Here is a 115,343-nt window from a genome sequence, read left to right on the forward strand (position 1 = left end):
TACGCACAGCAATGTGTTCAGGTGACTGGTACTAATCGGCCGAGGACTTACCAACAACACCCACAACATCACCAAACCTCAGGTTCGGTTGGTGTTCGCATCCACTATGTACTTCTGAAACAACACACTCCTCCGGGTGGCTTCGCCCCCCCGGACACCCCCCAACAACACCACGGTGTGACGGGGTGGTGAGAGGTGACAAACAAACACACGCACACTACATGAGCGTGTTGTTTCACAAAGTTACGGCGGCTATAGCGGAGGGGAAACGCCCGGCCCCATTCCGAACCCGGAAGCTAAGCCCTCCAGCGCCAATGGTACTGCACCCTAATCAGTGTGGGAGAGTAGGACACCGCCGAACACAACATCCCATTGTGGCCCCTCGCGATTCGTGAGGGGCCACAATGCTTTTCTGGGTCGAGACGTGATCAGTCGGTGCCCTTCGGAACGACGATCATCGGAACCGACACCGCGCGAAGGATTTTCGCTGCGGTTGTGCCGAGGAAGAGCGTGTTGGGCGCCGCCAGCCGGCTGGAGCCGACCATGACCACATCGCCGTCCTGCCAGTCCAGGGAGCCGACTGCCTCCTCGATGGTCGACCCCTGGGCGATCGCCGAGCTGACCGGGAAGTCCGGTGGCAGTTGTTCTCTGGCCGCCTCGAGACTGCGTCGCGCGTGTTCGCGAGCGTGGTCGAGGGCCCGTTCTTCCGGCTCGGTGCGCCAGGGTTGGACGTCGTCGACGGCGACCAGCGAGATCAGCCGGATGGGCCGATGTGCACGGACACCGCTGCGCAACGCCGTCTGGAACAACAGCTGGGTGCCTGGCCTGCTACCGATCGCGACCGAGATCTCTCGCACCTCGTCGGCGCCGAGATGCGCGAACCCCGGTGGCGCCACCGCCACCGGGACCGGTGCGGAATGCAAGATGTCGTTGACCACGGTCCCGAGTGTGTGCCGGCCGCGGATACCGCCACCCGCGCCGCCGATGACCAGCATGTCCGCCGATGTGCGCCGGGCCTGCACGATGAGACCCTCCCCGGGGTTGGCGTGTTCGGCGATCGTCGTGGTGGTCTGGATGTCGTCGGGGAGTCTGGCGGCAGCGGCGTCGAGCCATCGGCGGGCCGCATTGTCCAGGGCGTCGGAGAGGCGTTCGACCGAGACCTGTTCGGACGGGTCGGCGCTGTCCGGCTCGGGTGGGATGACGATGCAGAGCTCGAGTTCGGCGTCGAAGGTCCGCGCGAGGCATGCGCCGAGGGCGACCGCGTCGTCGCCTCCCGAGGTGGCGATGTATGCGACGAGCAGCTTCATCGGTACTCCCAGCGTCGGTGTCTCGGTCCCCGGTCATCGCCAGCCTAGTCATCTCCGACGGGGTGCCGGGGGACACGCTTAGATGGGGTCATGGACTCCCTCGTCGACGGTTACCTCAGCCACATCATGGACGAATGCCATTCGGACCGATCCGGTCATGTCGCCGACTACATCCCGGAACTGGCCGCCGTCGACCCCGAGGGTTACGGCCTGTCGATGTGCGTGCACGACGGCCACACCTACTCACATGGTGACTCCGCGACGGCGTTCACCATCCAGTCGGTCTCCAAGCCCCTCACCTATGCGATGGTCCTGAAGAAGCACGGCACCGCGGCGGTCGACGCGAAGATCGGCGTCGAGCCGTCCGGCGAGGCATTCAACGAGATCAGCGTGGACGAGCGCCGACGCCCGAAGAACCCGATGATCAATGCGGGGGCCATCTTTGCCGCATCCATGCTGTTGCCGCCGACCCGGGACGTGGCCGAGGCGGCGGTCGACGCCGCTTTCCGGGAGGTGCTCGAGTTCTACTCCGGATGTGCCGGACGGCGCCTCACGATGGACGAGGGGGTCTATGCCTCCGAGGCCGCGACGGGTTCGCGCAACCGCGCGATCGCCTACATGCTAGACAGCTTCGGGGCTCTAGAGACCAGCCCGGACGCCGCTCTCGACCTCTACTACCGACAGTGCTCGATTCGGGTGACGACCGACGACCTGGCCGGGATCGGCGCGACGATCGCGAACGGCGGGATGAATCCCCGCACGGGTCGGACGGTCTTCTCCAACGAGACCGCGCAGCGGTTGCTGAGTGTCATGACGACGTGCGGGATGTACGACGGCGCGGGGGACTGGGTCACCTCCGTCGGCCTGCCAGCGAAGAGCGGCGTCGGTGGCGGGATCCTCGCGGTGCTGCCGGGGCAACTCGGCATCGGCGTGTACTCGCCACGGCTCGACGGTCACGGCAACAGCGTCCGCGGCGTCGACGTGTGTCGGCATCTGTCCACCGACCTGGGTCTGCACATGTTCAACGTGACACGGGAGAGTCGGGTGACGATCCGGTCGGTCTACGACCTCGCCGACACCCCCGTCAGCGCGGAATGGGGCGAGCAGGAGCGCAGCTATCTGCGGACCTGTCGCGACCGCATCCGCGTGTACGAACTGCAGGGAGACCTGACCTTCGCCGGCGCCGAGAGTGTCCAGCGGCGCCTCATGGCCGACATCGACGCATACACCGTCGTCATCGTCGAGATCTCCCGCATCGGGGTGATCGACGCGGTCGCACGCACGATGGTGCTGAGCATCAAACGGCTGCTGGACGACAGCGGCCGGCGGGCCGCGCTCGTCGACCCGGACGGCGTCGTCCGCGCCAGCGTCGATCGGCACCGTGACGACGCGGCGGTGCCCGATCTCGATGCGCCGCCGGAACTCCGGGGATTCGACCCGGCGCTTCCGCACGTGCACTCGACGATGGACGACGCGGTCGTCGATGCCGAGACGTTTCTGCTGAAGCACTACTACGACGAGTGAGCGGGCCGCGCCGCCCGGTTCCGGGACACACCACTAGGGTGGGCACGTGCGTCTCGTCATCGCGGAGTGTCAGGTCGACTACGTCGGGCGGCTGACCGCCCATCTGCCCATGGCCCGGCGGTTGCTGCTGATCAAATCGGACGGATCGGTGAGCGTGCACGCCGACGACAGGGCCTACAAGCCGTTGAACTGGATGAGTCCGCCGTGCTGGCTCACCGAGGCGCAGGTTCCCGACGGTACGCAGGCGGAGGCGTACTGGGTCGTCACCAACAAGGCGGGCGAGGAACTCCGCATCACCATCGCGTCGATCGAGCACGACTCCCAGCACGACCTCGGCATCGACCCCGGACTCGTCAAGGACGGCGTCGAGGCGCACCTGCAGGAGCTGCTCGCCGAGCATGTCGAGACGTTGGGTCCGGGTCACACGCTCATCCGCCGCGAGTACATGACCGCGATCGGGCCGGTGGACCTGCTGTGCCGGGACGCATCGGGTGCCACGGTGGCGGTCGAGATCAAACGGCGCGGGGAGATCGACGGTGTCGAGCAGCTCACCCGGTACCTCGAGCTGCTCAACCGCGACACCACACTCGCCCCGGTGGCCGGCGTATTCGCCGCCCAGCAGATCAAGCCGCAGGCCCGCACGCTGGCCGAGGACCGCGGAATCCGTTGCGTGGTGCTCGATTACGACGAGCTTCGCGGCGCGGAGAGCACGGAGTTCCGGCTGTTCTAGGCCCACCCTGCGGAGCAAGCGGCGTGGCCCACCCCCTGCTCCCTGAGGTGCGAGCGCAGCGAGCCACGAAGGGCCCTCGCCCTCGTCTTGCCAGGCCCTTCGTGGCTCGTCGCTCGCGCTCCTCGCACCTCAGGGAGCAGGGGCTGGGACCTGAGGTTGTGTGGTTCTTTCGGATCAGGCGGAGCGGACCTCCGGCGACCGCGCCTCGGGCGAGAGCTTGCGGTTGAGGAGGTCGAGATCGTCGGCGTCGGACAGCACGGAGTACTCGGAGTCGTCGGGCTGGGCGAGCAGTTCCGGCAACTCGGCCAGCTCCTCGCGTAGCCGCCCGAGGTTGGCGGCGATGTCCTGACGCGTGCGATCAGCCGCCTGCGCGAGTTCGCGTGATCGATCGAGTCGTTCGGTCGCGATGTCGAGCGCGGTCTGACGGATGTGTGCCGCCTCGTCGAGTGCGCGTTCGCGCTGATCGGCGAGTTCGGCATCATGGCGTTCCCGCTCGGCCCGGCGTTCGGCGGCGCTGACCGCCTCGAGTTCGGCGACCTCGGCTTTCGCCTTCTCCACCACTCGGCGGGCCTCGTCCTTGGCGGCCTGCATGGTCTTGGTGTGTTCGGCCTCCATCGCGGCGGTGCGCTCGGCGATGAGGCGGGCGGACTCCGACTCGTTGGCGGCCGCGGTCTCCTTGACCTGCCGTGCCCGGGCGGCGGCCTCGTCGACCAGCTTCTTCGCGGCCGTGCGTGCCTCGCCCCGGACGCGCTCGGCGTCGGTCGCGGCCGACGACCGCATGTCGGCGGCCTCCTGGCGCGCGATGGACAGCGTCTCGGCGGCTTCGGCGGCCGCTTCGGCGCGCATCTCCGACGCTTCGTCGGACGCCAGCTGCAGCATCCGCGACAGTCGCTCGCTCATCCCTTGCGCGGTGGTCGGCGGGACCGAGAGCTTGTCGACCTCCCGGCGCAGTTCGGCTATCTCGTCGCGCGCGTCCTCGAGATGCGCGGCGAGTTCGTGTGCGTTGGCGGTGGCGGCGTCGCGATCGGCGGCGAGGACGCGCAGATCGGCGTCGAGGCGCTGGAGGTGATCGGCGACCTGCTCACGGTCATAACCGCGCATCACGATCGCGAAGGGCAATTGCCGTGCGGGACCTGGCATGGCGGCCAGTGTATCGGAGAGAGTGCGGGATCTCCTCGACGTCGGCGACGCCGTGCGTGGAGGTGCCGAGCCGGCCGGTCCACGGATGGGAGCGGCCGGCTCGGCATGTCGAGTCAGCTAGCGGCGCAACGGTTTTCGGCCGTTGCGGCGGATCAGTGTGCGGTGGCGGCGGGTTCCACGAGTTCGAGCAGCACGCCGCCCGCGTCCTTGGGGTGGACGAAGTTGATGCGGGAGTCCGCGGTGCCCCGCTTCGCGGCAGGATAGAGGACCCGGACGCCGGCTTCGGTGAGTCGTGCCGTGACCGCGTCGACGTCGGTCACCCGCACGGCGAGCTGCTGGAGCCCAGGACCGTTGCGGTCGATGAACTTGGCGATCGTCGACGACTCGTCGAGCGGGGCGAGCAACTGGATGACCGCACCGGTGCCGCCGGCCGGGCCGACCATGGCCTCCTCGACGCCCTGCTCGGCGTTCGTCTCCTGATGCAGCGTCTCGAACCCGAGGTGGGTGGCGTACCACTCCTTGGCGGCGTCGAGATCGGGGACGGCGATGCCGACGTGATCGATGGCGACGATCAGGTCGGAGATGAGTGCGGTGGCGCTGGGGTCCGTTGCTGAGGAAGACATGGGACAACGGTAGCGTTGAGGTGTTGAGCGCACAGAGCGGGCGCTCGGTTGGCCCCCTATCTAGACACTTCCCGGAGGTTCCCTCATGACTTCGACTGCCGACAAGACCACGGTCATCGTCGCCGGCGCACGCACCCCCTTCGGCCGCCTGCTGGGCTCCCTGAAGGACTTCAGCGGGGTCGATCTCGGCGCGGTCGCCATCAAGGGCGCACTCGAGCGGGCCGGCGTTCCGGCATCCGAGGTCGAGTACGTGATCATGGGCCAGGTGCTGACCGCGGGGGCCGGTCAGATGCCCGCCCGCCAGGCCGCGATCAAGGCCGGCATCGGCTGGGACGTCCCGACCCTGACCATCAACAAGATGTGTCTGTCGGGGATCGACGCGATCGCGCTGGCCGATCAGCTCATCCGGGCCGGCGAGTTCGACGTCGTCGTCGCCGGCGGCCAGGAGTCGATGACTCAGGCGCCCCATCTCCTGCCCAACAGCCGCGGCGGCTTCAAGTACGGCAACACCGAACTCGTCGACCACATGGCGTTCGACGGGCTCTTCGACGCCTTCACCGATCAGCCGATGGGGGCGCTGACCGAGCAGGGCAACGACGCCGACGGGTTCACCCGTGAGCAACAGGACGAGTTCGCGGCACGAAGCCACCGGCTCGCCGCAGCCGCGTGGAAGAACGGCGTCTTCGACGACGAGGTCGTGCCGGTGGCCATCCCGCAGCGTAAGGGCGACCCGATCGAGTTCGCCGAGGACGAGGGGATTCGCGCCAACACCACCGTGGAGTCGCTGTCGGGGCTGCGGCCGGCCTTCCGCAAGGACGGCACGATCACCGCGGGCAACTCGTCGCAGATCTCCGACGGCGCGGCGGCCGTCGTGGTGATGAGCAAGGCCAAGGCCGAGGAACTGGGCGTCACGTGGCTGGCCGAGATCGGCGCCCACGGCGTCGTCGCCGGCCCGGACTCCAGCCTGCAGGCGCAGCCGGCCAATGCGATCGTCAAGGCCTGTGACCGCGAGGGCATCGCACCCGCGGACCTGGACCTCATCGAGATCAACGAGGCCTTCGCGGCGGTCGGGCTGTCCTCGACCAAGCAGCTCGGCGTCGATCCCGAGATCGTCAATGTCAACGGTGGTGCGATCGCCGTCGGACATCCGATCGGGACCTCCGGGGCGCGCGTCGCGCTGCATGTCGCGCTCGAGCTGAAGCGACGGGGCGGTGGCGTCGGTGCAGCCGCGCTCTGTGGAGCCGGCGGCCAGGGTGACGCGCTGATCATCCGGGTTCCGAAGTCCTGAACGAAGGAGATGTCTACGACATCTTGTAGTAGTTTGCTGTCCGATTCGGCACAATGAGGGCCATGCTGTCATTCTTCGACCTGACCACTCCCGCCAAGCGCTTCCGGTTCGTCGCCGTCGCCGAGGCGATCACCTGGGCGGTCCTGCTGGTCGCCATGGTCGTCAAGCGGGTCAACGACGACGACGAGGCCATCGCCAAGCCGGGCATGATCCACGGGATCGTCTTCGTGATCTTCGTGGTCGTCGCCCTGATCACGGCGATCCAGCTCAAGTGGAACGCGGTGAAGTGGGAGCTGCCGGTGGGTTCGCGGCGGATCGGAATCCCGATCGTCACCCTGCTGGCGCTGGTCTCGAGCCTCCCGCCGTTCGGCACGATCGTGTTCGAGTGGTGGGCGCGCCGTAACGGCCATCTCGCCGAACTGTCCGCCGACCGCGCGCCCAGGCAGGCCACGGCCTGACCGCCCCGATCCCGCCTTCGATCGCCCCGACGCTCCGGCGCTCCCGCCGCAGCGTCGGGGCGATCTTCGCGCTCAACGGGTTTCTCGCCGCGATGTGGGTGGCCCACATCCCGGTCATCAGTGCGCGCACCGGAGTCGATCACGACCAACTCGGCGGACTGTTGCTGTTGCTCGGCGCGTCGGCGTTCGTCGGCATGCAGGTCTGCGGCCGTCTGATCGACCGTCGGGGGTCCCGGCCGGTGACGATCGGTGCCGCGCTGCTGCTGTCGGCGGTCATCGTCGCCCCGGTGCTCGCCGCCGACGCCCTGACGCTCGCCGCCGCGCTCGTCGCCTTCGGATTCGCCAACGGTTGCCTGGATGTGTCGATGAACGCGCAGGCGGTCGTGGTCGAACGGGCCTACGGCCGACCGATCATGTCGTCGTTCCACGGGTTCTTCTCGGCGGGCAGTCTCGTGGGTTCGGGAGTAATCGCGGCAACCCTGTGGGCCGACGTCGGTGTCGTCCTCACCGTGGCCTGCGCCGCGGCGGCCGGCATCGGCGTCGTGGCGTGGAACGCGCGCGGTCTGGCCGGTCGCGAGGTGGGGACCGACGATGCGAGTGCACGCGGTGCAGACGCCGACGGTCCCGCGTCCGGGAAGTGGTGGCACACCGTGGACCGGCGCCGCCTGGTGCTGCTGGCGGTGGTCGCGTTCGCACTCATGCTCGCCGAGGGCACCGCCTACGACTGGAGTGCACTGCACGTGGTCGAGACCTTCGGTTCCGCCGAAGCCGTCGGCGCCATCGCTTTCGGCGCATTCAGCGCGACGATGACCGTCGCGCGATTCGTCATCGATCCGGTCGTCGGGTCGGTGGGACCGGTGGCGGTCGTCCGCTACGGCGGCCTGCTCGGCACCGCCGGAATCCTGATCGCGGTGCTCTCGCCCGTACCCGCGCTCGCCATCGTGGGATGGGGTGTGTTCGGACTGGGTCTGGCGGGGCTGATCCCGCAGATCTTCACCGCGGCGGGCAATCTGTCGGGGGAGTCGAGCGGCCGGACGATCTCCGCCGTCGTCGGATGCGGGTACCTCGGCATGCTCGCCGGCCCCGCGGTCGTAGGCTTCATCAGCAGCCGGACCTCGCTGAACACCGGGTTGCTGGCGGCCGTGGCGGCGCTCGTCCTCGCCGTCGTGCTCGCGCCGGTCGTTCGCCCGGACCGCACGCGCACCGCCGCGCCGGACCGAACGCGTTCGCCCGACGTCATCTGATTCCGCGTGGGCGGTCGTGACACACTGGAGGGGTGACGCGACCAACCAATCGTCAGCAGGCCGCCGCCGCGGCCCGACAGCAGGCGGCAGCAGCCATGGCCATGTCCGGCGCGGTGGATCTCGGCGTACTCAAGGAGCGGGCCGAAGCCGAACGCGCACAAGCGCAACGGACCCAGTCGCAGGCCGCAGCACGACCTGCCGCGCCCGGTGAGCCGCCCGCCGAGGGCGGGCAGTCGCCGGCCGCCGGTGCGGGAACCGCGGCGGCCGCGGTCCTCGACGTCACCGAGGAGACGTTCGAGGCCGAGGTGCTCAACCGGTCGATGCAGCAGCTCGTGGTCATCGACCTATGGGCGGAATGGTGCGGGCCGTGTAAGCAGTTGTCGCCGGTCCTCGAACGCCTCGCCGCGCAGTCGGGCGGGCGCTGGGTGCTGGCGAAGGTCGACGTCGACGCCAATCCCCGTATCGCACAGGCCTTCCGGGTGCAGTCGATCCCGATGGTCGTCGCGATCGTGCAGGGACAGCCGGTGACCGCCTTCAACGGGGTGCGTTCCGAGGCCGAGATCACCCAGTGGATCGACGACATCTTCGCCCAGATCGGCGACATCCTCCCGGGCGTGCCCGACGGGCCCGCACCCGAGCCGGAGCCCGAGGACCCGAGGCTGGTCGCCGCCGAGACGAAGCTGAACGACGGCGACTTCGACGGCGCACTCGCCGACTACCGGGCGATCGCCGAGGCCGAGCCGGAGAACCTCGAAGCGGTGTCCGCCGCGCGGAACCTCGAGTTCATCCTGCGGGCGCAGGCGCACGATCCCACCATCGTGGAGACGGCGTCCCCCCGTGACGTCGACGCGCAGCTCGCGGCCGCGGACGTCCTGCTGCTCAACCAACAGCCCGAAGCAGCGTTCGACCGCATCATCGACGTCGTGCGCGTGACCGCGGGGGAGGAGCGCACCCGGGCGCGCACCCGGCTGCTCGAGCTGTTCGAACTCTTCGATCCCGCCGAGCAGTTCGTCGTGAGCGCCCGGCGCAAGCTCGCCAGCGCCCTCTACTGACGGCTGAGGCCACTGCCGCGGGAGTCTGAGTGGTGTGTTTCGGAACCAGGCGACTGATTCCGAAACACACCACTACTCCCGCGGCACCAGCCAGATCGCCGAGTTGGCGGGCAGCATGACCCGAGCCGACACGGGACGTCCGTGGTAAGACGGCCCATCCGCCGAGACCGACCCCATGTTGCCCCGCCCGGCACCGCTGTAGGCGTCGGCATCGGTGTTGAGGATCTCGTCCCAGACCCCGGCCGAGGGCAACCCGACCTGATAATCGGCGCGGTCGGAGCCGCTCAGGTTGAACAGGCACGCGACGACCGATCCGTCGGTGCCGTACCGGAGGAAACTGATCACGTTGTTGGCGGTGTCGTTGGCGTCGATCCACTCGTAACCCAGTGGATCGATGTCCTGGGTGTACAGCGCCGGTCGGGACCGGTAGATCCGGTTCAGGTCGGTGACGAGGACCGAGATACCGGAGTGCAGTTCGCCCTCCCAGCCCTCGAGCTGATGCCAGTCCAGGCTCCGATTGTCTGCCCATTCGCCGGTCTGCCCGAACTCCTGTCCCATGAACAGCAGTTGCTTGCCGGGGTGGGACCACATGTAGGCGAGGTAGACCCGCACGCCCGCGGCCTTGGCGAACGAATCGCCCGGCATCCGCGTCCACAGCGTGCCCTTGCCGTGCACGACCTCGTCGTGGGAGAGCGGCAGCACGAAGTTCTCGCTCCACGCGTACACCAGCGAGAAGGTGATCTCGTGGTGGTGGAAGCTGCGGTGGATCTGATCGCGGGACAGGTAGTCGAGGGTGTCGTGCATCCAGCCCATGTTCCACTTGAAGCTGAAGCCCAGCCCGCCGAGATCGGTCATGCGGGTCACGCCCGGCCATGCGGTCGACTCCTCGGCCACCGTGATCACGCCCGGGAAATGTTTGTGCACAGTCGCATTGGTCTCCTGGAGGAACTGCACCGCCTCCAGGTTCTCGCGACCGCCGTGCACATTGGGGCGCCATTGCCCGGCCGGTCGTGAGTAGTCCAGGTAGAGCATCGAGGCCACCGCGTCGACGCGGAGACCGTCGATGTGGAACTCGCTGAACCAGAACAGGGCGTTCGCCACGAGGAAGTTGCGGACCTCGTGCCGGCCGAAGTCGAAGACGTAGGTGCCCCAGTCGAGCTGCTCGCCGCGCATCGGATCGGCGTGCTCGTACAGCGGGGTGCCGTCGAATCGGGCGAGCGCCCAGTCGTCCTTGGGGAAGTGGGCCGGCACCCAGTCGACGATCACGGCGATGTCCCGGGAGTGCAGGTGGTCGACGAGGTAGCGGAAGTCGTCGGGCGTTCCGAAGCGCGCCGTCGGCGCGTAGTACGACGTGACCTGGTAACCCCAGGAACCGCCGAACGGGTGCTCGGCGACGGGCAGGAACTCGACGTGGGTGAAGCCCTTCTCGACGGCGTAATCGGCCAGCTCGTGCGCGAGTTCGCGGTAGCCGAGGCCTTGACGCCAGGAGGCGAGGTGGACCTCGTAGACGCTCATCGGCTCACGTTCGGGCGCGGACCGTTCCCGGCGCGCGATCCACGCGTCGTCGGTCCAGACGTGTTCGGACACGGTGACCCGGGACGCGGTTGCCGGGGGCGTGCTGGTGCGGAAGGCCATGGGGTCGGCCTTGTCGCGAATGACGCCGTCGGCGCCATGGACGCGGAACTTGTAGTGGGTCCCGTCGCCGACGTCGGGGATGAAGACCTCCCACACGCCGCTGACCCCGACCTTGCGCATCGGCGCAACGCGCCCGGTCCAGTCGTCGAAGTCGCCGATCACGGTGACACCGTGGGCGTTCGGCGCCCACACGGAGAAGGCGGTGCCGTGCACGTCGCCGTCGGTGGTCGTGTACGACGTCACCCGCGCGCCGAGGGCGTTCCACAGTTCCTCGTGGCGGCCCTCGCTGAACAGATGGATGTCGACGTCGCCGAGGCTCGGCAGGAACCGGTAACCGTCGGCCACGACGAATTCCGACGTGCCGCCGGCGGAATCGGGGTAGACGACGCGGTACCGGTAGTCCATCAGGTCGGCCATCGGCACCGTGACCACCCACAGGTCGTCGGTCTGGCGGGTCATCGGATGATCGACTCCGCCGATGACCACCGACACCGAGATCGCGTTCGGGCGCAGGGTGCGCAGGATCGTCGCGCCGCCGGGCGCGTCGTGGGCGCCGAGGAAGGCGTGTGGATCGGGATGGGTCTGCGCCGCGAGCCGACGCAGGTCGTGGTCGGTCGCGTAGGGGTCGGGTAGGTCTGGCGGATCGGTGCGATCGGTCACTGATACCTCACTGGATCCGATAGGCGAGCTGTTGTGCGGCAACAGGTTCGAGGGGCGGCAAGGCGAGGATGTGCGCCACCGCCCGCCAGGGCTCGAGCCGGACGTAGTTGTCCTGGCCCCACCAGTACTCCTCGCCGGAGACCTCGTCGCGGACGGGGAAGCGGTCGTACCACTCGAAGCCGAGCTTCGGCAGGTCGAGCCAGACCGTGGAGTCCTCGGGGCCGAACGGGTTCAGGTTGATCACCACGATGACCCGGTCACCCGACACCGGGTCGATCTTCGAGTAGGCGATCAGCGACGGGTTGTCGACATGGTGGAAATGGATGTTGCGCAGCTGCTGCAGTGCGGGGTGCCGGCGCCGGATCTCGTTCAGCGAGGTGATCCACGGCTCGAGCGACTCGCCGCGGCTCGCCGCCGCCTTGTAGTCACGGGGCCGCAGCTCGTACTTCTCCGAGTTGAGGTACTCCTCGCTGCCCTCGGTCACGGCGACGTGCTCGTACAGCTCGTATCCGCTGTAGACACCCCATGTCGGGGCCAGGGTCGCGGCGAGCGCGGCGCGCAGTGCGAACATGCCCGGACCGCCGTGCTGGAGACTCTCGTGCAGGATGTCGGGGGTGTTGACGAAGAGGTTGGGGCGGGCCTCGTCGGCGTGGTCGGCGATCTCCCGGCCGAACTGCTCGAGCTCCCACTTCAGCGTCTTCCAGGTGAAGTAGGTGTAGCTCTGGCTGAAGCCGAGCCGGGCGAGGCCGTAGAGCCGCGCCGGCCGGGTGAACGACTCGGAGAGGAAGAGCACATCGGGGTGCCGCTTCTTCACCTCGCTGATCAGCCACTCCCAGAAGTTCGGCGGCTTGGTGTGCGGATTGTCGACGCGGAAGATGTCGACTCCGAGCCCGACCCAGTGCAGGACGACCTTGAGGACCGCGCGGTAGATGCCGTTGCGGTCGTTGTCGAAGTTCAGTGGGTAGATGTCCTGGTATTTCTTCGGCGGGTTCTCCGCGAAGGCGATGGTGCCGTCGGGCTGGGTGGTGAACCACTCCGGATGCTCGAGCGCCCACGGATGATCCGGTGCGCACTGCAGGGCCAGATCGAGTGCGACCTCGAGCCCGAGTTCGCGAGCCCGGCCGACGAAGTACTCGAAGTCCTCCTCGGTGCCGAGGAGGGGATGGATGGCGTCGTGCCCGCCGTCGGATGATCCGATGGCCCACGGCGAACCGACATCCTCGGGTCCCGCGACGAGGGTGTTGTTGGGGCCCTTGCGGTTGATCTCGCCGATCGGGTGGATCGGCGGCAGGTAGACGACGTCGAAGCCCATGTCCGCGACGCGCGGCAGATCCTGGGCAGCGGTGAGGAACGTGCCGTGGACGGGATTGCCCTCACCGTCCCAGCCGCCGGTCGAGCGCGGGAACAGCTCGTACCACGAGCCGAACAGCGCGCGCTTGCGATCGACCCACACCCGGTAGGTACGACTCTTGGTGACGAGCTCTCGGACGGGATGGGCGGTCAGCAGTTCGACGACCTCGTCGGAGACCGCCAGACCCACCCGGTTCTCGACACGGCGACGACGTGCGCGGAGCTGGCGCGCGGCGTCGAGCAGGAGTTCTCGGTCATCACCGGCGACCAGGTCGGCTGCGGTGTCCAGTACCCGCGCGCCGGTCTCGATGTCGTTGGCGAGGTCGGCGGCGCCCTGCCCGGCGTCGAGCTTCTTCAGAACGGCCGAACGCCACGTGGCGTAGGGGTCGCTCCAGGCCTCGATCCGGTACGACCAGAATCCGACGGCGTCGGGAACGAAGGCTGCGTTGAAGGTGTCCGGTTCCGGCGCGGGGACCATCCGCACATCGAACGGCCCGCGTCGCGGGGCCTCGACGTGCAGTGTGACGCCGAGCGCGTCGTGTCCTTCGCGCCAGGCCGTGGTGCTGACCGGAAAGTATTCTCCCACAACGGCTTTGGCAGGTTGCTGGCCCGCCGACACAAGGGGTGCGATGTCGTCGATACCCATGCGCCCGATCACGTGGAGCCTCCTGTCGTCAGCTCCCGTGAGTGGCCGGGGTGCGCTGTCGGTCTCGCCTTCGTTGGTATCACCGGTACCCAACCTAGTGCCCCGCGGACGGGATTGTCTTGTCATGGATCGCCCGCCGTGTCGGGCGGGCCGGGCGCGGTGGGGTCGGTCGAGGTCAGCCCACCGAACGGGCGGGATCGGTCAATCGGGTCAGGGCCGAACGGACGACCGCGGGGTCGGTGGTACGCCACATCGGGGGCAGGGACGCGAGCAGATAGCCGCCGTACCCCGCCGTGGCCAGTCGGGAGTCGAGGACCGCGACGACCCCGCGGTCGTCGACCGAACGCAGCAGGCGGCCGGCACCCTGGGCGAGCAGCAGTGCGGCGTGGTTGGCCGCCACCGACAGGAATCCGTTGCCGCCGCGCGCATCGACCGCACGTTGCCGGGCGGTCAGCAGCGGATCGTCGGGACGAGGGAAGGGGATGCGGTCGATGAGCACGAGGCTCAACGACGGGCCCGGCACGTCGACCCCCTGCCACAGGGACAAGGTGCCGAACAGGCAGGTCGCCGGGTCGTCGGCGAACCGCCGGACGAGGGTGGACGTCGTGTCGTCGCCCTGGCACAGCACCGGGTGGTCGGTGCGGTCGCGGATCGCGTCGGCGGCTTCGCGCGCCGCGCGCATCGAGGAGAACAGACCGAGCGTGCGTCCGCCGGCGGAGTTCACGAGCTCGGTGATCTCGTCCATCGTCCGCGACGAGATGCCCGAGCGGTCGGGTCGGGGGAGGTGACGTGCGACGTAGAGGATCGCCGACCGCGGATAGTCGAAGGGCGAGCCGGCATCGAGGCCGGTCCAGCGTGCCGAACCCGAATCGGACGGGACCGCCTTCCCGCTGGCGGTGACGTCGGCTGTGCTCGACCCCGCTGCGGGGCTCGTCTCGTCTGTCACCGGACGGTCGGTCCCGCGCCCCGACGCCGGGAGTCCCCAGGTCGCGGCGAGGGCGTCGAAGGAGCCGCCGATCGTGAGGGTCGCCGAGGTCAGGATGACCGTGGCGTCGGCGAACAGGGAGGCCCGCAGCAGGCCGCCGACCGACAGGGGCGCGATGTGCAGGATGGGCCGGGGCTCGGCCCCCCGGCGTGAGGTGTCCAGTGACGCCCACGTGACGTCGCGCCGCTTCGCCTCGTCGGGTTCGTCGAACGCACCGAGTACACGGACGACGGTGTCGTGCATGTCCTCGAGCGAGGTCAGGGCCGCCGAGCGGGCGGCCGCCGCGCCGTCGTCGGCGCCGGCCATCCGTACCGGTCCGATCGCGGTGCGCGCCTGCCACAGTCGGTCCCGGAGCATCACGAGTACCGCGGTGGCGTCGGACGGCAGGCCGGTCCACTGGCGCATCGGTGCGTTGTCGAGCAATTCGCCCAGCTGTTCACCTGCGCCCAGGAGGGCGTCGGCGGTCTCCTCGTCGACGAGCTTCCCGCACCGGCGCGCGACGAGCGCCACCGAGGCCGCCGACAGTTCGTCGGTGGCCACCGAGGTCATCCGGTCGACGAGCTCATGGGCCTCGTCGATGACCACGACGTCGTGCTCGGGCAAGACATTGGCCGGGCTGGTGGCGTTGATGGCCAGCAGCGCGTGGTTGGTCACCACCACGTCGACCTTCCCGGACCGACGGCGGGACTGCTCGGCGAAGCAGTCCTCGCCGTAGGAGCAGTTGGCCGCGCCCAGGCACTCGCGGGCGGTGACGCTGACCTGTCGCCACGACCGGTCGGAGACGCCGGGGACGAGGTCGTCCCGGTCGCCGGTCTCGGTCTCGCTGCTCCACTCCCGCAGACGCGTGACCTCCCGGCCGGTGCGCGACAGCTCGAACGGGTCGAACAGCTCGGTGTCCGGCTCGTCGGCGGTACCGGAGTGGATCTTGTTCAGGCACAGATAGTTTCCGCGCCCTTTGAGAATCGCGAAGGTGGGCTCGCGGCCGATCGGCTTCTTCAGCGCCTTGGCCAGGCGGGGGAGATCGCGCTCGATGAGCTGGCGCTGCAACGCGATCGTCGCGGTGGACACCACGACGGTGCGGCCGCTCTCGACGGCGTGCCGGATGGCCGGCACGAGGTAGGCCAGCGACTTGCCGGTGCCGGTGCCGGCCTGGACCGCGAGATGCTCGCCGGTGTCGATGGCATGCGCGACCGCGGAGGCCATCGCGACCTGACCGTCGCGGCGGCGACCGCCGAGTGCGGTGACCGCCGCGTCGAGAAGGTCGGTCACCGGGGGTGTGTTGGGCATGAGGTGTGTTCCGGTTGTCCTTGCTGGGTTCGCCGTGCGCGGGAACGGTGCTCTTTCAGACGTATCGCGGGCCCGGTCGGTTCCCGCTGTCGAGATCGGGATCGTGGTCGGGACCGCGGCGCTGCTACCCGGTCCGACTCGACCCGTCGTAGAGCAGGTCGCCCACGAGTTCGACACCCGCCTGCCGCAGTGCCGAGAGTGCCTTCGACGTCGTCTCGGGCGCGACACCGGCGGTGAAGTTGAGGAGGACCCGGGTGGTGAAGCCGGCCTCCACGGCGTCGAGCGCGGTCGCCCGCACGCAGTGGTCGGTGGCGATGCCGACGATGTCGACCGACTTCACCTTCCGTTCCCGCAACCACACGGCGAGGGTGGAGCCGTCGGCGGCCGCGCCCTCGAAGCCGGAGTACGCGGCGCTGTACTCGCCCTTGGAGAAGACCTCGTGCGCCGCCGCGGCGTCGAATTCGCGGTGGAACGCGACACCGTCGGTGCCGACGCGGCAGTGCGGTGGCCAGGTGTCGACGTAATCGGGGTCGTCGGAGAAGTGCGCACCGGGGTCGATGTGGTAGTCGCGGGTCGCGACGACGGTCCGGTATTCGTCGAGGATCGACGTGACCGCGCGCGCGACCGCGGCGCCGCCGTTCACCCCGAGGGCGCCGCCTTCGCAGAAGTCGTTCTGCACGTCGACGACGATCAGCGCGTCGGCGGGACGGGTGCCGTCGCTGCGTTCGGCGCTCATCCATTTCTCCTGTCGTCGGGGGACATCGGTTCCGGGCGTCGGGGTGCGGTCAGCCGAGCTCGTAGCGGGTCGGCACCGCCGGATCTCCATGGGACAGGCCCAGACCCTCCCAGGGCAAGCTCACCAGGCCGGCCGCGAGGTGCGCGCGGGCATCGGTGAGAGTGGGCAGCGACGCCACGGGCGTCCCACCGCGGACGAGCGGGATCTGCAGGTCGCGGATGCCGAGCCCGTCCGGCGCGGGGCGGGTGCCGTCGGCGCGAAACACGATCTCCTCGACGATCGTGCCGCTCGACCGGGCCGCCCGCACGGCCGACTTGGCGCCGCCGCGCGACTCCTTGTGACTCGCACGTTTGGCCACCGGCAGGCCGTCGACCTCGACGAGTTTGTACACCATCCCCGCCGTCGGCGCCCCGCTCCCGGTGACCAGGGATGTCCCGACCCCGTAGGTGTCGACCGGCTCGGCGCGCAGCGAGGCGATCGCGTACTCGTCGAGATCACCGGACACGACGATCTTCGTCTCCGTCGCGCCCAGGTCGTCGAGCTGCGCGCGGACCTGGCGCGCCAGCACACCGAGGTCGCCGGAGTCGATGCGCACGGCACCGAGTCCGGGGCCGGCCACCTCGATGGCGTTGCGCACGCCCTGGGTGATGTCGTAGGTGTCGACCAGCAGCGTGGTACCGATCCCGAGGACCTCGATCTGCGCGGCGAACGCGGCCTTCTCGTCGGGCCCGTCCGGTCCGGTGAAACCGAGGGTGAAGGCGTGGGCGGCGGTGCCGGCGCTGGGCACGCCGAAGCTCCGGGCCGCCTCGAGGTTCGAGGTGGCGGCGACGCCGGCGATGTAGGCGGCGCGCGCACTGGCGACGGCGGCGCGCTCATGGGTGCGCCGCGAGCCCATCTCGATGATCGGGCGCGACCCCGCCGCGCTGACCATTCGAGCCGCGGCCGACGCGATCGCGCTGTCGTGGTTGAGGATCGAGAGGATCAGGGTCTCGAGCAGGACCCCCTCCGCGAAGGGCGCGCGGACGGTGAGGATCGGCGAACCGGGGAAGTAGAGTTCGCCCTCCCGGTAACCGTCGATGTCACCGGAGAACCGATAGTCCCGCAGCCAGGCCACCGTGTCCGCGTCGAGGAATCGCTCGACCACGGCGATCTCCTCGTCGCGGAACCGGAACGCCGCGAGTTCGTCGAGAACGCGGCCGGTTCCGGCCACCACGCCATAGCGCCGGCCGTCGGGGAGGCGGCGGGCGAAGACCTCGAATGCGCACTGGCGGTGCGCAACCGGGTGGCTAAGTGCCGCTGCGACCATCGTCAGTTCGTACTGATCGGTCAGCAGCGCGGTGTTGTCGTTGGTCACAATCGCCTACCCTGTCCTCATGGCGCCTGACGAAACTCGTGCGCACGAGGCTACCCCCGGCGGTACGGCGGTTGCCGAACCAGAGGTCGCCGACGGCGCGGCGGGACTCGACAAGCCCTGGATGACGATCGTGTGGGACGACCCGGTCAATCTGATGCGGTACGTCACCTTCGTCTTCCAGAAGATCTTCGGCTACTCCGAGTCCCGCGCCAACGAACTGATGATGCAGGTCCACACCGAGGGCAGGGCGGTGGTGTCCTCCGGGGACCGGGAAAAGGTCGAGGCCGACGTCGCGAAGCTGCACGCCGCGGGGCTGTGGGCGACGATGCAGCGGGATTCGTGACCCGGACCGGCCGCGGACGACTCCCAACCGGTCGATCGGCCTTCGCGGCGCGGCAGGCACACTGACACGCGTGCGCACCTGGAAACGCAAGGGGCGCGGCGAGCAGATGCGCATCGCATCGCAACTCGACGCGCACGAAGCAGAGCTGCTCGCGTCGATGGTCACGTCGATGTGCGAATTGCTCACCGAACGAGCCGATTCCGCACCCCGCGACGACCTCGCGAGGCTGACCGGTATCGACGTCGGGCACTCGCAGGCACCCGACGATGTCACCCTGGGCCGTCTCCTCCCGGATTTTCATCGGCCCGACCAGGACGACGAACTCTCCGCCGAGGTCGTCAACGGCGAACTGAACTCGGCGCTGCGGAGCGTTCACGAACCACAGATCATCGACGCCAAGCTGGGCGCCGCCCGGGTGTTGCTCGACACCCTGCCGGCCGGCGGCGGGGATTTCGCCCTGTCTCCCGACGAGGCCGCGGCGTGGCTCACCGCGCTCAACGACGTGCGACTGGCACTCGGCGCGATGCTCGGGATCTCCGAGGACACTCCCGAGCAGTTGCCGCCCGACCACCCGCATGCGGCGCATCTCGACGTCTACCACTGGCTCACGGTGATGCAGGACCTCCTCGTCGAAGCCCTGATGTGACTAGTGGTGTGTCTCGGAAATAAGCGACTGGTCTCCGGCGCTCGATCGGCGCCTGGCTGCGTTGTCGTCGGTCGAGATAGCTCCGCTATCCCTCCCTCCTCCGCCTTGCCAGACCACCGATCGCTCCACCGGATACCGGCCACCTATTCCGAGACACACCACTAGGGTTCCGTTCGGGAACTTCGTCCGCTTCGACGTCAGGGGTCTCGTGAGCACACTCGGCCGACCGGCCCCGGCCGGCAATCGCATCACCGACATCGCCGGCCTCGCCGTCGGGCACGCGCACCGCGTCGACCCCGACGCCCGGGTCGCCGGTGCACCGGAGGCCCCCGACGGTCACGGGTGGGCCACCGGGACCACCGTCGTACGGGTGTCGGCGCCGGGCGCCATCGCCGCCGTCGACGTCCGCGGTGGCGGTCCGGGTACCCGCGAAACCGATCTCCTCGACCCGTCGAACACGGTCCAGACCGCGCACGCCATCGTGCTCAGCGGAGGTAGTGCCTACGGACTGGCCACCGCCGACGGGGTCATGCGCGCGCTCGAGGCCGACGGGATCGGACTCCCGCTCGACGACCGCGGGCACGTGGTGCCGATCGTTCCCGCCGCGGTGATCTTCGACCTCCCCGTCGGTGCCTGGGACCACCGACCCGGCGCGGACTTCGGAATGGACGCGGTCCGCGCGGCGGACACGGAATTCGCCGTCGGGTGTGTGGGTGCGGGTGTCGGCGCCCGGGCCGGCGCGCTCAAGGGCGGGGTCGGGACGGCGTCGATGACGTTCGACGCCGGTCCCGCGGCCGGCATCACCGTCGGTGCAGTGATGGTCGCCAACCCGGTCGGGGCGGTCATCGACCCGCAGACCGGGCTGCCGTGGGACCTCGGCGAGACCGAACTGGGCCGCCTGGGGTTGCGCCGGCCGTCGGCCGCCGACATCGACTCGCTCGCCGACCTCGCGGCGAAGCACACCGTGCTCAACACGACGATCGGTGTCGTGGCCACCGATGCCGTGCTCGACGCGCCGATGACCAAGCGGCTGGCGATGGCCGGACACGACGGTCTCGGGCGGGCGATCAGGCCCGCGCACTCGCCGCTCGACGGGGACACGATCTTCGGCATCGCCACGGGTGCGGTCCGGCCGTCGACACCGGCGCCGGCGCCGGCGGGTATGCATGCCGACGTCGCCGTGGTCGCCGAGGTGTGCCGGGCCGCGGCCGACGTCGTCCAGCAGGCCATCGTGAACGCGGTCCTCGCGGCGGAACCGGTCGCATCGATCCCCACCTACGCACAGGCGGCGCCGTCGGCGTTCCGCTGACCGGGGTCGTCGCGAACGGCGAACGGAATAGGTGCCGCGGCGACGATGTTGCGCCTCGGAGAACCCGGGGTTCCCGGGTGCGGACACGTCTGGACAGGAGAATGCGACACCGATGCTGAAGATCGGGCAGGAGCTGGTCGACGCCATGGTCGCGCACGCGCGCGCCGACCATCCCGACGAGGCCTGCGGGGTGATCGCCGGGCCGGAGGGTTCCGACGATCCGCAGCGTTTCATCGCGATGATCAACGCCGAGCGGTCGCCGACCTTCTATCGTTTCGATTCGGCCGAGCAGCTCGCGGTGTGGCGGGAGATGGACCGCCGTGACGAGGAACCCGTCGTGATCTACCACTCGCACACCGCCACCGAGGCGTACCCGAGCCGCACCGACATCTCCTACGCCGGCGAGCCCGGCGCCCATTACGTGCTGGTGTCCACGCGCGACCCCGAGACCGCCGAGATCCGTAGCTATCGCATCGTCGACGGTGCGGTCACCGAAGAAGAGATCGAGATCAGGAGCTGAGAATGTCTGTCACCGTATCCATCCCGACGATCCTGCGTACTCACACCGGCGGGGAGAAGCGCGTCGAGGGGTCGGGTTCGACGCTGGCCGCCCTGATCGACGACCTCGAGACGGGCAACCCCGGGCTGAAGGAACGACTCGTCGCGCCCGACGAGAACGGCACCGCCAAACTGCACCGGTTCGTCAACATCTACGTCAACGACGAGGACGTGCGTTTCTCCGGCGGCCTCGACACCCCGATCGACGACGGTGACGAGGTGACCATCCTGCCCGCGGTCGCCGGCGGCTGAGCGTGGCCCGCTACGACTCCCTGATCGACTCGGTCGGCAACACCCCGCTCATCGGTCTGCAACGGCTCTCGCCGCGCTGGGACGACTCCGACGAGGGCCCGCACGTCCGCCTGTGGGCCAAGCTCGAGGACCGGAACCCGACCGGATCCATCAAGGACCGCCCCGCGCTGCGGATGATCGAGCAGGCCGAACGCGACGGGTTGCTGCGGCCGGGCTCGACGATCCTCGAACCCACGAGCGGCAACACCGGCATCTCGCTCGCGATGGCGGCGAAACTCAAGGGCTATCAACTGATCTGCGTGATGCCCGAGAACACCTCGGAGGAACGGCGCTCGCTGTTGCGGATGTTCGGCGCGCAGGTCATCTCCTCACCCGCGGCGGGCGGCTCCAACACCGCGGTCGCGGTGGCCAAGGGCCTCGCCGCGGACAATCCCGACTGGGTGATGCTCTACCAGTACGGCAACGCGGCGAACGTCGCGGCGCACTACGAGGGCACCGGCCCCGAGTTGTACGCCGACCTGCCCGAGATCACCCACTTCGTCGCCGGGCTCGGCACGACCGGAACGCTGATGGGCGTCGGGCGGTTCCTGCGCGAACGCAACCCCGAGATCGAGATCGTCGCCGCCGAACCCCGGTACGGCGACGAGGTCTACGGCCTGCGCAACATCGACGAGGGTTTCATCCCCGAGCTCTACGACGACTCGGTGCTGACCCGCCGCTTCTCGGTGACCGGCGTCGACGCGGTCGCGCGGGTGCGGGAACTGATCGACCTCGAGGGCATCTTCGCGGGGATCTCCACCGGTGCGATCCTGCAGGCCGCGCGCGGTATCGGCCGACGGGCACTGAAGGCCGGTACCCGCGCCGACATCGGTTTCGTCGTGCCCGACGCGGGATGGAAGTATCTGTCGACCGGGGCGTACGAAGGTAGTCTCGACGACGCGGAGCAGGCACTCGAAGGCCAGCTCTGGGCCTGACCCCGCTACCGAGGACTTTCCAGCCATGAGCTCGTACACCCCGCCGGTCGGGCAGCAGCCCGCGCGACGCGCGCGTCCGCTGTGGCTGCGTTCGGCGATCATCACCGCGTGCATCGTCGCGGTGCTGTTCGTCATCGAGGCCATCGACGTGGCGACCCACTACGACCTCGACCAGAACGGCATCGAACCACGACAGGTCGACGGACTGGACGGCATCCTGTGGGCGCCGATGCTGCACGGCGACTGGCAACACCTGTTCGCCAACCTGATGCCCGGCGCGGTGCTGTGCTTCCTCCTGCTGATGACGCGACGGTTCCTCATCGTCACCGGCATCATCTGGGTGGTGTCGGGGGTCGGTGTGTGGCTGTTCGCAGCGCCGTACTCGATCACCGTCGGGGCGTCGGGCATCGTGTTCGGCTGGCTCACCTTCCTCATCGTCCGCGGCCTGTTCAACCGCGATCTGTGGCAGATCCTCGGTGGCCTCGTGCTGTTCCTCGTGTACGGATCGATCCTGTGGGGCGTCCTGCCCTCGGACCCGTTCGTGTCCTGGCAGGCCCACCTGTTCGGTGCGATCGCCGGCGTGTTCGCGGCGTGGGCACTCGCGGCCCGGGATCGACGGAAGCCGGCGGTCACCGCACCGGGGGTCGCGCCATAATCGCGGCGGGCGGCCAGGACGCACCCATCGGGATCTTCGACTCGGGTGTCGGGGGACTGACGGTCGCGCGCGCCATCATCGATCTACTGCCGGACGAGGACATCGTCTACATCGGCGACACGGCCAACGGGCCGTACGGTCCCCTCACGATCCCGGAGATCCGACGCCACGCCCTCGCTATCGGCGACGACCTCGCCGAGCGCGGGGTCAAGGCCATCGTCATCGCCTGCAACACCGCCTCGGCCGCCTGCCTCCGCGACGCGCGCGAGCGATACGCCCCCATCCCGGTCATCGAAGTCGTGCTGCCGGCGGTGCGCCGCGCGGTGGTCGCCACCAAGACGGGCCGGATCGGCGTGCTGGGTACCGAGACGACGATTTCCTCACGGGCATATCAGGATTCGTTCGCGGCAGCACGCGACGCGGTGATCACCGCGGTGCCCTGTCCGCGGTTCGTCGACTTCGTCGAACGCGGTATCACCAGCGGCCGGCAGATCCTCGGACTCGCGCAGGGTTACCTCGAACCACTGCAGCAGGCCGGCGTGGACACCGTGGTCCTCGGCTGCACCCATTACCCGCTGCTGTCCGGGGTCATCCAGCTGGCGATGGGCGACGAGGTCACCCTGGTGTCGAGCGCGGAGGAGACGGCGAAGGACCTCTTCCGGGTCCTCACCGAGGCCGACCTGCTGCACCCGCACACCGGCCGCGACGCCACCCGCGTCTTCCAGGCGACCGGTGACCCGGAGCTCTTCGCGAAACTGTCGAACCGATTCCTGGGGCCGGTGATCGGAGCCGTGCAGCACGTGTGAGGGGTCAACTGCGCATCGCCGCGCACTTGTGACCCGTATGCCGCCGCCCGCGCGCGGAATCGTGGCACAGTGGGGCCTATGCGTCTCACGGTCCTCGGGTGCTCGGGCAGTGTGGGCGGACCGGGAGCCGCGTGCTCCGGCTACCTGCTCTCCGTACCCGGTGAACAACCGGTCCTCGTGGACTGCGGCCCGGGTGTCTTCGGCGAACTGCAGCGCGTCACCGACCCCAACAATGTCGCCGTCGTCCTCAGTCATCTCCACGCCGATCACTGCCTCGATCTGCCCGCGATGCTCGTCTGGCGTCGGTACGCACCACAGCCGGCACGGCGGCGGGCGCCGCTCTACGGCCCACCCGGCACCGCCCTCCGGATCGGCTACGGGTCGTCGGAATTCCCCGGACAGCTCGACGACATCACCGACACCTTCGACGTCCACGACTGGAGCGACGACCAGGAGATCACCCTGGGCGGGATGCGAATCCGGGCGATGAACGTCAATCATCCGCCCGACACCTTCGGTCTGCGGATCACCGGTCCCGACGGACAGGTGATCGCCTACAGCGGAGACACCGCACCGTGCGACGAACTCATCGACCTCGCGGCCGACGCCGACCTGTTCCTGTGCGAGGCGTCGTGGACCCATGCGCCCTCGGAGCGCCCACCGGATCTGCACATGTCGGGCATCGAGGCGGGGGAGGCCGCGACCAAGGCGAACGTCCGAACACTCGCGATCACCCACGTCGCCCCGTGGTCCGATTCGGCGGAGATCCTCGCCGAGGCCCGCAGCACGTTCTCCGGTCCGACGGAGCTCGTCAGCCAGGGACAGGTCTTCGACCTCACCTAGCTGTCGTGTCCGCGCCGGTCGTTACAGTGAGACCCGTGACCACACGAGCTGACGGCAGAGCCGACGACGAACTCCGTCCCATCACGTTCACCCGCGGTTTCACCAGCCATCCGGCGGGTTCGGTCCTGGTGGAATTCGGCAAGACGCGGGTGATGTGCACCGCGAGTGTCACCGAGGGTGTCCCGCCGTGGCGTCGTGGTTCAGGCTTGGGCTGGCTGACCGCGGAGTACGCGATGTTGCCCGCCGCCACCCACGACCGGTCGTCACGTGAATCGGTCAAGGGCCGGGTGGGTGGTCGCACCCACGAGATCAGTCGACTCATCGGCCGGTCGCTGCGTGCGTGCGTCGATCTCGGTGCCCTGGGCGAGAACACCATCGCCCTGGACTGCGACGTCCTGCAGGCTGACGGCGGTACCCGCACCGCAGCCATCACCGGTGCCTATGTCGCGCTGGCGGACGCGATCACCTACCTGCGTGCCGCGGGCAAACTGTCCGACCCGCAACCGCTTTCGTGCGCGATCGCTGCGGTCAGCGTGGGGGTTGTCGACGGCCGCGTCCGGCTCGACCTTCCCTACGAAGAGGATTCGCGCGCCGAGGTGGACATGAACGTCGTGGCGACCGACGCCGGCACGCTCGTCGAGGTGCAGGGCACCGGCGAGGGTGCGACGTTCCCGCGCTCGACGCTCGATGCGCTGCTCGACGTGGCCGCGATCGGAACCGAGAAGCTGTTCGAGGCGCAGCGAGCCGTACTCGCCGAGCCGTACCCCGGCGAACTTCCCGGACGGGCCTGATGCACTCGGTGCTTCTCGCGAGCCGCAACGGCAAGAAGCTCGCCGAGCTCCAGCGCGTCGTCGACGCCGCGGGCATCACCGGGGTCGAGATCGTCGGCCTCGACGCGGTGCCGGACTACCCGGAGGAGCCCGAGACCGGTGCCACCTTCGAGGACAATGCGCTGATCAAGGCCCGCGCGGGTGCGAAGGCCATCGGAATCCCATGTCTCGCGGATGATTCCGGTATCGCGGTGGATGCCCTGAACGGCATGCCGGGCGTGCTGTCGGCGCGTTGGTCGGGCCGGCACGGGGACGACCCGGCCAACAACGCGCTGCTGCTCGCCCAGCTGTCGGACACCCCGGACGAACGACGCGGCGCCGCGTTCGTCTCGGCCTGCGCGCTCGTGCTGCCGGGCGGGACGGAGACGGTGGTGCGCGGCGAGTGGCGTGGGCGGGTCCTGCGGGAGGAGCGCGGGCCGCACGGTTTCGGGTACGACCCGTTGTTCGCCCCCGACGACGAAATCGCCGACGGCCGGTCCGCGGCGGAGCTGTCGCCGGCGGAGAAGGACGGGCTCAGTCACCGCGGAAAAGCGTTGGCGCAGTTGGTTCCGGCGCTGCGGGCGCTCGCGGGCTGACCCCCCTTGCGTCGGCGTCCGGACTCCGATCAGCTCGCGGCGCCGGTGTAGATGTAGACCCCCAGCGTGTGCGGTTCGCCGTCGAGCAGGATGTCCATATCGTCGGCGCCGGCACGTGACATGCCCTGCCGCTCGTAGAATCCGAAGGTGCACAGCGAGTCTGTGTACAGGTGGAAGTCGGAGCGGCCGCGGCTTCGGAGATGGTCGAGGAACGCGCCGTACAGCGCCGCTCCGACGCCGTGTCCGCGCGTCGTCGAGGCGACGGCGAACAGGGTCAGTTCGTCGTCGAGCGACGTGCCCGTCGCGGCGCCGAGCCGGTGGGCCACCGACTCGAAAGCGAACAGGGCCCGCAGCGACTTCCACTGGGGCAGTCCGAGAATCGCAGCTCTGGCGGTATGCGCCCAGAGCAGCGCGCGGTTCTTCGTCCGCTCGCCGAGATGTGGCTCGCCGTCGATCCGTCCCAGGATGATTCCCACCACGCGGCCGTCCTTCACCGCGACGCGACTCCAGGTACTCGCGACGAGTTGCTCGCGGAGGTAGACCTCGAGTGCCGCGTCCAGGACGTGTTGTCCGTGGACGTAGCGGTGGATGTAGAACGCCTCGTCGATGATCTTCTTGACGTCTTCGGCGTCGGTGGAACGGTAGGGGCGGTAGGTGATGTCGGTCATGATCCCTTCTTTGCGTGTGTGTGGGTGAGAGCGATGAGGTCTGCTTCGAGGGCGGCCCGTTCGGTGTCGTCGAGGACGGCTCCCCACAGGGGAGCGGTGTTCGAGCCGTCGGCGGCCGCGATGATCAGTCGCGTGACCGCCGGGTCGAGACCGTCGTCGGACAGCGCGGCGCGCCAGTGATCAGCGTCCTGCTGGGCGAGCGCGGCCGGGCCCGGTTCGTACATCAGGCTGGCGGCCAGCGCGATCTGGTCGCGCAGGCCGGCGGAGTCTCGCGCGTCGGCGAAACTCACCCGAATGTAGGCCCTGGTCAGCCGTCCCGGCGCGTCGTCCTCCTCGTCGGCGGTCCGTTCGACGTTCGACCGGAACTGGGCCATCAGGTCCGCCGCGAGTTCTTCGAGCAGGCCGTCCTTGGCGGGGAAGTGGTAGAGCAGTCCGCCCTTCGACACCCCGGCCGCGGCGGCGATCTCGGAGACGGACACGGCGGCACCGTGTCGCGAAATTAGCCGGGCCGCGGCGTCGAGGATCAACCGTCGGGTGTCGGCGGCACTCCGCCCGGACGTGCGTGCCATCGGACCCTCCGTGCTCGATGTCCCGGGGACTTCCCGGATCGCTTATAACTATACCGTCCAGACGGTACAGTTTCAATGGCCCGTTGATTGTGCGCTCGATCCCGTCGACCGGGCGTCGAAATGCATCGCCTGTGCACGGGGCGAAGCAGAGGGGCGCTCAGCAGCCCGCGTGGACTCCCAACATCCGCGCGACCGAGTCGGGCCAGGGGTACTGGGTCGCTCGATGACGCGCCGCCCGTTCGCGGTCGACGCGGGGGATGCTTAGAACTTGCCGGATCGCGCTCGCGAAGCCCGGGCCAGAGTCCTCGGCAGCTGCGCCGCATGTGTCGTCGACCAGGGTCGCGACTGCCGACGACTGCGACCCGATGACCGGTGTGCCGGCGGCCAGTGATTCCAGCGCGGAGAGGCAGAAGGTCTCGTGCGGACCGGGGGAAAGGGAGATGTCGGCGCTGGCGAGGAGCGCGGCGACCTGACTCCGCTCGGAGAGATGGCCCAGGAAGGTCACGGGTAACCCGCGGGCCAGATGCTGCAGCGGGGCTCGCATCGGTCCGTCGCCCGCGATCACCAGGTGCGCCGGCGTTCCCGACCGATGAAGTCTGCCGAGCGCGGCGATGCTGCGGTCGGCGCGCTTCTCCACCGAGAGGCGTCCGCAGTGTGCGATGAGCGCTCCGGTGCCGTCGGACCACCGTGCGCCCAGGTTCGGGTCGAGGTGCCGGGGGTCGAAGACATCGAGGTCGACGCCGAGCGGGGCGCGGACGACGTTGGTCGCCCTCACGCGATCGAACTCCGCGGCGGCGAAGTCGGTGGTGCACACGACGGTGTCGTAGTCACGGGCGGTGGCCGCGTTCGCGCGGTCGGCCAGTGCACGTGCCGTGCGGCCGGGCATGACCTGGCCGAGCAGTCGGTCGAGGCGTTCATGGGACACCATCGTCGAGTGGACGTCTCGCGCGCGGGCCCACCGGCCGAAACCCCGCAGGGTGAGGCGGTCGGACACCTCGAGGGCGTCGGGACGGAGATGGGTGAGGACGTCGGCGACGCGTCGGGCCGACGCCAGGCGGTAGCCGCCCGAGGCGGGAATCCGCGGCGCGGCAACGGTGATCCGGGTGACGCCCGAAGCGAGCGTCTCCTCACCGGGATCAGCGCCGGGGACGATCAGGACGACGTCGTGACCAGCCCCGACATAGCCGGCGCCCCAGCGGTCCACGGCGGTACGAAGACCGCCGGAGCGGCCGCCGTAGAAGTTCGCTAGCTGGACGATCCGCACGGGGTCCAGTCAGCCGGACCCGGGTGAACGGCCGTCCAGCACGAGGAGATCAGAGGTTGAACTGCGCCTTCACTTCCTTGGTGCGCTTGTGCTCGAACCAGAAGGACAGGAAGGGGATGGTGCCCGCGATCGCGGTGATGATGGTCTTCCCGACGCTCCAGCGGACCTTGATAGCGAGGTCGATGGCCATGATCAGGTAGACGAAGTACACCCAGCCGTGCACGAACGGTACGAAGTCCAGAGCGTGGTTGTCGTAGCCGTAGGTCAGGACGAGTTCGACGACGAGAAGCAGCAACCACACGCCGGTGATCCAGGCGAGGACGCGATACCGCAACAGCGCGCCGCGGACCTTCTCCACCGGGGCGGCGAGGGCGGGGGCGGTGGGGTCGGTCTCGGTCACTGCGGGCCTTTCGATGAGGGGGTGGGTCGGGCGTCGGTGGTGTGCGCGTCGGCGTCGCGGAGCTCGGCGAGATAGCGGTTGTACTCGACCAGCGCGACATCGTTGGCGGGGTCCGGCGATGCCAACGACGACGCGCTGGGCGTGGTGGGGCGCTCGGGCAGGATGCCCTCCGGGATCTCGGCGACGGAGTTCTTCGCCGCGACCTTGCGGGCTTCCTCGGGATCGCTCTCCAGGATGACGAAACGTCGATAGGCATAGATCACGGCCGCGGCGAACGCCGGCCACTGCAGGGCGTAGCCGAGATTGAGTCCGGAACCGGATGCGGACTCATAGCGTGACCACTGCCACCACGCGAGCACCAGGCACACCACCGCGGCGGATACGGCGAGCACCGTGAGCGCGGGCCGGTGGGTGCGGCGGCGGGTGGGGGACATGGCTACGACGGTACCTGGCCTGCGATGATCAGAACGCGGGCGGTAGGGTGGTCGCCGTTACACTGCGTGACTCACACTCCGGCGAGTCGCGCCCACGCGCGAGTGGCGGAATTGGCAGACGCGCTGGATTTAGGTTCCAGTGTCTCAGGACGTGGGGGTTCAAGTCCCCCCTCGCGCACTCTGTGCTTGTTCGGCGCCGGCCGGCCTGACGGCGTCTGTAGGTGAAGCGGAGCGGCATCGATGGTCGACGACACGGGCTCGTCGGCATCAAAGCGGGCGTGGACCTACGCATTGGCACTGGTATCGGTTGTCGCTCTCGCCTTCGTGGTGGTCGGGCTGGTGCTGCCGCCAACCGATCCCGAGCTGACGACGCCGTCCCCGGCGTCCTCGGCGACCGAACATTCCGATTCCGCTGCCGTGAAGACACCGGTTGTCGTCAGCGAGCCGGTCGACCCGAACGCCCCGATCCCTGGATGCACCGTCGTCGAGGCTCCCGACCAGTCGGGCTACACCGCGTACACGGGGATGGGGCAACCGACATACGACAACCCTCAGTTCCCGTGGTTCAACGGGCCGAAGGCGACCGCGATGTCGACAGCGCTGGTGAACGCGCTGCCGGTCGAAGCCGAGATCGAATTCGCGAGTCCGGAGCAGTCATTTGTCTTCCAGCCGATCATCGCCTTCGGCGAGCCGGATCCGGAGCCTCGCGGATTCACTTCGGCCCGAGGCGTATTGATCAATGGTGAGGGCAGAGGCGCTGTTTCGGTCGATGTCCGGCGCGCGTCAGCGACTGTTCCGTCATGTGTGGCAGGGCAACTCGACGAGCGTCGTACGCTGCCCGACGGCGTGGTGGTCGACGTCCACGACACCTGGCAGGAAGTGGACGGGGTGCGCGCGCTGAGCAGGACGGCACGTGCCTACGTGCCCGACGGATCGTGGATCATCGCGCGAGCCGATGACGCGATCGGCGGCAGCAGGCAGGACCACAGTGGGTCGATCCCGCTGACTGTCGACGAGCTGGTCCGGATCGTCCGTGATCCGGGGCTCCGCGTCAGCACTCCGGTCGCCCCGGATACACCGGCGCCGATGGAGGATTGCGCCAACCCGTTCGAGTCGTACAAGGGCCCGTCGGTGACGCGTGGGAAGGCTCGCGCTCTCGATTCCGTTCTCGCAGCGGTCGATCTGGGCGGCGCCCGGTTGCCGCCGATGGTGCCGGTCGGTTCGAACGCGGAGGGCATGCTGTGCACCGGTGTCGCGAACCTCGGAGATGGTGTGGCACTCGAGATCACGATCGTCGGCGGTCAACCGAGGCCGTCTGTGGAACGCCCGGTTCCGGGTCGGGGCAGCCAGAAGACGCAACGCACCCTACTCGACGGCACCGTGGTCCAGACCGACGTCGTGCGGCAGTCGAGGCTTTCGACGACCGACCCACGGCAACAGATCAGGGAGACGACCCATTCGGCGGTGGTGACCCGCCCGACTGGCACGCGCGTCTCGGTGAGTTCGACGGCGGCCTCACCGACCGAGCCGCTGTTGATACAAGAGCTGGAACAGATCGCCCTGACACCAGGATTGGAGCTCTGACCGGTGCCGGCCCGAAGCACGTGGACACTGATTGTCGCCGCGGTGGCCGCGGTCGTGACGGTCTCCGCGGCAACCGTGGTGTGGGTGGACCGGGTTCCGGCCACAGTGCAGAAGATCACCGGAACGACAGCGGCGACACCGGGTTTGGCGTGGTCGCTCGACCCTGCCGACCGGCTGGGTCGCCCCTTCGCGGCTTTCGCCGACCCGCGCGCGGGCACTGCGTACGGGGTCGGCGAACCCGGAATGATCCGGTCCGGCGACACGCTTCTCACCGTCGTCGGTACCCCGAACGAGGGAATGACCCTCGGTGACCCCGTGATGATCGGCATCGACGCGACAAACGGACAGGTTCGCTGGCAGGCTCCGGCACATGACCTCGTCAGCTGCAGTGACGTTCCCCTCCATGGCATGATCTACTGCCACGCCCTGCGCAAGAACCACGAACTCGTCAGCTACGACATCGACTCGGGTGAATCCGTACGACGCAGGGTCTCCGAGAACATCTTCGCCATCACGACCACGTCGGACGCCCTGTACGTCGCTGAGGGCAACGTCGAGGAGGACGACGTGCGAGTCCACTCGGGCACCTTCGACGACGTGTCCGCCCACTGGACCCGCCGACTCGACATGGGCGCCTCCTATGAGGAGGTGTACAGCAGCGAGGCTCTCGCCGTGATCGATGGTGTGGGCCTGGTGCGCACCGGCGGCGACGTCGCGCAATTCGATGCAACGTCGGGCGCAGAATTGTGGACCAACGGCTCACAATGCGTCGGAACGTCGTCACTGCTGCCGGGCGGGTTCCTCGTCCACGCCGACACCGGTTGCCGGTCGGCCGGTCACGCGACCGAGCAACTACTCCGGGATCCGGACGGGAAGGTGATCGCGTCGAGTTCTGCCCCCACCGTGCAACGACCGGGGTACGAGTCCACGACCGACGCCGACCCCGTCCTGCTCGGCGACTCGGCCTACGACCGCGCCACCGGCGACCGGCTGTGGACCAACGGCGACCTCATTTCGCGCGACTCCAACGCAACAGGAACCGTCACAGCGGTCGTCGACGGCGTTGTGTACCTGCTCGACACCAACAGCAGGGTCCGCAGCGAGAGTGGCATCGACCTCCACACCGGGAAACGCCTGTGGCACAACGTGTGGGATGAGTATGCGAACGCCACGGTGAGTCCAGATGCTTACCGTGATGGTCTGTTGGCCGGTAGTGATGGCACCGCCCTGACCGCTGTCGACGTCACCACCGGCGAGGTCGCGTGGACGGCGCCGTTCCTCGCGATCGATTCCGACCCGGAGGCGTTCGCAACCGGCAGTGCACTCGAACCCTACGGCGACGGCTGGATCTTCTCGTCCGACCGTCGGATGATCGGGCTCGCGCCGCTCTGAGTCACAGCTCGCCCGAGATGACCTCGACCGCGTCGTCGTCGGCGAAGACGATCTGATGATCGTCGGTCGAGATCGCCCAGCGGCGCAGTCGGGCGGTGTGCTCGTCATCGATACGGGTCTCGACGGTGGTGTCGCCGGCCAGGTCCGCGAAGTCGTCGACGACCTCGCCCTCCCTTGTCGAACCGTCGTCGAGCGTGACCCTGACCCGGGCCGCCACGGTGACCTCCCCTGGGGCCTCGCCGTCAGCGTGGTCGGCGTCGACCGACTCGTTCTCCGTTGTGCTCATCCGGTTGTCCTGTCCCCCTCGGGTGGCCTCCGACGGTGACTGCATTGCACGTCGGTGGCACACCATGCGTGGACATCAGTTTATCAAAGATGTCCATTGACAGGATGAAGACGGGGAAGGTGCTGATCGGTGGCGGAATCTGCGCGGCATCTCGATTCGACGCCGCCGCAGGGTTTTTCCGCCCTGCCGGCGGAACTCCTTAGGGCAGAACGTAATCGGCGGGGGATCGACAATCAGCCCCGCGGAAGAACAATCGCCAGAGTCCGAAGAATCGGGCTCTGGCGATCAATGTGACAACACGGTGGGCTACATCAGTGTGCGGAGTTGTATGCCTCGACGATGTCGTTCGGAATGCGGCCGCGTGCGGACACCTCATATCCGTTCTCGGCTGCCCAGTCTCGAATCGAGGCATTCACCGACGCACCACTCCCGGCGGAATTGGTCTTCGTCCGTGCGGATGGCGACCGTCGTCGGCCACCGACCCGGGTCGATGCCTTGAGTAGTTTCGCGACTGTCACCTTGCCCTGCTCGATCTTGTCGAGATTGGCAGCGGACACGTCGAGTTCGTAGTCGACACCGAGCCACGACCACGAAACGGTCTGTGCGTCTTGGGGATCGAGTTCGCGACCGTCCAGGTCGTCGACAAAGGTCACCGTCTGAATTTTCGACACGCCCCCAACGGTAGTCGATAGACGCGCGGGAAGCATGGACCTGCGCTTTCCCGGTGTCGGGATTCTCGGGCGAATCGTCCGACATCGCGATTACCGAATGCGCAACACGGAGTCAATCGCGGCCGGGAATGGCGAATCGGGGCGGTTCGGGATGGCGAATGGATTCTTCCGGACGTGACGGTTCCGATGTTCTCGACGCCGATGACCGGGAGGCTTCCGGCTTTCGCGTCGGCTTGATGCGGGGAGTCGAGTCGGTTGTCGTCCGCCGATTGGCCTCCGCGCCGAGTCCGCTGCCCGTCGTGTCGTCGACGCGTAGGCACATCGACCGGATTACGTGGTGCGCGGTCACCAGTCCGTAGGTCATCGGCAGGCCCAGGACCGTGACGAGCAGTCTGGTGGGTCGTAGCGGGCTGTCACCGACGATCGACGGCTCGATGACATTGCCTACTTCCCGGATCAAATGCAGCGCCAGCTTGTACGCATAATGCGCCGCGGTGATCGGTTTGCTGACCGTGAGCTCGTCGAGCGACACGGTCTCCCATGGGTCCGCCCCGTGGCCGATGTTGTGCCCGATGCCGAGAAGGATGTCGAGCGGCGCCCCGCCGAAGATCGGGATCAGCGAACCGAACAACGACGCCGCCAACTCGCCGACGGAGCGGTCCTCCGCCGGGTCGAGCGGAATGAGGTTGTGGTGAATGCGAATTCCGCGCATGGCACCGAGAATTCTGGTGGTCTCGGCCCGGATGCGGGGTGCGTCGGCGGGGTTGTTCTCCTGCGCCTGCGCAGACACATACCGCACCAACCGGCCGAGTGTGAGCGACCCGATCGGCGTACACGTCTCGACATCCGCCAGTGCGAGGTGTTCGGCGATCTCGGCCACCATCGGCGGGATGGGGATGTCGAAATGCACGGTGTCGCTCGCGCGTCCGGCGAGGGCGCGCTGTTCATCGGTGACGCGTGCGAGGCACTGCTCGAGGACCGTTCTCGCGGTGGCCCGCAACAGGGCCTTCACCGCGAATTCCGACGAGAAGACGAAGGCCGTGATGAGCCAGTTGTAGGTGACGAACTGGGCGAGGCCGTCGGCCTCGGTCCCGGCGAACGGGCTCCCGAGGTCGGGTGCCGAGCCGATGAGGAGCCGTGCCGGGACCAGGACGGTGGTGAACATGTAGAGCCACACCGTCTCCACTGCCTGGATGACGGTGATGTTCCCGAGCGGAATCGCCTCGGTGTGGCGGCCGTCGCGGATCTTGAGGAGGTTCGAGACGAGCAGTTGGGAGATCGGGTCGCGGTAGTCGAGTGCGGGATCGTCGTCGTCCGCCCCGAGGGTCAGCGGATGTTCGGTGACGGCGAGGGTCGAGATGTGCAGGCGCCGCATGTCGCGGTGCGCCGCTATCCGACTTGCCCGGGCCGACGCGTGCATAGATGGCGGCAGGATGTCGTACACCGCATCGAAGATCGAGTCGTACACCACTGCAAGGGTCGTGAAATCACCGCTCGCGCAGCGTGTCTCGACGCCTTCGAATGATTTCGGCGTCGGCAGCAGCGGGCGCGTCAGGGTCTCGATGCGCTCGAGTCGTTCAGGGTAGGTCTCGGTCTCCGGGTCGACGGTCGGAGTCAGTTCGTGGACCGGCGTCGCACGCAGGGGTGACGCGGAGAAGGGTGCCGGGCTGCCGAGCACCGCGGCGGTGCCCGACCCGCCGGCAAGTGTGGGCAACGACATCGCCAGTGTGAACACGGCGATCATCCGCAGAACCCATGGCGGTACACCCCGCGCCGCATTGCCCCGACCTGAACTCATGCACCCACTACCCGAATAGTCGTCCGATGACCCGGCGACACCGCCGGCGATCGTGCGCCGCGGCGGCGTCGTGCGTGACCACAGCAGTCCGCGAAGGGAAAGTTAGTCGAACGAAGCTTAAGGTGCGCGGCGAGAACCCGCGCACCGGGTCGGCGAACGGGGATGTCGGCGCGCCGTGCAACGATTCCGGGGTGAGGCGTCGAGCGGCATGGTTGTCGGGAGTACTCGCCGCGGTGCCGGTCGCCGTGGCGCTCGTGTCGTGCGTCGACGTCGAACCCGCCCCGGGCCTCGAGCGCCCCTCATCCGAGCGCACCCAGTCCATGCCCTCGACGACGGGGCCATCGTCACCGCCGGCTGGTGTGTCACCCGATATGCCACCACCGGCGGCCGGCCGTGAACAGGCCGATCTCGCGTCGCTGCAGGTGAAGGGTCGCGCGCCCAAGACCGGATATGAACGGTCGCGATTCGGTAGGGCATGGGACGACGCGGTCGACGTGCAGTACGGCCGCAACGGTTGCCGGACCCGGGAGGACATCCTGCGGCGAGACCTCACCGGCATCACCTTCCACGCCGACGGGTGCCGGGTGCTCGCCGGCACACTGGCCGACCCGTACACCGGTACAACGATGCCGTTCACCCGAGGCGAGGACACCTCGGCGCTGGTCCAGATCGACCACGTCGTCGCATTGTCGGACGCCTGGCAGAAGGGCGCGGCCGGGTGGACCGCGGTCAAGCGCATCGAGTTCGCGAACGACCCGCGAAACCTCCAGGCCGTGTCGGGAGCCGTGAACCAACAGAAGAGCGACGGCGACGCGGCGACCTGGCTTCCCCCGAACAAGTCCTACCGGTGCACCTACGTGAGCCGGCAGATCGAGGTCAAGAAGATCTACGGGCTGTGGGTGACGCCTGCCGAACGCGACGCGATGAGTCGGGTCCTCGCGTCGTGCTGAACCCGTCGAGCCGCGGGCGCGCACGTCGTCGGTAGCGTGGAGACCGTGACCTCGGACCAGGGACGACCCCGACCACTCGCTGATGCCGCAACCGTCGCGGCGCTCGGCGCTGATCTACGGTCGGCGGGGTACAACAACGACGGCGTGACCGAACTGCTCGGCGCCGACGCCCACGATGCCCTCGTCCGCGGAGTCTGGTGGCCCGCCCTCGCAGTGACCCGAGAGGTCACCGGCGAAGACGCGCGGCTGGCGACCCTGATCCGGCTGTTCCTGCTGGGTTCGGACGAACCGGAAAATGCGATCGCCGAGGCTTTTCCGACGTGCAGCACCGATTCGCTCGTCGCACAGGGCGTACTGACACGCGTCGACGACTCACGGGTACGCGCCTGCCTGGACATCCGGCCGCACGCAGACGACACCCGCGATTACCTCGTCGTCGCCGACCAGGACGCCGCGATGCGGCCCGGACCCGTTGCCCGCGACCACGTCCTGGGGATCGGCGGCGCGTCGATCTCGCTGGCCCGGGCCGTCATCCGCGAACCCGTCCGCCGAGCTCTCGACATCGGAACCGGATGTGGCATCCAGGCGCTGCATCTCGATGCGCACTGCGAGCAGATCGTGGCCACCGACACGAACGACCGGGCGCTGGCGCTGGCTGCGGCGACGGCCCGCCTCAACGGGATGTCGTGGGATCTGCGGGCGGGGAGCATGTTCGAACCCGTCGCGGGGGAGCGGTTCGACCTGATCGTGTCCAACCCTCCGTTCGTCATCGGCGCGGGCGGGCAGGACTACATCTACCGCGACTCGGGCGTCGTCGGAGACGGGTTGTGCGAGCAACTCGTCCGCGAGTTGCCTGCCCATCTGAATCCTGGTGGCACCGCCCAGATCCTGGCCAACTGGGTCATCCGCGAGGGCGAGGACTGGCCGGAACGGGTCCGCTCCTGGCTCGCCGGCACCGGACTCGACGCCTGGGTCGTCCAGCGGGAGGTCGCCGACCCCATCAGCTATGTGTCGCTGTGGTTGTCCGATGCCGGTGAGGACGAGGCGACCGCCGCGCGGCGAGGTGCGGAGTGGCTCGAATGGTTCGAGGCCAACGGCATCGTCGCCATCGGGATGGGCTCGATCACCGCCCACGCCCCACTGCCGGGCGAGCGTCGCGAGGCCGACGTCGTGATCGAGGAGATCACCGGAGCGGGTGAAGAAGTCACCGGATACGAGGCGCAGGCGTTCTTGGCGCGACGACGCTACCTGCGGGAGACCTCGGACGAGCAGCTACTGACCCGTCGCCTCTCGGTGGCGCCGGTCATGCTCGAGGAGCACTCGCTCCCGGGTGACGAGGGCTGGCAACAGGTGTCGGCAACTGTGCGCAGGCCCGGTGGTCCGGGCGCCGTACTCGGCGTCGACGAGGTCTCGCGCGCACTGCTTGCCGGCAGTCGGGGGCAGGTCCCGCTGGGCGTACTGCTCGAACTGCTCGCCGGCTTCCACGGCGTCGACGCCGAGGCCCTCGCGGAAGCCGCGTTGCCCGTCGTCCGCGAAGCGATCGGCCGGGGGATTCTCTACGAGGCGACCTGAGAGGGGTTGTGGCGGAGGTGGTTTCGACACGGCTCCTCGCTTCGCTCGGTGCCGGCTCAACCAGCGGGGGTGGCCGGGAAGGTCGCGTCGAGCGCCGCGGCGAGATCCGCGATGAGATCGTCGGCGTCTTCCAGCCCGACGGAGAACCGCAGATGTCCCCACTCGCGGAACGGTTCGGGGTAGGCCGCGACCCGTGGGCCGTCGGTGCCGACATGGACGATGAGTGACTCGTCGTGTCCCAACGACACCGCCGAGGTGATCGTCGTCAGCGCCGCGACGAATCGGTTCTGGGTGGCCGGATCGCCGCGCACCGCGAACGCGATCATGGCCCCGAAGCCGCGGCCGCCGAACTGTCGTGCCGCGAGGTCGTGTTCGGGATGCGACGCCAGACCCGGGTACCGCACGTAGGTGATGCGCGGGTCGTCGTCGAGGAAGGCCGCGACCCGCTCGGCATTGCGTTGATGCTGGGCGAACCGGAGCGGCAGGGTGATCGCGCCGCGGGCGATCAGCCATGCGTTGAACGGCGAGATGACGCCGCCGACGTCGACCATCGCCTGTTCCCGGATCTGCGACATGAGCTCCGACCGGCCGAGCACGGCACCGCCCATGGCGTCGCCGTGCCCGTTGATGTACTTGGTCAGCGAATGGACGACGAGGTCCGCGCCGTCGGCGAGCGGACGGTACAGAGTGGGCGGCGTGAAGGTGGCGTCGACGAGCAGCAGGGCGTCGGCGTCGGCGGCGATCTGCGCCAGCGCGCCGATGTCGGCGACCTTCGTCGTCGGATTGGCGATCGTCTCGGCGATCAGCATGCGGGTGCTGGGGCGCAGGGCGGCCCGGGTGGCGTCGAGATCGCCGACATCGACGAAGGTCGCCTCGATCCCGTACTTGGTCGGCAGCAGTTCCGACCAGAGCTTCCAGGTGGCCTCGTAGGTGGTGTCGGACACCACCACGTGGTCCCCGGCGGACAGGAACGTGAAGAACACCGCGTGCAGCGCGGCCACGCCCGAGGCCAGGACGACGGCGTCGTCGGCCTCTTCCAGTGCGGCCAGCTTGTCCTGCAGCGCAACCTGATTGGCGCCGGTGTTGCGTGTGTAGAACAGTTGCTCGGTGCCCGACCAGCTCATCGCCTCGGGTTCGGGCGGGAGGTGATACGAGTTCGCCATCGTGATGGGCGTCCGCACCGACGGGCCCGACGAATCGTTTCCGGCGTGCACGCTGCGTGTCATCTCACCCGTCACGGATGAACTCCCATCGGCTCGGTCGCACGTGTCCCGGCCGGCGCTGTTCCGGCCCGGACTGGCCCGTCTCGTTCTGGCCCGTCTTCGGCTGTCCCGGTCCGGTCGACGCCGGGCAGGTCGTCGACGACCGGTCGGGGTTCCCGGGTGACGTCCGAGCTCTCCGGGGTGGGGACGCCGGGCTCGGGGCCGGGGACGATGTCGGGTCGATGCGGACGCACGAGCCGGACCATCCGCAGCGGTAGTTTGTGCAGTTTGTCGACGTGAGCGAAGTACCGGAACTCGGCCCACCCCCAGCAGGCGGCGAACACCAGGAGCGCGACGGCGTCCATCGTGACGGTGTTCCAGGGGCGGTGTGCGATGTGGATCGGCACCACGACGAGGGCGATCGCCTGGATGACGTAGGAGTCGAGACTGCGGGTACCGGTCATGACGAGTGGGCGCAGCCAGTTGTGATGCCACCACCTGAGCAACAGTCGGAAGATCCCGTAGACGGCCGGAATGGCCAGATAGGCGCCGATCGCGCGGGCCGGGCGGAAGTCGAGTTTGTCGGCGACCGCCGGTTCGAGATGGGCCCACGGCCCGTAGTCGATGCCGAAGTGAAAGAACAGTGCCACCGCGAGCGCGACGGCGACGATCGCGATGATCCAGCGGTCGACGAACTCCGTCACACGCCACTGCGACCAGTTCCAGCCGATCACCAGTGCCGGGACGAACATGATCTGCCAGCCGGCGACGTTCTGGATGTGCGGTGCCGCCTGGTAGGCGCTCAGATAGAACCAGTCGGGGGAGTGGACCAGCGAGATCAGGTACAGGGCGATCGAACCGGCGAGCACCCAGCGCCACCAGCCCTGACGCAGGAGGGGGAACAGCCCGAAGGCGGAGATGAGCAAGACCATGTACAGCAGCAGGATGTTGCCCCCGCTGGGCAGGTAATCCATGGTCAGCGCCAGGCGCAGGCCGTCACCCCACCCGTCGACCGGCAGCAGGAGTGTCAGCCATCGGTGACCGGCCAGGGCGGCCGCGACCGCGACGAGGGCGATCGCCAGCTGGCACAGATAGAGGACGACGATCCGCTTGGCAAGACGCTTGTATGCGAAAGCCAGCCCATGGCGAGCGACCCATCGTTGATAGACCAGACCCAGCACGACGCCCGAGAGCATCACGAACGCGGACATGCCGTCGACGTACGGGAAGGCGTGGGTCGGGGTGGCCAGCACGGACTCATGCGCGAAGTGCGCGGTGATCATGCTCCAGATGGCCACCCCGCGGGTGGCATCGATGGCCAGGTCTCGTTTCATTGACTTGCACGATAGACAGCGCCGCGGCCCGGGGGCATCCCGGGCCGCGGCGAGTCGTGAGAGATCCGCTCAGGTGTAGAGGTCGGCGATCGCTTCCTTGTGCGCGTCGTGGATGACCTTGCGCTTGAGCTTCATGGTCGGGGTGAGCTCACCGGTGTCGATGGTGAAATCGGTGTCCAGGATCGAGAACTTCTTGATCGCCTCGGCGTTGGAGACCTTGGTGTTCGCCTCCTTGACCGCGGCGTCGATCTCGGCCTTGAGATCGGCGTTCTCGACCAGGTCCGAGATCGGGGTGTCGGCGGGCAGGCCATGACGGTCCAACCAACCGGGCACGGCCTCGGGGTCGATCGTGATCAGCGCGGCGATGAACGGCTTGTTGTCGCCGACGACGAGGCATTGGCTCACCATCGGGTGCGCCCGGATGGTGTCCTCGAGCTGCGCCGGGGAGACGTTCTTGCCGCCCGCGGTGACGATCAGTTCCTTTTTGCGGCCGGTGATGAAGAGGTAGCCGTCGTCGAGGGTGCCGATGTCACCGGTGTGGAACCACCCGTCGCGGATCGCGTCGTCGGTGGCGGACTGGTTCTTCCAGTACCCACCGAACACGACCGGCCCCTTGAGCAGGACCTCGCCGTCGTCGGCGATGGCGACGGTGACGCCGGGGATCGGGCGTCCGACCGAACCGACCTTCTGGTTCTCCTCGTTGTTGGCCGTCACCGCGGCCGTGGTCTCCGACAATCCGTAGCCCTCGTACACCGGGATGCCGACGCCGCGGAAGAAGTGGCCGAGGCGCGCACCGAGCGGAGCGCCACCGGAGATCGCTCCCTCGCACTGGCCGCCGAGGGCGTCGCGCAGCTTTCCGTACACGAGCTTGTCGAAGACGGCGTGCCGGAGCTTCAGGCCGAGGCCGACCTTGCCGGCTTCCGTCGCCTTGCTGTATTCGATCGCCGTGTCGGTGGCCTTGTCGAAGATCGACCCCTTGCCGCCGTCGTAGGCCTTCTGCTTGGCCGAGTTGTACACCTTCTCGAACACGCGCGGCACCGACAGCACGTAGTTCGGCTTGAACACGCCCAGGTCCGCGACGAGGTTCGTCAGGTCGTTGGTGTGGCCGAGGATCACGCCGTTCTCGACGCAGCCGACGGCGACGACGCGGGCGAAGATGTGCGCCAGCGGCAGGAAGAGCAGCGTCGACTTGCCCTCCCGCATACCGGCGCCGACCGCGTCGCGGGTCGCGGCCGTCTCGGCGAGGAAATTCGCGTGCGTCAGGACGACGCCCTTCGGCCGTCCGGTGGTGCCCGAGGTGTAGATCAGCGTGGCGGCATCCGACGACAACGCATTCGCCTGACGCTGGTCGAGGTCCGCGTCGGCGGTCTTCGCGCCGCGCTTGGTGACCGTGGGGAGCGCGTGGTCGTCGATGACCAGGGTCTCCTTGAGGGTGGGCGTCTCGTCGATGACCCGGAGATGGCGGGTGTAGTGCTCATGGTTCTCGACGAACAGCAGCTTGGCGCCGGAGTCCTCGAGAATCCACTGGACCTGGTCGGGGGCGGACGTCTCGTAGATCGCGACGGTGCACGCCCCGGCGCGCCAGATCGCGTAGTCCAGCACGGTCCACTCGTAGCGCGTCGACGACAGGATCGCGACGCGGTCACCGGCCTGCACACCCGAGGCGATCAGACCCTTCGCGACCGCGTCCACCTCGTCGGTGAAGTGCTTGGCGGTGACGTTGACCCACTGGTTGTGCGAGCGCTTGCGGAAGAGCGGCATCGTGGGGCGCTCCGCGCGGTAGCGCAGGATCGTGTCGACGGTCGTCGCCTTGTCGTCGATCGTCAGATCGGACGGGGTGGCGTACTGCTGCTGCATGGCACTCCTGAGACGGGAGAACAAATGGACATTCCGGACACCGGTGTGCGTGTGACCGGGACCGATGGCCGGATGAGTGGCACTGACAGTACCAGTATTCGTTAGATGCATCACACCGGTGACCGAACGTGGCTCGTGCCCTGCTCAGGGGGCTGGTGCGACCCCGCCCGGGCGTGATGCCGACTTTCTGGTGGACGGCCATTACAGTTGAGGGCGATGAATGAGACTTCCGCCGCATGAGTACCTCGAATCACGGCGAGCACGACGCCCCCGCCGACCCGCAGGTCGGCTCGTTCGACGACCTCGAGATCGACCCGCGGGTACGCGCGGCCATCACCGACGTCGGCTATGAAACCCCGTCGCCCATCCAGGCGGCGACCATCCCGCCGCTCATGGACGGACGCGATGTCGTCGGCCTCGCGCAGACCGGTACCGGCAAGACCGCCGCGTTCGCCATCCCGATCCTGTCCCGCCTCGACACCTCCGCGCGTACCCCGCAGGCGCTGATCCTCGCGCCGACGCGAGAGCTGGCACTGCAGGTCTCCGAGGCCTTCGGCAAGTATTCGGCGCACATGCCCGAGGTGAAGGTGCTGCCGATCTACGGCGGGCAGTCCTACGGCGTCCAACTCGCGGGTCTGCGTCGCGGCGCGCAGGTCATCGTCGGCACACCCGGTCGGGTCATCGACCACCTCGATCGCAAGACCCTCGACATCTCCGGTCTGGAGTTCCTGGTCCTCGACGAAGCCGACGAGATGCTGACGATGGGCTTCGCCGAGGACGTCGAGCGCATCCTCGCCGAGACCCCGGACACCAAGCAGGTCGCGCTGTTCTCGGCGACCATGCCCAGTGCCATCCGGCGCCTCGCGCAGAAGTACCTGAACTCGCCGCAGGAGATCACGGTCAAGTCCAAGACCGCGACCGCGCAGAACATCACGCAGCGCTATCTCCAGGTTTCCCACCAGCGCAAGCTGGACGCGCTGACACGCTTCCTCGAGGTCGAGACCTTCGACGCGATGATCGTGTTCGTCCGCACCAAGCAGGCGACCGAAGAACTCGCCGAGAAGCTGCGCTCTCGCGGGTTCTCCGCGGTCGCCATCAACGGCGACCTCGCGCAGGCGCAGCGGGAACGGACCATCAACCAGCTGAAGAACGGCTCGATCGACATCCTCGTCGCGACCGATGTCGCGGCCCGCGGGCTCGACGTCGACCGCATCTCGCATGTCGTGAACTACGACATCCCGCACGACACCGAGTCCTACGTGCACCGCATCGGCCGTACCGGGCGCGCCGGCCGCTCGGGAAACGCGCTGCTGTTCGTCTCGCCGCGCGAACGCCACCTGCTGCGTGCGATCGAGCGCGCCACGCGGCAGACGCTGACCGAGATCGGCCTGCCCAGCGTGGACGATGTCAACGCACAGCGGGTCGCGAAGTTCGCCGACTCGATCACCCAGAACCTGTCGTCGGACAACCTGGATCTGTTCCGCGGGCTGATCGAGAACTATGCGCGGGACAACGACGTCGCGATGGCCGACATCGCGGCCGCGCTGGCGCTCGAGACACGTGACGGCGGTTTCCTGATGACCCCGGACCCGCCGCAGTCGGAGAAGCGCTCCGAGCGTGAGCGTGCTCCGCGGCGCCCGGGCGCGAGCTTCGCGACGTACCGCATCGCCGTCGGCCGCAAGCACAAGGTGTCGCCCGGTGCGATCGTCGGTGCCATCGCCAACGAGGGCGGCCTGACCCGTGCCGACTTCGGCAACATCAGCATCCGCGACGACTTCAGCCTCGTCGAGCTTCCCGATGATCTCGACAACGAGACCCTCTCGTCGCTGCGGCACACGAAGATCGGGAAGAACCCGATCGACATCCGCAAGGACATGGGCGCACCGCGCACGCGCGGGGGCGCAAAGCGCGGGGCGGGCGGGCACGGCGGCGGTCGGGACGGTCGTCGTGGCGACAACTGGGGTAAGCGTCCGTCCCCGCGTGTCGCGGGGCGCGGCCGCCATTCCTGACCCCGACGGTTCCGCTGCGGATCGCCTACCAGAAGGAGCGCATGACTGCGCCCTTCTGAGAGCTGTGTGAGAAAACTTGTCAATTCGAGATCGTTCCGTAACCTGGTCGACGGGGGTCATTACGCCACGGCCGTCACCCGATGGCCGTCGCGAACGCATGAACACGGACAAATTCGAGCAACAGGATTGGTGAGTCACCGGTGTCAGTGGTGAATTCGATTTCGGCAGTCGAGGCAATGAATCACAGCCGCGAGGGGAACGCGGTCGTCGTCGACGCGCGTCCCCAGGTGGTTCGGCATCAGGGGAGTCTGCCCGGTGCCCTCGTGGTCGACCCGACCGAGGTGCCGAAGCGGTTCACCCCGACTCCGTCGGGCACCTTCCCGGTGATCCGCGACCGCGACACCGAGATCGCCGTGGTGTCGGTCCGTTCAGAGGCCCCGCGGATCGCCGAACAGATCGCCGAGTGCGGATACACCAACGTGCGCTATGTCGACGGCGGATACCGCGCGCTGCGTTCGAGCTCCGTCGGCTGACCGGCTCGGTGTCGGGAATCCGGCCGACCCGCGCGGAGGCACGGAGTTCCTCTGACCAGCGTCTTGTAGCGTAGGAGTCGCCGGCGACGAGAGGAACACATCGGTATGCAGGATGACACGCGCGAGACGTTGCGCGATCAGGTCACCCGGCTGATGACGTTTCTGGCCGATCTCGTCCGGTCTCGCTCCGGAGACGTCCACGACATCTCCGACCACCCCGGCCATGTCTGGGTCGGTCCGTCCACCGCCGTCGCCGTCCGGTCGAACGCGGTGCCGGGCCAGGTGGTGGTCGAGGTCGGTCCGGACGACCCCGACGCCGCTCGGGCCTGCGCGGTCCATGCCGAATTCGCCGCGTTGGTCGACGCGCTCGGCGCGGAGCCCGAAGAACTCGAACTCGTCATCGCGTCCGCACTGGTCACGGTGCGGGACGCGACAGACGCTGACGCCGACCCATTGGTCCGCGAACATCTCCTCAGTCAGGTTCTGGTCGCCGACCGCGACGCGGACGACACGATCCGGTTCTCGCTCGGGGCGGGCTCGTCTCCCGCAGTTCGCGATACCCATCTGCTCGCTGCTCTCGACGGTCTCGATCTCGCGGGCGCGGTCGGGATCCGCGGCAAGCTGTCGGCGCAGACCTCGGTGCTGTCGCCGAAGACCTCCGAGCTGATGGCCGAGTGGCGCGAGGCGATCGAAGTCGACGCCGAGCGTGTGTCGTTGACGGTCGAGAGCCGGCCCGCGGTGGTCCTCCGCCGTCGCGGGGTGGGGAGTTCCCCCGCGTTCTACGACGCCATCATCGACGACCTGCGGGACGAGGAGTCGGAGGTACCGGTCGCACTGACCCAGCTCGTCCGCCCGATCGAGGCGCCCGACCGACTCGCCGCCCTCCGCGCCCCCGGCGTCCTCGATCCAGCGGACCTGGTCGCCGATGCGCTGTTCCCGCTGCCGTCCAATGCCGAACAGCGCGATGTGCTCGCCCGGCTCGGGTCCGACACCGGTGTGGTGGTCGAGGGTCCGCCCGGAACCGGCAAGACCCACACCATCGCCAACGTGACCTCGGCCTTGCTGGCGAAAGGACAGCGCGTCCTGGTCGTCAGCGAGAAAGCCCATGCGCTCCACGTGCTCCGGGACATGCTGCCGCCCGCTCTGCGGGCGCTCACGGTGTCGATCGCCGACGTGTCCCAGGACAGTTCCGAGGGCATCGTCGATGCGGTGACCGAGCTCGCCGAACGCAAGGCGTCGTTCACGCCCGGGGTCGCCGACGCGGAGATCGCCGACCTGGCCGCGCGCCGCGATCACGCTCTGCGACAACGGGATCAGCTGCTCCGCGAACTCTGGGACCTCCGTGCGGAAGAGACCGAGGTCCACGAATGGGTCGCGGGGGACTATCGGGGATCCCCGGCGGAGATCGTCCGCCGGGTGCGGGCAGACGCCGCCGCGTTCGACTGGCTGCCCGGGCCGGTCCACGGCGCGGTGCCCCCGCTGGACTCGGCCGAGTTCGTCCGGCTGGCAGACCTGCTCGCGAGCACCGGTGGCTCCGGATCGCGTCTCGCGCAACGGTTCGTCGACCTCGACCACCACCTGCCCGAGCCGGCGGAGATGGACTCCATCTGCACCCGGATCGCCGCGCGGCCCCGCGAGCCGATGGCCGGCGCCGGGACGCTGCTGTCGGTGCTCGACGGGGTCGACAGTGACCGATTGGTCCGGATCAAGGACATCTGCGACGAACTCGCCGTCGCCTCCGGCGAGGTGGCGTCGTACCCGGAGCCGATCGTCGACATGGCGGACCGGCTGCTCGCCGGACGCGCCGCGCACCTCTGGTCGCGGGTGACGACGCTGTCACCGGTCATCGCCGAGGCCGCTCGTCGGGACCGTGACCTGGGCGCGCATGCGGTCGTCGTCGACGGGGCGCGGCCCGGCGACGCCGCGTTGTTCGACGCCGCCGCCGACTTCCTGCGAGACGGCGGTCAGTGGCGGGGACGGTTGCGGCGTTCGCCCGAGCAGCGCGCGGTCGAGGAGTCGCCGGTGCGGGCCACCGTGGACGGTCGGCCTCCTCGCGACGAGGCCTCGTTGCGCCGGGTCGCCGATCACCTCACCGTCATCGACGCGGTACATCAGGTGCATCGCATCCTGGCGGACCTGCACGTCCCGGTGGACGCGTCGGGGTCGCGGTCGGCGCAGCTCGACCACCTCGTCCGCCTCGACAACCAACTGGCGTGGATCTCGAGGCTGCTCACCGGCCGGGAGCATCTCGTCCGTGAACTCGAGGCGATCAGCCCCGGCGGCCCGAGACCACGCACCGTCGCCGAGGCAGCCGAGGTGGCCCATCAGGCGCGATCGGTCGCGGCCGCCAACGACGCGGTCCTCGCCGAACAGGAACTCGCCGACCGCGTGTACGGCCTGACGACCGAACTCGAACAGGGGCCGTCGCCGGAGGGTGACGCGCTGCTCTCGGCACTCGCCACGGCCGACCCGGTCGCGATCCGAGACGCGCGGCGCGCGTTCGCGGCCGCCGCAGCCGAGGCCGACGAGCAGAATGCCCTGGAGCTTCTCGGGCTCCGATTGCGCAGCCGGGCACCCGAACTCGCGAAGACGATGTGGTCGAGCGCGCAGGACCCGATCTGGACCGAACGCGCCCGGGACATGGGCGCGGCGTGGGCGTGGCGGTTCGCCCACACCTGGGCGGAGGAACGCAGCGATCCGTTCGCCGAGGACCGGCTGCAGTCCGACCTCGATGCCGTCGAGGTCGACATCGCGGCCCTCACCACCCGGCTGGCCTCTGCGCGCGCCGTCCGCGAGGTGCTGGCGCGCACCACGGCCGGCGAGTTGCAGGCCGTGCAGTCCTACCGCGACCACATGATCAACCTGGGCAAGGGATCGGGCAAACATGCCAATCGTTTCCGACGCGCGGCGCGCGAGGCCATGGCCGAGGCGCGCAACGCCGTGCCCGCCTGGATCATGTCGATCAGCCAGGTGGCCGAGACCCTCCCACCGCGCCGCAACTCCTTCGACGTCGTCATCGTCGACGAGGCGTCCCAAGCCGACATCACCAGTGCGTTCCTTCTCTGGCTGGCCCCGCGCGTGATCGTCGTCGGTGACGACAAGCAGTGCGCGCCCGTCGGTCTCAGCGGCACCAGCCTCGATTCCGCGTTCGCCGAACTCGATGCCACGCTGCCCGACCTCCCGACATACCTACGCGACGGGTTGACGCCGCGGTCCAGCCTGTTCTCGTTGTTGCGCAGCCGTTTCGGCAACGTCGTGGGACTGCGGGAACACTTCCGGTCCATGCCCGAGATCATCGAGTTCTCGTCGCGCCAGTTCTACGGGTCCGCGCCGCTGATCCCGGTGCGCCAGTACGGTTCCGACCGGCTCGAACCATTGCGGACGGTCGCGGTCGACGGAACGGCCACCGGGACCGGCAACGGCATCAGCAACGAGGCCGAGGCGGCCGCCATCGTCGACGCCCTCCGGGGGTGTCTGGTCGATCCGGCATACGACGATCTGGACTTCGGTGTGATCGCGTTGCAGGGCGTCAAGCAGGTGGAGACGATCGAGAAGGCGCTGCGCGCCGCGATCGACACCGACACCTGGCGCTCGCGGCGTATCCGCGTCGGCTCACCCCCGGATTTCCAGGGAGACGAGCGGCGCGTGGTCTTCCTGTCGATGGTCGTCTCGGACGCCGGTGCGATCTCCGCGCTGACCCGCGCGGAGTCCCAACGCCGGGTCAACGTGGCGGCCACCCGGGCCATGGACCAGTTGTGGCTGTTCCATTCGATCGGACTCGACGAGTTGCGCCCCAACGACCTTCGTGCCTCGCTGCTGTCCTATGTGTCCGCCAATGAGGGTCCGTCGATCGGAGCCATGCCGTCCGACGTGCCCGACGATCGCCGCGTGAGCCCGTTCGACAACCTCCTCGAACAGCGCGTGTTCAACCGTCTCGCGGCGCTCGGCTATCACGTGACCCCGAAGGTCACGGTCAACAACCGGATCGTCGACCTGGTCGTGTTGGGGGCCGATGCGCGCATGGCCGTCGAGTGTGATGCCGACGAGTTCGCCGGGACCGCGCAGCAGGCGCGGTCGGATCTGGAGCGCGAGCGTGAATTGCGCCGTTGCGGTTGGGAATTCGTCCGCGTGCGCGAGTCGGAGTTCGAACTCGATCCCGACCGCGTGCTCGATCATGTCGCCGCCGTGCTCGACGAGCGCGGGTGCAAGCCGGGGTCGCTCGTCGCGGTTCAGACGACGGACGACGCCGGGAGATGGCAGCCGATCGATCTCACCGCGGGGGAGTGACGCCGCACCACGTCAGCCGAGTGACGCGAGCAACGCCGGCAGACCGACGGCGGCGGGCATCCGCAGACTGTGGGTCACGATGTCGGACAGCGCGGACGGCGACGGATTGAACTCGATGACCGGGATGCCCGCGCGCACCGCGCGTTCGGGTAGCGCGGCTGCCGGGTAGACGATCCCGCTGGTGCCCACGACGAGCACCACCTCGGCCGCACGGAACGCCTGATCCGCTCGCTGCCAATCCGATTCGGGCAGTGCTTCGCCGAACCACACGATGCCGGGCCGCACCCTCCCGCCGCAGCGCGGACAGGTGGGCGGGTCGACGCGCGGGTCGTCCGGTGCGGTACCGGTGTCGCCGGGATCGGGGAATGCGCCCGGGCCGTCGTACGGGGTCCCACAGACCGAACACCGGGGGGCGAACAGGCTGCCGTGCAGGTGGCTGACGACGTCGCTGCCGGCCCTCTCGTGGAGATCGTCGACATTCTGCGTCACGATCATGACGGTGCGGCTCGTGGCGAGTTCGGCGAGCGCGCGGTGGCCCGCATTGGGCTGCGCGGCAAATACTTCGCGTGCGCGCCAGCGGTACCACCCCCAGACCAGTGCGGGGTCGCGCGCCCACGCTTCCGGGGTGGCGAGTTCGGCGGGATCGAACTTCTCCCACAAACCGGTCTGGGCGTCCCGGAAGGTGGCGATGCCGCTCTCGGCCGACATACCCGCGCCGCTGAACACCGTGATCCACTCCGCGCGGCGCACGAGGTCGGCCACCGCGTCCGGAATCCGGGTCCCGGCCCCGGTGTCCGGGTCGGGCTCGTCGGCGAAGGTCATCCGACGGACTCGATCCCGGCGCGCACCGCAGCGGCGGTCTCGTCGGGGTCTGGGTCGCGGCGGACGAGGAAGCCCTTGGCGAAACTCAGCTTGTCCCCGTCGTGTCTGGGGACGACGTGCAGGTGGGTGTGGAAGACGGTCTGGAAGGCCGCGCGGCCGTCGTTCAATGCCAGGTTGACCCCGTCGGCGGACACCGGTCCGGTCTTCATCGCGGTGGCGACTCGTTGGCCGGCGCGGAAGAGAGCGGCGCCGAGGGTCGGGTCGAGGTCGTCGAGCCCGGAGGAGTGGACCCGGGGCACGAGGAGGGTGTGCCCGCGGGTCACGGGCCGGATGTCGAGGAACCCGAGGACGTCGTCGTCGGAGTAGACGATGCGACCCGGGGAGGTGCCCGCGATGATGGCGCAGAAGATGCAACTGCTCATGCGGCCGACTCTAGTGGGGTGTCTCGAGGGCACTCGGCCTGCGGCACGGCTGGACCGCGACGCGCAAGGGTGCCCCACATCACATAACGATTTGATAACGGTTGACCGAGCGAGAGTTCGGGCGCACGCGTACCCCTGGGTATGTTGCCTGGCCTGGCGGTTTTCCGACGCTTCCCATGGCGGTTGACACGGTGCCGAAAGTTACCCGCGCGGTTACTGGTCGGTATACCGACAGGTCACCGACAAACATGAGGGTTCCCTCACTTTCGTGTGTCATCATTGGTGTCACGTTCACGCCGACGCCGGCTCCGGACAAAACCGGTGCGCGCCAATGTTGTTGTGCGGCAGGCGTGTTCCTTTGTTGTACCAGCTAGTTCGACCCGGCGGTGTCGCCACCGCGGCCGGTCGTGCGCGACGGCGGCGAGACCGATCACTGTCAGCGCACGGAAAGGCCGCTGCCGACAGCGTTTATCGCGCCGCCGCGAGTCGCAGACCAACCGCACAACACCCACAGACATCTACTGCACCGCACCTACGCACTCCGCAAGTCCACACTCTGAGACCGACCACCACAGAGGAGTATCCGTGACCGTCGACCAGTTCCGCTCCGGCTCGCAGGGCGCCGCCAACGCAGAACGGCCCACCACCACGCTCATCGAGCGGCTCACGCAGGGCGAGCCCTACGCGATCAGCTTCGGCGGGCAGGGCGGCGCATGGCTGCCCACGCTGACCGAGCTGGTCGTCGACGCCGACCTGGAACACCGGGTCGCCACCATCGTCGATTCCGCCGAACGGCTCGTCGAGCCGGTTGCCGACGAACTCGTCGTGGCACGGGTGTCCGGGTTCCACCCGCTCACCTGGGTGCACGCGCACGACGCAGGTGAAGACGTGCCCGCCGAGGCCACTCTCGCCGATTTCACCCTCTCGGGTCCGGGTGTGCTGCTCACCCAGCTCGCCGCCGTGGAGGCACTCCGCAAGCAGGGCCTGGACACCGCCGTGCTCCCGCCGAAGGCCGTGGTCGGGCATTCCCAGGGCTCGCTGGCCACCGATGCGGTGGGCGCCGACGGCCGGATCGCCGAGTCCGGTCAGGGCCTGCTGCTGGCCGTCGCGCACCTCATCGGCGCCGCCGGTTCGTTGACCGCGCGTCGCCGCGGGCTGGGTGTCACCACCGACGGCACGCCGATGCTCGCACTGACCAACGTCAGCCCGGCTCGCGTCGACGAGATCCTGGCGCAGTACCGCGCCGGCCTGTCCGACAACGATCTGACGACCGCCCCGGTGGTCGCCATCAAGAACAGCCGCACCGCCGTCGTGCTGTCCGGGGCACCGCGGCACCTCGCCGCGTTCGCCGCCCTCTGTGAGCGGGTCGCCGCGACCGAGGCCGACGAGCGCAAGCGCAAGCTCACCGGCGGGGCGCCGTTCGCGCCGAAGTTCGACCACCTGCAGGTGTCGGTGGCCTTCCACCACCCGGCGATGGCAGAGGCTGTCGAGCTGGTCGGCCAGTGGGCTGACCGCTGCGGCATCGACCGTGACCTCGCCACCCGCCACGCCCACGACATCCTCGTCGGGCACGTCGACTGGGTCGCCTCGGTCGACTCGATCGTGGCCGGCGGCGCCAAGTGGGTCCTGGACTTCGGTCCCGGGGACATCGCAACCCGTCTCACCGCATCATTGGTCCGCGGGCAGGGCGTCGGCCTGGTGCCCGCCGCGCTGCGAGTCGGACAGCGCAACCTGTTCAGCCCCGGCGGCGTGCCCGAGGTCGCGACCCCGTGGTCGCAGTTCGCGCCGACCCTCGTCGAGCTGCCCGACGGCCGTACCGTCGTCGAGACCTCCTTCACCCGCCTCACGGGACGTTCGCCGATGCTGCTCGCCGGCATGACGCCGACGACCGTCGACCCGGCCATCGTCGCCGCCGCGGCCAACGCCGGACACTGGGCCGAGCTGGCCGGTGGCGGTCAGGTCACCGAGGAGATCTTCGCGCGCAACATCGCCACGCTCACCGATCTGCTCGAGCCGGGACGCGAGGCGCAGTTCAACGCGTTGTTCCTCGACCCCTACCTGTGGAAGCTGCAGCTCGGCGGCAAGCGCATCGTGCAGAAGGCCCGCGCGCAGGGAGCCCCGCTCGACGGCGTCATCGTCTCGGCGGGCATACCCGAACTCGAGGACGCGGTCGCGCTCGTCGACGAGTTCGTCGAGGCCGGACTCCGGTTCGTCGCCTTCAAACCCGGCACCGTGGAGCAGATCCGGTCCGTCGTGCGCATCGCGGCCGAGGTTCCGCATCACCCGATCATCGTGCAGATCGAGGGCGGCCGCGCCGGTGGCCACCACTCGTGGGAAGACCTCGACGACCTGCTGCTCGCGACCTACGGCGAGCTCCGCGCCCGCCCGAACGTCGTGATCTGCGTCGGCGGTGGCATCGGCACGCCCGAGCGCGCCAGTGAATACCTCACCGGCAGCTGGTCGGCCGGCTACGGCTACCCGACGATGCCGCTCGACGGCATCCTCATCGGCACCGCCGCCATGGCGGCCAAGGAGGCGACGACCACCCCCGAGGTCAAGCAGCTCCTCGTCGACACCGCCGGCATCGACGAGTGGATCGGCGCCGGTCACGCCACCGCCGGAATGGCGTCCGGCCGTTCGCAGCTCGGCGCCGACATCCACGAGGTCGACAACACCGCGTCGCGGTGCGGCCGGCTGCTCGACGAGGTCGCCGGTGACGCCGACGCCGTGGCCGCCCGCCGCGACGAGATCATCGCCGCGATGGCCGACACCGCGAAGCCGTACTTCGGCGACGTCGCCACCATGACCTACCGCGAGTGGCTCGACCGGTACGCCGCGCTGGCCGTCGGTGACGCCCGCGGCGAGCAGGTCCCGTGGGCCGACATCACCTGGCAGCAGCGCTTCGTGGAGATGCTGCAGCGCACCGAGGCGCGCATGCACCCGCAGGACTCCGGGCCCATCCCGACGATGTTCGCCGAGGTCACCGCTGCCGCCGATGCGTATGCCGCAATCGACGCGCTCGGCAGCGTGTACCCCGAGATCGACACCGACATCCTGCATCCCGCGGACGTCGCGTTCTTCCTGGAGCTGTGCCGCACCCCCGGCAAGCCCGTCAACTTCGTGCCGGTGATCGACAAGGACGTGCGCCGCTGGTGGCGCAGTGACTCCCTGTGGCAGGCCCACGACCCGCGCTACGGCGCCGACGCCGTCTGCGTCATCCCGGGGCCGGTCGCCGTCGCGGGCATCACCCGCGTCGACGAGCCCGTGGGCGAACTGCTCGATCGGTTCGAGGCCCGGGTCGCGTCCGATCTGCAGGCCACCGGCGAGCGCCCGGTCGCCGTCGCCTCCCGGCACCGGGCCGGGCTGGCCGAGGAGGCCGGCGTGCTGACCTCGGTGCTGGAGTCCGACGACGTCAGCTGGGCCGGCCGGATCGTGGCGAGCCCGATCGCGCTGCTCGGCGATCGCGACGCCTGGACCGTGGTCGGACCCGAGCGGGCCGAACACGCCGTCAGCGGCGCCGTCCTGGAGCAGGTCTCCGCCGACTCCGACGCCACCCGTTTCGACCTCGTCGTCCCCATCTCGGGCGCTTCCGTGCGTATCCCGCTGCTGGCCGGCGAAAGCCTGCGCGACGGTGGTTCGCCGCTGGTGGGCCTCGACGACGCGTCGACCGCGATGCGCGAGATCCTCACCGTGGCCGCCGGCGGCAGCCTGGCCGAGGTGACCGACGGCGTGTCGGTCACGACCGTCTCCTGGCAGCCGGATTCGGTCGCCGATCACGCTGCGGTGACCGGGTTCTCCCTGCCGCCGCACCTGCGCCCGACCACCCCGACCGACCCGTTCGGTTTCGCCGTGCCCGACACCCTGGTCGGCGCGTGCTGGCCGAGCGTGTTCAGCGTCATCGGCGCCGCCCGCACCGATTCCGGTGACCCGGTCGTCGAGGGTCTGCTCGACCTGGTCCACCTCGATCACGCGATCGCGCTGACCGGGGAGATCCCCGCCACCGCAGCCGAACTGACCGTCACCGCACGGACCGGCGCGGTCCGGGATGCCGACGTCGGTCGTGTCGTCGAGGTCACGGTGGAGATCGCCGGACCAGCCGGCCCGATCGCGACGCTCGAGGAGCGTTTCGCGATCCGTGGGCGTCTGGGCGCCGCCGAGCTCACCGACCCGGCCCGGGCCGGCGGTGCACCCGCCGCCGAGCAGTCGGCCACCCGCAAGCTGCTCCGGACGGCCACCATCACCGCGCCGAACCGGATGACCGGTTTCGCCGTCGTGTCCGGTGACCGCAACCCCATCCACACCGACGCCGCAGCCGCGAAGCTGGCCGGTCTCGGCGACCCGATCGTCCACGGGATGTGGCTGTCGGCCGCCGCGCAGCAGGTCGTCACCGCGACCGACGCGAAGAATCCGACGCCATCGCCTCGTCCGCTGATCGGCTGGACCGCACGCTATCTCGGCATGGTCCGGCTCGGCGACCGCATCTCGGTGCGCGTCGACCGCGTGGGTCTCGACAACGGCAACGAGGTCGTCGAGGTCAGCGCCAAGGTCGGCGACAACCTCGTGATGAGCGCGACCGGTCTGCTCGCCGCGCCGCGGACCGTCTACGCGTTCCCCGGCCAGGGCATCCAGAGCAAGGGCATGGGACTCGACGCCCGCTCGCGGTCGAAGGCCGCCCGCAAGATCTGGGATCGTGCCGACAAGCACACCCGTGCGGCGCTGGGCTTCTCGATCCTCGCCGTGGTCCGCGACAACCCGACGACGCTCGTCGCCAACGGGACCACCTACAACCACCCCGACGGCGTGCTGTACCTGACGCAGTTCACCCAGGTCGCCATGGCGACGCTCGGTGTCGCGCAGATCGCCGAGCTCAAGGAGTCCGGTGGCTTCGTCGAGGGTGCCATCACGTGTGGTCACTCGGTCGGTGAGTACAACGCGCTCGCCGCATGCGCCGGCGTCCTCCCGCTCGAGGCCGTCCTCGAAGTCGTGTTCCAGCGCGGCGAGGCCATGCATCACCTCGTCCCGCGAGATGAGCAGGGGCGCAGTGACTATCGGATGGCCGCCATCCGGCCGAGCCAGTTCGGTCTGGCCGACGCCGAGGTCACCGACTTCGTGTCCGGCGTGGGCGCCGCGGGCGGCGAGTTCCTGGAGGTCGTCAACCTCAACCTCCTCGGCTCGCAGTACGCGATCGCCGGCACGGTTCGCGGTCTCGAACTGCTCGAGGCCGAGATCGACCGGCGGCGTGCGGAATTCGGGGGCAAGCGCGCGTTCATCCTGATCCCGGGCATCGACGTCCCGTTCCACTCGAGCGTGCTGCGCGCCGGGGTCCCGGAATTCCGCGGCAAGCTCGCCGAGCTGCTGCCCGCCGACATCGACATCGACATCCTGATCGGCCGCTACATCCCCAACCTGGTGCCGCGCCTGTTCAACCTCGGACGCGACTTCGTCGAGGAGATCGCGGCGCTGGTGCCGTCGGATCCGCTGAACGAGGTCCTCGCCGACTGGGACGCCTGGGAGGCGACCCCGAGCGAACTGGCCCGGGTGATCCTGATCGAGCTGCTCGCCTGGCAGTTCGCCAGCCCGGTGCGGTGGATCGAGACCCAGGAACTGCTGTTCAGCGGTCCCGAGCGGAACGGGCTGGGAGTCCAGCGCTTCGTCGAGATCGGTCTGAAGGGCGCCCCGACGCTGTCGGGTCTGGCCACCAACACCCTCAAGCTCGACGACTACGCCGCGGCTACCACCGAGGTGCTCAACGTCGAGCGCGACACCGACACGATCCTGGCCAAGGACGCCGGGCACGAGCCCGACGAGGACGAGCTCGACGTTCCCGCAGCGGCCGAGACGTCGGCGGCGGACGCGGCTCCGGCCGCCGCGGCGGCGCCCGCGCCTGCTGCTCCCGCGGCACCGGCGGCACCCGCCGGCGGCCCGCGTCCCGACGACATCGCGTTCACGCCGTCGGATGCGGTGAAGTCCGTGATTGCGCTGTGGACCAAGATGCGCGTCGACCAGATCGGGTCCGCGGACACAATCGAGGCGCTCTGCGACGGTGTGTCGTCGCGTCGTAACCAGCTGCTCCTCGACATCGGCGGCGAGCTCGGACTCGGCGCCATCGACGGTGCCGCCGAAGCCGACATGACCGCGCTGTCGTCGACCGTGGAGACCCTCGCCCGTGGCTACCGGCCGCTGGGTGCGGTGCTCACCGATGCGGTCAGCGACCAGGTCCGCAAGGTGCTCGGCCCGCTGGGCAAGCGCCAGAACTACATCACCGACCGCGTGTCGGGTGTCTGGCAGCTGGGTCCGGGGTGGGGTCTGCACACCACCGTCGCGCTGGCGTTGGGCACCAGGGACGGCGCGTCCGTCCGCGGCGAGGCGCTGGGCAATCTGCTCGACGGCCCGCTGACGGACACCGATTCACTCGACACCCTCATCGACAAGGCCGTGTCCGCGGTGGGTGCGGACAAGGGCATCCCGGTCGGCAAGCCGGCCGCCGAATCCGGTGGTGGCGCAACGGTCGACGCCGCGGCGCTGGGAGAGTTCACCGAGCAGATCACCGGCCGGTCCGGCGCGCTGGCCTCGGCCGCGTACACCCTGCTGGACAAGCTCGGACTCGCCGAGGTCGCCGATCTCGCCGAGGCCGTGGCCGACCCGAACGCCGAGCTCGCCGAGCTGGTCAGCGCCGAACTCGGGTCGGACTGGGCCCGTACCGTGGCGCCGGCCTTCGACGCGGCCAAGGTCGTCCTCATCGACGACCGGTGGGCAACCGCCCGTGAGGATCTCGTCCGACTCTGGCTGACCGACGAGCAGGACCTCGACGCCGACTTCGACACCATTGTCGGCGGGTTCGCCGGAGCCGGTGACACCGTCGCCGACCACGCCACCTGGTGGCAGGGCAAGGCCCTCGCGAACGGAAACGCCGTGCACGGCCGCATCTTCGGCGCGATCGCGCACGCTGCGGAGAATCCCGAGAAGGGTGCCTACAGCCGCGAGATCGCCGTGGTGACCGGTGCCAGCAAGGGTTCGATCGCCGCCGGCGTGGTCGCCGGGTTGCTGGCCGGCGGCGCGACCGTGATCGCCACGACGTCGCGCCTGAACTCCGACCGTCTCGCCTTCTACAAGAAGCTGTACCGCGAGAACGCCCGGGCCGGTGCCGCGCTGTGGATCGCTCCCGCGAACATGGCGTCGTACGCCGATGTCGACGACCTCGTCGGCTGGCTCGCGGGGGAGCAGACGGAGAACCTCGGTGGCACAACGGCAGTGGTGAAGCCGGCGATGAAGCCGACGCTGCTGTTCCCGTTCGCCGCACCGCGGGTCGCCGGTGATCTCACCGACGCCGGCGGTCGCGCCGAGCTGGAGATGAAGGTGCTCCTCTGGTCGGTGGAGCGGCTCATCGGCGGTCTCGCCGAAGTCCATTCCGATCACGACATCGCCGCCCGCGTGCACGTCGTGTTGCCCGGTTCGCCGAACCGCGGCATGTTCGGCGGCGACGGTGCCTACGGCGAGAGCAAGGCCTCGCTCGACGCACTCGTACAGCGCTGGTCGGCCGAGGAGTCCTGGGGTTCCAAGACGACGCTCGCCCACGCACTGATCGGCTGGGTGCGCGGCACCGGGCTGATGGGTCACAACGACGGGATGGTCGACGCGGTCGAGGCGGCGGGTGTGCGCACCTGGAGCACCGACGAGATGGCGGCGAACCTGCTCACCCTGTGCAGCCCCGAGCAGCGGTCGGCCGCGGTGAGTGCGCCGATCCTGGCCGACTTCACCGGCGGCCTGGACAGCTCGACCGACCTCAAGGCGATCGCGGCCACCGCGGCGGCGGCCGCCGAGGAGTCCGCGGACACCGACGAGGAGTCGGCGACGACCGTCGCGGCGCTGCCGGCACCGGCGCGCGCCCCGAAGGCGATGCGTCCGCAGTGGCCGTCGATCGACGCCCGACCCGAGGACCTCGTGGTCATCGTGGGTGCCGGCGAGCTCGGCCCGTTCGGTTCGGCCCGCACCCGCTTCGAGATGGAGGTCGACGAGAAGCTGTCGGCCGCAGGCGTTCTCGAGCTCGCCTGGAACACCGGACTGGTGCACTGGGATTCGGCGCCGAAGCCGGGCTGGTACGACACCGCGTCCGGAGACCCGGTGCCGGAGAGCGAGATCGCCGAGCGGTACCACGACGAGGTCGTCGCCCGCTGCGGTATCCGCCGCTACGCCGACGACGGGGCGATGGTCGACAACACCTCGCCGCTGCTGACCTCGGTCTTCGTCGACGAGGACCTGACCTTCACGGTCAACTCCGAGGCCGAGGCGCGAGCATTCGCCAGTGCCAACCCGGAGAAGACCCGGGTCACGCAGAACGCCGACGGCGACTGGCAGGTCACCCGGTTGGCGGGCACCGAGATCCGCGTTCCGCGCCAGTTCGCGCTGACCCGGACCGTGGGCGGTCAGATCCCGACCGGTTTCGACCCGACCCGCTGGGGCGTCAGCCCCGACATGGTCGAGTCGATCGACCGGGTCGCCCTGTGGAACCTGGTGGCCACGGTCGACGCCTTCCTGTCGTCGGGCTTCACGCCGAGCGAACTGATGCGCTGGGTGCACCCCGGTCTGGTCGCCAACACGCAGGGCACCGGTATGGGCGGCATGACCTCCATGCGCGACCTGTACGTCAACACCCTGCTGGGCGAGGCCAACGCCAACGACATCCTGCAGGAGGCCCTGCCGAACATCGTTGCGGCACACGTGGTCCAGTCGTATGTCGGTAGCTACGGCGCGATGATCCACCCGGTGGCGGCATGTGCGACCGCAGCTGTGTCGGTCGAGGAGGGCGTCGACAAGATCCGCCTCGGCAAGGCGCTGTTCGCGGTGGCGGGCGGCTTCGACGACCTGGGTATCGAGGGCATCGTCGGCTTCGGCGCGATGTCGGCGACCGCCGACTCGGCGAAGATGACCGCGCGCGGCATCGACGATCGCCGGTTCTCGCGTGCCAACGATCGCCGACGCGGCGGGTTCGTCGAGTCGGCCGGCGGCGGCACGATCCTGCTCGCCCGCGGCGATGTCGCGGCCGAGATGGGTCTGCCGGTGCTCGGTGTGGTCGCGTGGGCGCAGAGCTTCGGCGACGGTGTGCACACCTCGATCCCGGCTCCGGGTCTCGGTGCCCTGGGCGCGGCTCGCGGGTCACTGTCCTCGCCGCTGGCACGTGCGCTCGGTTCGCTCGGCGTCAGCGCCGACGACGTGGCGGTCGTGTCCAAGCACGACACCTCCACCAAGGCGAACGATCCGAACGAGTCCGAACTGCACGAGCGGCTCGCGGCGGCCATCGGCCGCGGCAAGGGCGCACCGCTGTTCGTGGTGTCGCAGAAGTCGCTGACCGGTCATGCCAAGGGTGGCGCGGCGGCCTTCCAGCTCATCGGTCTGTGCCAGATCCTGCGTGACGGCGTGATCCCGCCCAACCGCAGCCTCGACTGTGTCGACGACAAGATGGCCGAGTACCCGCACCTGGTCTGGCCGCGGGAGACCCTTCAGCTCGGCGAGCGGTTCCCGCTCAAGGCGGGCCTGTTGACCAGCCTCGGCTTCGGTCACGTGTCCGGACTGATCGCGGTGGTGCACCCGGAGGCGTTCATCGCCTCGCTGAACCCGGAGGAGCGCGACGCCTACCGTCAGCGCGCCGACGAGCGGACCCGCCAGGGTAGTCAGCGCTTCCTGCAGTCGATCTGCGGTGGCGAGCCTGCCTACCAGCGTCCGCCGAACCGTCGCTTCGACGAGTCGGTCGACGAGCACGACGCCGAGGCGGGCATGCTCCTCGATCCGCAGACCCGTCTGGACGGCGCCGACGTCTACGTCGCCGGTGAGCCGGTGGCGGGTGGTCGGTGACACCCGGTGAGGCGAATGGCGCGAGCGACTACCAAGGGATGAGCGTTCTCGGTGTGGGAATCGACATCGTGTCGATCCCGGAGTTCGGCGAGCAGCTCCGGCAGCCGGGTACGACGTTCGCCGACCGGTTCACGGTCGGCGAGCGTCGGGACTCGGCCGCCGGGACCGGCGACGACGCCCGGCATCTGGCCGCCCGCTGGGCGGCCAAGGAGGCGGTCGTGAAGGCGTGGTCGGTGAGCCGCTTCTCGCGGTCGCCGCTGTTGCCGCTGATCCGGCACAGCGACATCGAGGTCGTGACCGACACGTGGGGCCGTCCGGCCATCCGTCTGTCGGGCGAGATCGGCGAGCATCTGCGCGACACGACCGTGCATGTGTCGCTGACCCACGACGGGGACACCGCTGCGGCGGTGGCCATCCTCGAGGGCAGGTAGCCCCGCGCGGCTCTCAGACCGTCGTCGACTCCTCGAGCAGCAGATAGCCGGCGAGCATCCGCTTGAGTTCGGCGACGGTCTCGTCGTGGTCGTGGCCGTCCTGTACGGAGAAGCTCAGGAGCGAGTAGGCCGTGTGGACGAGCACCTGGGACATCATCTCGCGGCGTTCGCGCTGCGACGGCGTGAGCGGCGCGATGATCCGCGCGACCTGTTCGGCGAGCACCCGTTCGTTCAGCGACGCCGTGGCGCGGGTCGCCGGTGTCGACTGGACGGCCAGCCACACCGCCCGCCGCGACGGGTCGGTGCGCCACAGGGCCGCCAGGTGATCGAGGAACTTCTCGAGCAGGCTGGGCCACTCCAGGGACGGCACCTCCGAGGAAAACGCCGTGAGTTCCTCGCGGACGTCGACGGTGTCCTGGCGGTCCAGCTCGCACACGATGACGTACTTGTTCGCGAAGTACTGATAGAGCGTGCCGATGGGGACCTCGGCCCGGGTCGCGATCTCCTCACAGGTCAGCGATTCGAACCCGACGTCGATCAACAGCTCGCGTGCTGCTTCGAGCATCGCCTGGAACTTGCGCTTGCTGCGTTCCTGAGTGGGCCGCTTGCGCGGCACCAGCGGTTCGGCGGACTCGGGCATCGGGGCCGGCTCAGACGGACAGGTCGCGGCGCAGCTTGGCGACGTGTCCGGTGGCCCGGACGTTGTACTGCGCGAGTTCGATCGTGCCGTCGGCGTCGACCAGGAACGTCGACCGGATGACGCCGGTGACGGTCTTGCCGTACATCTTCTTCTCCCCGAATGCGCCCCACTCGGTGAGCACCTTCTTCTCCGGGTCGCTGAGCAACGGGAACGTCAGGCCCTCGGCCTCGACGAACTTCGCCAGCTTCGCGGGCTTGTCGGGGGAGATGCCGAGGACCGCGATCCCGGCCTCGTTCAGCTCGCCGAGGTTGTCGCGGAAATCGCACGCCTGCTTGGTGCACCCCGGGGTGGCCGCTGCGGGATAGAAGTAGACGACGACCTTGCGGCCGGCGTAGTCCGACAACGAGACCGGGTCGCCGTTCGCGTCGGGCAGCGTGAACGACGGCGCCGTGTCGCCCACGGACAGTCGGGTGGTGGTCTCAGCCATGAGAGCCAGGCTAGTGCATGGCGACATGCCCGGATGCCGGGATGTCGTAGCATCGAGTCGCTGCCATCTGGCGGTTCGTCCCCGGCGCCGAGAGGTCGTGCGGCGGCCGGGAAGTGAGAAGACCAACGAGAAGCGCCGGAAGGATGCAACGTGGCCGGAGATACCGAACGTATCGAGCAGGACATCGCCAAGGCCCGTGAGGACCTCGCCAGCACGCTCGACGCGCTGGCCGAGCGCGCCAACCCCCAGCGGCTCGCCGACGACGCCAAGTCGAAGGCTCTCGCGACACTGCAGACGCCTGCGGTGAAGTACGCACTCGCCGGGGTCGGCGCCCTGGTCCTGCTCGTCGTCGTCCGCAAGGTCGCCTCGCGATGACCCGCTGATCCAGCAATCGGCGGCGCGACCTCGTCCGCACGGGCCCGTCGAACGGCAGAAGCCACTCCGACCAGGCGATTTCACTTCTGCCGCGGGGGTCCTGTAAGGTTCCATCTCGCACCGCCAAGCGCCATTAGCTCAATTGGCAGAGCAGCTGACTCTTAATCAGCGGGTTCGGGGTTCGAGTCCCTGATGGCGCACAGAGTACTCAAGACGCCTCGCATCGAGCGAGGCGTCTTGTGGCGTCTCAGACGGTTTCGACCGCGGCCGGTGGTCGATGAACGGCAGATGAACGTTCGGCGTTTCGGGTGCGCAACACGCCGCTCGAATGGATGACGGCCGAAGCGTTCGGTCCGATCTCTCGTACACTGGTCCGCGACATCGGGGTTCGGAATGTCCGTTTCGGATTCGGGGTGTGCAGTGTTCTCAAGGTTGCGGGGCAGCGTGACCGACCGGTTCGGGGTCGGGGCGTCGACAGGCGGGAGTGAGATGGGGATCGGTCGTACTCGGCGGATGCCGCTGATCATCAGCGGTGTGATGTTGGCAATCGTCGCGCTGGTGACGTCGTGCACGCAGGAGGCGTCGTACTCCGACAACGTCAGCAGTTCGAGTCTCTTCGACGATCTGCTCAAGCCGGGTCTCGAGATCACCGAGTGGGCCGAACGTCCCCTGAACGACAACGCCGTCGGCGTGCAGCCGGGTGCGCCCATCAAGGTGAAGACCAGTGAGGGCACCATCAGCCGGGTGCTGATCAAGAAGTCCGACGGCACCCCCGTCAAGGGCACCCTCGCCGACAACGACACGGTGTGGGTCAGCAACGAGGCCCTCGGCTACAACCGCACCTACACCCTGGAGACCGACGCGGTGGGCATCGGTGGTGCGGTCACCAAGAAGGTCACCTTCACCACGAGCAGCCCCAACAACCTGACGCAGGCGTATCTGACACCGAGTCCCGGCGAGACCGTCGGTATCGGACAGCCGGTCGCGGTGAAGTTCGACGAGCCGATCGCGGATCGTCGTGCGGCGCAGCGCGCCATCCGGATCACCACCGACCCTCCGGTCGAAGGGGCCTTCTACTGGATCAGCCCGAGCGAGGTCCGGTGGCGGCCGGCGGAGTACTGGAAGCCGGGCACCAAGGTGCGGGTCGCGGTCAACACCTACGGCATCGACCTGGGTGACGGACTCTTCGGCCAGGAGAACGTGCGGACCAACTTCACCGTCGGACGCTCGATGATCGTCACGGCCGACGACAACACCAAGCAGGTCGTCTTCGAACGCGACGGCAAGGTCATCCGGACCATGCCGACGTCGATGGGCAAGGCCGGCGACGAGACCGACAACGGCATCTACCTGGTCTCGGACAAGCACGACCACATCATCATGGACTCGTCGACCTACGGCGTGCCGGTCAATTCGTCGAACGGTTACCGCACCCCGGTCGACTACGCGACCCGGATGTCCTACAGCGGCATCTTCTTCCACTCCGCACCATGGTCGGTGTGGGCGCAGGGCAACACCAATACGAGTCACGGCTGCCTGAACCTGAGTCCGGAGAACGCTCTCTGGGTCATGGAGAACACCCTCCGCGGCGACCCGGTCATCGTGAAGAACACCACGGGCGGAACATTGTCGGGCACCGATGGTCTCGGCGACTGGAACATCCCATGGTCGGTGTGGCGCAAGGGCAACGCCGACAACGCCTGACGCTCAGCACGCCTTCGGACGCCACCGAACCGCAGCGCGGTCGGTGGCGTCCGTGCGTCAGCGGGACCCGACGCGGAACGTGCGACTCGTCCCAGAGACGGGCCTCGTCGACCCGTTCGCATCGCGGCTGTCCCCGAAGTAGCGGATGCGGTACATCCCGGACGCGTCCGTCGGCGACCGCCAGGTGATCGTGATCCGCGACGTGTCGGTGCTGCCGGCCGGGCGCGCCCACCGGAACTCCGTGGACCAGTCGTTGTCGTCGGCGACCGTCGTCCACTCGCTGCCGGTACGCCGCTGCACCTCGAGATAGGTCCGGCCGTGCCGGAAGTCGTTGTTGGGATGCGCGCCGACGAACTGCACGGTCACGATCGAACCGGGGCGGTACGTGGCGTCGGGTTCACGCAGGACGTCGCCGTAGCGTCGGCCCGGTATCGGACGGTCGGCGGGGACCGGGGGCACCAGGTCGGGTTGCAGTCCGGACTTGTCGACCGGCGCCGGACCACGGCCGATCCGGCGTCCGGACGACATGGCCGCGGCGAGCGCGGCGAACTCCTGCAGGTAGGCGGACAGGGTGTACCGCCCGAATTGGGTCTCGCCGCCTTCGTAGTGCTGCAGGTCGTATTCCTCGGGCGTCGTGACGTACTGGGTGTAGGCGTTCGCGAACCCCTGCACGAGGACGTTGTCGACGTCGGTCCGCAGTTCGTCGGCGACCACTCGACGCAGCCGCAGACCCGCGACGACGGTGACCTCGGCGGGTACGGCGACGAGCACGAGTTCGCCGATGCGCATGAGCTGCAGCGGCACCACCGCCGGGATCCAGCCCGAGGGCGGCAGCAGACCTAGCGGGAACGCGATCAGTTTGGGCGCCTGCATGTCTCGCATCCACGGTACGATCGGCGGGACGCGGTCTCCGCCGAGCGCGGTGACGAGGGGATTGGTCATGCCCTCCACGAGGAAGGGGAGCGGTTTCTCGTAGTTGTCCTCGCTGCTGGTCGCGACCGCGCCGGCACCCATCATCGCGGGGGTGGTCGACGCCGGTCGGCCGTCGGGTGTGTAGGTACCGGAGATCCGGACCGCCGACATGTCGACGTACCGCACGATGGAGTCGACGCCGCCCCGGGTCATCGGGCGGGCCGCCTCGAAGCCTCGCCGTCCGGCGACGTACTGACGCTCGCCGATGAGTTCGCAGTTGCGTCTGTTGTCCGATGTCGGTCCGCGCGGATCGAACTGCGCGAGTGCGAGGTTCGGCGTCATGTCGCCGGAGTTGGTCTGTGGGAACGCGGCCACGAACCCGGGCTGGGTGCGCTCCCACAGGTGGCTCGCGTAACCCTTGTTGTCGCCGGCGATGAGGACGTTGCGGTCGGTGAGAGACGTGCCGTGTGTCGGGAACCAGGTGATGGCACCGACATCCCGGCCGCCGGAGGCGTCGTGCCGCCGCAGTCGTAGCACCGTCACCTGAGGGTCGATCGCATCGGGGAAGTGCCGCTTGTCTGCCGACGGGTTCGCGTCGAAGGCGACCCGGGATCGATTCCGGCTGGCGTCGTGCAGTTCCTCGCGGCCGATCGTGACGCTGCCGGGCGCGAGATTCTCGTGCGCGCGAACGATCGCGGCGAACATGCCGTCGATCTCGGCGTCGTAGGAGTTCTTCTTGAACCCGAACGCGGCGAGCGAATACGCGTAGTCCCAGGACGTGCCGCCGCAGGAGGCGTGCGTGTGCTGTGCATTCAGATTCACGTTCGATTCGGTGTACAAGGAGCCGAATCGGTTGCGCAGCTTGACCATCAGGCCCATGTGGTGCGACTGGAACAGGCACGCGAGGTCGGCGGTCAGGAAGACGACGCGCTGCCCGGTGGCGGGATCGACGATGATGTAGGCCCGCGCCCAGCAACGCTGCAGGAGCCCGGCCGCGACCTGCTCTGGATTCGAATACCCCATCATGCCCTGGCCGGCGACCGCGCCCGTGACATCTCCGATGCCGCAGCCGACGAGGTAACTCGTCGACCCCGGGGGCGACGCGCCGGCCGGGGCGGCGGACAGGCCGGACCCGAGCCCGGCCGCGGCGGCGGTCGCGGCGGCACCGGCCATCAACTGTCTGCGCGTGAGGTCCACGTGCCGTCCTTCCGGGCGTCGGACGACACCGGCAGACGTGCGGTGTCATCGCGGCACACACCCTGACGGCGCGGCCGTGTGGTCGAGATCAGTTCAGGACGTCGAACTCAGTCGTTGTCGTCGCCGCCCGGGATCCCGATGATGAACCCGATCCCGATGATGATGCACGAGATCAGGGCAACGGCAGGCATGACCCAGTAGGAAGGCATGTGGTGAACGTTACTGCGAGGCATGCCCATGCGCCCGGCTTCGGGGACTTTCGGGGACGAAGGTCCCCGGTCGGGTGCGACCCCGAAACGACGGGCCAGATGTAGCTCTTCGTTGCGCCAGGAGCAACGACGCACTACATCTGCGTGCCCGACTGGAGTCCGGCCAGTGCGTCGGCCAGATAGTCGTCCTCGGCCTCGTTGCCGGGCAGGTCGAGTGCGCGGCGGTACGCGTCGGCCGCACTGCGGTCGTCGCCCAGTTCGCTCAGCGTGAGGGCACGGGCGATGTGAAAGGGCCGGAACCGGTCGAGTTGTGTGTCCGGCTGCAATCGATCGAGCATCGCGATACCGCGCGCTGGGCCGTACGCGCGTCCGACGGCGACTGCGCGACCGACGCGCACCACGGGTCCGGGATCGTGCACTTCGAGTAGTCGGTACAGGACGGCGATCTGGGTCCAGTCGGTCTCGTCCGCGGTGGCGGCCTCGGCGTGCACGGCCGCGATCGCCGCCTGGATCGTGTACAGACCGGCGTCTGCTTGTGCCGCAGCGTGTTCCGCGAGCGCGACGCCCTCGGCGACGAGCGCCCGGTCCCAGAGCCGGCGATCCTGGTCATCCAGCGGAACCGGTCGGCCGTCGGAGTCGAGTCGAGCCGGCCGGCGGGACTGGGTGAGCAACAGAAGGGCGAGCAGTCCGGTCGTCTCGGCGTTGGGGAGCAGTGCGCGCAGGGTGCGCGCGAGGGCGACGGCCTCGCCGGTGAGATCGTCGCGGATGTGCGCGTCCCCGGTCGAGCGCGCGAACCCCTCGGAGAACAGCAGGTAGATGACTCGCAGGACCCCGCCGAGCCGACGCGGGAGATCGCCGTCGCGCGGCGGCGCGAACGGAACACCCAGCGCGCCAATTCGCTTCTTGGCGCGCACGATTCGCTGCTGGGTCGTCGGTACCGGGATCAGCAGCGCATGCGCGACCTCCGCGGTGGTCAGCCCGGCGACGAACCGGAGGGTGAGCGCGACTCGATCCTCGGCGCGTAGCACGGGATGGGCGCAGGCGAAGAACATGCCGAGGCGTTCGTCCGGCAACCCCGGTGGCGGCGCCTCGGCCGGGTCTCTGAACTCCGCAGGGGTGGAGGCACGTTCGCTCTCGGTGTGCAGGCGGGCCAGTTTCCCGGCGAGGACGGATTCACGCCGCACCACGTCGAGCGCCTTGCGTTTGGCCGTCGTCGTCAGCCATGCCTCCGGTGAATCCGGGACTCCGGTACGCGACCAGGTGATCAGGGCCTGCGCGATCGCGTCCTGCAACGCGTCCTCCGCGAGGTCGAGATCGCCGAACTTCTTCGTGAGCGTGGCGAGTACACGGGAACGGACGTCGCGATCGACGGCCGACACCGCCCGGCGGGCCACGGACCCTGCGGAATTCGTGGCCGCCGAACGGTGTGAATTGTTCGTCATCGCTCAGTACGGTGCGAGCGGCCGGATCTCGACATGGCCGCCGGGCGCCGAACCGGGGCTGCGGCGGGCCCACTCGATCGCCTCGTCGACGTTCGCGACGTCGATGACGTACACCCCGCCGACGAACTCCCGCACCTCGGCGAACGGCCCGGACGACGCGACCACCCGCTCGCCGCTGTCGTCGGTGTGCACCACCGCGCGCTCGTCCTCCAGCGCGAAGGAGTTGACGACGACACCGGCCTTGGTGATCTCCTCGTCGAAGGCGAAGAACTCTTCGGGGCTGGCGCCACCGTCCTCACCACAGGCCGGATCGTTGACATGTCCCATGAGCAGCAATGCGTACTTCATCGTTCCTCCAGTCTCGGCCGACTGATGTGGCCATGATGCCGAACCGGATCGGTCCGACACCATGGTGACGTACGGCGATTCCGGATATCGACAGCAAGCCGGGGAAGAGACCGCAGCACCAAAAAGCCCCGCCTGCGGATCGCAGACGGGGCTTCGTCGGGGTGGATGACGGGACTCGAACCCGCGACAGCCAGGATCACAACCTGGTGCTCTACCAACTGAACTACATCCACCATCGGCGTCGGAAACCTGGGCGTCAGCGCCGGGTCTCAGAGCCATCAACACTCTAGCGGGTCGGTGCCGCAGAACTCCAATCGGTTACCCGACCTGCGTGTTCAGGCGGGGCCGAGGTCCTTGACGATCTCGGCGAGGGCATCGGTGTCCGGGCCGGGGGCGGGCACGAACGCCGCGGCGCGGTAGTAGCGGAGTTCCCGGATCGACTCGCGGATGTCCGCGAGGGCCCGGTGCGCGAGCCCCTTCTCGGGCTGGCCGAAATAGACCTTGGGGTACCAGCGCCGGCACAATTCCTTGATCGAGCTGACGTCGACCATGCGGTAGTGCAGGTAGGCGTCGAGTTCGGGCATGTCCCGCGTGATGAATCCACGGTCGGTACCGATCGAGTTGCCCGCGAGGGGGACCGCGCCGGCGGTGGTCACATGCTTGCGGATGTAGTCGAGCACCAGCTTCTCGGCTTCGGCGAGGGTGACGGTGGACGCCCGCACCTCCTCGGTGAGACCCGAGGCCGCATGCATCTTGGTCACCACGTCGGGCATCGACGCCAGCGCCTCGTCGTCGGCGTGGATCACGACATCGACACCGTCGCCGAGGATGTTGAGGTCGCCGTCGGTCACCAGGGCCGCGATCTCGATGAGTTTGTCCGACTCGAGTCGGAGTCCGGTCATCTCGCAGTCGATCCACACCAGTTTGTCCTGCACCCGACAACCTTAGCCAACCTCGCGCGCGAATCCGTGGGACATCGGCCCCCGAGGTCTATCGTGTGCTTGTGACCGAAGCCTCCAGTCCGGCGCAGCACATCGCCGCCGGATACGCGTTCAGCACCGCCGCACTCGAACTGGGCGCCGTCTCGGTGGCGGGGCAGGTGGATCCCGCGGCGAAGGTCCGAATCCCGCTGTCGATGATGAACCGGCACGGTCTCGTCGCCGGCGCGACCGGGACGGGAAAGACCAAGACGCTGCAGCTCATCGCCGAGCAACTGTCGAGCAACGGCGTTCCTGTCGTCATGGCCGACATCAAGGGCGACCTGTCCGGACTCAGCCGAGCGGGCGTGGGCAACGACAAGATCGCCGAACGCTCCCACCAGACCGGCGACGACTGGCAACCGGCAGCGCACCCGGTCGAGTTCGTCTCGCTGGGTTCGGAGGGAATCGGGGTACCGATCCGTGCGACCATCACCTCGTTCGGGCCGATCCTGCTCAGTAAGGTGTTGGGGCTCAACGCCACCCAGGAGTCGACGCTGGGCCTCATCTTCCACTGGGCGGACAAGAAGGCCTTGCCGCTTCTCGATCTGAAGGATCTGCGGTCGGTCATCGCCTTCCTCACCAGCGACGAGGGCAAGGCCGAACTGAAGGGGATCGGCGGGGTGTCGCGGCAGACCGCCGGCGTGATCCTGCGGGCGCTGTCGAATCTCGAGGCCGACGGCGGTGACACGTTCTTCGGCGAACCCGAGATCGATCCCGCCGACCTCATCCGGACGGCGCCCGACGGACGCGGCATCATCACGTTGTTCGAGCTCGGTACCCAGGCGGCCCGCCCCGCGCTCTTCTCGACCTTCCTCATGTGGATTCTGGCCGATCTGTTCGAGTTCCTGCCGGAGGTGGGCGACCTCGACAAACCGAAGCTGGTCTTCATCTTCGACGAATCGCATCTGCTGTTCGACGACGCGTCGAAAGCCTTTGTGGACCAGGTCGTCCAGACGGTGAAACTGATCCGGTCGAAGGGCGTCGGCGTGTTCTTCTGCTCCCAGCTGCCGACGGACATCCCGAAAGAAGTGTTGTCCCAGCTGGGTGCCCGGATCCAGCACGCGCTGCGGGCCTTCACCCCCGACGACCAGAAGGCGCTGCGTACGACGGTCAAGACCTACCCCGTGTCGGAGGTCTACGACCTCGAGCAGGTGCTGACCTCTCTCGGTACGGGCGAGGCGGTCGTGACCGTGCTGTCCGAGCGCGGTGCGCCGACCCCGGTCGCGTGGACGGTGGTCCGAGCGCCCCGGTCGGCGATGGAGGCCATCGGCGCCGACGCCGTCACCTCGGCGGCGAAAGCCGGGCCGTTGTACGCGAAGTACGGCACGCCCATCGACCGCGAGTCGGCGTACGAGATCCTGGCCGCCAACACCCTCGCACCGGGGGAGCCCGCCGACGCACCGGCACCCGTGCCGCCGACGCCGGCCCCGGAGCCGATGCCGGAGGAGCCGGGGCTGCTGACCGAGGTGCTCACGAGCAAGCCGATGCAGAGTTTCCTGCGATCGGCGGCCAGCGCAGCCGGACGTGAGTTCAGTCGCGCGATCTTCGGCACGGGGCGTCGCCGCCGGCGCTGAACGGCGGTCTAGACGACTCCTACTCTGCGCTGAACTTGCGGTAGAAGCCGCCGACGATCGGGGCCACCACCCCGCGCGGTGTGTACCCGCCGGCCACCGACATCGCCTTGGACAGGGTGCCGGGCACGACGCGCATCTTGTTGTGCGCCAACGCGTCCAGACTCATTTCGGCGACCTTGGCCGAGGAGTGCCACAGGAAGTCCGGGACGACCTTGTCGACGATGGACGCCTCGTCCGGGGTGGGAGTGTGCGTGCGCACCGGGCCGGGCGCGAGCAGGGTGACGTGCACGCCCTGCCCGGACACCTCGCCGCGCAGGGACTCGCTGAAGCTGTTCACGAAGGCTTTCGATGCCGCGTACGTCGCGTTGTTGGGAATCGGCATGTTTCCGGCGGCTGACCCGACCATCAGGATGCCGCCCGAGCCGCGCCTGACCATCTGCGGGAGCACCGCCAGGGTGAGGTCGTGGACCGCGTTGACGTTGAGGCGGACCTGCGCGCGTTCGTAGTCGGCGTCGAGGTCGGCGACCGGTCCGAAGGTCGCGATGCCCGCGTTGTTGCAGAGGATCGAGATGTCGCGGCCGGCGAACTCGGCGGCGAGCACTTCCACCTTCGTCGGGTCTGACAGGTCGACCGCGCGGACCTCGACCGAGACCTCGTGTGCCGTGCGGAGTTCGCCGGCGAGTTCCTCGAGAAGGTCGCCCCGGCGGGCGACGAGGATGACCGAATGACCCCGGGCGGCCAGCGCGCGTGCGAGTTCCCGTCCGATTCCGGACGAGGCCCCGGTGACGACGGCACGGGCGGTGGCGGAGGGCGGCGGTACCGGCATGTCGCAATGGTAGCCGCCGCCTCTCGCGCCGAGACCGAGCGTCAGTCGATGCCGGCGGCGACCTCGGTGCCCTGCCGGATCGCGCGCTTGGCGTCGAGCTCGCCGGCGTAATCGGCCCCGCCGATCACATGCGTCGTGACCCCGGCCAGCGTCAACGGATCGACCAGATCGCGTACCGACTCCTGGCCCGCGCAGATCACCACGTTGTCGACCTCGAGCACGCGGGTGTCGGTGACGTTGCCCTCGTCGTCGCGGAAGCTCAGATGCAGGCCCTGGTCGTCGATCTTGTCGTACGACGCGCCGCTGATCTGTTCGACGCCCTTCATCTTCATCGTCGCGCGATGGACCCATCCGGTGGTCTTGCCGAGGGACTTGCCCTGCTTACCGACCTTGCGCTGGACCAGGTAGACCTGACGCACCGGCGGAAGCGGCCGCGGCTTGGTGACGAAGCCGGGCTTCTCCGGATCCTCCGTCACGCCCCATTCCTGTTCCCACTCTTTGAGATTCACCGTCGGCGACTCGTCGGTGGTGAGGAACTCGCTGACGTCGAAACCGATGCCGCCGGCACCGATCACGGCCACACGCTTGCCGATCTCCCGATGTCCGAGCACGGCGTCGGCGTACGACATCGCCATCGGGTGGTCGACGCCGGGGAACGTCGGGATGCGCGGCACTACACCCGTCGCGACGATCACGTCGTCGAACTTCTCGGCGATGATCTGCTCGGCGTCGGCGCGGGTGTTCAGCCGGACCTCGATACCGAGCACCTCGATCTGACGGGTGAAGTAGCGGATCGTCTCGCTGAACTCCTCCTTGCCGGGAATGCGTGCGGCGATGGAGAACTGGCCGCCGATGGAGTCGCCGCCCTCGAACAGGGTGACCTTGTGGCCTCGCTTGGCGCCGGCGACGGCGGCCGACAGGCCGGCCGGGCCCGCGCCGATCACGGCGAGGCGCTTGGCCTTTCGTGTCGGACCCAGGATGAGCGTGGTCTCGCGTCCCGCGATCGGGTTCACCAGGCACGACACGTGTTTGCCGACGAAGGCGTGGTCGAGGCAGGCCTGGTTGCAGCCGATGCAGGTGTTGATCTCGTCGGAGCGACCCTCGCGGGCCTTGTTCGCCAGGTGGGGATCGGCGAGGAACGGCCGGGCCATCTGGATGGCGTCGACGCGTCCGTTCGCGAGGATCTCCTCGCCGAGTTCCGGGGTGTTGATGCGGTTGGCCGCGATCAGCGGGATCGAGACCTCGTCGCGGAGCCGTTCGGTGAACTTCACGAACGCGCCGCGCGGCACCGAGGTGACGATGGTGGGAACCTGGGCCTCGTGCCAGCCGATGTCGGTGTTGATGGCGTCGACGCCGTACTGCTCGGCCTTGCGAGCCATCAGCGCGACCTCGTCCCAGGTCTGTCCCTTGCGGATCAGGTCGGCGATCGACTGACGCAGGATCACCGGGTAGTCGCGGGGGACCTGACGGCGGATCTCCTTGATGACCTCGACCAGGAAACGCTGGCGGTTCTCGGTGTTGCCGCCCCATTTGTCGGTGCGGTCGTTGGTGTGGGGGCAGAGGAACTGGTTGATGAGGTAGCCCTCGCCGCCCATGATCTCGATGGCGTCGTAGCCGGCCTTGCGTGCCAGCTTGGCGGACTGCCCGAACGACCTGATGACGTGGCGGATGATCGGCTCGGTCATCTTCAGATGCTTGAAGGGGTGGATCGGCGACGGATCGGTGCCGGGAGCGACCTTGAACGGCGTGTATCCGTAGCGGCCGGCGTGGATCAGCTGCATCGCGATCTTGCCGCCCTCGTCGTGCACGGCCTTGGTCACGCGCTTGTGGCGGGTCATGTCGACGACGTTGGTCATCTTGCCGCCGGCGAAGGCGAGCAAACCCGTCCGGCTGGTGCCGAAGCCGCCGGTGATGATCAGTCCCGCACCGCCTTTGGCGCGTTCGGCGAAGTACGCGGCCAGCTTGTCGGTGTCCCAGAACCGGTCCTCGAGACCGGTGTGCATCGAACCCATGACCAGTCGGTTCTCGATGGTCATGCCGCCGATCTGCAGGGGCGTGAACAGGTGCGGATAGTGCTGGTTCGGTTGTGCCGTCGGGGCTGACATGGCGCGACCTTTCATCTCGGTGAACCTGGGTGGACGGATTGGCGGTATCGAAGGTGTTGCGGGACTGGCTAACTCAGCTCTCGGTCAATTCCCGTTCGAGTCCGTGGATGACCTCGTCGCACCATTCGATGTATCCCTGCTCCTGGCGGATGCCGCCGCGGAGGACGAGGTACTGGTGCAGCTTGCGGCCGGTGAGCGTGTCGGGATCGGGGTAGTAGTCGGCCTGGAAGCCGGTGTAGAGCTTCAGTTGCGCGAGGTGCTCGTCGCGGTGGGCCTTGAGTTCGCCGATGATGGCGGCGAGGTCGCCGAACTCCGCGGCCCGCAGCTTCACGCCGATGTCGCTGCGGAGCGGTTGCAGTGGGGTCGGACTCATCGCCCAGTCGGCCAGGGCGTCGCGCCCGGCATCGGAGATCGTGTAGACCTTCTTGTCCGGACGGCCGTCCTGACTGATCGACTCGACGCTGACCAGTTCGTCGTCGAGGAGCTTCTTCAGCGTCCGGTAGATCTGCTGGTGCGTGGCTGACCAGAAGTAGCCAATGCTGCGGTCGAATTGTTGACCGATCTCATAGCCCGTTCCCGGTCGCTCGGCCAGCGACACCAGAATCGCGTGTTCGAGCGCCATGAGAGCAAGCTACCACTGCAACAACGCACTATGCAACAAGGTGTATATGAGTCGAGTTGCATATCGGGCGGCGGCGACGCCGACCCAGGAGGACCCGAAGTGAGGCGTCGTCAGCATCCGTGCCGCACACTGTTCGGCATGGGTGAACCGGAGACGAGGTCTCGGAATCTGCTGTCCTGGAAGCTGACCGACAACGCGGTCGTGGCACCGGAGGAACGGCTGACCTGGCCGCGGACGGTCAGCATCGGCCTGCAGCACGTGGTCGCCATGTTCGGCGCGACCTTCCTCGTCCCGGTGCTGACCGGATTCCCACCGTCGACGACGCTGTTCTTCTCCGGCGTCGGCACGATCCTGTTCCTGCTGATCACCCGCAACCGCCTGCCCAGTTACCTGGGTTCGAGTTTCGCCATCATCGCGCCGGTGACGGCCGCCGTCGCCTCCGACGGGGCGTCGTCGGCGCTCGGGGGACTCGTGGCGGTCGGCGCACTGCTCGTCGTCATCGGGCTCATCAGCCATTTCGCGGGTGTTCGGTGGATCGAGACCCTGATGCCACCCGTCGTGACCGGCGCGATCGTCGCCTTGATCGGGCTCAATCTGGCGCCGGCGGCCAAGAACAACTTCGTCGCCGATCCCGTCCTGGCGACGATCGTGCTGGTGCTGCTGGTGGCATCCGCGGTGCTGTTCCGCGGGCTGCTCGGTCGCCTGGCGATCTTCTTGAGCGTCGTGGCCGGCTATGTCCTCGCGCTGATCCTCGACCGGATCGACAGCGACAACGACTACATCGACACCTCCGCCATCGGCGACGCCGCCTGGATCGGACTGCCCGACTTCCAGACGCCCACGTTCGACCTGGGTGTCCTGCCGTTGTTCCTCCCCGTGGTGCTGGTGCTCGTCGTCGAGAACATCGGCCACGTGAAGTCGGTCGCGATGATGACCGGGAAGGACTACGACGCGACCATGGGTCGGGCGCTGGCCGCGGACGGAGTGGCCACCATGCTGGCCGGCAGCGGCGGCGGGTCGGCCACGACGACCTACGCCGAGAACATCGGCGTGATGTCGGCGACCAAGGTGTACTCGACAGCAGCCTATTGGGTGGCCGGCGGCGCGGCGATCCTGCTCGGACTGTCGCCCAAGGTCGGCGCCGTGATCGCCGCGATCCCGCCTGGCGTGCTCGGCGGTGTCACGACCGCGCTCTACGGTCTGGTCGGTGTCATCGGCGTCCAGATCTGGGTGGCGAACAAGGTCGATTTCTCCAAACCGATCAATCAGTTCACCGCGGCGATCCCGCTCATCATCGGCATCGCCGACTACACCTGGCAGGTCGGCGACCTCGTGTTCGCCGGCATCTCGCTGGGCTCGGTCGCGGCACTGGTCATCTATCACTCCATGCGCCTCATCGGCGGGTGGCGGGGGACGGTGGATGTCGGCCGGACGGGCACTCACCACGGCGACGCATAGGTGTCCGACCGACGAACCCCAACTCGACTGATCGACTTCGATCGAGGTCCAGGAGTCGAGTTGAGGTTCGCAGGTGGACGGTCGCGAGGGGACCGGGATAAAACAGACGACTACTCGAAAGCCTGGCGTGTGTTCGAGTCGCGGCTCACCACGGCAGCCGTAGCGGGATGTCGGGAATCGGCCCCGGCAGGTCGATGTCCCCGTCGGCGCGATCGTTGAACAGATAGAGCCACCACAGGGGAGCGGGTGCGCCGACCGGTGGCGGGAGTTCGGCGACGTCGGGCTTGCGAGGGACGTAGAGGTCGGGTTCGGCGCCGACGATGACCTTCACCATGTTCTGGAAGGCCGTGGATTCCGGGTCGTTCCAATAGGCACCGTGGGTGACCAGACCACCGTCGACCCTGCGTCGATCTGCGTCGAATGTGCGCTCGTCGAGGTCGACTGTGCCGGTGTCGAGCCTGATCACGCCGGGCGCGGTGTCGGGGTCATGGCCATGGGGGTTTCCGGGAAAGGACTGGACGTAGTGGATCGGGTCGCCCGGGAAGGTCAGCGAGTATCGATCCACGCCGTCGGGATGCGGGGTGTCGTAGATGCCGGTGCCCGCCGACGACGCGTAGATGACGCGGTCGGGGGACAAACCGAGTTGTTCGGCCGAGCCCACGACCGACCCGCCGTAGCTGTGGCCGATGTAGGTGGTGGTCGCGCCGGGTGCGAGATGCGCGATCTCGGCGTCGAGTTCACGACCGAACAGCTCCAGGCGGTGCGCCATGGCCGCGGCAAAGCTCGGACTCGCCGCCGAGCGGAGGTCGGGCGGGAGGTCGCCGTCGAGGTAGAGGAACACCGGGCCGCCGGTGCGTGCCGCGAGTTCGGCTGCGGCCGTGCGGTTGTGGCCGACCACGGTGTCGAGGTTCGTGCCGGTCCCGGGCACGTAGGTCGCCGTGTTCGGGGTACCGGGCCGCAACGATCCGATCATCTCGACCAGGCGTCCGCGCGGGGTGTTGACGAAGGTGATGAAGGTCCGCTCGACGAGTCCGTCGTCGCCGCGGGGTGTCTCGTCGGCGATCGGGTCGGGGCTGGGCTCGAGGAGTCCGCGCAGGGTCCGAGCTCTTCGGCCGTGCCCGCGACCGGCCGCCATCTCGTCGAGAAGCGCGTTGCGGATGTTGATCTCGTTGGCCTGGGCGCGGATCGCGAACGGGACGCCCGGTAGGTTCCCGACGACGTGTGGGTTCGCCTGCATCAGGCGTCGGACGTCGTCGGCATCCATCTGTTGGATGATGTCGCGGACCTGGGTCGGCGTGAGCGTCTCCAGCATGCGGACGGCCTGATCCGCGTCCATCTCGGCGCCCCCGGGCAGTGTGACGTCGGGTTGACCCGCCGTCATCGACGCGAGGTCGGCCGCGAAGGTCTCGAGTCGTGCACCGTAGCGCTCGTCGAGGGCGTCGACGGTGTCGAGAGCCTCGGCGATGGATTCCGCGAGAAGGGCGGCCTGACCGTCGAATTCGTGCTGTGGATGTGTCACCTCGCCGTCGTCGAAGACGGTGAAGCCCAGCCCCTCGGCGCCCCGGACGACACCAAGTGCGAAGTCGCGGGCGTAGCCGAGGTCGGCGGCGGCATCGGTGGCCTCGTCGGCGATCATCTGCACCACGTTGCGGACCTCGCCGGCATGATCGTGTTCCGCCCAGATGGCTTGGTGCGCAGCATCGTGCGTGCCGCCCGACCACCCCGAGGCGTCGTCGAAGGCACGCACCGCCCGACCGATGCCGGTGTCGATGCGCTCGGCGAGCGTCGAGGCAGCGGACCCGGCGGCGGCGATCGACTGCGGATCCCACGCGCGCAACTGCGAGAGGGTGGGTCGCATCAGCGGTTCCGAAGCGAGCGGAACCGGGTGCCCGACCGCGCGTCGGCGTCTGCCGTCGTCGCGTCGAACGCTCGCAGCATCTGGCTCATCGTCATCAGGCGTTCACCGATGGAGTCCACCGCCAGCCGTGCGGGTCCGATCGTGGCGGCGAGGGCACGCACGACGCGACTCGAGGGTCCGAGCGCCGCTCCGACGGCCTCGACATCCGCGGCGTGGATCGCGATCGCGGCGGCCCGCCAGGTGCGCGCGATGCCCTCGACCTCGGCGGGATCGACACCGAACAGCGATGCTTCTGAACCCTTCTGGTCTCGTCGACCAGATGAGAGGGGCGGAAAACCGGACAGAGAGCGGGGGAGCGTCATGATCCTCCAGGGAGTCGCGACCCACCGAGGTGTGGGGCAGGACTATGACGCACGGCGTGCCCCGAACGGTTCCCGATCCACTTCGAGCGGTCGGCGACAGGCACATGACGTGCCCCCGGCAGGACTCGAACCTGCGACCTAGGGATTAGAAGGCCCTTGCTCTATCCACCTGAGCTACGGAGGCTGACCGGCGAGCGTGACGTGGCGCACGAGCGGCCGGGCAGAGAGAGTCTACGACACCGTCATCGCTATGCCGTGCGCCACGGCGGGCCACGTCGAATTGGGATCACGTCAGTGGCCGGTCCTACAGTTGGAGGATGACCCGCACGTCGACGCCCGCCTCCGCGGAGCAGCATCGCGACGCGATGAACGAACCGCGCGGCGTCGTCACCGCGATCCTGTGGGCATCGGGTTGGCTCGCCGCGATCGTCGCCGTCGCCGTCACCGCGATCTCCGCGGCGTCGGCGCTCCGGTTGACCGGTGTGCCCGATCCGGGGCCGCTGACCACCTACGGCGCACCTGCTCTGACCGCGATCGGCGAGTTCGCCGCGGCGATCGCGCTCGGGTCGGCCGTGTTCGCCGCGTTCTTCGTGCCGCCCCAGGCGAGCGGCGTCCTCGACGTCGGGGGTTACCGCGCCATCCGGATCGCGGCGGCGAGCGCGCTGACGTGGTCGGTCTCCGCTCTGCTGTTGATGCCGTTCTCGGCGTCGGAGGTCAGTGGGGCGCCGCTGGCGGAGGCGATCCGCCCGGCGAACCTGCTGACCGCCTACGGCCAGGTCGCGGAGGTGCGCACCTGGTTCTGGACCGCGGTGTTCGCACTGGTCGCGGCCATCATCGCCCGGATGACCCTGCACTGGGGTCCGACCATCGCGGTCATCGCGTTCTCCGTGTTCAGCCTGATGCCGTCCGCGCTCGCGGGCCACTCCTCGTCGGGTGGCAACCACGACGTCGCCACCAACAGCCTGATTCTGCACATCATCGGCGCGACCCTGTGGCTCGGCGGTCTCGCCGCGGTCGTGGTCTACGCCCTCGCCGACGGACGATGGCGTGCCCTGGCGGTGCGCCGGTTCTCGCGCGTCGCGTTCTGGTGCATCCTCGTCGTGGGGGCCAGCGGTGTCGTCAACGCCCTGGTGCGGGTGCCGCTCGGCGACCTGTTCACCGACACCTACGGCCGTCTGGTCGTGGCCAAGGTGGTGGCCCTGGTCGTGCTCGGCGGACTCGGCGCGTGGCATCGTCGTGTCACCATCGCCCAACTGGACGCCGACGACAAGCCGTCGCTGTTCGTCCGCTTCGGACTGGTCGAACTCGCCGTGTTCGCCGCGACCTTCGGCCTGGCCGTCGGCCTGAGCCGTACGCCGCCTCCACTCGTGGACACCACCCAGATCTCGGCGACCGAGAACGCGATCGGTTACGACCTCGACGGGCCGCCGACGTTCGTCCGCCTTCTCACCGAGTGGCGCTTCGACCTGATCTTCGGGCTCGCGGCGATCGTGCTCGCCGTCGTGTATCTCCGGGGAGTCATCCGCCTGAGGCGCCGGGGTGATGCCTGGCCGGTCGGTCGCACCGTCGCGTGGCTCCTCGGGTGTCTGCTGCTGTTGCTGGCGACGTCATCGGGATTGGGCCGCTACGCCCCGGCGATGTTCAGCATCCACATGATCGCGCACATGCTGCTGTCGATGATGGTGCCGGTCCTGCTGGTGCTCGGTGGCCCGGTCACGCTCGCCCTGCGGGCACTGCCGCCGGCCGGTCGGGGCAATCCGCCGGGCCCGCGCGAGTGGATTCAGCTGGGCGTGCACTCGGCGCCGTCCCGGATCCTGACGCATCCGCTGATCGCCGCGGTCATGTTCGTCGGCAGCTTCTACGTTCTCTATCTCGGCGGTCTGTACGAGTCCGTGGTCCAGTACCACGCGGCGCACCTGTTGATGAATCTGCACTTCCTGATCAGCGGCTACCTCTTCTACTGGCTGGTGATCGGCATCGACCCGGCCCCGCGTCAGGTGTCACCCGTGGCAAAGCTGGGCCTCGTGATGGCCTCGATTCCGTTCCACGCGTTCTTCGGCATCGCCCTCATGATGACGACCGCGGTCATCGCCGAGACCTACTACCGCGGGCTCAATCTCCCGTGGAACTACGGACTCTTCGACGACCAACGTGTCGGGGGCGGAATAGCCTGGGCCGCAGGCGAGATCCCCCTGGTGGTGGTCCTGCTCGCGCTGTTCGTGCAGTGGCAGCGCAGCGATACGAAGCTGGCGCGACGCTTCGACCGCAACGCGGACCGCGACCACGACGCGGACCTCGGCAGCTACAACGAGATGTTGAAGGAACTCAACAAGCGCGGTTGAGCGGCAACAGGTCTCAGCCGGACCCCGTCGACACCGTGCAGACCGACGACCCGGCCTGGATCAAGGCGCCGGTGTGCAGGGGATCGAAGCCGAAATCGGCAGCGGTGCGGCCGGTCGCAGTGATCAGCTCTGGGGGACACCGGAAGCTCGTCACGAGTTCGCCTGCGGCGGCGAGCTCATCGACGATGGCCACGGTGAACTCGTTGATCGCGGTCCGGACCGGACCGAGATCGGACGTCGCAGGTGGAGCAGTCTGCCCGGGCAGCCGCCACAGCGCAAACAGTCCGCGTTGGACGGTCTTGCTAGCCTCGATCTGATCGCGGAACACACCGCGTACGTAGGCGGGGTCGAGACCGCGGTCGGTGGCCAGCTGCGACACGGTGTCGAGGACCACCTGTTCGCGCGCTGGGTCGTCGATGGCCGCGCCGGACGCCCATTTCGTCGCGGCGACGGTGTCGGCCAGTGCGAGCCGGCCCGCGATCGCCTCGGTCAGACCGGTCAATGTCGGCGAAGCGACCGGCGCAGCGCCTGCGAGGGGCGGGGCAACCAGCATTGTTGCCGCTGCGATGAGACCTACCAGGAGCCTTCGGATGCGCACCCTGCGAAGTGTATGGGCGGCGAGCGTCAGGTGCATCGCGATCTGTGGGTAACCCGTCGAGTTCTCCACAGTCGTGCGGCCTCGACGGTTGACGGCCCCGCTGCGGGTGATGCTGGTGCGGCCACACCTTCCCGTGGCCGACAACCGTAGGAGACGACCATGTTTGAGACGTACACGACCGTCATCGGAACCGTAGTGTCCGATCCCCGTCGGCGGCAGACGACCACCGGGGAGGACGTGATCTCCTTCCGCGTGGCGTGCACCTCGCGGCGGATCGACAAGAACACCGGCGAGTGGTCGGACGGACCCACGTTGTACCTGACGGTCAGCTGCTGGCGGCGCCTGCTGACCGGGGTCGGCCTGGCGATCGCCAAGGGTCGACCGGTGATCGCGCACGGTCAGATCAAGACCAACGAGTACCCGTCGGCGGACGGCTCACGTCGCTCCGATCTCGAGATGACGGCCGTGGCCGTCGGACTCGACCTCAGTCGCTGCGTCGTCACTTATCGGGGCACGCCCGCCCAGGGGCGCGCGGCCGACGCGCCGGTCGTCGCAACCGCGCCCGAGACCCGCGAGTCGGCGGCGTGAACGCACGATCGTGGGGTTGAGCCGATTACGACTCAGTCCGAACGGTTCCGGACCAGTCGCCAGTGGTTCTTGCCGTCGGCACGACGATAGGCGAGTTCGTCGAGGACGTTGATCGCGATGGCCAGGCCGCGGCCACGCTCGGCGAAGTCGTCGGGCAGGCTCACGGCGTCGAGATCGACGCGGGCGGGACTGCCGTCGTCGGAGTAGCGGGCTTCGATCCGGTCCGGTGCGACCTCCAGCTCGAGGCACAGGGTGACGGTTGCGCCGTCCCCGGCGTGTTCGATGATGTTGGCGCCGATCTCGGCCACGGCGAGCTCGAACTGCATCGCGTCCATGTCGTCGATGGGGCACTCCGCGAGGAGATCGGCGAGGAGTGCGTGGATGTGGTCCATGGTCTCGAGCGAGGTGATCTCCTCGAGGGTGCGGGTCGCGGTGTTCTCGGTCATCGCCGGGTCCTCGATCTCTGGGTGAGTGGGACGGGTCCCGTCAGGCCCCGTCGAAGGCGTCGTCGGCCGACGGGTGGACGCGCAGAACGCGATTGAGATTGGTCAACTCCAGGACGGTGACCACCTGCGGCGTCGGGGCCGCGATCCGGAGGTCGCCGCCGGCCTGGCGTGCCACCTTCAACCCGGAGACGAGTGCGCCCAGGCCCGAGGAATCGATGAAGTCGGTGCCGGACAAGTCGACGACGATCCGGGCCGAACCGGACCCGACCAACTCGTGCAACTGGTCTCGGAGTCGCGGGGCGACAACCATGTTGAGCCGGCCCTCGGGCCGGATCGCCACGGCGCCGCCGTCGACGCTACGTGTTGCGAAATTCGCCATCACTGCCCTTCCTCATCGGGACCGCGGTACCGCACCGCGGTGATGACAACGCTCAGGATCACCAGATCGAACACTACCCAGAACAGGTTCACGCCGACGCCGAGAACGGAGACGGCGCCCCGGTACAGCTGCACGATACCGATGACCGAGGCCACCACGAGCAACGCCATCGCGATCAGCTGTGGCCGAACGATGTGCCAGGGCAACGCATCCTGCGACTGCTTGGTCTTCGGGGTCACCGCGAAACCGAGCGGACGGTTCATGTAGACGTTGCGAAATGCGGTGGTGCACGCCTTGATCCAGACGGGGAACAGAGCGAGGCTGTACTGCTGGCCGCGCCACGTCGGCGTGCCTCGTGCCACCACCAGGAACAGTATCTGGTTGACCACCAGGAACGGGATCAGCCGCAGGAAGAAGTCCCAGCTGTAGGCCTCGACCGGCAGGATGCCCAGCACCAGGTAGACCACCGGTGCCGCGATGTAGGCGATGGCCGCGAAACCGGCGAGGTAGCTCCACATCGTCGCCCAGTACATGAGTCGCTGGGTGAGGGTGAGGCCCTTCTGTACCAGCGGGTTCTCCCGCAGCATCACCTGGATCGTGCCCTGCGCCCACCTAAGCCGTTGCGTCACCATGGTTTTCAGGTCCTCCGGCGCCAGGCCGAAGGCAAGATTCTCGTGATGATAGGCGGAGTTCCAGCCCAGGGCGTGCAACCGCATACAGGTCGCCATGTCCTCGGTCACCGAGATGGTGGCCAGGGGCAGCATGGGCTGGGCCTCGTCGGATCGCCCGACGTCGACCGCCGCGACCATGGCGCGGATGGATTCGATGGCGCCGAGCGGCGACCACTCGCGCTCGGCGAGGACCGCGAGTGCGTCGTAGTCGACGGCGCCGGCACCGGCTTCCTGCTCGCTCAGCTCGGTGAGCGCCTCGATGGCCTCGAGGTCGGCGCGCATGGCCTCGACGTCGGCGTCGACGAGCCCGCGTGCCGCCTCCTCGACGCGCGCCTGGAAGCGATAGGTGATCTCGGCCAGTGGCTCTTTCTTCTTCAGCTGCGCGCGAGCGTCTTTCACGGCCTCGTCGACGGCGTCGAGCGCGGCCGAGGCGGTGGGGTTGTCTTTCCCGACCTGCTTGCGCGTCGACTTGAGGACAGAACGCGCGGTGCGCAGGGCGCGATCGATGCCGTCGGAGACGGCGGAGACGTACTGGGTGATGCCGAGCTGCATCAGCGCCTCCCGGCGCAGCACGGCGTTGGATCCGCAGAAGAACGCGGCGTTCCACCCGTCCTTGCCCTGCTGGATCGGCCCGTAGAACAGCGGAGCCTGGCTGCCGAGCGGGTCCCCGGGCGGCACGTTCACGAAATACTGCGGCGTCTGGACGAGGGCCATCTTGTCGTCGTGGAAGTAGCCGAGCGTGCGGTCGAGGATCTGCGGTTCGGGGATCTGATCGGCGTCGAGGATGAGGAGGAACTCGCCGTCGGTCTGCATCAGGGCGTTGTTCAGGTTGCCGGCCTTGGCGTGTCGTGGTTTGTCGAGCCAGTTCGACGATCGCGTGATGTACCCGATGCCTGCCTGGGCCGCGGCCTCGGCGAGCTCGGGTCGATCACCGTCGTCGAGGATCCACGTGGTGTGCGGGTAGGTGATCGCCTTCGCCGCGACGGCGGTCTTCATCACCAGATCCAGGGGTTCGTTGTAGGTGGTGATGAAGACGTCGACGGTGGCGCCCTCGGGCGGGGGAGGTGGGTCGGGGCGATGCTGCAGTCGCCACATCGTCAGCCCGAACAGCAATGAGTCGATCAGGCTGTACGTTTCGGCGACGACCAGGGGAACCGCTATCCACCACGCGTCCCAGTTCACCGACGCCAGCCAGCGCCACACGATGTAGTTGATCCCGAGGATCGCGGCGGCGACGATCACCAGCCGCAGCCACGGCGACGGGGCCGTGCGTGCGAGTGTGGCCTCCTCGACGCTCTCGCTCATCCCGCATCGTCTCGACGAATGGCCACGACGGTCACATCGTCGATCGGCGGCCGTGAGGCGACCAGTTCGCTCACCATCGAGCACGCCTCCGACGGGGTCGAGGTGTCGGCGAACAGTGCCTGCAACGCCGACTCGTCACCAGACGGCAAGAGGTCCAGCAGCCCGTCGGAGGTGATGACGACCATGTCGCCGGGATCGAGGTGGACCCGGGCGGAGTCCCAGGTGTCGTCGCGCAGGATGCCGATCGGCAGACCGCCCCCGGGGAGCGACTCCACACCTCCGGCGGCCCGGCGGACGATCGACAGACCGTGGCCGGCGTCCACGTACTCGAGCTGCCCCTCGTCGGTGTGCAGGCGTGCATGGAACGCGGTCGCGAACGTCTCGGTGCCGGCGAAGTCGTCGGCGAGCTGATCGGCCACCGTCTCGACCACCTTCGCGAGGTCGGCGTCGGCCGCACCATGTCCGGCGGCGTCGAGTGCGCGGGATGCGGCTCGGATCGCCGATCGAACCGTCGCCGTGAGGATCGCCGCGCCGAGTCCCTTCCCCATGACGTCGGCGACGGTGAACACCAGGCCGTCGCTCCAGGGGTAGTGATCGTAGAAGTCCCCGCCGACGGCGAAGGCGGGCAGGCACATCGCCGCGATCGACCATCCGGGGACGACTCCGAGGGGCGGCGGCAGCAATTGACGCTGCACCAGTGCCGCGCGTTCCAGGTCGTCGCTGTTCGCGATCTCCCGCTGCGCCCATGCGGCGAGCTCGCGGAACGCCGCCTCCTGATCGGTGGTGAGTTCCCGCGGCCGGGTGTCGTACAGACAGAAGGTCCCCACGGGATGTCCGCCGGGGCCGTACAGCGGATATCCCGCGTAGAAGCGGATTCCGTCGTCTGCGGCGATCTGCGGGATCGCGGCGAAGGCCGGGACCTTCGAGACGTCGGGGATGATCAGCGCCGGATCGTCGGGGTGGTCATAGGCGCGCGCGACCGTCACCTGGCACACCGTCTGTTCCCGCGGCAGGTTCTGCAGCTCGATGCCGTCGACCGCCTTGAACCACTGCCGGTCTCGGTCGAGCAGCGACACCGTCGACATCGGTACGCCGAACACGGCTTTCGCCATCCGGGTGATCTGCGCGAACCGATCCTCCGGGGGCGAGTCGAGTACGTTCAACTGCTGCATCGAATGCAGTCGTGCCTCTTCGATGTCGGCATCGATGTGCGCGTCCACCAGGGTCACCTCAGTCCCGCTTTCTCGAGTGCGTGCGCCATCGCGGCGCCCGCTGCTGCCGTGCTGCCCAATCTCCAGTCCGCTTCTTTGTCGTGGTCGAACCAGACAAAGCCGGTGACGTCGTCGGCGTCGTCGAGGTAGGTCACCAGGTCGGCGATCCAGTCGGCTTTGGAACCACCGGCTTCTGTCGACCCGACCTCTGTGACGAGTATCGGTTTCTCGGAGGACAAGTTACGAAGCTGTGCAAACGAATCGGCGAACAACTCCGCCGGCGGAGTCCATCGGTGGCCGGGCACCGCGCCCCAGTTGTAGCCGTCGATCCCCAGGACGTCGACGTAGGTGTCGCCCGGGTACCAGCGTGACAGCGGAGCGTCGTCGGAAAGGGGGACATTCGGGGCCCACACCCACTTCACGTTGGTCGCGTTCTTGGACGCGAAGAGGTCGTGGACATGGCGCCACGCGGCGATGTACAGCTCGGGGGAGGTCCCGCCGGCGGGGCTCCACGGGTACCAGTCGCCGTTCGGCTCGTGCGCGAACCGGAGGTAGACGATCCCGCCCCAGGCGACGAGTTCGTCGGCCCAGCGGTACAGGTAGTCGTCGTGGGCTCCGGCCACGATCGACGACATCGTGAACGCGCCCCAGTCGTAGTCGTCACCACCGAGGTGGCGCCACGGCTCCCAGGTGACCACCGGTTCGGCACCCGAGGCGACCACGGCGTCGAGTGCGGCGATCGGGGGGATCGCGGTGAAGTCCTCGAAGAACAGGTTGACGGTCGGCCGGACCCCGACGAGGTCGGTGACCGCGGCGACCTCGGCCGGGCGGAGCGGGCCGCTCGGGGTGCTGACACCGAACCGCAGGCAGTCCCCGGCCGGGGCGTGCAGGGGAGAGATGGTCGGCGGACACTCGCGCGGCGCCGGCTCGCAGGCGACGACGCCCATCGACCCGACCATGACACCCAGGACCACGGACACGATCGTCCATCTGGGTACCGCACCCATCGACCGCTCCCATCGCCTCGCCGCCGCACACCGGCACGGCGCTCACCCATTCCCCCGTTCTCGTCCCCACGACATTCTCTCGGCAAACCTGCCCACCCGCGCGTCAACCGCGAAAGACGGTGCACCGAACCGGCGCAGACGCACCGGACCGTCGCCCGGCATGCGACGGCGACTAGGCTTGTCCCCATTGTGTGTGCGCCCGGGCGCGCACCCCCCGCGTCCGCGGCAGACAGATCACACGGCATCGAGCAGGTCCGAAGGAGTTTTCACGTGGCTGAGTTCATCTACACGATGAAGAAGGTTCGCAAGGCGCACGGCGACAAGGTCATCCTCGACGACGTCACCATGTCCTTCTACCCGGGCGCCAAGATCGGCGTCGTGGGACCCAACGGCGCGGGCAAGTCGTCGATCCTGAAGATCATGGCCGGCCTGGACCAGCCGTCGAACGGCGAGGCGTTCCTCGACCCCGACGCAACCGTCGGCATCCTCCTGCAGGAGCCGCCCCTCAACGAGGAGAAGACGGTCAAGGAGAACGTCGAGGAGGGCATGGGTGAGATCAAGGTCAAGCTCGACCGCTTCAACGAGATCGCCGAACAGCTCGCGACGGACTACTCCGACGAGCTGATGGAAGAGATGGGCAAGCTCCAGGAGGACCTGGACAACAACGACGCCTGGGACCTCGACTCCCAGCTCGAGCAGGCGATGGATGCGCTGCGCTGCCCGCCGGCCGATTCGCCGGTCACCCACCTGTCCGGTGGTGAACGTCGCCGCGTCGCACTGTGCAAACTGCTGCTGCAGAAGCCCGACCTCCTGCTGCTCGACGAGCCGACCAACCACCTCGACGCCGAGTCGGTGCTGTGGCTGGAGCAGTTCCTCGCGAACTACTCGGGAGCAGTGCTGGCCGTGACCCACGACCGGTACTTCCTCGATCACGTCGCGCAGTGGATCTGTGAGGTCGACCGCGGCAAGCTGCACCCCTACGAGGGCAACTACTCGACCTACCTGGAGAAGAAGGCCGAGCGTCTCGAGGTCCAGGGCAAGAAGGACCAGAAGCTGCAGAAGCGGCTCAAGGAAGAGCTCGCCTGGGTCCGCTCCGGCGCCAAGGCCCGCCAGACCAAGAACAAGGCCCGCCTCGCACGCTACGAGGAGATGGCGGCCGAAGCGGAGAAGACCCGCAAGCTCGACTTCGAGGAGATCCAGATCCCGACGCCGCCGCGCCTGGGCGACGTCGTGGTCGAGGTCTCGCACCTGGACAAGGGCTTCGAGGGCCGGGTTCTCATCAAGGACCTGTCGTTCACCCTGCCGCGCAACGGCATCGTCGGTGTGATCGGTCCGAACGGCGTCGGCAAGACGACCCTGTTCAAGACGATCGTCGGCCTCGAGCAGCCCGATTCGGGCACGGTGAAGGTCGGCGAGACGGTCAAGCTGAGTTACGTCGACCAGAGCCGCGCCAACATCGACCCCAAGAAGACGGTGTGGGAGGTCGTCTCCGACGGGCTCGACTACATCGAGGTCGGCCAGAACGAGATGCCCTCGCGCGCCTACGTCAGCGCCTTCGGGTTCAAGGGCCCTGACCAGCAGAAGCGCTCGGAGGTGCTCTCCGGTGGTGAGCGCAACCGCCTGAACCTCGCGCTCACCCTGAAAGAGGGCGGCAACCTGATCCTTCTCGACGAGCCGACCAACGACCTCGACGTCGAGACCCTGGGCTCGCTGGAGAACGCGCTGGAGCAGTTCCCCGGGTGTGCCGTGGTCATCAGCCACGACCGCTGGTTCCTCGACCGCACCTGTACCCACATCCTGGCGTGGGAGGGCAACGTCGAAGAGGGGCAGTGGTTCTGGTTCGAGGGCAACTTCGAGGCCTACGAGGCCAACAAGGTCGATCGCCTCGGCGCCGACGCCGCCCGCCCGCACCGGGTCACGCACCGCAAACTGACTCGCGATTAATCCCGGTTCCGCCCGGCGCGGGTGACTAGCATCGGCAGATGTGACGTCACTCGTTCCGGACGCGGTGGACCACTACTTCAGGTCGCGGACCGACGGGTCGGCAGGTGAGTCGGCCGCCGACCGGGTGCGCAGACATCTCGATGACGCGCGGGTCCGCCGCCGCGGAGAGGCTCTCGTCGGGGTGACCGCGGGCGAGGGCGGCACCGTCGAGATCCTCGTCGTCAACGACGACATGCCGATGCTCGTCGAAGCCGTCCTGGCGACGGTCGAGGCGCACGACCTCACCGTCGATCGCATGGACCACCCGGTGATACCCGTTCAGCGGGACCCCGACGGCACACTCGTCGCCGTCGACTCCGGCGAGACGACCCCGGAGTCCTGGATCGCGGTCTGCGGCCTCGCACGTCACCCGGGCATCGATCCTGAACCGCTGCGCGACGACCTCCGCGAGGTCGTCTCGCGGGTCATCGACGTCGACGCCGATGCGTCGGCGATGCGCTCTCGGATGGCCGAGTGCGCCGCCGGGATGGCCGAGGCGCCGCTGCCGGGGGCCGGAGTCTCCGACGCCGACCGTGGTGAGTACGCCGCACTGCTCGAGTGGTTCGCCGGCAACCACTTCCACCCGCTGGGCCATGTGCGGGTGGGCGGGGACGGGCCCGCCGGGGACGCCGACCGTCTCGGTGTGTGGCGAACCGACTCCATCAGCCGCGACTTCCCGTCGGTGACTAATCGTCCGCTGGTCCCGCGGGTCAGCCGGGTGTTCGTGGCGACCGGCATCCAGCGCACCAATTTCCCTGTGCTCGTGCAGGTTCCGACGTTCGATGCGAATGGCGAACACGACGGCGAGCATCGTTTCCTGGGTACCCTCACCTCCGCCGGCAATCATCAGGCGGTGCTCGACGTCCCGGTCCTGCGCGCCAAGGTGCACGACGTCCTCGCGCAGGCGGGCGTCGAGGAGGATTCCTTCGCCGGTCAGTCCATGATCGAGCTGCTGCAGAACTATCCGCTGGTGGAGATGTTCTCGTCCACCGAGGACGAGCTCGAACGCCGCCTGACCGAGATGCTGGACGCGGTGGCGACGCGGTCGCTGCGGCTGTTCCTGCGCACCAACTTCGACGGACGCACCGCCGTCGCCCTCATCTACCTGCCCCGGGACCGCTACAACACGTCCACCCGTCTCGCCCTCGAGCGCGCGCTCGTCGCCGAGGTGGACGGGACCGGGCTGGAGTACACGGCGCGTGTCAGCGAGATGCCGTTGGCACTGTTGCAGGTGCTGGTCTGTATCGACCCGACGACGGCGGCCGAACTCGGCTCGGTCGACACCGGATCACCGGCCCACGCACGCGTGCAGGCGGCGCTGGTCGCCGCCATCCGCGGTTGGGACGAGCGGGTGCGCGAACTGGCTGTCGCAGAAGACATCCCGGCACTCGACGGCGGCCCGGACGTGCTGCTGCGCCAGTTGTCCTCGTTGTCGGAGGACTACAAGGAGCTCCGCGAGCCGCATGCGGCCCTCGCCGACCTCATCCGCGTCGTCGGTCTGGAACCGGGTGAGATCGACGTGACCCTCGACGCCGCCGAGACGGCGACCGACGGGCGCGAGCCGGACCGGTGGATCTTCACGCTGTACCTCTGCGGTGCGTCGGCGACACTGACCGATGTCCTGCCGGTGTTGCACAGTCTCGGTCTCGATGTCCTCGAGGAGCACCCGTACGAGATCCATCGGCTCGACGACACCGTCTGCTGGGCCTACGAATTCAGCGTCCAACTCGCGGCCGGGATGACCGTCGACCTCGACCACGCCGACGACCTCGCCGATCGGTTCACCGAGGCGTTCCGCCGGATCTGGCTCGCCGGTGCGGACGTCGACGCCTACAACGAACTCGTCATCAGGTCGGGCCTGGACTGGCGGTCGGCGGCGATGCTGCGCGCCTACGGGCAGTACCTGCGCCAATGCGGGTTCTCGTACAGTTCGGCCCACGTCGCCAGCGTCCTCGGCCAACACCTCGCCATCACCCGCGGCCTCGTCGACCTGTTCGTCGCGTCGTTCGATCCCGACACCGCCGACGAACAGCGCCGAAAGCGGGTACGCGACAAGCTCGACGAGGAGATCGGACTCGTGTTGAGCCTCGATGCCGACCGCATCGTCTCCGCGTTCGCGGCGGTGCTGTCGGCGACCGACCGCACGAACTACTTCGTCGACGGCGGGTCGTCGGACTCCGATCACTGTCCGGTCATCTCGTTCAAACTCCGTCCGCGCGACATCCCGCAGACCCCTAAACCCCGTCCGCTGCACGAGATCTTCGTCTACTCACCACGCGTAGAGGGGGTGCACCTCCGATTCGGCTCGGTCGCCCGTGGCGGCCTGCGCTGGTCGGACCGCCGGGAGGATTTCCGCACCGAGATCCTCGGCCTGGTCAAGGCGCAGGCGGTGAAGAACGCGGTGATCGTGCCGCTCGGCGCCAAGGGCGGTTTCGTGGTCAAACGGCCGCCGCCGCCGACCGGTGACGCCGCGCGGGACCGGGAGGCGCAGCGGGAGGAAGGGATCGCGTGCTACCGGCAGTTCATCGCCGGCCTGCTCGACGTGACCGACAACATCGACCTCGCGACCGGGGAGGTGATCCCCGCCCGCGGGGTCGTCCGGCTCGACTCCGACGACACCTACCTGGTGGTGGCGGCCGACAAGGGCACCGCCTCGTTCTCCGACATCGCCAACGACGTGTCGAAGTCGTACGGGTTCTGGCTCGGCGACGCCTTCGCCTCCGGCGGGTCGGCCGGATACGACCACAAGGCCATGGGTATCACTGCCCGGGGCGCGTGGGAGTCGGTCAAGCGGCATTTCCGCGAGATGGGTACCGACACGCAGTCGCAGGACTTCACCGTCGTCGGGATCGGCGACATGAGCGGCGACGTGTTCGGCAACGGGATGCTGCTCAGCGAGCACATCCGGCTCGTCGCCGCGTTCGATCACCGGCACATCTTCGTCGACCCCGATCCGGAGGCGGCGGCGTCGTTCACCGAACGGAAGCGGTTGTTCGGCCTCTCGCGGTCGTCGTGGGCGGACTACGACACCGACCTCATCAGTGCCGGCGGCGGGGTGTGGGAGCGCGACCGCAAGTCGATCCCGATCACCCCCGAGATGGTGGACGCGCTAGGCATGGAAGACGGTACGACAGAACTCTCACCCCCCGAATTGATACGCGCGATCCTGCTCGCTCCGGTCGACCTCCTGTGGAACGGCGGCATCGGGACCTACGTGAAGGCGTCGACCGAATCACATGCGAGTGTCGGCGACAAGTCCAACGACGCGATCCGCGTCGACGGGAACGAGTTGCGTGCCAAGGTGATCGGGGAGGGCGGCAACCTCGGGGTCACCGAACGCGGTCGCATCGAGTTCGACCTCGCCGGGGGCCGGATCAACACCGACGCCCTCGACAATTCGGCCGGGGTCGACTGTTCCGACCACGAGGTGAACATCAAGATCCTGCTGGACGCGGCGGTCTCGGCGGGCGGCCTCGACGCCGACGAACGCGACCCCCTGCTGGAGTCGATGACCGACGAGGTCGCCGAACTCGTTCTCGCCGACAACATCTCGCAGAACTCCGAGCTCGGATTCTGCCGCACATTCGAGCTGCTGCGGGTGGAGGTGCACGCCCGCATGCTCGAACACCTCGCCGCCAAACGTGGCGTCGACCTACGCTTGGAGGCGCTGCCCGAGCCGCGCGAGCTGCGCAAGCGGGTCGGCGGCGAGCTCCACCGCGGTCTCACGTCGCCCGAGTTCGCGACGCTCATGGCGCACGTCAAGCTCGAGTCCAAATCCGACCTGCTCGCCACCGACCTCCCCGACAACGACGTGTTCGCACCCCGCGTCGCGCGCTATTTCCCGGACGCGGTGCGCACCGAGCATTCCGACGCGATCAGCGGACACCGGTTGCGGCGTCAGATCGTGGCGACGACCCTCGTCAACGACGTGATCGACCACGCCGGGATGACCCACCTGTTCCGGTTGAGCGAGGGGAGCAGCTGCAGTACCGAGGAGGGCGTCCGCGCGTATGTGGTGTCCAACAAGGTCTTCGGCATGAATGAGGTGTTCGAGGGCATCCGGCATGCACCGGCTCCGGTCGAGGCCGTCGACGAGATGATGCTGTACGCGCGCCGTCTGCTGTTCCGCGCCTCGCGGTGGCTGCTCGCCTTCCGGCCGCAACCATTGGCCATGGCCGCCGAGATCACCCGCTACGGCGAGCGGGTGGCAGCACTGTCCGAGGTCATCGACGACTGGTACGGGCCGAGTTCGGCACGCGATGTCGCCGAGCGCGCCGACACCTACATCGAGCACGGCGTTCCCGAGGACCTCGCCCACACCGTCGCGGCTAGCCTGCACCGCTTCTGTCTGCTCGACATCATCGACGCGGCCGAGATCGCCGACCGGGACGCCGGCGAGGTCGGCGACCTCTACTTCGGGGTGATGGAGCACTTCGGTCTCGAACAGCTGCTCACGGCGGTGTCGGGACTCGAATTCGGCGATCGATGGCATGCGCTGGCCCGGTTGGCAGTGCGTGACGACATGCACGGTGCGCTCCGTGCGCTGACCCTGCGGATCCTGGAGGTCAGCGAACCCGGCGAGAGCACGGCCGACAAGATCGCCGAGTGGGAGTCCTCGCGGTCGAACCGGCTGAGCCGGGTACGTAGCGTGCTCCGGGAGATCGAGGAGACCGGGACCGCGGATCTGGCCACGCTCTCCGTCGCGGCCCGGCAGCTGCGGAGCGTGATCCGCTGATGCGCAGGCGACGGCTGCCGTCGTCGAATCCGTCGCAGTCAGGTGTGCCGAGCGCCTAGCCTGAGCACATGACCCGAACCGCACCGCGCATCTGCCCGCTCTGCGAGGCCACCTGCGGTCTGACCCTCACCATCGGCCGGGACCGCACGACCGGCGGTGAGATCGTCACCGCCGCGCGCGGTGACGCCGACGACGTGTTCAGTGCCGGCTACTTGTGTCCGAAGGGTGCGAGTTTCGCCCAGCTCGACAACGATCCCGATCGTCTCGACCGTCCGCTCATCCGGCGCGATGGTCGGCTCGTCGAAACCGATTGGGACACAGCGCTGACCGCTGCGGTCGACGGGCTGCGTGAGGTGATCTCGACCTCCGGCGGCGAGTCGATCGGCTTCTACCTCGGCAATCCGTCCGCGCACACCGTCGCCGGCACGATATACGCGCCCTTGCTCATCCGGGCACTCGGCACCCGCAACGTGTTCAGCGCCAGCACCCTCGACCAGATGCCGAAGCAGGCGGCCACCGGTTACCTCGTCGGTCATGCCGGGACCTTCGCCGTCCCGGACCTCGACCGCACCGATCATCTCGTGATCATCGGTGCGAACCCGGTGGTCTCCAACGGCAGTGTAACCACCGCCGCCGACTTCCCCGGGAAACTGACCGCGCTGCGCCGCCGGGGCGGCCGCCTGACCGTCATCGACCCGGCACGCACCCGCACGGCGAAGCTCGCCGACACCCACATCGCGCCGCGTCCCGGAACGGATGCGGCGCTGCTGTGCGCGGTGGTGCAGTGCCTGTTCGACGAGGATCTCGTCGCCGACGACCTCGGCGGGATCGCCGCGCATGTCCTCGGTGTGGAGGCGCTGCGCGACGAGCTGAGCGGTTACACTCCCGAACGGGTCGCCTCGTTCTGTGGTGTGGCGGCCGCCGACATCCGGGCTCTCGCCCGGTCGATCGCCGCGTCGGAATCGGCCGCCGTCTACGGCCGGATGGGCACCACCACAGTGCAATTCGGGACCATCGGCAGTTGGCTCATCGACGTGGTGAACATCCTCACCGGCAACTTCGACCGGCCCGGGGGAGTGATGTTCCCGCTCGCACCGACCGCTCCGTCGCCCCGCCCGGCCCGTGCGGGCCGGGGGTTCCGTACCGGGCGGTGGCGCAGCCGGGTTTCCGGTCACGCGGAGGTCGGCGGTGAGCTCCCCGCCGTCGCGATGGCCGAGGAGTTCGAGACGCCCGGCGAGGGGCGGTTGCGGGCGCTGGTGACGGTGTCGGGTAACCCCGTCCTGTCCGCGCCGAACGGCGCACGACTGGGACGCGCACTCGACGACGCACAGTTCGTGGTCTGCGTCGACCCCTATCTGAACGAGACGACGCGGCACGCACACGTCGTGCTGCCGCCGCCGCGCCCGTCGCAGAGTCCGCATTTCGATGCCATCCTGAACAACCTGGCGGTCCGGGCCACCGCCCGCTACTCGCCGCCCGTGTTACCGCTGCCGGCAGGCCGTCCCGACGAGATCGAGATCGTGTGCCGGCTGATCATGGGCCTGTCCGGGGCCGGGGTCGACGCCGACCCGGGGCTCGTCGACGAACAGGTCATCGCGGCGACTCTGTCGAAGGAGGTCACCGACCCCTATTCGCCCGTCGCCGGCCGTGACGTCGCCTCGCTCGTCGCGAAGTTGCCCGACGCGCCCGGGCACCAGCGTCGGCTGGACATGCTGTTCCGCCTCGGGGCGTACGGCGACGCCTTCGGCGCGCGCAACGGCCTCACGTTCGCGGATGTGCTGGCCGCGCCGCACGGCATCGACCTGGGGCCGATGCGGCCGCGCCTGCCCGGGGTGCTCCGCACGGCATCCGGCAAGATCGAACTCGCTCCCGACCCGCTCATCGGCGACCTCGCACGCCTGAGCGCAGCGGTGGACGCCGGGGGCGACCCGGCGCCGGCCGCCGACGGCAGCCTGCTGCTGGTCGGCCGCCGCCACCTGCGGTCGAACAACAGCTGGATGCACAATCTCCCGGCCCTCACCGGCGGTACCAATCGCTGCACCCTGCTCATGCATCCCGACGATGCCGACCGACTCGGCATCTCCGACGTCGCCAAGGTCCGTGGTGCGGGCGGTTCGCTGACCGTTCCCGTCGAGATCACCACCGACATCCGGCCCGGGGTCGCGTCGCTGCCGCACGGGTGGGGTCATGATGTCGACGGCATCAGACTGGGCGTCGCTGCCGCCGAGCCGGGTGTGAACGTGAACGACCTGAACGACGGCGCCCTGCTGGACCCGCTCTCGGGGACCGTCGTCCTCAACGGTCTGCCGGTGGAGATCGCGCCTGCTTGACCGGGTCGGGTAGTGCGTAGGGTTGGGCCGGGGTGGCCGCGCTGGCCGCCCGCCGACACCGATCTGACAGGGGATGACGCACGTGCTCAACGAGGACGCCGGGACCACGACCGCTGACGGATACCTGGTCAAGGTGCCGGTGCGCTGGTCGGACATGGATGTCTACGCGCACATCAACCACGCCCGGATGGTGACGTTGCTCGAAGAGGCGCGCATTCCCTGGCTCTTCTACGACGGCCGACCGACCGCGCCCCTGCGCGACGGCTGCCTCGTCGCCGACCTACACGTGAGATATCAAGCGCAGCTGCGTCATTCCGAGGGACCGATCGAGGTCACCATGTTCGTCGAACGCCTGCGGGCCGTCGATTTCACCGTCGGCTACGAAGTGCGCGCGGCGGGTGCCGACCCCGCCTCTCGCCCCGCCGTGGTCGCCAGCACACAGCTCGTCGCCTTCGACATGGCGGCCCAGCGCATCGCCCGGCTCACCCCGGAACAGAAGGTCTACCTCGCCGGATTCCGCCGCCCTGCCGGGGAATCGGCCACACGCGGCGGGCCGAGTTGATGGAGCGGTTCATCGAGTTCGCGTCCTCGGACCGATCGAACGCCCTCGCGTTCCTCTCGCACGCAGTACGTCTCGACGATGCCGCCGTCGTCCGGGTGGTCGCGCGTTCGGACGGTCTGGTGGCCTTGTGGGCACATACCGGGTTCGACGTCCTCGCCACCCGGTCGGTGACCGGACGAATCGCGCCGACCGACATCGTGTGCGACGCTTCGACACTGCGTGCGACCGTCGAATCGGCCGGCCCGGGCACCGCGGTCGATCCCGGCTTCTCACTCGACAGTGCCTGGCGCGGAGCGCTTCCCGCTGCGGTCGGGTTCCGGCACATCGACGACGTACCCGCCCGCAGCGTGGTCGAACTGTCCCGGGAAGGCGCCCGGGTGGCGCGCGAGGAGGGGAGCGGGCACGGTCCCGCAACGGGTCTGCTCGATCAGGATGTCCTCGAGGTCACGTCGGAGGAGGGTGCGCTGCGGGCCGCGGTGAGCATGCGATCGGTCTTCGCCCTGACCGGCATGGGATTCATCCGCGACGCGGACGGACGAGCGGTCACCGAGACCTCCGACACCGGGGCGATCGCAGCCGACGAACCGGTACGAATCCGGATGTCGGCGGCGTGGATTCGGATCGATGCACGCTTCGGCTCGGTGTACCAGCGCCGGCACCGCGATCTCGCGGTCACCGTCCTGAACTAGTGGTGTGAGCCGGTCACACCAGCCAGGCCGCTGCGTCCGGCGCCAGCATCCCGTCGACGAGAGGTGAACTGACGAGCAGCAATTCGCCGGGCGGAAGGGGCACCGGCTCATCGCCGGCGTTCAGCGCACAGACCAGCTGACCCTCGGAACGACGGAACGCCAGGCATCCCTCCGGCGCGCCGTACCACTCGAGGTGCTCACCGGTGAACTCCGGACGGGTCACCCTCAGGTCGATGGCTGCGCGGTACAGCGACAGCATCGACCCCACGTCCTCGAGCTGGGCTTCGACAGTGAGCGCGCGCCACGAATCCGGGATCGGCAGCCAGGTCTCGGACGTCGCACTGAATCCGAAGGGCGGCTCGGTCCCCTCCCAGGGGATCGGGACGCGGCAGCCGTCCCGCCCGCGTTCGGTGCGTCCGGACCGTTCCCACACCGGGTCCTGGAGTGCGTCGTCGGGCAGGTCGTCGACGTTCGGCAGTCCCAGTTCGCTGCCGTTGTAGAGGAAAACCGTTCCGGGCAGCGCCATTTCGACGACGAGCATCGCTCGTGCGCGCCTCGTGCCGCGCTCGAGGTCGAGTGCCCCGGTCTCCGGGTCGGCGACGGCGTATCGCGTGACCTCGCGGGCGACATCGTGATTGGACAGCGTCCACGTCGGAGTACCGGACACCGACAACACCGCGTCGAGTGAGTTCTCGATGGCCTCCCTGATCGCACCGGATTCGAACGGCGCCTTGGCGAGCCGGAAGTTGAACCCGAGGTGCAGTTCGTCGGGACGCAGGTACTCGGCGAATCGCTCGTTGTCGCTGACCCAGATCTCACCGACGTTGGCTGCCCCGGGATACTCGTCGAGGACCTTGCGGATCTTGCGGTGGATCTCGTGCACCGCATAGTTGTTGAAACGAGGGTCGTCGTCGGAGTTCTGCAGCAATTTGGTCGCCGACAGATCCATGTCGGGCAGGTCCGCGGGTTTGGCCATGCCGTGCGCGACGTCGATGCGGAAGCCGTCCACACCCCGATCGAGCCAGAAACGCAGCGTCTTCTCGAGATCGGCGAAGACGTCCGGGTTCTCCCAGTTCAGGTCCGGCTGCTCCTTGGCGAAGATGTGCAGGTACCACTGTCCCGGCGAGCCGTCGGCCTCGGTGACCCGGGTCCAGGCGGGTCCGCCGAAGATGCTGTGCCAGTTGTTCGGCGGCTCGTCGCCGTCGTCACCGAGGCCGTCCCGGAAGATGTACCGCTCGCGTTCGGGACTGCCGGGGGCCGCGGCCAGCGCGGCCTGGAACCACTCGTGCTGATCACTCGTGTGGTTGGGGACGAGGTCCATCGTCACCCGGATGTCGCGTTCGTGGGCCTCGGCGATGAGCTCGTCGAAGACGTCGAGGTCGCCGAAGAGGGGATCGACGTCCCGGGGATCGGAGACGTCGTAACCGTGATCTGCCATGGGAGAGGCCATGATCGGACTGAGCCAGATCGCATCGATCCCGAGGAGTTCGAGATAGCCGAGTTTGTCGATGACACCGGCGAGATCGCCGACGCCGTCACCGCTGACATCGGAGAACGAGCGCGGATAGATCTGATAGAACACCGCGGACTTCCACCACGTGGTGTCGGCCGGATCCAGCTGCGAGACAACGGGTGGTGCGACGGATGTGTCGGCGGCGACGACGGCCTCGCCGGCAGCCGGCTCCTCGACCGCATCGACGTCGGACTCGATCGCGCCGTCGTCGAACGCGGCGTCGTCGGGCTGACCCCCGTCGGATGGCTCGGCGGGGACGACCTCTGGTGTCTCATCGCTCACCGTGGTCATTGTGCCCTACCTGAGTTTTCTCGGAGAAATCCAGGTCAGTCGGCGAGTCGGGCGGCGTGTCGGGAGAGAAAACGCTCTCAGATGGGTGAATTCATCATCGATTGCGCCGCCATCTCCATGTAGTCGATCAGCGCCTGGCGGTGCGGGGCGTCGAGGGTGTCGTCGTCGATGGAGGCGATTGCGGTGTGCATACAGCGCAGCCACGCGTCCCGCTCGATGGGACCGACGCGGAAGGGGTTGTGACGCATGCGGAGTCGGGGATGGCCGCGCTCATCGGAGTAGGTTCGCGGGCCCCCCCAGTACTGTTCGAGGAACATCCGCATCCGACGCTCGGCCGGACCCAGGTCCTCCTCGGGATACAGCGGGCGCAGCACCTCGTCGCGCGCCACCTCGCGATAGAACACAGCCGTGAGTCGCCGGAACGTCTCGGCACCGCCGACCTCGTCGTAGAAGGTGCGCGCGGGGGTTGCCGGCGCCGGTGGGGTCGGAGGGGATGTGTTGGGTTCGCCAGTCACCCTCGCCATTGTCCTCACCCGGGCGCGGTGTCTCAACGTCGACGCCGGGTCGGCCCCGTGAGCTGGCCGGACACCGTGAAACAGCTGTCACGGGGACCGCCACCGTGGTGGACTTGTGCTCGGCGGGGTGGCGGGAGGCGAGATGACGCACAGATCACACGCGAAGACGGGACGCGGGCAGAGCCGTCCCGCTCCCGGCGCCGGGGCCTGGACACGCCGCCGGGTGCTGCTCCTCAACGCCACGTACGAGCCGCTGACGGCCGTGACGGTCCGGCGTGCGGTCGTCCTCATCCTCCGTGATCGCGCCGATCTGGTGCACGCCGACGAACAGGGCGAGGCGGTGCACTCCGTGGGTGGTGCGGTCCCGGTTCCGACCGTGATCCGCCTCCGCAGATACGTCCACGTGCCGTACCGGGCGACCGTGCCGATGACCCGGGCCGCTCTGATGCGTCGTGACCTGACCAGGTGCGGCTACTGCGGTGCACGGGCGACGACGATCGACCACGTGGTCCCGCGGAGTCGGGGCGGGACGCACACCTGGGAGAACTGCGTGGCGTGCTGTGCCTCGTGCAATCACCGGAAGGCGGATCGTCTGCTCGGGGAGCTGGGGTGGACGCTGCGGACGGTTCCGACCGTGCCGAAGGGCAGGCACTGGCGTGTGCTGGCCACCATCAAGGACATCGATCCGGCGTGGCTGCAGTACCTCGATGCCGGCGCCGCGTGAGGGGCATGATCCGGTCGCACGGGGTCGCCTCACACGTCTACGACGCGCTGTAGGCCCCCGTGGGCCGGGCGGCGGCCAGTGGGTTAGATTGATCAACGATGACCTGCGCCGACAACCGGGCGGGTCCGGCGCGACCATCGAAAGGGTGACATGGACGTCGACAGCCTGATCGTCCCCATCGGAGTGCCAGTCACGATTCTCACGGTGCTTGCTGTTCTGCTCTGTGTTGTCGCGATGGTGTTCTCCTCCGGGGTCAAGTACCCGAAGGTCGAGGAATACACCCTCGACCAGCAGTGGGAACACGCACCGCTTCTCTTCAGTGCCACCGACATCGAACCGATGGCACTTCCGCGGCATGCGGAACCCGGCGACGTCGATGGGAGCTCGGCCAGTGGCAAATGGTGAGGTTACGCACGCAAATGTGAGCGCCGAGGTCGCGGCCCGGTCGGCCGCCGAACTGCCGCTGGGCGCCGTCTTCACCAACAGCGGTCGCATTTCCGCGGCACGCTACCCGGCCGACGCTCCGACGACGCCGCCGTTCAGCAAGAAGGATCTGATCGCGCTCGACGAGACGCTCAAGGCCGCCAGCGAGAAGGCCCTCGTGCGCTTCTCGGTCTACATCGGCGACCTCGACGGTGAGCTGGAGACCAGCGCCCGTGCGATCCTCGCGAAATCGCCCGAGCCCGCGTACGGCACCCTCATCGCCGTCTCTCCGAACTCGCGTGACGTGGTCATCGTCTCCGGCAACAAGGTGTCCACCCGCGTGAACGATCGCGTCGCGGCTCTCGGTGTCACCGCCGCGGTCACCGGCTTCCGTCAGGGCAACCTGATCGACGGGCTGATCGCCTCGCTGCGCGTGATGGCCACCGCCGCCGCCGGCGGCTGATCGCTCGCACACCCTGATACACGAAGGCCGCCCCACCATTCCGGTGGGGCGGCCTTCGTCGCGGGTCGTCAGTGGGTGAGGACCTTCTCGTGGGCTCCGCGAGCGGTGGGGTCGTCGTCGAGCTCGTCGTCGACCATGTTGCTCTCGTCGAACGGATCCCGGCCGGACAGCACGTCGTCGACGCGCTGCTTGTCGATGGTGCTGGTCCACGAGCCGACGAGCAGCGTCGCGACCGCGTTGCCGGAGAAGTTGGTGACCGCGCGGGCCTCCGACATGAACCGGTCGATGCCGACGATGAGGCCGACGCCGTCGAGCATGTCGGGGCGGTGGGCCTGGAGTCCGCCGGCGAGGGTGGCCAATCCCGCACCGCTGACGCCGGCGGCGCCCTTGGACGCGATGATCATGAACGCCAGCAGGCCGATCTGCTCACCGACCGACAGCGGGTCGCCCATCGCGTCGGCGATGAAGATCGACGCCATCGTGAGGTAGATGGCGGTGCCGTCGAGGTTGAACGAGTACCCGGTCGGCACCACGACGCCGACAGTGGTCTTCTCCACGCCGAGGTGCTCCATCTTCGCGATCAGGCGAGGCAGCGCGGACTCCGAGGACGACGTCGCGAAGATCAGGATGTACTCGCGGGTGAGGTACTTGACGAGTTTGAAGATCGAGACGCCCGACACGGTGCGCAGCAGCACCCCGAGCACGCCGAACACGAACACCAGGCAGGTCAGATAGAACGCGAGCATCAGCGTCAGCAGCTGCTGGACCGCGGCCCAGCCTGTCTGTCCCACGACGCTGGCGATCGCACCGAACGCGCCGATCGGGGCCACCCAGAGCACCATGGTGAGCACCTTAAAGACGAGCTTCTGGAAGTAGGAGACCGCGGTGAGGATCGGTTCGCCGGTGCGGCCCATCGCCTGGATCGCGAACCCCACGAGCAGCGCGACGAACAGCGCCTGCAGGACGCTGCCCTCGGTCAGCGCGGACAGCATCGATTCCGGGATGATGCCCTGGATGAAGTCGAGGGTTCCGCCGGACTCGTGTGCGTCCTCGGCGAGTTCCTGGCCCTTGCCCGACACCGAGTCGATGTTCAGGCCGTCGCCCGGCTGGATGATGTTGCCGACGACCAGGCCGATCGCCAGCGCAACCGTCGACATCGCCAGGAAGTAGACGAACGCGAGTCCGCCGACCTTGCCGACCGTCGCCGCCTTGCGAACCGAGCCGATGCCCAACACGATCGTGCAGAAGATGACCGGGGCGATCATCATCTTGATGAGGCTGACGAACATGGTCCCCAGCACTCCGAGGTCTTTGCCGACGCCCGGCACGACGAGCCCGACCACGACGCCCGCGATCACCGCGATGATGACACCGATGTACAGCCAATGGGTGCGGTCGCGCTTGGCCTTGGATGGCGTGCCGGGCGTGGTCAGGATGGGATCGGAACCGTCCCCGGCCGGTGAGTCGCCGGACCTACCTCGAATGTTCATCGGTGATTCTCTCCTCGTACACCTCGGACAACAGTGATTAGGATTGTGGCCCGATGTGGTGACGCGGGTCACGATTGTGTTCATTACGTTCATACCCAGCACGTCCGGAGTCATCACTCCGGACAGGAACGAGGTCGGCAGGGATGCGGTGGTACCCGCGCACGCTCGCCGGACAGGTCGCCGCGCTCGCATTGGCGGTCTTCGCGGTGGTCGTCGTCGCCGAGAGCGTTCTGGCGGCCGTCGACGCCCGCATCGACGCGGACCGCGCGGCGAGGGCCGAGGTGACAGCGGTGGCCGTCAGCCTGGCGGAGTCGCCGTCGACCGTCGCCGCCCTCACGTCTCCGGATCCCAGCGCGGTGCTGCAGCCGGTCACCGAGCGGGTGCGCGCGGCAACCGGGATCGCGTTCATCACCGTGCTGGCGCCCGACCGGACCCGCTACACCCACACCGACCCGGCGCGGATCGGCGAACCGTATCTGGGGAGCATCGACGCGGCACTGCGAGGGCAGACCGTGACCGAGAACTACACCGGCACGCTAGGCCCGTCGATCCGGACGATCGTCCCCGTCCGTGATGCCGACGGCCGGGTGGTGGGGATGGTCGCCGCCGGGATCACCCAGCGCTCGCTGACGTCGGCGTGGCGTGGCCAGCTGCCGATGATCGCCCTCGCCGCGTTTGCGGCACTGCTCACCGCCGTCGGCGGCGTGTGGTGGATCCGGCGACGACTGCTGCGGCAGACCGGTGGACTCGCGCCCGACGAGTTACGGCTGATGTACGACCACCACGACGCCGTGTTGCGTTCCGTGCGCGAGGGATTGGTCGTCGTGGAGGACGGACGACCGGCACTCGTCAACTCCGAGGCGCACCGCCTGCTCGAGATCGGACCCGACACGGCCCCCGCGGACCTGCCCGCCTTCCTCACCGACGGCGACGAGGAGACGGACGTGACCTACGCCGACCGCGGCCGGGTACTGCTGGTGAGTCGTTCCCCGGTGGCCGGCCGACGCGCTTCGTCGGTGGTCACCATCCGCGACCGCACCGAGCTCTCGGAGGCGATGGGCGAACTCGACTCCATGACGCGGTTCGCCGAGGCCCTCCGATCGCAGGCGCACGAGGCCGCCAACCGGTTGCACACGATCGTCGCCCTCGTGGAGATGGGCCGGCCCGACGAGGCGATCCGGCTGGCGACGACCGAGTTCGAGCTCTCCCAGCACCTCATCGACCGGATGACCCAGGCGGTGGCCGAGCCCGCGCTGGTCGCCCTCCTGCTGGGGAAGACGGCGCAGGCGGCCGAACGCGGGATTCCGCTGTCCCTGACCGAGGAATCGCAGGTGAGCGACGCCGCCACCGGGCTCCTCACGCCCGGTGAGATGATCACGGTCGTGGGCAACCTGATCGACAACGCCCTGGACGCCTGCGACCCCGCGGACCCGTGGGTGGAGGTGACGGTCGTCGGGGACGACCGCGTGCTCGACATCGTCGTCGCCGACAGCGGCAGCGGCATGGATGCCGACCTGCTCGCCCTGGCGACCACTCGGGGTTACTCGACGAAGCCGGGAGGTGACGCCGCCGGGCGCGGCCTCGGTCTCGCCCTCGTCGCCCAGGTCGTCGCCCGCCGGCACGGGACGATGAGCGCCGAGAACACCTACGGCTCGGTCATCTCGGTACGCGTGCGCGCCGACGCGGGGGAGCGCGGACGATGATCCGCGTCCTGATCGTCGAGGACGAACCCGTGATCGCCGAGGCGCACCGCGATTATCTCGTCCGGCTGGGCGGATTCGAGGTCGTCGGTGCCGTGTCCACCGCGCAAGAGGCGCTGCGGATGGCCACCGCCGGACCGGTGGATCTGGTGCTGCTCGACCTGGGTCTGCCCGACGCACGTGGCGTGGACCTCGCCTCGGCGCTGTCGGGTGTCCGCCCGGCGCCCGACGTCATCGCGATCACCGCCCAGCGCGACCTCGCCACCGTCCGGAGCGCGATGTCGCGCGGGGTGCTGCTCTACCTGCTGAAACCCTTCACCTTCGCCGCGTTCCGGGAGAAGATCGAGCAGTACCTGCGCTACCGCGAAGCCCTCACCGGCGACGCCGACGCGGTCAGTCAGCGCGACGTCGACCGGGCGCTCGCCGAGCTGCGCACGAGCGACACCCGTCGGTCGGCGAAGAAGGGCGCGGCGCCGCAGACCGAGGACGCGGTCAGCCGGGCGGTCCGTGACAGCCCCGACGGGCTGACCGCCTCGGAAGTGGCGCGCGCCCTCGGATCGTCGCGGGTCACCGCATGGCGCTACCTCGAGCGGCTCGCCGACGACCACGTACTCGAACGCGATACCGAGTACGGCTCGGCGGGCCGCCCACAGGTGCGCTACCGGTGGCGACGGCGCTGACCCCGGCGTCCGCCGGGCTCAGCTCTCCTGCGCGTCGTAGGCGCGCGCCCGCAGCGAGCGGGCCACGCCGTCGCGGCCCTCGGAGATCAGCCGCTTCAGCGCGGACGGGTGGTCCCCGGACAGGAAGTCCTCGGCGAGGTCGAGGGCGTGCTGCGACATCGCCCAACTCGGGTACAGGCCGATGACGACGGTCTGCGCGACCTCGCTCGACCGGCGTGCCCACACCTTCGGAACCGCCTCGAAGTACTTCTCCACGTAGGGCTCGAGGAGTTCGCCCTGGCCGGGACGGGCGAATCCGCCGATCATGGTGCGGGTGTACACATTCGACAACGAGTCGTCCTCGATGGCGCGAGTCCAGGTGTCCGCCTTGGCCTCTGCCAGCGGACGCGCCGCCCGCGCCAGCGCCGCCGAACGCGTGCCGGTGGCGGTGTTGTCCCGCTCGGCCTCGGCGTCGATGACCGGGGTCGACTCCGGATCGGTGTCGATCGCCCCGGCGGTGGCCAGCGCGGTCACCAGCTTCCACCGCAGGTCCGTGTCGACGGCGAGACCCTCGAGCCCGTGGTCGGCGGGATCCGCGCCCTCGAGCAGCGCCCGGGCCACCTCGGTCTGGTCGTCGTTGATCCGGCCGCCGAGCCAGGTGTTGACGAACGCCAGCTGATGGTCGGAACCCGGCTCGGCCGCGCGGGCGAGTTCGAGCATGCGCGAGCTGAATCCGGGACGGCCCGTGGTGGCCGCCCACTCCGGGTCGGCATAGGATTCGATGGCGGTCGTCGCCTGCAGCAGAACTCGTTGCACCACACCGATTTCCGACTCTCCGGCGATGCCCTGCCGAACGAGTTCGACGAAGTCACGGGCACGCATCTCGGCCTGACGGGTCATCTCCCACGCCGCCGACCAGACCAGGGTGCGCGGCATCGGATCGCTGATGTCGCCGATCCGGGCGGTCGCCGTCGCCAGCGACTCCGGATCGAGCCGAACCGAGGCGTAGGTGAGGTCACCGTCGTTGAGCAGCACCAGATCTCCACGATGCACACCGACGAGGTCGGCGACGTCGGTGCGCTCGCCCTCGATGTCGAGTTCCACACTGTGCGTCTGCTCGATGGCACCGGATCCGTTGTCGGCGTAGACACCGACGCGCAGTCGGTGTACCCGGGTCTCGCCGGCGCCCGGGGCGGCGCCGTCCTGGACGATGGTGAACCGCGTGAAGGCGCCGGAGTCGTCGACCTCGAAGTCGGGCCGGATGACGTTGATGCCCGTGGTGCGCAACCACTGGTCGCCCCAGTCCGACAGGTCCCGGCCCGACGACTTCTCCAATGCGCCGAGGAGATCGGCGAAGGTGGCGTTGCCGAACTGGTGCGCGGCGAAGTAGCTGCGCAACCCGGCGAGGAAGTCCTCGAGACCCACGTACGCGACGAGCTGCTTGAGGACCGACGCGCCCTTGGCGTAGGTGATGCCGTCGAAGTTGACCTCGACGGCCGCGATGTCGGGGATGTCCGCGGCGACCGGGTGGGTCGAGGGCAGCTGGTCCTGCCGGTAGGCCCAGGACTTCTCGACGTTGGCGAATGTCGTCCAGGCGCTGGCGTATTCGGTCGCCTCGGCCTGGCACAGCACGGACGCGAAGGTCGCGAACGACTCGTTGAGCCACAGATCATCCCACCACTGCATGGTGACCAGGTCGCCGAACCACATGTGGGCCATCTCGTGCAGGACGGTCTCGGCGCGGCGCTCGTAGAGGTACTTGGTCACGCGGGACCGGAAGACGTAGTCCTCGAGGAAGGTCACGGCGCCGGCGTTCTCCATCGCGCCGGCGTTGAACTCGGGGACGAACAGCTGGTCGTATTTGCCGAAGGCGTAAGGGATCCCGAAGTTCTGGTGGTAGAAGCCGAAGCCCTGTTTGGTCTCGGTGAACAGGCGCTCGGCGTCCATGTGCTCGGCGAGCGATGCGCGGCAGTAGATGCCGAGCGGGATGTCGCCGTGCTCGTCGGAGTAGACGTCGGTCCACTCCGCATACGGCCCCGCGATGAGTGCGACGAGGTAGGTGCTCATCGGTACTGTTTCCCGGAATCGGTGCATTACAGCGGATGTGGAGCCGTCCGGTTCGCCAGGAGCCTCCGCGTGCGCGGCGTTGGAGATGACCTTCCAGTCCGCGGGAGCGGTGACGGTCACCGTGTAGGTCGCCTTGAGATCGGGCTGATCGAAGCAGGCGAACATCCGCTTGGCGTCGGCCGTCTCGAACTGTGAGTACAGGTACACCGAGTCGTCGGACTGGTCGACGAACCGGTGCAGACCTTCGCCGGTGTTGGAGTACGCGCAGTCGGCGACCACGGTGAGCGTGTTCTCGGCGGCGAGGCCCGACAGCGGGATACCCACTGATTCGTCGAAACCGGAGACGTCGAGGTCGGCTCCGTTGAGGGTGGCCGAGATCAGGGTGGGTGCCACGAGATCGACGAACGTCTCGCTGGCCTCCGTCGCGGTGAACCGCACCGTCGTCGTCGAGCGGAAGGTCTCGGTCCCGGGCGCCCCGGAACCGTCGGTGAGGTCGAGGTCGATCTGGTAGTTCGACACGTCGAGAATCGCTGCGCGGTCGCGGGCCTGGTCTCTGGTGAGGTTCGGAGCAGTCACGCAGGCCAGCTTATCCAGGTCAGGACTCCGGCGGTGCTCCACGCAGTCCGGCGGGGTTCAGGATCGCCCGTGCGATCGTCTCGAGTTCGGCGGCGACCCCGGGCCGGGACCACAGCTGCGGCGACTCGATGATCTCGCACGTGTAGCCGAACAACGCCTGGGCGAGCGCATTCGCGTCGGCCGCGGTCAGCAGTGGGTTACGGGACCGGATCGCGTCGATCCATTCGGCCCGGAAATCCAGCTGCGCGTTCCGGAGCTGCGTCTGCTCGGTGTCCGGGAGATACATGAGGTCGCTGGTGAAGACGGGCATGATGCGGCCGTGGACGTCGAGTGCGTACTCGACGAAGACGCGGATGAGCACGTCGAGGGGGTCGTCGGAACCGGCGCGGCTCAACGCATGGGCGGTGACGTAGAGGATGCCCTGCACACCGCGCCACAGCACCGCCCGCAGGAGATCGGATTTGCCAGAGACCTCCTGATAGAGCGTCGCGATCGAGACATCGGCGGTACGGGCGATCTCGTCGATGCGGACGTCGGTGAAGCCCCGCTCGGAGAACAACTGGGTGGCGGCGTCGAGAATGCGCTCGCGACGGGAGGCGGGGCGACGGTGCGCGGGTGCGCGCTCGGCATCGGGGTCCGGCTCCGGTGGCCCCGGCAGCCGGCACGCGAGGATGGAGTCCGCCACGGCGCGCTGGACCTCCATGAGGCGGGCGGGCGACAACGAGCCCCGCATCTCGGAGGTGTTGGTGTACACGCTGAGTGCAGCGGCACCCAGCATCGCCGCCTCCGACGGCACGACGTCGGGACGCGCCGCGGCGATGAGTGAGGCGAAGTGTTCGCTCAGCCGGCCGAAATAGCTTCTCATCACATCGAGTTCGGCCGGCTGCAGATGGCGTTGCTCGCGACGCCACAGCGTCGACACGTCCCGATGGGCGGTGAGGTCACCGAGCCCGTCGAGCAGAAGTGCGAGCTGCTCGACCGGCGAGCGGCCGTGCTCCTCGGCGTCGGCCATGAGTGTCGCGACGAGCTCCACCTGCGTCGTCAGCGCTTGCGAGAGGATGTCGTGTTTGCCGGGGAAATGTCGGTACACCGCCGGCCCGGTGAGACCGACCGCGGCGCCGATCTGCTCGATGCTGACGTTTCGGAATCCCGCGTCCTGGAACAGTCTTGTGGCGGCCCGGACGATCTGTGCCGAGCGCTGTCCGAGAGATCGGGGTTCGAGCGGCCGGAGACGCGCGACCACCCGGGCGGGTTCGTCCGGATCGGACGGTGGCGACGACGGCATCCCGGGTCCTCTTCCTCGGCGGTTCTTGCACCATCTCACACCGTGCCCGGACCGGGCCCCGCGAATCCACAGCGCCGGCGACTGCTCCGCGCATCGGGAACAGTTCGAACCGCCGGGGTGTTGAGCCGTCCGACGGCGCCACCGGCCGATCGTCGGCGGCACGTGTTCAATGTCGACTCTCGAGAGGATGTTCCATGTCAGAGCAGGCCCAGCCCACCGATCGCGTCGATTTCTGGTTCGACCCGCTCTGCCCGTGGTGCTGGATCACCTCACGCTGGATCCTCGAGGCCGAGAAGGTCCGGCCGATCGAGGTCAATTTCCACATCATGAGCCTCGCCGTCCTCAACGAGGGCAAGGACATCCCCGAGGAGTACCGCGAGGGCCTCAAGCACGCCTGGCGTCCGGTCCGGGTCATCGCCGCCGCCGCCGCGCAGAAGGGTGACGAGATCCTGGCGCCGCTGTACACGGCGATGGGGACCCGCATCCACAACCAGGGCATCAAGGATCTCGACGAGGTCATCGCGGGCGCGCTCGAGGAGATCGGCCTCGACGCCTCGCTCGCCGAGGCCGCCGACGGCACCGAGTTCGACGAGGTCATCCGCGAGAGCCACCACGCCGGGATGGACAAGGTGGGCGACGATGTCGGGACGCCCACCATCCACGTCAACGACGTCGCCTTCTTCGGCCCCGTGTTGTCGCGGATCCCGCGTGGTGAGGACGCCGGGACGGTGTGGGACGGTGCGCGCGCACTCGCGTCCTACCCCCACTTCTTCGAGCTCAAGCGCACGCGCAACGAGGATCCGCAGTTCGACTGATCGGGTTCGGTTGCGCGCTTGCGGTTCCGTACGTCAGAAGCGTGGTGGCGGTTCGATGCCGTTGGGCAGTCCGTCGGGCCCGAGGGTCGCCGGATGGGGAGGCGGCGGCACCGCCACCACGTTTCCGCTCCCGACGCCCCGGACGATCTGGCTGGGACGCAGCAGCATCGCCCCCGCGCGGGTCCGGTCGCGAAGCGCGGCTGCCCGCCAGGTCAGCACCGGATGCGACGACATCGCGTTGGTCAGGAAGGTGAAGAACCCGCGCTCGTGGGTCGCCCGGTCGGCGAACTGGTCGAAGTCCACCGCCGAGAGCATGTACTTGCCGGCGGCCAGGACCCCCATCGCCCCGGGCGCCCCACCGGGTCTGGCGTAGTACCCGTAGTTGTCCGCGCTGTACTCCTGCGCGCGGGACAGGGCGGCGCCGAGCACGGGGATGTTCATGCCGACGATCGTCGAGAGCTGTCGCCAGTACGAGGTGTGCCCGGCGGCGATGTGCCCGACCTCGTGGCCGATGATGAACTCGAGCGCCTGCGGGTCCCGGGCGGCGCCGCCCACCTCGAACAGGTCGGAGTACACGACGACGAATCGCCGGAACCCGTGCCCGGAGGCGAATGCGTTGATCGCGCCGTTGCCGAGGACGACGTAGGCATCCGGCACGTACTCCAGTCCGAAGCGGGCTGCGGCTTCGACGACCATCCGGTGTCCGTCGGGGAACTGGGTCGGCGTCATCTGTACGCCGTTGACCCGCGGTGATGCATAGGTCAGGCCGCGGATCACGAACAGCAGGAGCGGAAACAGCAACGCGCCCAACAGGAGTTGGTCGAGGGTGCCCAGCGCGACGAGGACGATGATCGCCGCGTACCCGACCACCGTCGCGAGGATCACCAGCACGAGGGTGGGGATCTCCCAGGGGTGCAGCCGCGGCCGCGCGGCGTAGTGCGCCGGGCGCAGCCACCGTCGACCGGGGTCGGCGGGCGCGGGTGGCGGCGGGTCGGCGACGCCGGGCACGTTGGGGATCGGTGCGCCGGAGGCGGGTGTGCCGGCGGCCGGCTCGCGGGGGACGGGCAGGGGCGTGTCCACGCCCTCAATCTATAGTGACGCCATGCGTGTCTACCTCGGTGCCGACCATGCCGGATTCGAACTCAAGAACCAGATCGCAGACCATCTCGAGGCCACCGGCCACGAGGTCGTGGACTGCGGTGCCCACGAGATGGACCCCGCCGACGACTACCCGGCGTTCTGCATCGCCGCCGCGGCCAAGACCGTCGCCGACCCGGGCAGCCTGGGAATCGTGCTCGGCGGCAGCGGCAACGGCGAACAGATCGCCGCGAACAAGGTCCCCGGCGCGCGCTGCGCACTCGCCTGGAGCGTCGAGACCGCCCAGCTCGCCCGGCAGCACAACAACGCACAGCTCATCGGCATCGGCGGCCGGATGCACAGCACCGCCGAGGCGCTGGCCATCGTCGACGCGTTCCTGGCCACCCCGTGGTCGGAAGAGGCGCGGCACCAGCGGCGCATCGACATCCTCGCGGAGTACGAGCGCACCGGCGAGGCTCCCGAGGTGCCGGGGGCCCCGGCCCAGTAGGTCTCGGCCGAGTCCGTGCCCGAGGGCCACACTCTCCATCGACTGGCCCGCCGGCAGCAGCGACTGTTCGGCGGGCAGCGGGTTCGCGTCAGCAGCCCGCAGGGTCGCTTCGCCGACGGTGCGGCGATGGTGGACGGACTCACCTTCCACGCGGCCGAGGCCTGGGGCAAGCATCTCGTCCATCGTTACCGGGACGGGCGTGCCGAACGAATGGTGCACATCCACCTCGGGCTGTACGGCTCGTTCACCGAACTCGCGGTGCCCGTGCCGGAACCGGTCGGGCAGGTTCGACTCCGCATCGAGACCGAGACCGCCGGAACGGACCTTCGGGGTCCGACGGCGTGTGAGATCTACCACCCCGCCGATCTCGAGGCGTTGGTCGCCCGACTCGGTCCGGATCCGCTGCGACGCGACGCCGAGCCCGACCGGGCATGGGCGGCGATCTCGCGGTCCGCGCGGCCCGTCGGCGCCCTGCTGATGGACCAGAAGGTCATCGCCGGGATCGGCAACGTGTATCGCGCCGAGATCCTCTTCCGCGCCGGCATCGATCCGATGAGACCCGGAAAGCGTGTTCTCCGAGACGAATTCGACGCGCTGTGGTCCGACCTGGTGACTCTCATGAAGATCGGCGTGCGTCGTGGACGCATTCACGTGATCCGGCCCGAAGACGATTCCGGGGCGCCGTCCTACGCCCCGAACCGTCCGCGGACCTACGTGTACCGGCGGGCGGGCGAGCCATGCCGGATCTGCGGGACACCCGTCCTGATCGCCGATCTGGAGGCCCGAAAACTGTATTGGTGCCCCGTCTGCCAGACCTGACAGGTTACTGCCCGGTCGGTGTGGATAGCCGAACCTTAGTAGCATGTGCGGAGCCGTGAGGTTCTTACTCACGCGAACGGTCGGGGAGACAAGAGGGGGCAGTGTGACAATCAGCGAAAGCATCCGGTCTCATGCCGGACTGATCTCGCGGGGCGAGGTGTCCCCACTCCGAGACGTGCCTTTCCACGGCGCGGCCGACGCGCCGATCACCCGTCGCGTGCTGGCCGGTGGGGACCTTTTCCCGGAGGCGGAGAAGCGCGTCGTGGCACACGAGATGCGGGCCGTCTCGGCGGCTTCACGTGACTACTGCGAGCCGCACGTGCACGACTGCCCGGAGATCAACATCCTGCTGTCGCTCGACCGTCTGGTCTACGAGATCACGCTCGGGGACGAGGTCTATGAGGTCGAGGCGCCCGCGAGCATCTACATACCGGCCGGCCTGGTGCACAGCGCCAATGTGATCGAGGGCAGCGGTTTCTTCGTGGCGATCATCGAGACCGCCGACTACGTCGCCAAACCGCCACCGGCGCAAGCATCCTGATCGGTCACGGCTGCGAGGTGCGGGCCGCGGCGCCGTGACACGGTCGAGGTGGGAATCTCAGGAAGCCCTCAGCGCTCCTGCGGGCGGTTCATACGTCCGGGACCCACCATGGGTGAGGTGCAGCATGTCAGAACCCCGCCACGGCCCGGCGGGGCACCGCCGATCACCGTCTTCGTGGTCGGCGGGACGGGGGAGTCGTACCCCGGTGACCCACGGACCGAGGTGTCCGGGCTCCTCACCGGAGTGGCCGACGAACTCGATGACCGCTTCGACTGTCTGTGGATCGGATACCCCGCGAGCTATGGTCCCGCCCCGCGTCCGGGCGGGATGAGTTTCGTCGAGAGCGTCGGGATCGGTGCGGGCCGACTGCGGGCGGCCATCCGCGCCACGGCAGGACCGGTCGCGCTGGTGGGTTACTCGCAGGGGGCCGTGGTCATCCGATCCGCGGTCGCCGATCTGGCGACCGGGGACGCCGAGACTGCATCCGACCTGGACCGGGTACTCGGTGTCGGGCTGGTCGCCGACCCGCACCAGCCGCCGGGCGTGGTGCCCGGTTGCGACGGGTGGGGAGTCGCCGGCCCGGGAGCGGATCTGCCGACCGGGCTGCCCGTGTACTGGGTGGGCGCGTCCCAGGACGTGATCTGCAACGCCGACGCGGACTCGCTTGTCCGCGACGTCGCCGACCTCACCGGCTCTATGACGCTGGCCGGGCTCGGCCGATGGGGGAGGAGTGCGTGGGATGTGTTGCGCGCCAACGACTTGCAGAACGCACGGCGGACGTCGGTCCGGCCGGCGCAGTGGCGGCGCGACCCCGGGCGGATGCTGGCGGCGTGGCGTGAGGTCAGGTGCTACCTCCCGTCGCGCATCCGGGTGGGTGGTGTGTGGCTGACCAACGCCGTGGGTGGCCGGCACACGTCGTATCGGAGCGACCCCTATCGGCGGACCTCGATCACCGATCCGGCGTCCACCGGTTGTCAGGTCATCGCCCAGTGGCTTCAGGTCCAGGCGACGTTCGCCGACCAGGCCGCCACCTGGTCACACGACAGAGGGCCGGTCACCTGACGGTGACCGGCCCTCGTAGTCTGCTCGAGACTAGGTGTTCTGATACTTCCCACCGATGGTGTTGCGCACCACGATCGGGGTGTTGCGGGGAACGTTGTCGTAGACCCACTTGGCGTGATCGTTGGTGACGTTGATGCAGCCGTGGCTCACGTTGCTGCGACCCTGCTGATTGACCGACCAGGGGGCGCCGTGGATGAAGATGCCGTCCCACGACATCCGGGTCGCGTACTCGACGTAGGTGCGGTAGCCCTCGGCGGAGTCGACCGGGACGCCGTACGTGGACGAGTCCATGTACATGTCGCGGTACTTCTCCTTGGTGTAGTACACGCCGTTCGAGGTGGGGTTCTTGTCCGAACCCATCGAGATCGGCATCGTCCGGACGACCTTGCCGTTGTGCCACCAGGTGATGGTGTGGGTGTTGTCGTCGGCCAGGGCGATGTAACCGGTCTCGGTCTTGACGTTCGGGATGACCGGCCCGGCCGGCTTCTCCTCGGTCGTCGACGGCGGCGGCTGCGGAGCTTCGGGGGTGGTCGGCGCCGGCGGGGTCGGCAGACCGGGGACCGCGGGGATCTCGACCGGCGGCAGGCCGGGGATCACGGTGACCGGGACGGCGTTGGCGACGCCGGGAAGTGCGAGGGTCATGGCCAGGACGCCGAAGACGACAGCCGCGAGTCGTCGGGCCGAACGGCGGCGCGAGGCGCGCGGGGTCGGCAGGTGAGAGTTCAACACAGGTCGTACCTTCGGTTCGATGGTTCGTTCGCGCATCGGCCTGAGCGCGGAACCATCGTTACACAACCGTTGCCTTGGGTCCAAGGAGCGGGTCACGCCGAATGACGCCGCCATCGCGAACCCTCAGTACGACGTGGCAAAACCCGAGGTAGCGTCGTTGTCGACACCGCGTGTGACGGTCGTCACATTCGAGGTCGCGCATACGCAGCGGGTTCCGGCGTGGACTCATTGTGGCCGCTGGACCCTCGTATGCAACAGGATCGTTTGTCCCACTGGGGACTGCTCGTTCGGGGCGCCGTGTTCCCGCTCAGGCGGGTTGTGGATGTTCGGTGCGAAGGTGTTGCGCAGGTTGCGAACACGCCTCGTCCCGGCAGACGAGCATCACGTCGACGCGACCGATGCCGGCCTCGGACTCGGTCACGTCTCGGCGGACGTACAGGGGTGCGCCGCAGGATCCGCACCGGCGTTGGGTTTTCGTGTGGCTGGAGGACATGGGTCAACGGTACGCCAGGTGTGGCGTGGATCACAGGACGAGTCCGGACCGGCGGGATGTGGTCCGGTCGGGTGACTTGGGCGGGGATCTGTGACATCGCCGACCCGAATCGCATGTGGTTCGCAGGCAGCGGAGGAACGTGAGGGAAACGCCAGGCCAGTTCGCGCCCTGCCCACCACCGATCGTCTCGACCGGCCCCGGCGATTCGTCGGCACCCGGGCACCCGGAGGAGGAGGCGACTCCCGAGATCGTCTACGAGTACGCGCCCCTGCCGTTGCCGTGGAACAAGCCGCCGGAGCCGCCCAACTGGGCGCCCGGAGTAGCCCGGACCGACGAAAAAGGCTCGGAGATAGTGTCTCCGAGCCGGTGGAGCGGGTGACGGGAATCGAACCCGCGTAGCTAGTTTGGAAGACTAGGGCTCTACCATTGAGCTACACCCGCGTTGCTCGCGGTGACCGTCGAGATCCCGGCGTCGCGTGCGATGAGTGACTGTACCGGCAGCGGCGCCGGAACCGAAATCGGGGTGGATGCGACGAGGTGGCATCCGATGGACGACCATCGGTTCCGGCGTCGCCGCGGCACCCGTGCGCGGGCCCGGCCGCGGTGGCACGTACTATCTCTTGTTGGCCCTGATGCGCGGTCGCCCTCCGGGGTTTTCTCGCGTGTTCGGACCCCGGGATGTGGCGCAGCTTGGTAGCGCATCCGCTTTGGGAGCGGAGGGTCGCAGGTTCAAATCCTGTCATCCCGACTTGATCGATGTGGCCCGACCGGTCACCCGGTGCACGGCCCGCGAACGACCGAACTTCCACCACCGTAGATATAAGGAGTATTCAGGCGTGAAGAGCACTGTCGAGCAACTCACCCCGACCCGGGTCAAGCTCAACGTCGAGGTCCCGTTCGAGGAGCTGTCGGCAGACTTCGACCGGGCCTACCGGTCGTTGGCCCAGCAGATCCGGATCCCCGGATTCCGTCCGGGCAAGGCGCCCGCGAAGCTGATCGAGGCCCGTGTCGGCCGCGATTCGATCCTCGCGCAGGTCGTGAACGACGCCATCCCGGCCAAGTACTCCGAGGCCGTCGCCGAGACCGAGACCAAGGCCATCGGCCAGCCCGAGATCGACCTGTCCGAGCTGAAGTACGGCGAGTCGGTCACCTTCACGGCCGAGGTCGACGTCCGTCCCGAGATCACCCTGCCCGACTACTCGACCCTGTCGGTCGAGGTCGACGCGATCGAGGTCGACGAGGCGGCGGTCGACGAGCAGCTCGAAGGCCTGCGCGCCCGCTTCGGCACCCTCAAGGGCGTCGAGCGCGGCGTGGAGAACGGCGACTTCGTGTCGATCGACCTGGCCGCGACCGTCGACGGCGAGGCCGTCGAGGAGGCCACCACCGAGGGGCTGTCCCATGAGGTCGGCTCCGGCCAGCTCATCGACGGACTCGACGAGGCGCTCATCGGCCTGAAGGCCGGCGAGGACAAAGAGTTCACGACCAAGCTCGTCGCCGGCGATCA

95 protein-coding genes, 6 tRNA genes and 1 rRNA gene (1 of these 102 running past the window's edge) are annotated in these 115,343 nt (G+C 68.6%); 53 read left to right on the forward strand and 49 right to left on the reverse strand.

Going from position 1 to position 115,343, the window contains the following annotated elements; all coding sequences use genetic code 11:
• Nucleotides 1-244 precede the first annotated feature (244 nt).
• A 5S ribosomal RNA gene (gene rrf, locus B1818_RS18050) occupies nt 245-361 on the forward strand.
• Nucleotides 362-428: 67 nt separating this feature from the next.
• Here rrf and B1818_RS18055 read toward each other — a convergent pair.
• Nucleotides 429-1,307, reverse strand: a complete 879-nt coding sequence (locus tag B1818_RS18055; RefSeq protein WP_058249974.1) for a universal stress protein — start codon at nt 1,305-1,307, stop codon at nt 429-431.
• Nucleotides 1,308-1,397: 90 nt separating this feature from the next.
• On the opposite strand from B1818_RS18055, the gene glsA reads away from it, so the two are divergent.
• Together glsA and nucS are read left to right on the forward strand one after the other, a co-directional pair.
• Nucleotides 1,398-2,831, forward strand: a complete 1,434-nt coding sequence (gene glsA, locus B1818_RS18060) for a glutaminase A (protein ID WP_058249975.1) — start codon at nt 1,398-1,400, stop codon at nt 2,829-2,831.
• Nucleotides 2,832-2,877: 46 nt separating this feature from the next.
• Nucleotides 2,878-3,561 (forward strand): endonuclease NucS, encoded by a 684-nt coding sequence (gene nucS / locus B1818_RS18065; RefSeq protein ID WP_058249976.1) that lies wholly within the window; start codon nt 2,878-2,880, stop codon nt 3,559-3,561.
• Nucleotides 3,562-3,735: 174 nt separating this feature from the next.
• On the opposite strand, the gene B1818_RS18070 is transcribed toward nucS, so the two are convergent.
• Together B1818_RS18070 and mce are read right to left on the reverse strand one after the other, a co-directional pair.
• Nucleotides 3,736-4,701: a hypothetical protein gene (locus B1818_RS18070; protein WP_058249977.1), complete on the reverse strand. Its 966-nt coding sequence runs from the start codon at nt 4,699-4,701 to the stop codon at nt 3,736-3,738.
• 152 nt (nt 4,702-4,853) lie between these two features.
• Complete coding sequence (gene mce / locus B1818_RS18075) at nt 4,854-5,324, reverse strand: methylmalonyl-CoA epimerase (RefSeq protein WP_058249978.1); 471 nt, start codon at nt 5,322-5,324, stop codon at nt 4,854-4,856.
• Between the two features lie 85 nt (nt 5,325-5,409).
• On the opposite strand from mce, the gene B1818_RS18080 reads away from it, so the two are divergent.
• The 4 genes from B1818_RS18080 to B1818_RS18095 all read left to right on the forward strand — a co-directional run bounded on the left by B1818_RS18080 (nt 5,410) and on the right by B1818_RS18095 (nt 9,366).
• A complete protein-coding gene (locus B1818_RS18080) occupies nt 5,410-6,612 on the forward strand; it encodes an acetyl-CoA C-acetyltransferase (RefSeq protein ID WP_065629062.1) in 1,203 nt (400 codons plus the stop codon).
• A gap of 62 nt (nt 6,613-6,674) precedes the next feature.
• Nucleotides 6,675-7,070 carry a DUF3817 domain-containing protein gene (locus B1818_RS18085; RefSeq protein ID WP_058249980.1) on the forward strand — a complete coding sequence of 132 codons (396 nt, stop codon included), beginning with the start codon at nt 6,675-6,677 and terminating at the stop codon, nt 7,068-7,070.
• A 92-nt stretch (nt 7,071-7,162) separates the two neighbouring features.
• Nucleotides 7,163-8,314, forward strand: a complete 1,152-nt coding sequence (locus B1818_RS18090; protein ID WP_175404250.1) for an MFS transporter — start codon at nt 7,163-7,165, stop codon at nt 8,312-8,314.
• Between the two features lie 95 nt (nt 8,315-8,409).
• On the forward strand, nt 8,410-9,366 hold the full coding sequence (locus B1818_RS18095) for a tetratricopeptide repeat protein (protein ID WP_176455955.1): 957 nt from the start codon (nt 8,410-8,412) through the stop codon (nt 9,364-9,366).
• A 72-nt stretch (nt 9,367-9,438) separates the two neighbouring features.
• Here B1818_RS18095 and glgB read toward each other — a convergent pair whose 3' ends face one another.
• The 5 genes from glgB to B1818_RS18120 form a co-directional block, all read right to left on the reverse strand.
• Entirely contained in the window at nt 9,439-11,661 is a 2,223-nt protein-coding gene (gene glgB, locus B1818_RS18100; protein WP_078113558.1) for a 1,4-alpha-glucan branching protein GlgB, read from the reverse strand.
• Nucleotides 11,662-11,668: 7 nt separating this feature from the next.
• The gene (locus tag B1818_RS18105; protein ID WP_068971709.1) at nt 11,669-13,669 is read right to left on the reverse strand and encodes a maltotransferase domain-containing protein; all 2,001 of its coding nucleotides are present in this window, start codon (nt 13,667-13,669) and stop codon (nt 11,669-11,671) included.
• Between the two features lie 163 nt (nt 13,670-13,832).
• Nucleotides 13,833-15,929, reverse strand: coding sequence for an ATP-dependent DNA helicase (locus B1818_RS18110; protein ID WP_078113559.1), 2,097 nt, complete (start codon nt 15,927-15,929; stop codon nt 13,833-13,835).
• A 124-nt stretch (nt 15,930-16,053) separates the two neighbouring features.
• Nucleotides 16,054-16,665, reverse strand: coding sequence for an isochorismatase family protein (locus tag B1818_RS18115; RefSeq protein ID WP_078113560.1), 612 nt, complete (start codon nt 16,663-16,665; stop codon nt 16,054-16,056).
• 49 nt (nt 16,666-16,714) lie between these two features.
• On the reverse strand, nt 16,715-18,019 hold the full coding sequence (locus tag B1818_RS18120) for a nicotinate phosphoribosyltransferase (RefSeq protein ID WP_078113561.1): 1,305 nt from the start codon (nt 18,017-18,019) through the stop codon (nt 16,715-16,717).
• Nucleotides 18,020-18,038: 19 nt separating this feature from the next.
• Between B1818_RS18120 and clpS the strand changes: the two genes are divergently transcribed.
• The 11 genes from clpS to rdgB all read left to right on the forward strand — a co-directional run bounded on the left by clpS (nt 18,039) and on the right by rdgB (nt 25,810).
• On the forward strand, nt 18,039-18,362 hold the full coding sequence (gene clpS / locus B1818_RS18125) for an ATP-dependent Clp protease adapter ClpS (RefSeq protein ID WP_058249987.1): 324 nt from the start codon (nt 18,039-18,041) through the stop codon (nt 18,360-18,362).
• A gap of 70 nt (nt 18,363-18,432) precedes the next feature.
• Nucleotides 18,433-19,008, forward strand: coding sequence for a DUF2017 domain-containing protein (locus B1818_RS18130; protein WP_058249988.1), 576 nt, complete (start codon nt 18,433-18,435; stop codon nt 19,006-19,008).
• A 208-nt stretch (nt 19,009-19,216) separates the two neighbouring features.
• Complete coding sequence (locus tag B1818_RS18135) at nt 19,217-20,317, forward strand: P1 family peptidase (protein WP_078113562.1); 1,101 nt, start codon at nt 19,217-19,219, stop codon at nt 20,315-20,317.
• Nucleotides 20,318-20,429: 112 nt separating this feature from the next.
• The gene (locus B1818_RS18140) at nt 20,430-20,837 is read left to right on the forward strand and encodes a Mov34/MPN/PAD-1 family protein (RefSeq protein WP_065629055.1); all 408 of its coding nucleotides are present in this window, start codon (nt 20,430-20,432) and stop codon (nt 20,835-20,837) included.
• Nucleotides 20,838-20,839: 2 nt separating this feature from the next.
• A complete protein-coding gene (locus B1818_RS18145) occupies nt 20,840-21,127 on the forward strand; it encodes a MoaD/ThiS family protein (RefSeq protein ID WP_078113563.1) in 288 nt (95 codons plus the stop codon).
• 2 nt (nt 21,128-21,129) lie between these two features.
• Complete coding sequence (locus tag B1818_RS18150) at nt 21,130-22,101, forward strand: PLP-dependent cysteine synthase family protein (protein ID WP_058249991.1); 972 nt, start codon at nt 21,130-21,132, stop codon at nt 22,099-22,101.
• Between the two features lie 25 nt (nt 22,102-22,126).
• Nucleotides 22,127-22,756 (forward strand): rhomboid family intramembrane serine protease, encoded by a 630-nt coding sequence (locus tag B1818_RS18155; RefSeq protein ID WP_078113564.1) that lies wholly within the window; start codon nt 22,127-22,129, stop codon nt 22,754-22,756.
• The gene (gene murI, locus B1818_RS18160) at nt 22,756-23,562 is read left to right on the forward strand and encodes a glutamate racemase (RefSeq protein ID WP_176455956.1); all 807 of its coding nucleotides are present in this window, start codon (nt 22,756-22,758) and stop codon (nt 23,560-23,562) included. Before B1818_RS18155 ends, murI begins: the two co-directional genes overlap by 1 nt.
• Before the next feature lie 78 nt (nt 23,563-23,640).
• Nucleotides 23,641-24,405: a cyclic nucleotide-degrading phosphodiesterase gene (locus B1818_RS18165; RefSeq protein WP_078113565.1), complete on the forward strand. Its 765-nt coding sequence runs from the start codon at nt 23,641-23,643 to the stop codon at nt 24,403-24,405.
• Between the two features lie 35 nt (nt 24,406-24,440).
• Nucleotides 24,441-25,196 (forward strand): ribonuclease PH, encoded by a 756-nt coding sequence (rph, locus tag B1818_RS18170; protein WP_058249994.1) that lies wholly within the window; start codon nt 24,441-24,443, stop codon nt 25,194-25,196.
• The gene (gene rdgB / locus B1818_RS18175; protein WP_078113566.1) at nt 25,196-25,810 is read left to right on the forward strand and encodes an RdgB/HAM1 family non-canonical purine NTP pyrophosphatase; all 615 of its coding nucleotides are present in this window, start codon (nt 25,196-25,198) and stop codon (nt 25,808-25,810) included. Before rph ends, rdgB begins: the two co-directional genes overlap by 1 nt.
• A 29-nt stretch (nt 25,811-25,839) precedes the next feature.
• Here the strand turns inward: rdgB and B1818_RS18180 are convergent, their stop codons facing one another.
• From B1818_RS18180 to B1818_RS18200, 5 genes are all read right to left on the reverse strand, one after another.
• A complete protein-coding gene (locus tag B1818_RS18180; protein WP_058249996.1) occupies nt 25,840-26,478 on the reverse strand; it encodes a GNAT family N-acetyltransferase in 639 nt (212 codons plus the stop codon).
• Nucleotides 26,475-27,047, reverse strand: coding sequence for a TetR/AcrR family transcriptional regulator (locus tag B1818_RS18185; protein ID WP_078113567.1), 573 nt, complete (start codon nt 27,045-27,047; stop codon nt 26,475-26,477). The genes B1818_RS18180 and B1818_RS18185 overlap by 4 nt, the downstream gene beginning before the upstream one ends.
• Nucleotides 27,048-27,204: 157 nt before the next feature.
• A complete protein-coding gene (locus tag B1818_RS18190) occupies nt 27,205-28,311 on the reverse strand; it encodes a glycosyltransferase (RefSeq protein WP_078113568.1) in 1,107 nt (368 codons plus the stop codon).
• Nucleotides 28,312-28,360: 49 nt separating this feature from the next.
• On the reverse strand, nt 28,361-28,711 hold the full coding sequence (locus B1818_RS18195) for a DUF3817 domain-containing protein (protein WP_058249999.1): 351 nt from the start codon (nt 28,709-28,711) through the stop codon (nt 28,361-28,363).
• Nucleotides 28,708-29,145 (reverse strand): hypothetical protein, encoded by a 438-nt coding sequence (locus B1818_RS18200; protein WP_058250000.1) that lies wholly within the window; start codon nt 29,143-29,145, stop codon nt 28,708-28,710. The genes B1818_RS18195 and B1818_RS18200 overlap by 4 nt, the downstream gene beginning before the upstream one ends.
• 96 nt (nt 29,146-29,241) lie before the next feature.
• Between B1818_RS18200 and B1818_RS18205 the strand changes: the two genes are divergently transcribed.
• The 3 genes from B1818_RS18205 (at nt 29,242) to B1818_RS18215 (ending at nt 32,121) form a co-directional block, all read left to right on the forward strand.
• Nucleotides 29,242-29,323: transfer RNA gene (locus B1818_RS18205), tRNA-Leu, on the forward strand.
• Between the two features lie 62 nt (nt 29,324-29,385).
• Entirely contained in the window at nt 29,386-30,729 is a 1,344-nt protein-coding gene (locus B1818_RS18210) for a hypothetical protein (protein WP_078113569.1), read from the forward strand.
• A 3-nt stretch (nt 30,730-30,732) separates the two neighbouring features.
• Nucleotides 30,733-32,121 carry a PQQ-binding-like beta-propeller repeat protein gene (locus B1818_RS18215; RefSeq protein WP_078113570.1) on the forward strand — a complete coding sequence of 463 codons (1,389 nt, stop codon included), beginning with the start codon at nt 30,733-30,735 and terminating at the stop codon, nt 32,119-32,121.
• 1 nt (nt 32,122) lies between these two features.
• Here the strand turns inward: B1818_RS18215 and B1818_RS18220 are convergent, their stop codons facing one another.
• The 3 genes from B1818_RS18220 to B1818_RS18230 form a co-directional block, all read right to left on the reverse strand.
• Entirely contained in the window at nt 32,123-32,407 is a 285-nt protein-coding gene (locus tag B1818_RS18220; RefSeq protein ID WP_078113600.1) for a hypothetical protein, read from the reverse strand.
• A gap of 311 nt (nt 32,408-32,718) precedes the next feature.
• Nucleotides 32,719-33,078, reverse strand: coding sequence for an Lsr2 family protein (locus B1818_RS18225; RefSeq protein ID WP_226513021.1), 360 nt, complete (start codon nt 33,076-33,078; stop codon nt 32,719-32,721).
• A gap of 112 nt (nt 33,079-33,190) precedes the next feature.
• On the reverse strand, nt 33,191-34,876 hold the full coding sequence (locus tag B1818_RS18230) for a hypothetical protein (RefSeq protein ID WP_249145225.1): 1,686 nt from the start codon (nt 34,874-34,876) through the stop codon (nt 33,191-33,193).
• 191 nt (nt 34,877-35,067) lie between these two features.
• Between B1818_RS18230 and B1818_RS18235 the strand changes: the two genes are divergently transcribed.
• Together B1818_RS18235 and B1818_RS18240 are read left to right on the forward strand one after the other, a co-directional pair.
• Nucleotides 35,068-35,826, forward strand: coding sequence for an HNH endonuclease family protein (locus B1818_RS18235; protein ID WP_254859753.1), 759 nt, complete (start codon nt 35,068-35,070; stop codon nt 35,824-35,826).
• Nucleotides 35,827-35,871: 45 nt separating this feature from the next.
• Nucleotides 35,872-37,398, forward strand: coding sequence for a methyltransferase (locus tag B1818_RS18240; protein WP_254859755.1), 1,527 nt, complete (start codon nt 35,872-35,874; stop codon nt 37,396-37,398).
• A 56-nt stretch (nt 37,399-37,454) separates the two neighbouring features.
• Here the strand turns inward: B1818_RS18240 and B1818_RS18245 are convergent, their stop codons facing one another.
• The 3 genes from B1818_RS18245 to B1818_RS18255 all read right to left on the reverse strand — a co-directional run bounded on the left by B1818_RS18245 (nt 37,455) and on the right by B1818_RS18255 (nt 41,791).
• Nucleotides 37,455-38,624 carry a PLP-dependent aspartate aminotransferase family protein gene (locus B1818_RS18245; RefSeq protein ID WP_058250282.1) on the reverse strand — a complete coding sequence of 390 codons (1,170 nt, stop codon included), beginning with the start codon at nt 38,622-38,624 and terminating at the stop codon, nt 37,455-37,457.
• An 8-nt stretch (nt 38,625-38,632) separates the two neighbouring features.
• A complete protein-coding gene (opgC, locus tag B1818_RS18250; RefSeq protein WP_058250006.1) occupies nt 38,633-39,934 on the reverse strand; it encodes an OpgC domain-containing protein in 1,302 nt (433 codons plus the stop codon).
• A gap of 69 nt (nt 39,935-40,003) precedes the next feature.
• On the reverse strand, nt 40,004-41,791 hold the full coding sequence (locus B1818_RS18255) for a long-chain fatty acid--CoA ligase (RefSeq protein ID WP_078113572.1): 1,788 nt from the start codon (nt 41,789-41,791) through the stop codon (nt 40,004-40,006).
• Between the two features lie 236 nt (nt 41,792-42,027).
• Here B1818_RS18255 and B1818_RS18260 point away from each other — a divergent pair, with 236 nt between their 5' ends.
• From B1818_RS18260 to B1818_RS18270, 3 genes are all read left to right on the forward strand, one after another.
• On the forward strand, nt 42,028-43,800 hold the full coding sequence (locus B1818_RS18260) for a DEAD/DEAH box helicase (protein WP_058250008.1): 1,773 nt from the start codon (nt 42,028-42,030) through the stop codon (nt 43,798-43,800).
• 200 nt (nt 43,801-44,000) lie between these two features.
• Nucleotides 44,001-44,333, forward strand: coding sequence for a rhodanese-like domain-containing protein (locus B1818_RS18265; RefSeq protein ID WP_058250009.1), 333 nt, complete (start codon nt 44,001-44,003; stop codon nt 44,331-44,333).
• A 105-nt stretch (nt 44,334-44,438) separates the two neighbouring features.
• Entirely contained in the window at nt 44,439-48,620 is a 4,182-nt protein-coding gene (locus B1818_RS18270; RefSeq protein WP_078113573.1) for an AAA domain-containing protein, read from the forward strand.
• Between the two features lie 12 nt (nt 48,621-48,632).
• Here the strand turns inward: B1818_RS18270 and B1818_RS18275 are convergent, their stop codons facing one another.
• Entirely contained in the window at nt 48,633-49,442 is an 810-nt protein-coding gene (locus B1818_RS18275) for an NAD-dependent deacylase (protein ID WP_078113574.1), read from the reverse strand.
• On the reverse strand, nt 49,439-49,864 hold the full coding sequence (locus tag B1818_RS18280) for an HIT family protein (protein WP_065629038.1): 426 nt from the start codon (nt 49,862-49,864) through the stop codon (nt 49,439-49,441). Before B1818_RS18280 ends, B1818_RS18275 begins: the two co-directional genes overlap by 4 nt.
• A 585-nt stretch (nt 49,865-50,449) precedes the next feature.
• Between B1818_RS18280 and B1818_RS18285 the strand changes: the two genes are divergently transcribed.
• Together B1818_RS18285 and B1818_RS18290 are read left to right on the forward strand one after the other, a co-directional pair.
• A complete protein-coding gene (locus B1818_RS18285) occupies nt 50,450-59,713 on the forward strand; it encodes a type I polyketide synthase (RefSeq protein ID WP_078113575.1) in 9,264 nt (3,087 codons plus the stop codon).
• Between the two features lie 38 nt (nt 59,714-59,751).
• Nucleotides 59,752-60,144, forward strand: a complete 393-nt coding sequence (locus B1818_RS18290) for a holo-ACP synthase (protein WP_055474732.1) — start codon at nt 59,752-59,754, stop codon at nt 60,142-60,144.
• Between the two features lie 13 nt (nt 60,145-60,157).
• Here the strand turns inward: B1818_RS18290 and B1818_RS18295 are convergent, their stop codons facing one another.
• Together B1818_RS18295 and bcp are read right to left on the reverse strand one after the other, a co-directional pair.
• Complete coding sequence (locus B1818_RS18295) at nt 60,158-60,784, reverse strand: TetR family transcriptional regulator (protein ID WP_055474733.1); 627 nt, start codon at nt 60,782-60,784, stop codon at nt 60,158-60,160.
• 10 nt (nt 60,785-60,794) lie between these two features.
• Nucleotides 60,795-61,271, reverse strand: a complete 477-nt coding sequence (gene bcp / locus B1818_RS18300) for a thioredoxin-dependent thiol peroxidase (protein WP_055474734.1) — start codon at nt 61,269-61,271, stop codon at nt 60,795-60,797.
• Nucleotides 61,272-61,421: 150 nt separating this feature from the next.
• Between bcp and B1818_RS18305 the strand changes: the two genes are divergently transcribed.
• From B1818_RS18305 to B1818_RS18320, 3 genes are all read left to right on the forward strand, one after another.
• Nucleotides 61,422-61,646: a DUF3618 domain-containing protein gene (locus tag B1818_RS18305; RefSeq protein ID WP_058250014.1), complete on the forward strand. Its 225-nt coding sequence runs from the start codon at nt 61,422-61,424 to the stop codon at nt 61,644-61,646.
• 127 nt (nt 61,647-61,773) lie between these two features.
• Nucleotides 61,774-61,846 (forward strand) — tRNA-Lys (locus B1818_RS18310).
• Between the two features lie 313 nt (nt 61,847-62,159).
• Entirely contained in the window at nt 62,160-63,350 is a 1,191-nt protein-coding gene (locus tag B1818_RS18320; protein WP_058250283.1) for an Ig-like domain-containing protein, read from the forward strand.
• A 57-nt stretch (nt 63,351-63,407) separates the two neighbouring features.
• On the opposite strand, the gene B1818_RS18325 is transcribed toward B1818_RS18320, so the two are convergent.
• The 5 genes from B1818_RS18325 to orn form a co-directional block, all read right to left on the reverse strand.
• Complete coding sequence (locus B1818_RS18325) at nt 63,408-65,459, reverse strand: neutral/alkaline ceramidase (protein ID WP_078113576.1); 2,052 nt, start codon at nt 65,457-65,459, stop codon at nt 63,408-63,410.
• Between the two features lie 343 nt (nt 65,460-65,802).
• Entirely contained in the window at nt 65,803-67,110 is a 1,308-nt protein-coding gene (locus tag B1818_RS18330) for an RNA polymerase sigma factor (protein WP_078113577.1), read from the reverse strand.
• 3 nt (nt 67,111-67,113) lie between these two features.
• Nucleotides 67,114-67,458 (reverse strand): YciI family protein, encoded by a 345-nt coding sequence (locus B1818_RS18335; RefSeq protein ID WP_010841666.1) that lies wholly within the window; start codon nt 67,456-67,458, stop codon nt 67,114-67,116.
• A gap of 160 nt (nt 67,459-67,618) precedes the next feature.
• Nucleotides 67,619-67,691: transfer RNA gene (locus B1818_RS18340), tRNA-His, on the reverse strand.
• 102 nt (nt 67,692-67,793) lie between these two features.
• Nucleotides 67,794-68,393 carry an oligoribonuclease gene (gene orn, locus B1818_RS18345; protein ID WP_078113579.1) on the reverse strand — a complete coding sequence of 200 codons (600 nt, stop codon included), beginning with the start codon at nt 68,391-68,393 and terminating at the stop codon, nt 67,794-67,796.
• Nucleotides 68,394-68,461: 68 nt separating this feature from the next.
• Between orn and B1818_RS18350 the strand changes: the two genes are divergently transcribed.
• Nucleotides 68,462-70,012, forward strand: a complete 1,551-nt coding sequence (locus B1818_RS18350) for a helicase HerA-like domain-containing protein (protein WP_078113580.1) — start codon at nt 68,462-68,464, stop codon at nt 70,010-70,012.
• A gap of 19 nt (nt 70,013-70,031) precedes the next feature.
• On the opposite strand, the gene cmrA is transcribed toward B1818_RS18350, so the two are convergent.
• The 3 genes from cmrA to B1818_RS18365 form a co-directional block, all read right to left on the reverse strand.
• The gene (gene cmrA / locus B1818_RS18355; protein WP_058250019.1) at nt 70,032-70,838 is read right to left on the reverse strand and encodes a mycolate reductase; all 807 of its coding nucleotides are present in this window, start codon (nt 70,836-70,838) and stop codon (nt 70,032-70,034) included.
• A 41-nt stretch (nt 70,839-70,879) separates the two neighbouring features.
• Complete coding sequence (locus B1818_RS18360) at nt 70,880-72,943, reverse strand: NADPH-dependent 2,4-dienoyl-CoA reductase (RefSeq protein ID WP_078113603.1); 2,064 nt, start codon at nt 72,941-72,943, stop codon at nt 70,880-70,882.
• 73 nt (nt 72,944-73,016) lie between these two features.
• Nucleotides 73,017-73,565, reverse strand: a complete 549-nt coding sequence (locus tag B1818_RS18365; RefSeq protein WP_058250020.1) for a PadR family transcriptional regulator — start codon at nt 73,563-73,565, stop codon at nt 73,017-73,019.
• Nucleotides 73,566-73,703: 138 nt separating this feature from the next.
• On the opposite strand from B1818_RS18365, the gene B1818_RS18370 reads away from it, so the two are divergent.
• Nucleotides 73,704-75,023, forward strand: coding sequence for a uracil-xanthine permease family protein (locus tag B1818_RS18370; RefSeq protein ID WP_068972489.1), 1,320 nt, complete (start codon nt 73,704-73,706; stop codon nt 75,021-75,023).
• 145 nt (nt 75,024-75,168) lie between these two features.
• Here B1818_RS18370 and B1818_RS18375 read toward each other — a convergent pair whose 3' ends face one another.
• From B1818_RS18375 to B1818_RS18385, 3 genes are all read right to left on the reverse strand, one after another.
• Nucleotides 75,169-76,881, reverse strand: a complete 1,713-nt coding sequence (locus tag B1818_RS18375; RefSeq protein ID WP_058250022.1) for an alpha/beta hydrolase — start codon at nt 76,879-76,881, stop codon at nt 75,169-75,171.
• A complete protein-coding gene (locus B1818_RS18380; protein ID WP_058250023.1) occupies nt 76,881-77,243 on the reverse strand; it encodes a hypothetical protein in 363 nt (120 codons plus the stop codon). The genes B1818_RS18375 and B1818_RS18380 overlap by 1 nt, the downstream gene beginning before the upstream one ends.
• A gap of 110 nt (nt 77,244-77,353) precedes the next feature.
• A tRNA-Arg gene (locus tag B1818_RS18385) sits at nt 77,354-77,427 on the reverse strand.
• Between the two features lie 133 nt (nt 77,428-77,560).
• On the opposite strand from B1818_RS18385, the gene B1818_RS18390 reads away from it, so the two are divergent.
• A complete protein-coding gene (locus tag B1818_RS18390; protein WP_078113581.1) occupies nt 77,561-79,585 on the forward strand; it encodes a cytochrome c oxidase assembly protein in 2,025 nt (674 codons plus the stop codon).
• Between the two features lie 13 nt (nt 79,586-79,598).
• Here B1818_RS18390 and B1818_RS18395 read toward each other — a convergent pair whose 3' ends face one another.
• Nucleotides 79,599-80,183: a chorismate mutase gene (locus tag B1818_RS18395; protein ID WP_058250286.1), complete on the reverse strand. Its 585-nt coding sequence runs from the start codon at nt 80,181-80,183 to the stop codon at nt 79,599-79,601.
• A 159-nt stretch (nt 80,184-80,342) separates the two neighbouring features.
• Here B1818_RS18395 and B1818_RS18400 point away from each other — a divergent pair, with 159 nt between their 5' ends.
• Nucleotides 80,343-80,771: a single-stranded DNA-binding protein gene (locus B1818_RS18400; RefSeq protein WP_058250025.1), complete on the forward strand. Its 429-nt coding sequence runs from the start codon at nt 80,343-80,345 to the stop codon at nt 80,769-80,771.
• 32 nt (nt 80,772-80,803) lie between these two features.
• Here the strand turns inward: B1818_RS18400 and B1818_RS18405 are convergent, their stop codons facing one another.
• The 5 genes from B1818_RS18405 to B1818_RS18425 are packed head-to-tail and all read right to left on the reverse strand — an operon-like array spanning nt 80,804 to nt 85,790.
• Nucleotides 80,804-81,217: an ATP-binding protein gene (locus B1818_RS18405; protein ID WP_058250026.1), complete on the reverse strand. Its 414-nt coding sequence runs from the start codon at nt 81,215-81,217 to the stop codon at nt 80,804-80,806.
• Nucleotides 81,218-81,257: 40 nt separating this feature from the next.
• The gene (locus B1818_RS18410) at nt 81,258-81,596 is read right to left on the reverse strand and encodes an STAS domain-containing protein (protein ID WP_058250027.1); all 339 of its coding nucleotides are present in this window, start codon (nt 81,594-81,596) and stop codon (nt 81,258-81,260) included.
• Nucleotides 81,596-83,572: a glycosyltransferase family 2 protein gene (locus tag B1818_RS18415; protein ID WP_078113582.1), complete on the reverse strand. Its 1,977-nt coding sequence runs from the start codon at nt 83,570-83,572 to the stop codon at nt 81,596-81,598. The genes B1818_RS18410 and B1818_RS18415 overlap by 1 nt, the downstream gene beginning before the upstream one ends.
• Complete coding sequence (locus B1818_RS18420) at nt 83,569-84,801, reverse strand: PP2C family protein-serine/threonine phosphatase (protein WP_078113583.1); 1,233 nt, start codon at nt 84,799-84,801, stop codon at nt 83,569-83,571. Before B1818_RS18420 ends, B1818_RS18415 begins: the two co-directional genes overlap by 4 nt.
• The gene (locus B1818_RS18425) at nt 84,798-85,790 is read right to left on the reverse strand and encodes a glycoside hydrolase family 26 protein (protein WP_078113584.1); all 993 of its coding nucleotides are present in this window, start codon (nt 85,788-85,790) and stop codon (nt 84,798-84,800) included. Before B1818_RS18425 ends, B1818_RS18420 begins: the two co-directional genes overlap by 4 nt.
• Before the next feature lie 270 nt (nt 85,791-86,060).
• Here B1818_RS18425 and ettA point away from each other — a divergent pair, with 270 nt between their 5' ends.
• From ettA to B1818_RS18450, 5 genes are all read left to right on the forward strand, one after another.
• Complete coding sequence (ettA, locus tag B1818_RS18430) at nt 86,061-87,734, forward strand: energy-dependent translational throttle protein EttA (protein ID WP_065629023.1); 1,674 nt, start codon at nt 86,061-86,063, stop codon at nt 87,732-87,734.
• 40 nt (nt 87,735-87,774) lie between these two features.
• Entirely contained in the window at nt 87,775-92,508 is a 4,734-nt protein-coding gene (locus tag B1818_RS18435) for an NAD-glutamate dehydrogenase (RefSeq protein WP_078113585.1), read from the forward strand.
• A 68-nt stretch (nt 92,509-92,576) separates the two neighbouring features.
• Nucleotides 92,577-94,838: a molybdopterin-dependent oxidoreductase gene (locus B1818_RS18440; RefSeq protein WP_078113586.1), complete on the forward strand. Its 2,262-nt coding sequence runs from the start codon at nt 92,577-92,579 to the stop codon at nt 94,836-94,838.
• Between the two features lie 73 nt (nt 94,839-94,911).
• Nucleotides 94,912-95,400: a thioesterase family protein gene (locus B1818_RS18445; protein WP_078113587.1), complete on the forward strand. Its 489-nt coding sequence runs from the start codon at nt 94,912-94,914 to the stop codon at nt 95,398-95,400.
• Nucleotides 95,400-96,089, forward strand: a complete 690-nt coding sequence (locus tag B1818_RS18450; RefSeq protein ID WP_058250035.1) for a hypothetical protein — start codon at nt 95,400-95,402, stop codon at nt 96,087-96,089. The genes B1818_RS18445 and B1818_RS18450 overlap by 1 nt, the downstream gene beginning before the upstream one ends.
• 13 nt (nt 96,090-96,102) lie before the next feature.
• On the opposite strand, the gene B1818_RS18455 is transcribed toward B1818_RS18450, so the two are convergent.
• The gene (locus tag B1818_RS18455) at nt 96,103-97,893 is read right to left on the reverse strand and encodes a glycoside hydrolase family 13 protein (RefSeq protein ID WP_078113588.1); all 1,791 of its coding nucleotides are present in this window, start codon (nt 97,891-97,893) and stop codon (nt 96,103-96,105) included.
• A gap of 77 nt (nt 97,894-97,970) precedes the next feature.
• Nucleotides 97,971-98,417, reverse strand: a complete 447-nt coding sequence (locus B1818_RS18460) for a globin (protein ID WP_226513045.1) — start codon at nt 98,415-98,417, stop codon at nt 97,971-97,973.
• Nucleotides 98,418-98,550: 133 nt separating this feature from the next.
• On the opposite strand from B1818_RS18460, the gene B1818_RS18465 reads away from it, so the two are divergent.
• From B1818_RS18465 to B1818_RS18475, 3 genes are all read left to right on the forward strand, one after another.
• Nucleotides 98,551-99,132 carry an HNH endonuclease gene (locus B1818_RS18465; RefSeq protein WP_078113605.1) on the forward strand — a complete coding sequence of 194 codons (582 nt, stop codon included), beginning with the start codon at nt 98,551-98,553 and terminating at the stop codon, nt 99,130-99,132.
• A gap of 150 nt (nt 99,133-99,282) precedes the next feature.
• Nucleotides 99,283-99,537, forward strand: coding sequence for a hypothetical protein (locus tag B1818_RS18470; protein ID WP_058250036.1), 255 nt, complete (start codon nt 99,283-99,285; stop codon nt 99,535-99,537).
• Nucleotides 99,524-100,018 (forward strand): DUF5130 family protein, encoded by a 495-nt coding sequence (locus B1818_RS18475; RefSeq protein WP_171011575.1) that lies wholly within the window; start codon nt 99,524-99,526, stop codon nt 100,016-100,018. The genes B1818_RS18470 and B1818_RS18475 overlap by 14 nt, the downstream gene beginning before the upstream one ends.
• Nucleotides 100,019-100,086: 68 nt before the next feature.
• On the opposite strand, the gene B1818_RS18480 is transcribed toward B1818_RS18475, so the two are convergent.
• The gene (locus tag B1818_RS18480) at nt 100,087-101,508 is read right to left on the reverse strand and encodes a cation:dicarboxylase symporter family transporter (RefSeq protein WP_078113589.1); all 1,422 of its coding nucleotides are present in this window, start codon (nt 101,506-101,508) and stop codon (nt 100,087-100,089) included.
• 143 nt (nt 101,509-101,651) lie between these two features.
• Between B1818_RS18480 and B1818_RS18485 the strand changes: the two genes are divergently transcribed.
• Together B1818_RS18485 and B1818_RS18490 are read left to right on the forward strand one after the other, a co-directional pair.
• Complete coding sequence (locus tag B1818_RS18485) at nt 101,652-103,211, forward strand: ATP-binding protein (protein ID WP_078113590.1); 1,560 nt, start codon at nt 101,652-101,654, stop codon at nt 103,209-103,211.
• On the forward strand, nt 103,208-103,888 hold the full coding sequence (locus B1818_RS18490) for a response regulator (RefSeq protein ID WP_058250040.1): 681 nt from the start codon (nt 103,208-103,210) through the stop codon (nt 103,886-103,888). Before B1818_RS18485 ends, B1818_RS18490 begins: the two co-directional genes overlap by 4 nt.
• Nucleotides 103,889-103,906: 18 nt before the next feature.
• On the opposite strand, the gene pepN is transcribed toward B1818_RS18490, so the two are convergent.
• Nucleotides 103,907-106,510, reverse strand: a complete 2,604-nt coding sequence (pepN, locus tag B1818_RS18495) for an aminopeptidase N (protein WP_078113606.1) — start codon at nt 106,508-106,510, stop codon at nt 103,907-103,909.
• Between the two features lie 19 nt (nt 106,511-106,529).
• A complete protein-coding gene (locus B1818_RS18500; RefSeq protein ID WP_078113591.1) occupies nt 106,530-107,795 on the reverse strand; it encodes a TetR/AcrR family transcriptional regulator in 1,266 nt (421 codons plus the stop codon).
• A 194-nt stretch (nt 107,796-107,989) separates the two neighbouring features.
• Between B1818_RS18500 and B1818_RS18505 the strand changes: the two genes are divergently transcribed.
• Nucleotides 107,990-108,610 (forward strand): DsbA family protein, encoded by a 621-nt coding sequence (locus B1818_RS18505; protein ID WP_078113592.1) that lies wholly within the window; start codon nt 107,990-107,992, stop codon nt 108,608-108,610.
• 33 nt (nt 108,611-108,643) lie between these two features.
• Here the strand turns inward: B1818_RS18505 and B1818_RS18510 are convergent, their stop codons facing one another.
• Complete coding sequence (locus B1818_RS18510) at nt 108,644-109,690, reverse strand: M48 family metallopeptidase (protein WP_058250043.1); 1,047 nt, start codon at nt 109,688-109,690, stop codon at nt 108,644-108,646.
• A 22-nt stretch (nt 109,691-109,712) separates the two neighbouring features.
• Here B1818_RS18510 and B1818_RS18515 point away from each other — a divergent pair, with 22 nt between their 5' ends.
• The 4 genes from B1818_RS18515 to B1818_RS18530 all read left to right on the forward strand — a co-directional run bounded on the left by B1818_RS18515 (nt 109,713) and on the right by B1818_RS18530 (nt 112,617).
• On the forward strand, nt 109,713-110,195 hold the full coding sequence (locus B1818_RS18515; protein ID WP_058250044.1) for a ribose-5-phosphate isomerase: 483 nt from the start codon (nt 109,713-109,715) through the stop codon (nt 110,193-110,195).
• Nucleotides 110,196-110,210: 15 nt separating this feature from the next.
• A complete protein-coding gene (locus B1818_RS18520; RefSeq protein ID WP_078113593.1) occupies nt 110,211-111,014 on the forward strand; it encodes an Fpg/Nei family DNA glycosylase in 804 nt (267 codons plus the stop codon).
• Between the two features lie 103 nt (nt 111,015-111,117).
• Nucleotides 111,118-111,555 carry a homocitrate synthase gene (locus B1818_RS18525; protein WP_078113594.1) on the forward strand — a complete coding sequence of 146 codons (438 nt, stop codon included), beginning with the start codon at nt 111,118-111,120 and terminating at the stop codon, nt 111,553-111,555.
• A 108-nt stretch (nt 111,556-111,663) separates the two neighbouring features.
• Complete coding sequence (locus tag B1818_RS18530; RefSeq protein ID WP_078113595.1) at nt 111,664-112,617, forward strand: PE-PPE domain-containing protein; 954 nt, start codon at nt 111,664-111,666, stop codon at nt 112,615-112,617.
• Nucleotides 112,618-112,647: 30 nt separating this feature from the next.
• On the opposite strand, the gene B1818_RS18535 is transcribed toward B1818_RS18530, so the two are convergent.
• Both B1818_RS18535 and B1818_RS24760 read right to left on the reverse strand, forming a co-directional pair.
• On the reverse strand, nt 112,648-113,346 hold the full coding sequence (locus B1818_RS18535; RefSeq protein ID WP_065629088.1) for a L,D-transpeptidase: 699 nt from the start codon (nt 113,344-113,346) through the stop codon (nt 112,648-112,650).
• A gap of 307 nt (nt 113,347-113,653) precedes the next feature.
• A complete protein-coding gene (locus tag B1818_RS24760; protein ID WP_058250048.1) occupies nt 113,654-113,839 on the reverse strand; it encodes a hypothetical protein in 186 nt (61 codons plus the stop codon).
• Nucleotides 113,840-113,978: 139 nt separating this feature from the next.
• Here B1818_RS24760 and B1818_RS18545 point away from each other — a divergent pair, with 139 nt between their 5' ends.
• A complete protein-coding gene (locus tag B1818_RS18545) occupies nt 113,979-114,218 on the forward strand; it encodes a hypothetical protein (RefSeq protein WP_139363053.1) in 240 nt (79 codons plus the stop codon).
• On the opposite strand, the gene B1818_RS18550 is transcribed toward B1818_RS18545, so the two are convergent.
• Nucleotides 114,207-114,280: transfer RNA gene (locus tag B1818_RS18550), tRNA-Gly, on the reverse strand. The genes B1818_RS18545 and B1818_RS18550 overlap by 12 nt on opposite strands.
• A 233-nt stretch (nt 114,281-114,513) precedes the next feature.
• Here B1818_RS18550 and B1818_RS18555 point away from each other — a divergent pair.
• Nucleotides 114,514-114,587: transfer RNA gene (locus B1818_RS18555), tRNA-Pro, on the forward strand.
• An 88-nt stretch (nt 114,588-114,675) separates the two neighbouring features.
• Nucleotides 114,676-115,343: the 5' end (the start) of a trigger factor gene (tig, locus tag B1818_RS18560; RefSeq protein WP_068972583.1), read on the forward strand. 700 nt of this gene lie beyond the right edge of the window; only the first 668 of its 1,368 coding nucleotides appear in the window; the start codon lies at nt 114,676-114,678; its stop codon lies off the right edge, out of view.

Source organism: Gordonia sp. IITR100 (genome assembly GCF_002009645.1).
GTDB lineage: Bacteria > Actinomycetota > Actinomycetes > Mycobacteriales > Mycobacteriaceae > Gordonia > Gordonia hongkongensis.

Coding starts and splice junctions, on each gene's coding strand:
- B1818_RS18295 (WP_055474733.1), bottom strand. CDS start 60,784: ATGCCCGAGTCCGCCGAACCGCTGGTGCCGCGCAAGCGGCCCACTCAG.
- B1818_RS18320 (WP_058250283.1), top strand. CDS start 62,160: ATGCCGCTGATCATCAGCGGTGTGATGTTGGCAATCGTCGCGCTGGTG.
- B1818_RS18180 (WP_058249996.1), bottom strand. CDS start 26,478: ATGACCGACATCACCTACCGCCCCTACCGTTCCACCGACGCCGAAGAC.
- B1818_RS18220 (WP_078113600.1), bottom strand. CDS start 32,407: ATGAGCACAACGGAGAACGAGTCGGTCGACGCCGACCACGCTGACGGC.
- B1818_RS18380 (WP_058250023.1), bottom strand. CDS start 77,243: ATGACGCTCCCCCGCTCTCTGTCCGGTTTTCCGCCCCTCTCATCTGGT.
- B1818_RS18270 (WP_078113573.1), top strand. CDS start 44,439: ATGCAGGATGACACGCGCGAGACGTTGCGCGATCAGGTCACCCGGCTG.
- B1818_RS18070 (WP_058249977.1), bottom strand. CDS start 4,701: ATGCCAGGTCCCGCACGGCAATTGCCCTTCGCGATCGTGATGCGCGGT.
- mce (WP_058249978.1), bottom strand. CDS start 5,324: ATGTCTTCCTCAGCAACGGACCCCAGCGCCACCGCACTCATCTCCGAC.
- B1818_RS18330 (WP_078113577.1), bottom strand. CDS start 67,110: ATGACGAACAATTCACACCGTTCGGCGGCCACGAATTCCGCAGGGTCC.
- B1818_RS18090 (WP_175404250.1), top strand. CDS start 7,163: ATGTGGGTGGCCCACATCCCGGTCATCAGTGCGCGCACCGGAGTCGAT.
- B1818_RS18185 (WP_078113567.1), bottom strand. CDS start 27,047: ATGGCACGCACGTCCGGGCGGAGTGCCGCCGACACCCGACGGTTGATC.
- B1818_RS18290 (WP_055474732.1), top strand. CDS start 59,752: ATGAGCGTTCTCGGTGTGGGAATCGACATCGTGTCGATCCCGGAGTTC.
- B1818_RS18360 (WP_078113603.1), bottom strand. CDS start 72,943: ATGTCAGCCCCGACGGCACAACCGAACCAGCACTATCCGCACCTGTTC.
- bcp (WP_055474734.1), bottom strand. CDS start 61,271: ATGGCTGAGACCACCACCCGACTGTCCGTGGGCGACACGGCGCCGTCG.
- B1818_RS18405 (WP_058250026.1), bottom strand. CDS start 81,217: ATGACCGAGAACACCGCGACCCGCACCCTCGAGGAGATCACCTCGCTC.
- B1818_RS18505 (WP_078113592.1), top strand. CDS start 107,990: ATGTCAGAGCAGGCCCAGCCCACCGATCGCGTCGATTTCTGGTTCGAC.
- B1818_RS18410 (WP_058250027.1), bottom strand. CDS start 81,596: ATGGCGAATTTCGCAACACGTAGCGTCGACGGCGGCGCCGTGGCGATC.
- B1818_RS18085 (WP_058249980.1), top strand. CDS start 6,675: ATGCTGTCATTCTTCGACCTGACCACTCCCGCCAAGCGCTTCCGGTTC.
- B1818_RS18140 (WP_065629055.1), top strand. CDS start 20,430: ATGCTGAAGATCGGGCAGGAGCTGGTCGACGCCATGGTCGCGCACGCG.
- B1818_RS18260 (WP_058250008.1), top strand. CDS start 42,028: ATGAGTACCTCGAATCACGGCGAGCACGACGCCCCCGCCGACCCGCAG.
- B1818_RS18450 (WP_058250035.1), top strand. CDS start 95,400: ATGGAGCGGTTCATCGAGTTCGCGTCCTCGGACCGATCGAACGCCCTC.
- B1818_RS18455 (WP_078113588.1), bottom strand. CDS start 97,893: ATGACCACGGTGAGCGATGAGACACCAGAGGTCGTCCCCGCCGAGCCA.
- B1818_RS18165 (WP_078113565.1), top strand. CDS start 23,641: ATGCGTCTCACGGTCCTCGGGTGCTCGGGCAGTGTGGGCGGACCGGGA.
- B1818_RS18500 (WP_078113591.1), bottom strand. CDS start 107,795: ATGCCGTCGTCGCCACCGTCCGATCCGGACGAACCCGCCCGGGTGGTC.
- B1818_RS18245 (WP_058250282.1), bottom strand. CDS start 38,624: ATGACACGCAGCGTGCACGCCGGAAACGATTCGTCGGGCCCGTCGGTG.
- B1818_RS18400 (WP_058250025.1), top strand. CDS start 80,343: ATGTTTGAGACGTACACGACCGTCATCGGAACCGTAGTGTCCGATCCC.
- B1818_RS18155 (WP_078113564.1), top strand. CDS start 22,127: ATGAGCTCGTACACCCCGCCGGTCGGGCAGCAGCCCGCGCGACGCGCG.
- B1818_RS18200 (WP_058250000.1), bottom strand. CDS start 29,145: ATGTCCCCCACCCGCCGCCGCACCCACCGGCCCGCGCTCACGGTGCTC.
- B1818_RS18485 (WP_078113590.1), top strand. CDS start 101,652: ATGCGGTGGTACCCGCGCACGCTCGCCGGACAGGTCGCCGCGCTCGCA.
- B1818_RS18115 (WP_078113560.1), bottom strand. CDS start 16,665: ATGAGCGCCGAACGCAGCGACGGCACCCGTCCCGCCGACGCGCTGATC.
- B1818_RS18365 (WP_058250020.1), bottom strand. CDS start 73,565: ATGGCGCTCGAACACGCGATTCTGGTGTCGCTGGCCGAGCGACCGGGA.
- B1818_RS18530 (WP_078113595.1), top strand. CDS start 111,664: ATGGGTGAGGTGCAGCATGTCAGAACCCCGCCACGGCCCGGCGGGGCA.
- B1818_RS18415 (WP_078113582.1), bottom strand. CDS start 83,572: ATGAGCGAGAGCGTCGAGGAGGCCACACTCGCACGCACGGCCCCGTCG.
- B1818_RS18370 (WP_068972489.1), top strand. CDS start 73,704: ATGGGTGAACCGGAGACGAGGTCTCGGAATCTGCTGTCCTGGAAGCTG.
- opgC (WP_058250006.1), bottom strand. CDS start 39,934: ATGAAACGAGACCTGGCCATCGATGCCACCCGCGGGGTGGCCATCTGG.
- B1818_RS18255 (WP_078113572.1), bottom strand. CDS start 41,791: ATGCAGCAGCAGTACGCCACCCCGTCCGATCTGACGATCGACGACAAG.
- B1818_RS18460 (WP_226513045.1), bottom strand. CDS start 98,417: ATGGCGAGGGTGACTGGCGAACCCAACACATCCCCTCCGACCCCACCG.
- B1818_RS18425 (WP_078113584.1), bottom strand. CDS start 85,790: ATGGGTGCGGTACCCAGATGGACGATCGTGTCCGTGGTCCTGGGTGTC.
- B1818_RS18230 (WP_249145225.1), bottom strand. CDS start 34,876: ATGAGTTCAGGTCGGGGCAATGCGGCGCGGGGTGTACCGCCATGGGTT.
- rdgB (WP_078113566.1), top strand. CDS start 25,196: ATGCACTCGGTGCTTCTCGCGAGCCGCAACGGCAAGAAGCTCGCCGAG.
- B1818_RS18210 (WP_078113569.1), top strand. CDS start 29,386: ATGGTCGACGACACGGGCTCGTCGGCATCAAAGCGGGCGTGGACCTAC.
- B1818_RS18275 (WP_078113574.1), bottom strand. CDS start 49,442: ATGACCTTCGCCGACGAGCCCGACCCGGACACCGGGGCCGGGACCCGG.
- clpS (WP_058249987.1), top strand. CDS start 18,039: ATGGCGCCTGACGAAACTCGTGCGCACGAGGCTACCCCCGGCGGTACG.
- B1818_RS18465 (WP_078113605.1), top strand. CDS start 98,551: ATGACGCACAGATCACACGCGAAGACGGGACGCGGGCAGAGCCGTCCC.
- B1818_RS18055 (WP_058249974.1), bottom strand. CDS start 1,307: ATGAAGCTGCTCGTCGCATACATCGCCACCTCGGGAGGCGACGACGCG.
- B1818_RS18280 (WP_065629038.1), bottom strand. CDS start 49,864: ATGAGCAGTTGCATCTTCTGCGCCATCATCGCGGGCACCTCCCCGGGT.
- B1818_RS24760 (WP_058250048.1), bottom strand. CDS start 113,839: ATGTCCTCCAGCCACACGAAAACCCAACGCCGGTGCGGATCCTGCGGC.
- B1818_RS18110 (WP_078113559.1), bottom strand. CDS start 15,929: ATGCCCAACACACCCCCGGTGACCGACCTTCTCGACGCGGCGGTCACC.
- B1818_RS18470 (WP_058250036.1), top strand. CDS start 99,283: ATGGACGTCGACAGCCTGATCGTCCCCATCGGAGTGCCAGTCACGATT.
- B1818_RS18095 (WP_176455955.1), top strand. CDS start 8,410: ATGGCCATGTCCGGCGCGGTGGATCTCGGCGTACTCAAGGAGCGGGCC.
- B1818_RS18480 (WP_078113589.1), bottom strand. CDS start 101,508: ATGAACATTCGAGGTAGGTCCGGCGACTCACCGGCCGGGGACGGTTCC.
- B1818_RS18490 (WP_058250040.1), top strand. CDS start 103,208: ATGATCCGCGTCCTGATCGTCGAGGACGAACCCGTGATCGCCGAGGCG.
- B1818_RS18515 (WP_058250044.1), top strand. CDS start 109,713: ATGCGTGTCTACCTCGGTGCCGACCATGCCGGATTCGAACTCAAGAAC.
- B1818_RS18390 (WP_078113581.1), top strand. CDS start 77,561: ATGACCCGCACGTCGACGCCCGCCTCCGCGGAGCAGCATCGCGACGCG.
- B1818_RS18145 (WP_078113563.1), top strand. CDS start 20,840: ATGTCTGTCACCGTATCCATCCCGACGATCCTGCGTACTCACACCGGC.
- B1818_RS18375 (WP_058250022.1), bottom strand. CDS start 76,881: ATGCGACCCACCCTCTCGCAGTTGCGCGCGTGGGATCCGCAGTCGATC.
- glsA (WP_058249975.1), top strand. CDS start 1,398: ATGGACTCCCTCGTCGACGGTTACCTCAGCCACATCATGGACGAATGC.
- B1818_RS18080 (WP_065629062.1), top strand. CDS start 5,410: ATGACTTCGACTGCCGACAAGACCACGGTCATCGTCGCCGGCGCACGC.
- B1818_RS18335 (WP_010841666.1), bottom strand. CDS start 67,458: ATGAAGTACGCATTGCTGCTCATGGGACATGTCAACGATCCGGCCTGT.
- B1818_RS18445 (WP_078113587.1), top strand. CDS start 94,912: ATGACGCACGTGCTCAACGAGGACGCCGGGACCACGACCGCTGACGGA.
- B1818_RS18440 (WP_078113586.1), top strand. CDS start 92,577: ATGACCCGAACCGCACCGCGCATCTGCCCGCTCTGCGAGGCCACCTGC.
- cmrA (WP_058250019.1), bottom strand. CDS start 70,838: ATGCCGGTACCGCCGCCCTCCGCCACCGCCCGTGCCGTCGTCACCGGG.